The sequence below is a fragment of the Trueperaceae bacterium genome, from assembly GCA_002707365.1.
In the GTDB taxonomy this organism is placed as follows: domain Bacteria; phylum Deinococcota; class Deinococci; order Deinococcales; family Trueperaceae; genus UBA6957.
This window is the reverse complement of the sequence record PAMQ01000004.1, coordinates 1-115,343: the sequence shown is the minus strand read 5'-3', so window position 1 is coordinate 115,343 and position 115,343 is coordinate 1. Positions and strand designations below refer to the sequence as shown.

At 47.8% G+C, this 115,343-nt stretch carries 95 protein-coding genes and 1 pseudogene (1 of these 96 running past the window's edge); 54 read left to right on the top strand and 42 right to left on the bottom strand.

Going from position 1 to position 115,343, the window contains the following annotated elements; all coding sequences use genetic code 11:
- The 7 genes from ctaD to CMO31_01565 form a co-directional block, all read left to right on the top strand.
- A protein-coding gene (gene ctaD, locus CMO31_01595; GenBank protein MAZ52693.1) for a cytochrome c oxidase subunit I crosses the window boundary here: on the top strand, positions 1-1,706 show its 3' portion. The gene continues 205 nt to the left of window position 1, outside the view; the window shows 1,706 of its 1,911 coding nt (coding positions 206-1,911); its start codon lies beyond the left edge, outside the window; its stop codon occupies positions 1,704-1,706.
- Between the two features lie 74 nt (positions 1,707-1,780).
- The gene (locus CMO31_01590) at positions 1,781-2,311 is read left to right on the top strand and encodes a cytochrome oxidase subunit III (GenBank protein ID MAZ52692.1); all 531 of its coding nucleotides are present in this window, start codon (positions 1,781-1,783) and stop codon (positions 2,309-2,311) included.
- 7 nt (positions 2,312-2,318) lie between these two features.
- On the top strand, positions 2,319-3,389 hold the full coding sequence (locus CMO31_01585) for a hypothetical protein (protein MAZ52691.1): 1,071 nt from the start codon (positions 2,319-2,321) through the stop codon (positions 3,387-3,389).
- Between the two features lie 162 nt (positions 3,390-3,551).
- The gene (locus CMO31_01580; GenBank protein ID MAZ52690.1) at positions 3,552-4,373 is read left to right on the top strand and encodes a hypothetical protein; all 822 of its coding nucleotides are present in this window, start codon (positions 3,552-3,554) and stop codon (positions 4,371-4,373) included.
- Entirely contained in the window at positions 4,370-4,981 is a 612-nt protein-coding gene (locus CMO31_01575; protein ID MAZ52689.1) for a hydrolase, read from the top strand. Before CMO31_01580 ends, CMO31_01575 begins: the two co-directional genes overlap by 4 nt.
- The gene (locus CMO31_01570; GenBank protein ID MAZ52688.1) at positions 4,978-5,322 is read left to right on the top strand and encodes a hypothetical protein; all 345 of its coding nucleotides are present in this window, start codon (positions 4,978-4,980) and stop codon (positions 5,320-5,322) included. The genes CMO31_01575 and CMO31_01570 overlap by 4 nt, the downstream gene beginning before the upstream one ends.
- Positions 5,315-6,067 carry a noncanonical pyrimidine nucleotidase, YjjG family gene (locus CMO31_01565; GenBank protein ID MAZ52687.1) on the top strand — a complete coding sequence of 251 codons (753 nt, stop codon included), beginning with the start codon at positions 5,315-5,317 and terminating at the stop codon, positions 6,065-6,067. Before CMO31_01570 ends, CMO31_01565 begins: the two co-directional genes overlap by 8 nt.
- A 124-nt stretch (positions 6,068-6,191) precedes the next feature.
- On the opposite strand, the gene CMO31_01560 is transcribed toward CMO31_01565, so the two are convergent.
- From CMO31_01560 to CMO31_01550, 3 genes are all read right to left on the bottom strand, one after another.
- Complete coding sequence (locus CMO31_01560; GenBank protein ID MAZ52686.1) at positions 6,192-7,040, bottom strand: mechanosensitive ion channel protein MscS; 849 nt, start codon at positions 7,038-7,040, stop codon at positions 6,192-6,194.
- A 69-nt stretch (positions 7,041-7,109) separates the two neighbouring features.
- Entirely contained in the window at positions 7,110-7,463 is a 354-nt protein-coding gene (locus CMO31_01555; GenBank protein MAZ52685.1) for a hypothetical protein, read from the bottom strand.
- A gap of 1 nt (position 7,464) precedes the next feature.
- A complete protein-coding gene (locus CMO31_01550; GenBank protein MAZ52684.1) occupies positions 7,465-7,800 on the bottom strand; it encodes a hypothetical protein in 336 nt (111 codons plus the stop codon).
- Positions 7,801-8,068: 268 nt separating this feature from the next.
- Here CMO31_01550 and CMO31_01545 point away from each other — a divergent pair, with 268 nt between their 5' ends.
- Positions 8,069-9,142: an oxidoreductase gene (locus CMO31_01545; GenBank protein MAZ52683.1), complete on the top strand. Its 1,074-nt coding sequence runs from the start codon at positions 8,069-8,071 to the stop codon at positions 9,140-9,142.
- A gap of 123 nt (positions 9,143-9,265) precedes the next feature.
- On the opposite strand, the gene CMO31_01540 is transcribed toward CMO31_01545, so the two are convergent.
- The 5 genes from CMO31_01540 to CMO31_01520 form a co-directional block, all read right to left on the bottom strand.
- Positions 9,266-10,222: a hypothetical protein gene (locus CMO31_01540; GenBank protein ID MAZ52682.1), complete on the bottom strand. Its 957-nt coding sequence runs from the start codon at positions 10,220-10,222 to the stop codon at positions 9,266-9,268.
- Positions 10,158-10,916, bottom strand: a complete 759-nt coding sequence (locus CMO31_01535; protein MAZ52681.1) for an endonuclease NucS — start codon at positions 10,914-10,916, stop codon at positions 10,158-10,160. Before CMO31_01535 ends, CMO31_01540 begins: the two co-directional genes overlap by 65 nt.
- 28 nt (positions 10,917-10,944) lie before the next feature.
- Positions 10,945-12,108, bottom strand: a complete 1,164-nt coding sequence (locus CMO31_01530; GenBank protein MAZ52680.1) for an oxidoreductase — start codon at positions 12,106-12,108, stop codon at positions 10,945-10,947.
- Positions 12,109-12,111: 3 nt separating this feature from the next.
- Positions 12,112-13,110: an AP endonuclease gene (locus tag CMO31_01525; GenBank protein ID MAZ52679.1), complete on the bottom strand. Its 999-nt coding sequence runs from the start codon at positions 13,108-13,110 to the stop codon at positions 12,112-12,114.
- Positions 13,111-13,305: 195 nt separating this feature from the next.
- A complete protein-coding gene (locus CMO31_01520; protein MAZ52678.1) occupies positions 13,306-13,710 on the bottom strand; it encodes a cupin in 405 nt (134 codons plus the stop codon).
- A gap of 374 nt (positions 13,711-14,084) precedes the next feature.
- On the opposite strand from CMO31_01520, the gene CMO31_01515 reads away from it, so the two are divergent.
- The 8 genes from CMO31_01515 (at position 14,085) to CMO31_01480 (ending at position 23,120) form a co-directional block, all read left to right on the top strand.
- A complete protein-coding gene (locus tag CMO31_01515; GenBank protein ID MAZ52677.1) occupies positions 14,085-15,536 on the top strand; it encodes an alkylglycerone-phosphate synthase in 1,452 nt (483 codons plus the stop codon).
- A gap of 47 nt (positions 15,537-15,583) precedes the next feature.
- Positions 15,584-16,633 (top strand): hypothetical protein, encoded by a 1,050-nt coding sequence (locus tag CMO31_01510; GenBank protein MAZ52676.1) that lies wholly within the window; start codon positions 15,584-15,586, stop codon positions 16,631-16,633.
- Positions 16,634-16,665: 32 nt separating this feature from the next.
- The gene (locus CMO31_01505) at positions 16,666-17,553 is read left to right on the top strand and encodes an epimerase (GenBank protein ID MAZ52675.1); all 888 of its coding nucleotides are present in this window, start codon (positions 16,666-16,668) and stop codon (positions 17,551-17,553) included.
- Between the two features lie 41 nt (positions 17,554-17,594).
- The gene (locus tag CMO31_01500; GenBank protein ID MAZ52674.1) at positions 17,595-18,809 is read left to right on the top strand and encodes a hypothetical protein; all 1,215 of its coding nucleotides are present in this window, start codon (positions 17,595-17,597) and stop codon (positions 18,807-18,809) included.
- Between the two features lie 22 nt (positions 18,810-18,831).
- A complete protein-coding gene (locus tag CMO31_01495) occupies positions 18,832-19,764 on the top strand; it encodes a creatinine amidohydrolase (protein ID MAZ52673.1) in 933 nt (310 codons plus the stop codon).
- A gap of 122 nt (positions 19,765-19,886) precedes the next feature.
- On the top strand, positions 19,887-20,735 hold the full coding sequence (locus CMO31_01490; protein MAZ52672.1) for a deoxyribonuclease IV: 849 nt from the start codon (positions 19,887-19,889) through the stop codon (positions 20,733-20,735).
- A 148-nt stretch (positions 20,736-20,883) separates the two neighbouring features.
- Complete coding sequence (locus tag CMO31_01485; GenBank protein MAZ52671.1) at positions 20,884-22,053, top strand: aspartate aminotransferase; 1,170 nt, start codon at positions 20,884-20,886, stop codon at positions 22,051-22,053.
- An 83-nt stretch (positions 22,054-22,136) separates the two neighbouring features.
- Positions 22,137-23,120 carry an aldo/keto reductase gene (locus tag CMO31_01480; GenBank protein MAZ52670.1) on the top strand — a complete coding sequence of 328 codons (984 nt, stop codon included), beginning with the start codon at positions 22,137-22,139 and terminating at the stop codon, positions 23,118-23,120.
- A 59-nt stretch (positions 23,121-23,179) separates the two neighbouring features.
- Here CMO31_01480 and typA read toward each other — a convergent pair whose 3' ends face one another.
- Entirely contained in the window at positions 23,180-24,988 is a 1,809-nt protein-coding gene (gene typA, locus CMO31_01475) for a translational GTPase TypA (protein ID MAZ52669.1), read from the bottom strand.
- Positions 24,989-25,318: 330 nt separating this feature from the next.
- Here typA and CMO31_01470 point away from each other — a divergent pair, with 330 nt between their 5' ends.
- Positions 25,319-26,350: a hypothetical protein gene (locus CMO31_01470; GenBank protein MAZ52668.1), complete on the top strand. Its 1,032-nt coding sequence runs from the start codon at positions 25,319-25,321 to the stop codon at positions 26,348-26,350.
- A gap of 261 nt (positions 26,351-26,611) precedes the next feature.
- Here CMO31_01470 and CMO31_01465 read toward each other — a convergent pair whose 3' ends face one another.
- Together CMO31_01465 and CMO31_01460 are read right to left on the bottom strand one after the other, a co-directional pair.
- Positions 26,612-27,799, bottom strand: coding sequence for a hypothetical protein (locus CMO31_01465; GenBank protein MAZ52667.1), 1,188 nt, complete (start codon positions 27,797-27,799; stop codon positions 26,612-26,614).
- Between the two features lie 228 nt (positions 27,800-28,027).
- Entirely contained in the window at positions 28,028-28,552 is a 525-nt protein-coding gene (locus CMO31_01460; protein ID MAZ52666.1) for a carbonic anhydrase, read from the bottom strand.
- Between the two features lie 193 nt (positions 28,553-28,745).
- Between CMO31_01460 and CMO31_01455 the strand changes: the two genes are divergently transcribed.
- Together CMO31_01455 and CMO31_01450 are read left to right on the top strand one after the other, a co-directional pair.
- On the top strand, positions 28,746-29,210 hold the full coding sequence (locus CMO31_01455) for a hypothetical protein (GenBank protein ID MAZ52665.1): 465 nt from the start codon (positions 28,746-28,748) through the stop codon (positions 29,208-29,210).
- A 301-nt stretch (positions 29,211-29,511) separates the two neighbouring features.
- On the top strand, positions 29,512-30,321 hold the full coding sequence (locus tag CMO31_01450) for a hypothetical protein (GenBank protein ID MAZ52664.1): 810 nt from the start codon (positions 29,512-29,514) through the stop codon (positions 30,319-30,321).
- Between the two features lie 303 nt (positions 30,322-30,624).
- On the opposite strand, the gene CMO31_01445 is transcribed toward CMO31_01450, so the two are convergent.
- A complete protein-coding gene (locus CMO31_01445) occupies positions 30,625-31,857 on the bottom strand; it encodes an erythromycin biosynthesis sensory transduction protein eryC1 (GenBank protein MAZ52663.1) in 1,233 nt (410 codons plus the stop codon).
- Positions 31,858-31,907: 50 nt separating this feature from the next.
- On the opposite strand from CMO31_01445, the gene CMO31_01440 reads away from it, so the two are divergent.
- Both CMO31_01440 and CMO31_01435 read left to right on the top strand, forming a co-directional pair.
- Positions 31,908-32,921, top strand: a complete 1,014-nt coding sequence (locus tag CMO31_01440) for a hypothetical protein (protein ID MAZ52662.1) — start codon at positions 31,908-31,910, stop codon at positions 32,919-32,921.
- Positions 32,922-33,674: a hypothetical protein gene (locus CMO31_01435; protein ID MAZ52661.1), complete on the top strand. Its 753-nt coding sequence runs from the start codon at positions 32,922-32,924 to the stop codon at positions 33,672-33,674.
- 40 nt (positions 33,675-33,714) lie between these two features.
- Here CMO31_01435 and CMO31_01430 read toward each other — a convergent pair whose 3' ends face one another.
- Positions 33,715-34,644 carry a 3-keto-5-aminohexanoate cleavage protein gene (locus tag CMO31_01430; GenBank protein ID MAZ52660.1) on the bottom strand — a complete coding sequence of 310 codons (930 nt, stop codon included), beginning with the start codon at positions 34,642-34,644 and terminating at the stop codon, positions 33,715-33,717.
- Between the two features lie 251 nt (positions 34,645-34,895).
- Between CMO31_01430 and CMO31_01425 the strand changes: the two genes are divergently transcribed.
- Positions 34,896-36,281: a peptidase M20 gene (locus tag CMO31_01425; protein MAZ52659.1), complete on the top strand. Its 1,386-nt coding sequence runs from the start codon at positions 34,896-34,898 to the stop codon at positions 36,279-36,281.
- 58 nt (positions 36,282-36,339) lie between these two features.
- Positions 36,340-37,980: a glucose-6-phosphate isomerase gene (locus tag CMO31_01420; protein MAZ52658.1), complete on the top strand. Its 1,641-nt coding sequence runs from the start codon at positions 36,340-36,342 to the stop codon at positions 37,978-37,980.
- Positions 37,981-38,240: 260 nt separating this feature from the next.
- On the opposite strand, the gene CMO31_01415 is transcribed toward CMO31_01420, so the two are convergent.
- Positions 38,241-39,056 (bottom strand): hypothetical protein, encoded by an 816-nt coding sequence (locus CMO31_01415; protein MAZ52657.1) that lies wholly within the window; start codon positions 39,054-39,056, stop codon positions 38,241-38,243.
- A gap of 246 nt (positions 39,057-39,302) precedes the next feature.
- Here CMO31_01415 and CMO31_01410 point away from each other — a divergent pair, with 246 nt between their 5' ends.
- Together CMO31_01410 and CMO31_01405 are read left to right on the top strand one after the other, a co-directional pair.
- A complete protein-coding gene (locus tag CMO31_01410; protein MAZ52656.1) occupies positions 39,303-40,367 on the top strand; it encodes a fatty acid desaturase in 1,065 nt (354 codons plus the stop codon).
- Positions 40,368-40,518: 151 nt separating this feature from the next.
- Positions 40,519-40,749 carry a cold-shock protein gene (locus CMO31_01405; protein MAZ52655.1) on the top strand — a complete coding sequence of 77 codons (231 nt, stop codon included), beginning with the start codon at positions 40,519-40,521 and terminating at the stop codon, positions 40,747-40,749.
- Between the two features lie 303 nt (positions 40,750-41,052).
- Here CMO31_01405 and CMO31_01400 read toward each other — a convergent pair whose 3' ends face one another.
- The 5 genes from CMO31_01400 to CMO31_01380 form a co-directional block, all read right to left on the bottom strand.
- The gene (locus CMO31_01400) at positions 41,053-41,544 is read right to left on the bottom strand and encodes a hypothetical protein (GenBank protein MAZ52654.1); all 492 of its coding nucleotides are present in this window, start codon (positions 41,542-41,544) and stop codon (positions 41,053-41,055) included.
- A 693-nt stretch (positions 41,545-42,237) separates the two neighbouring features.
- Positions 42,238-43,149 (bottom strand): hypothetical protein, encoded by a 912-nt coding sequence (locus tag CMO31_01395; protein ID MAZ52653.1) that lies wholly within the window; start codon positions 43,147-43,149, stop codon positions 42,238-42,240.
- 253 nt (positions 43,150-43,402) lie between these two features.
- Positions 43,403-44,539, bottom strand: coding sequence for a peptide ABC transporter permease (locus tag CMO31_01390; protein MAZ52652.1), 1,137 nt, complete (start codon positions 44,537-44,539; stop codon positions 43,403-43,405).
- A 9-nt stretch (positions 44,540-44,548) separates the two neighbouring features.
- A complete protein-coding gene (locus CMO31_01385) occupies positions 44,549-45,541 on the bottom strand; it encodes an ABC transporter permease (protein ID MAZ52651.1) in 993 nt (330 codons plus the stop codon).
- A gap of 162 nt (positions 45,542-45,703) precedes the next feature.
- Positions 45,704-47,677, bottom strand: a complete 1,974-nt coding sequence (locus CMO31_01380; GenBank protein MAZ52650.1) for a hypothetical protein — start codon at positions 47,675-47,677, stop codon at positions 45,704-45,706.
- 303 nt (positions 47,678-47,980) lie between these two features.
- Here CMO31_01380 and CMO31_01375 point away from each other — a divergent pair, with 303 nt between their 5' ends.
- Positions 47,981-49,018 (top strand): hydroxyacid dehydrogenase, encoded by a 1,038-nt coding sequence (locus CMO31_01375; GenBank protein MAZ52649.1) that lies wholly within the window; start codon positions 47,981-47,983, stop codon positions 49,016-49,018.
- Positions 49,019-49,222: 204 nt separating this feature from the next.
- On the opposite strand, the gene CMO31_01370 is transcribed toward CMO31_01375, so the two are convergent.
- Genes CMO31_01370 through CMO31_01355 form a run of 4 tightly spaced genes read right to left on the bottom strand, consistent with a single transcriptional unit; the run spans position 49,223 to position 55,546 of the window.
- Complete coding sequence (locus tag CMO31_01370) at positions 49,223-50,044, bottom strand: short chain dehydrogenase (GenBank protein MAZ52648.1); 822 nt, start codon at positions 50,042-50,044, stop codon at positions 49,223-49,225.
- Between the two features lie 15 nt (positions 50,045-50,059).
- On the bottom strand, positions 50,060-51,832 hold the full coding sequence (locus CMO31_01365) for an oxidase (GenBank protein MAZ52647.1): 1,773 nt from the start codon (positions 51,830-51,832) through the stop codon (positions 50,060-50,062).
- The gene (locus CMO31_01360) at positions 51,832-53,808 is read right to left on the bottom strand and encodes a hypothetical protein (protein ID MAZ52646.1); all 1,977 of its coding nucleotides are present in this window, start codon (positions 53,806-53,808) and stop codon (positions 51,832-51,834) included. The genes CMO31_01365 and CMO31_01360 overlap by 1 nt, the downstream gene beginning before the upstream one ends.
- A 7-nt stretch (positions 53,809-53,815) precedes the next feature.
- A complete protein-coding gene (locus CMO31_01355; GenBank protein MAZ52645.1) occupies positions 53,816-55,546 on the bottom strand; it encodes a hypothetical protein in 1,731 nt (576 codons plus the stop codon).
- A gap of 240 nt (positions 55,547-55,786) precedes the next feature.
- On the opposite strand from CMO31_01355, the gene CMO31_01350 reads away from it, so the two are divergent.
- On the top strand, positions 55,787-56,989 hold the full coding sequence (locus CMO31_01350; GenBank protein MAZ52644.1) for a hypothetical protein: 1,203 nt from the start codon (positions 55,787-55,789) through the stop codon (positions 56,987-56,989).
- The gene (locus CMO31_01345; GenBank protein MAZ52643.1) at positions 56,986-58,248 is read left to right on the top strand and encodes a hypothetical protein; all 1,263 of its coding nucleotides are present in this window, start codon (positions 56,986-56,988) and stop codon (positions 58,246-58,248) included. The genes CMO31_01350 and CMO31_01345 overlap by 4 nt, the downstream gene beginning before the upstream one ends.
- Here the strand turns inward: CMO31_01345 and CMO31_01340 are convergent.
- A complete protein-coding gene (locus CMO31_01340; protein ID MAZ52642.1) occupies positions 58,245-58,517 on the bottom strand; it encodes a hypothetical protein in 273 nt (90 codons plus the stop codon). The genes CMO31_01345 and CMO31_01340 overlap by 4 nt on opposite strands.
- An 83-nt stretch (positions 58,518-58,600) precedes the next feature.
- Here CMO31_01340 and CMO31_01335 point away from each other — a divergent pair, with 83 nt between their 5' ends.
- The 7 genes from CMO31_01335 (at position 58,601) to CMO31_01305 (ending at position 66,523) form a co-directional block, all read left to right on the top strand.
- Positions 58,601-59,461 (top strand): aldo/keto reductase, encoded by an 861-nt coding sequence (locus CMO31_01335; protein MAZ52641.1) that lies wholly within the window; start codon positions 58,601-58,603, stop codon positions 59,459-59,461.
- 41 nt (positions 59,462-59,502) lie between these two features.
- The gene (locus CMO31_01330) at positions 59,503-60,711 is read left to right on the top strand and encodes a hypothetical protein (protein ID MAZ52640.1); all 1,209 of its coding nucleotides are present in this window, start codon (positions 59,503-59,505) and stop codon (positions 60,709-60,711) included.
- Entirely contained in the window at positions 60,704-61,537 is an 834-nt protein-coding gene (locus CMO31_01325) for an adenine nucleotide alpha hydrolase (protein MAZ52639.1), read from the top strand. The genes CMO31_01330 and CMO31_01325 overlap by 8 nt, the downstream gene beginning before the upstream one ends.
- Positions 61,527-62,186 carry a circadian phase modifier CpmA gene (locus CMO31_01320; GenBank protein MAZ52638.1) on the top strand — a complete coding sequence of 220 codons (660 nt, stop codon included), beginning with the start codon at positions 61,527-61,529 and terminating at the stop codon, positions 62,184-62,186. Before CMO31_01325 ends, CMO31_01320 begins: the two co-directional genes overlap by 11 nt.
- Positions 62,187-62,240: 54 nt before the next feature.
- A complete protein-coding gene (locus tag CMO31_01315) occupies positions 62,241-63,923 on the top strand; it encodes a peptidase M14 (GenBank protein ID MAZ52637.1) in 1,683 nt (560 codons plus the stop codon).
- Between the two features lie 261 nt (positions 63,924-64,184).
- The gene (locus CMO31_01310) at positions 64,185-65,348 is read left to right on the top strand and encodes a peptidase M24 (GenBank protein ID MAZ52636.1); all 1,164 of its coding nucleotides are present in this window, start codon (positions 64,185-64,187) and stop codon (positions 65,346-65,348) included.
- A gap of 137 nt (positions 65,349-65,485) precedes the next feature.
- Positions 65,486-66,523, top strand: coding sequence for a sorbitol dehydrogenase (locus CMO31_01305; protein ID MAZ52635.1), 1,038 nt, complete (start codon positions 65,486-65,488; stop codon positions 66,521-66,523).
- A gap of 8 nt (positions 66,524-66,531) precedes the next feature.
- Here the strand turns inward: CMO31_01305 and CMO31_01300 are convergent, their stop codons facing one another.
- Entirely contained in the window at positions 66,532-67,671 is a 1,140-nt protein-coding gene (locus CMO31_01300; protein ID MAZ52634.1) for a galactonate dehydratase, read from the bottom strand.
- A 125-nt stretch (positions 67,672-67,796) separates the two neighbouring features.
- A pseudogene (locus tag CMO31_01295) lies at positions 67,797-69,437 on the bottom strand (hypothetical protein).
- A 472-nt stretch (positions 69,438-69,909) separates the two neighbouring features.
- Here CMO31_01295 and CMO31_01290 point away from each other — a divergent pair.
- Complete coding sequence (locus CMO31_01290) at positions 69,910-70,866, top strand: 5-carboxymethyl-2-hydroxymuconate isomerase (GenBank protein MAZ52633.1); 957 nt, start codon at positions 69,910-69,912, stop codon at positions 70,864-70,866.
- Between the two features lie 180 nt (positions 70,867-71,046).
- On the opposite strand, the gene CMO31_01285 is transcribed toward CMO31_01290, so the two are convergent.
- Complete coding sequence (locus CMO31_01285; GenBank protein MAZ52632.1) at positions 71,047-71,358, bottom strand: hypothetical protein; 312 nt, start codon at positions 71,356-71,358, stop codon at positions 71,047-71,049.
- A gap of 187 nt (positions 71,359-71,545) precedes the next feature.
- Between CMO31_01285 and CMO31_01280 the strand changes: the two genes are divergently transcribed.
- Positions 71,546-72,505 (top strand): hypothetical protein, encoded by a 960-nt coding sequence (locus tag CMO31_01280; GenBank protein ID MAZ52631.1) that lies wholly within the window; start codon positions 71,546-71,548, stop codon positions 72,503-72,505.
- 84 nt (positions 72,506-72,589) lie between these two features.
- Positions 72,590-73,981: an iduronate-2-sulfatase gene (locus tag CMO31_01275; protein ID MAZ52630.1), complete on the top strand. Its 1,392-nt coding sequence runs from the start codon at positions 72,590-72,592 to the stop codon at positions 73,979-73,981.
- Between the two features lie 136 nt (positions 73,982-74,117).
- On the opposite strand, the gene CMO31_01270 is transcribed toward CMO31_01275, so the two are convergent.
- From CMO31_01270 to CMO31_01260, 3 genes are all read right to left on the bottom strand, one after another.
- Positions 74,118-74,927: an oxidoreductase gene (locus CMO31_01270; GenBank protein ID MAZ52629.1), complete on the bottom strand. Its 810-nt coding sequence runs from the start codon at positions 74,925-74,927 to the stop codon at positions 74,118-74,120.
- 177 nt (positions 74,928-75,104) lie between these two features.
- Positions 75,105-76,697, bottom strand: coding sequence for a thiamine pyrophosphate-binding protein (locus CMO31_01265; protein ID MAZ52628.1), 1,593 nt, complete (start codon positions 76,695-76,697; stop codon positions 75,105-75,107).
- Between the two features lie 232 nt (positions 76,698-76,929).
- Positions 76,930-77,388 (bottom strand): hypothetical protein, encoded by a 459-nt coding sequence (locus CMO31_01260; GenBank protein MAZ52627.1) that lies wholly within the window; start codon positions 77,386-77,388, stop codon positions 76,930-76,932.
- A gap of 118 nt (positions 77,389-77,506) precedes the next feature.
- Here CMO31_01260 and CMO31_01255 point away from each other — a divergent pair, with 118 nt between their 5' ends.
- Positions 77,507-77,983, top strand: a complete 477-nt coding sequence (locus CMO31_01255; GenBank protein MAZ52626.1) for a (2Fe-2S)-binding protein — start codon at positions 77,507-77,509, stop codon at positions 77,981-77,983.
- Entirely contained in the window at positions 77,980-80,124 is a 2,145-nt protein-coding gene (locus CMO31_01250; GenBank protein MAZ52625.1) for an aldehyde dehydrogenase, read from the top strand. The genes CMO31_01255 and CMO31_01250 overlap by 4 nt, the downstream gene beginning before the upstream one ends.
- On the opposite strand, the gene CMO31_01245 is transcribed toward CMO31_01250, so the two are convergent.
- Positions 80,106-80,975 (bottom strand): alpha/beta hydrolase, encoded by an 870-nt coding sequence (locus CMO31_01245; protein ID MAZ52624.1) that lies wholly within the window; start codon positions 80,973-80,975, stop codon positions 80,106-80,108. The genes CMO31_01250 and CMO31_01245 overlap by 19 nt on opposite strands.
- Positions 80,976-81,164: 189 nt before the next feature.
- On the opposite strand from CMO31_01245, the gene CMO31_01240 reads away from it, so the two are divergent.
- A complete protein-coding gene (locus CMO31_01240) occupies positions 81,165-81,578 on the top strand; it encodes a peroxiredoxin (GenBank protein ID MAZ52623.1) in 414 nt (137 codons plus the stop codon).
- 303 nt (positions 81,579-81,881) lie between these two features.
- Here the strand turns inward: CMO31_01240 and CMO31_01235 are convergent, their stop codons facing one another.
- The 5 genes from CMO31_01235 to CMO31_01215 form a co-directional block, all read right to left on the bottom strand.
- Positions 81,882-83,108, bottom strand: coding sequence for a hypothetical protein (locus CMO31_01235; protein MAZ52622.1), 1,227 nt, complete (start codon positions 83,106-83,108; stop codon positions 81,882-81,884).
- A 75-nt stretch (positions 83,109-83,183) separates the two neighbouring features.
- The gene (locus CMO31_01230; protein ID MAZ52621.1) at positions 83,184-83,801 is read right to left on the bottom strand and encodes a hypothetical protein; all 618 of its coding nucleotides are present in this window, start codon (positions 83,799-83,801) and stop codon (positions 83,184-83,186) included.
- A 4-nt stretch (positions 83,802-83,805) separates the two neighbouring features.
- Entirely contained in the window at positions 83,806-84,240 is a 435-nt protein-coding gene (locus tag CMO31_01225) for a glyoxalase (protein ID MAZ52620.1), read from the bottom strand.
- Between the two features lie 232 nt (positions 84,241-84,472).
- A complete protein-coding gene (locus tag CMO31_01220; GenBank protein MAZ52619.1) occupies positions 84,473-84,754 on the bottom strand; it encodes a hypothetical protein in 282 nt (93 codons plus the stop codon).
- Between the two features lie 31 nt (positions 84,755-84,785).
- Complete coding sequence (locus tag CMO31_01215; protein MAZ52618.1) at positions 84,786-85,223, bottom strand: peroxiredoxin; 438 nt, start codon at positions 85,221-85,223, stop codon at positions 84,786-84,788.
- Positions 85,224-85,386: 163 nt separating this feature from the next.
- On the opposite strand from CMO31_01215, the gene CMO31_01210 reads away from it, so the two are divergent.
- Complete coding sequence (locus CMO31_01210; protein MAZ52617.1) at positions 85,387-87,063, top strand: hypothetical protein; 1,677 nt, start codon at positions 85,387-85,389, stop codon at positions 87,061-87,063.
- A gap of 188 nt (positions 87,064-87,251) precedes the next feature.
- Here CMO31_01210 and CMO31_01205 read toward each other — a convergent pair whose 3' ends face one another.
- The gene (locus CMO31_01205) at positions 87,252-87,986 is read right to left on the bottom strand and encodes a hypothetical protein (protein ID MAZ52616.1); all 735 of its coding nucleotides are present in this window, start codon (positions 87,984-87,986) and stop codon (positions 87,252-87,254) included.
- 218 nt (positions 87,987-88,204) lie between these two features.
- Between CMO31_01205 and CMO31_01200 the strand changes: the two genes are divergently transcribed.
- A complete protein-coding gene (locus CMO31_01200) occupies positions 88,205-89,050 on the top strand; it encodes a hypothetical protein (protein MAZ52615.1) in 846 nt (281 codons plus the stop codon).
- 63 nt (positions 89,051-89,113) lie between these two features.
- Here the strand turns inward: CMO31_01200 and CMO31_01195 are convergent, their stop codons facing one another.
- Complete coding sequence (locus tag CMO31_01195) at positions 89,114-90,616, bottom strand: amidase (protein MAZ52614.1); 1,503 nt, start codon at positions 90,614-90,616, stop codon at positions 89,114-89,116.
- 121 nt (positions 90,617-90,737) lie between these two features.
- Positions 90,738-91,685, bottom strand: coding sequence for a hypothetical protein (locus tag CMO31_01190; GenBank protein ID MAZ52613.1), 948 nt, complete (start codon positions 91,683-91,685; stop codon positions 90,738-90,740).
- Positions 91,686-91,860: 175 nt separating this feature from the next.
- Here CMO31_01190 and CMO31_01185 point away from each other — a divergent pair, with 175 nt between their 5' ends.
- From CMO31_01185 to CMO31_01175, 3 genes are all read left to right on the top strand, one after another.
- Positions 91,861-93,000, top strand: coding sequence for a mandelate racemase (locus tag CMO31_01185; protein ID MAZ52612.1), 1,140 nt, complete (start codon positions 91,861-91,863; stop codon positions 92,998-93,000).
- A gap of 179 nt (positions 93,001-93,179) precedes the next feature.
- Positions 93,180-94,721 carry a sulfatase gene (locus CMO31_01180; GenBank protein MAZ52611.1) on the top strand — a complete coding sequence of 514 codons (1,542 nt, stop codon included), beginning with the start codon at positions 93,180-93,182 and terminating at the stop codon, positions 94,719-94,721.
- A 301-nt stretch (positions 94,722-95,022) separates the two neighbouring features.
- Entirely contained in the window at positions 95,023-96,654 is a 1,632-nt protein-coding gene (locus CMO31_01175) for a 2,6-beta-D-fructofuranosidase (protein MAZ52610.1), read from the top strand.
- Between the two features lie 24 nt (positions 96,655-96,678).
- Here the strand turns inward: CMO31_01175 and CMO31_01170 are convergent, their stop codons facing one another.
- From CMO31_01170 to CMO31_01160, 3 genes are all read right to left on the bottom strand, one after another.
- Positions 96,679-97,752: an N-acetylglucosamine-6-phosphate deacetylase gene (locus CMO31_01170; GenBank protein ID MAZ52609.1), complete on the bottom strand. Its 1,074-nt coding sequence runs from the start codon at positions 97,750-97,752 to the stop codon at positions 96,679-96,681.
- Between the two features lie 328 nt (positions 97,753-98,080).
- The gene (locus CMO31_01165; protein MAZ52608.1) at positions 98,081-99,694 is read right to left on the bottom strand and encodes a glycosyl hydrolase family 32 domain protein; all 1,614 of its coding nucleotides are present in this window, start codon (positions 99,692-99,694) and stop codon (positions 98,081-98,083) included.
- Positions 99,695-99,850: 156 nt separating this feature from the next.
- Positions 99,851-101,422 (bottom strand): sulfatase, encoded by a 1,572-nt coding sequence (locus tag CMO31_01160; GenBank protein MAZ52607.1) that lies wholly within the window; start codon positions 101,420-101,422, stop codon positions 99,851-99,853.
- Positions 101,423-101,598: 176 nt separating this feature from the next.
- Here CMO31_01160 and CMO31_01155 point away from each other — a divergent pair, with 176 nt between their 5' ends.
- From CMO31_01155 to CMO31_01120, 8 genes are all read left to right on the top strand, one after another.
- On the top strand, positions 101,599-102,615 hold the full coding sequence (locus CMO31_01155) for a 4-hydroxythreonine-4-phosphate dehydrogenase (protein ID MAZ52606.1): 1,017 nt from the start codon (positions 101,599-101,601) through the stop codon (positions 102,613-102,615).
- A gap of 316 nt (positions 102,616-102,931) precedes the next feature.
- The gene (locus CMO31_01150; protein MAZ52605.1) at positions 102,932-107,425 is read left to right on the top strand and encodes a hypothetical protein; all 4,494 of its coding nucleotides are present in this window, start codon (positions 102,932-102,934) and stop codon (positions 107,423-107,425) included.
- 36 nt (positions 107,426-107,461) lie between these two features.
- Positions 107,462-109,615, top strand: a complete 2,154-nt coding sequence (locus CMO31_01145; GenBank protein ID MAZ52604.1) for a hypothetical protein — start codon at positions 107,462-107,464, stop codon at positions 109,613-109,615.
- 20 nt (positions 109,616-109,635) lie between these two features.
- Positions 109,636-110,637, top strand: a complete 1,002-nt coding sequence (locus tag CMO31_01140; GenBank protein MAZ52603.1) for a hypothetical protein — start codon at positions 109,636-109,638, stop codon at positions 110,635-110,637.
- A 1,232-nt stretch (positions 110,638-111,869) separates the two neighbouring features.
- Positions 111,870-112,073 carry a heavy metal-binding protein gene (locus tag CMO31_01135; GenBank protein ID MAZ52602.1) on the top strand — a complete coding sequence of 68 codons (204 nt, stop codon included), beginning with the start codon at positions 111,870-111,872 and terminating at the stop codon, positions 112,071-112,073.
- A 51-nt stretch (positions 112,074-112,124) separates the two neighbouring features.
- A complete protein-coding gene (locus tag CMO31_01130; GenBank protein ID MAZ52601.1) occupies positions 112,125-112,415 on the top strand; it encodes a hypothetical protein in 291 nt (96 codons plus the stop codon).
- A 13-nt stretch (positions 112,416-112,428) separates the two neighbouring features.
- A complete protein-coding gene (locus CMO31_01125) occupies positions 112,429-114,729 on the top strand; it encodes a copper-translocating P-type ATPase (GenBank protein ID MAZ52600.1) in 2,301 nt (766 codons plus the stop codon).
- A gap of 238 nt (positions 114,730-114,967) precedes the next feature.
- Positions 114,968-115,343, top strand: a 376-nt coding sequence (locus CMO31_01120; GenBank protein MAZ52599.1) for a hypothetical protein, incomplete at its 3' end; no start/stop codon positions are given.

Below are 115,343 nucleotides of genomic sequence, written 5' to 3'. Positions count from 1 at the left end.
AACAAAGCCTAGTCTCCCCAGACCTTTATAACCAGTTGTTCACAATGCACGGTGTAACTATGGTGTTCCTAGCTATCATGCCGCTCGGAATAGGGTTAGCCAATTATTTCGCACCACTAATGATTGGAGCCCGTGACCTCGCCTTTCCAAGGCTTAACGCCTTTGGTTATTGGGTATANGCCTTCAGCGGTATTTTACTTCTTTCGAGCTTCATCTTCGGCGGTGCACCTGATGTTGGCTGGTTCGCTTACGCTCCACTAACATCACTATCGAACAATCCAGGTAATGGTGTTGACTACTTCATGGTTGGCCTTCTAATAAGTGGCGTGGGTACTTTAGTAACTGCAATGAACCTCATAGTCACGATCGTCAGCATGCGTGCACCAGGCATGACTTGGTTCCGAATGCCAGCTTTTGTGTGGATGATCTTAATCACGATGTTCCTAATCGTGTTCGCTTTTCCCCCATTGACCATTGCCCTATTCCAAATCCTTATGGATCGTACCTTTGGTACGCTTTTCTACGATCCAGCAGGCGGAGGAATGGCGATCCTGTGGCAACACTTATTCTGGATCTTCGGCCATCCAGAGGTTTATATAATTATCCTCCCAGCCTTTGGCGTAATTAGCGAAGTCATTCCAACCTTCAGCCGCAAACCTCTTTTTGGTTACGCCGTTATTGTCTTATCTGGTATCTTCATCGGATTCCTTGGTTTTGCTGTGTGGAGCCATCATATGTTTACTACTGGTCTAGGTCCGGTAGTCAATGCTGCTTTCACCCTGACGACCGTGGTGATAGGTATTCCAACAGGGATCAAAGTGTTCAATTGGCTGGCCACACTTTGGGGAGGAAAAATTCAATTCACCACATCAATGCTATTTGCTCTAGCCTTTTTAGTAACTTTCACATTAGGGGGAATAACAGGAATCATGTTAGCCCTACCTCCCTTCGATGCCCAGGCGCAAGACAGCTATTTCGTGGTCGCTCACTTTCATTACGTTATGGGAGGTGGGGCTTTACTAGCCTTCTTCTCTGGGGTTTACTACTGGTTCCCGAAAATGACCGGACGTCTACTTAACGAGCGAGTTGGCAAATGGGTATTTGCACTCGTAGTTGGGGGTTTTCACCTAGTCTTCTTCCCACAACATTTTGTGGGTCTATTAGGGATGCCACGACGCGTGCAGAGTTATGAAGCAGGTCTGGGTTGGGAAATTTATAACCAACTATCTACTGCAGGAACCTGGATTATGTCGGTTGGAGCCCTAATCTTTTTAATTAGCATTTTTCAGGCATTTAGAAATGGCAAACTAGCAGGTAATGACCCATGGGATGGGCGTACCCTCGAGTGGAGTACAACATCACCACCCCCTTACTACAACTTTGTTAAAGATCCCGTTGTCACATCTCTCGACTCATGGTGGGCTAAGAAGTATCCAGAATCTGTCCACGCTGATGTGGACCACCAAGCTGAAGCTGAGGCCAACCATCAGGCCGAATACGGGGGAGCCGGCATCCACATCCCAGGTCAATCTTGGTTCCCGTTCATAGCCGCTATCGCTATTTTCTTCGGCGGCTATGCTTTCATTTACGACAATTGGTGGCTAGCTCTACTACTTCTAGGAATTCTCTTAGTGAGTTGTTACGCTTGGGCATTAGAAGGTGTAGGAGGCAAACACATTAATCCGGAGTCAGAGGGAATCGCATGAGCGACACTTCAGCAACCAGCCACGTTGCACCAAAAGCCTATCGCAGCAGTCCATTACCGGATTTAAAGCTATTTATGTGGCTGTTCCTCGCCTCAGATTGCATGTTCTTCGGTACGCTAATCGGTACCTACCTAGTCTATAGGGGACGAAGCCTTCAGGGTCCATTCCCTATCGATGTACTAGACATTCCCATAACCACCGTAAGCTCCTTCGTACTACTAATGTCCAGTTTCCTAATGGTTTTGGCGCTTCACGCGTTACGTTCTGGCAACATACCTCGTTTCAGATTATGGACCTTTGGAGTCGCATTTTTTGGTGCCATCTTTCTTGGCTTCCAAGTTTTTGAATTCAGTACGTTTGTTCAGGAAGGACTCACTCTTAACCAGAACCTATTCGGGTCAACATTCTTTGTGCTCACCGGAACCCACGGTATACACGTAACCATAGGAGTTCTGATGCTTCTATCAATTCTAATCCTCTCCTACGTAAAACCAATGACCAGTAAGGATTCCTTATTCCTCGAAGTTACTGGTCTCTATTGGCATTTCGTAGATATCGTCTGGATCGTAATCTTTACAGTAATTTACCTAGTTGAGTTCGCGTGAGTTACCCATGAGTGAACACAAAGGAAGTTCAGTAGCAACTTACACCTTGATTGCACTTGTCCTGGGTGTAATAACGTTCATTGAGTTTGCAGCTATTCAATGGCGCCCCGACTGGCTTTCAACAGGCTGGTTAGTGTTTTGGCTCATCGCACTCTCAGTACTAAAATTCTACCTTGTCGTAGCCATCTTCATGCACCTCAAGGACGATGAAAACACGTACTCCGGATTCTTCACAACCGGTATGGTTCTTGCTCTTGGTACCTTTGTAGTCCTTGGTTTTCTATTCACACTTCGAAGCGTGCTACCAGTTTGGGCTAACCACAACGCACCTGAAGTAATTACGGGTAAGGACAGTCACAATGAAGAGCATTCAGGTGGGCACGGCATTCCGCACGAAATTTCGGAAGAGACAATAGCCACGATTGAAACTGACGGTTATTCGCGTCCACTTCAAGTAATCCTAGATACTCCTCGCCCTAAGAACCAAGGTGCCCTCAAGATTACCCCGCCAACTCCCAACACCGGTGGCTTTGATATCAACTTCAAACCTCATTTACCTGAATTGCATAAAAACCAAGGTCCAGAAGTTAACAATTCTTCTACGCCCGCACAAAATGGAGATGAAAGTAAAGAAGAAGCGAAGCAACCAATCAGCCATAATAATGTTGCTAACTTCGATAGTGCTTTAGCTCTTAAAAGCTTTAATGAAAATTGCTCAGCTTGCCACCAAAATACTGGCCTTGGACTACCTGGAGTTTTCCCACCTCTAGCGGAGCACGTAGCTAATATATATAACTCCAGTGGTGGCCGCGAGTACCTTATCCACGTTCCTCTTTTTGGGATCCAGGGACCTATCGAAGTTTTGGGCAAAAACTATAATGGTGTTATGGCGGGGCGTCAAATGGTCTCTAACGAGGATATTGCTTTGGCTCTAAATCACGCTGTCACTTCCTGGGGAAATCTTGAAAAGTTAAATACGTTTAGTCCATTTCTCCCGAATGAAGTCGCAAAGATTCGTGAGAAGTCCCTCTCGGCTTCGGACGTGTATGAATTACGACAAAGCCGCCAAATACCATAATTCCCAACTAACGATTCGTATGAAACCTTGCCAGTACATATGGCCCCACTATAGGTCTCGTTATAAACCTCTTATGAATGCAACTACGCCAAATGGCACTATAGCCCCATCTTCGATCGAACAAAACGCTTTGAATTTGCCAGCTGACGTATCGTAATTATCATGCCCGATCTATTCCTTACCTGGCAACTAGACCCAGTCTTACTTGGCGGTCTACTGACACTTGCCTTTAGCTATACCTTACTAATCGGTCCCCTTCGCTCTCGTCTAGCACCAGCAGCGCCGGTTCCTTGGCGTAAGGCATTATTTTTCTACGCTGGAATAGGGGTAATGTATTTGGCTGAAGGTTCTCCCCTACATGATCTTGCAGAACGGTATCTTTTTAGTGCCCACATGCTACAACACTTAATCGTTAATTACTGCGTGGCAAGCCTAATTATCTGGGGACTTCCCACTTGGATACTTCGCCCAATGCTCCTTAATAGTGCAATTGCCCCAATTTCTCGATTTATTACCAAACCACTAGTAGCCCTGATACTGTTTAATCTTCTCTTTTCTGTTTGGCATATTCCTGTGATTTACGACAGCGCCCTTCAAAACACCAACTTACACCACGTTGAACATCTAATATTCTTAGGCATCTCAGTATTATTCTGGTGGCCTCTCATGAGCCCGCTACCTGAGTTACCTAGAGCCAGTGGCCTAGTACAACTCCTCTACTTATTCGCTACTCCTCTCCTACAACTCCCGTTATTTGGGATGGTGACTTTTGCTGGCCAGTCGTTGTATGAGACTTATTCTGCAGCCCCTCAAATATGGTTGTCACCGGTGAACGATCAGGCAGTAGGCGGTGCGTTAATGAAAGTTTTAAGTCTGTTTGGTTATGGTATTCCTTTCATAATCATTTTCTTCCGCTGGTATCGAGAGGAACGACATTCGGGACGACGCAGCTCCTGGTTTTCTCAAAGGCCTAAAACCTCATGATCCGGGCGGTTGTCTTTGACTGGGGTGGGGTGTTTACCAATGGAACGTTTGACAGTAGCGCGGTTCGTAATCTTGCGAAACTGTTCTGCGTTACGGAAGAGAAAATCGCATCGACCTACTTCCCACTAATGGCAGAATTCGAGATTGGTTCTTTTGATATGAAGAATTTTCATCGCCTCTTTAGCGAGCATTCGAGTCTTGAAAGCGACGTAGGTATTTTCAAAAAGACCTTTCTTAGCTCCGTTGTTGACCGTCCAGAAATGTTTAAGGTTCTAAATGGTATCCCTGACACTTACTTATTAGGAATGCTTTCTAATAATGTTCCTGTCCTTTGTGATCAGGTTAGAGACGATCCTCGTCTAAGTCGTATAAGTCGGCGTAACTTCGTGTTCTCTAATGAAATTGGTGTTCGCAAGCCAGATCCACTAGCATTTACTCACCTAATTGACGTTCTTGGGGTACTACCAGAAGAAGTCGCATTTATTGACGACAACGACATAAATATTTCTGCATGCAACAATATAGGCTTTACCGGTATCCATATCCCTAACTACGAGACTTTCCGGGTGAATTGGGACGTTGCCTTGCCAGAGGTATTAATCACATGACCACTCGAATCGACCGTAAGGCAACCAAGATCCTTCAGGGTTATCTCTGGCACCCTATCGAGTTAGAGATAACCCTAACCAACTATGTCCCAGCTACTCTCGATCCAGACATCCACATACTTGTTGATGAAATGCCCCGGGCACCCTTTGTCTTCTTTGATGACGGTACCCTCACCTCAAGTCAACAGTTCTACCAGTTCACTGTGCTGACCATTGCACCAACGACCGAAGAGCCATCCCGATTAGTCCCATGGTTAGCAGAAACACTCCAATCTGCCCTTGAAAAAACACCTGAGGGTGTTGGTTGGCAAATCATGGAAGATTTACGAGAGGTTGGGTAATCGACCCAGTTACCTCTCTATTAAGCACCTAGAAACGGTACCATCAATCATGCGTTACCCTTTCCTGCTATTCGATGCTGACCACACTCTCTTCGATTTTGACCAAGCTCAAGATCGCGCTTTAAAAAGCACAATTGTTGAGCTACACGGTCATTTCGACGCTGATTACTTTGAGGTTTATAACGAGGTAAACCGTCGTCTTTGGTTAGCCTTTGAGCGGGGAGAGATTATTCAGCAGGACATCAAGGTAAGTCGTTTTGAACATTTTCTAGAAAGGACAGGTTTACCCCTTGACCCTTTTGAGGCCAACGCTACCTATTTAAATCACCTATCCGAAGCCACGTTCCTGCTCGATGACGCCCTTGAAGTTGTGCAGGAATTAGCTGTTGACCGTAAGTTACTAATAGTTACTAATGGACTTCGCGAAGTGCAAAGACCACGTTTTACTACCTCAGCTATCGCACCGTTTATAACGGGGATCGTGGTATCAGACGAGATTGGTGTCGCCAAGCCAAACCCTGGTATCTTTGATGCCGCTTTCGAGGCCCTAAAGCAACCGGCAAAGAGCGAGGTCCTTATGATTGGAGATAGCTTAACTTCAGATATGCGTGGGGGAATTGATTACGGGATCGACACCTGCTGGTTCAATCCTACTGGTAATCAAAACGTCCTCGAATTACCGGTTACGTACGAGATTCGTGATCTCTGGGCCCTCTTTTACCTTCTCGACAAAAACCCACCTTAAATCTATTATCTAAGGAGTAAATATAGCTCAAACATACAGACTTGCATCGTCTTAATAACGAGTCTCTTTTTCCAACTCTGCAGCTGTAAAGAAGTGCGCCTTAGGGGGACCTTTCAGTAAGAAGCTAATTGGATTCCTCGGGTGTAGGATTTTGCGGAATCAAGTGAACATCCGTCTGAGGAAACGGGAACGAAATACCCTCTCGATCAAAGTGTTCCTTAACAGCTTGAGTTAGATCGAATCTTACTTTGAGTAAATTTGTACGATGTACCCAAGGGCGCACTAAAAGGTTGACTGAACTTTCCCCTAACGATTCGAAAACGACTAGGGGTTCTGGCTCCTTTAGGATCCGATCGTCTGAATCAACGATTTCTTGAAGGATCTCAAGTGCCCTATTGGCATCATCTGCATAACCAATTCCAAATATGAGATTAAGACGCCGATTTTCGTTCGCCGTAAAGTTCTTCAACTCACTTCCCCAAATCTGAGAATTAGGCAAGTAAACAGCAACTCCATCAAAAGTCTTTAGCCGGGTAAGGAATAGCCCAATATCCTCGACTATTCCGACAGTGCCGCCGACATCCACTGCATCACCCAACTTAAAGGGCCGTAACCCGAGTAGCATCACACCAGAAGCTACATTGGATAATGCTCCCTGAAGAGCAAGACCGATTGCGAGCCCAGCAGCACCAAGAAGTGCCACTATGCTGGTTGTTTCAACACCAAACCGGTCAAGCACAGCCAGAAGCGTTAGTACTATGACAGCAATTCTTACTACACGTGCCATAACACCACCAATGGTGTTATCAACACGGTCCACTCTTGCTACAACCTTCCTAACAAGACCAGCGAGCCAGCTAGCTGCTACCCAGCCAACAACCAGGGTGATGATGGCCCCAAGAACACGAGAACCCCACATGATCGCAAGCGAGCCGATAAAGTTTAGCTGTTGCCCATCTATACTTAGATCCACGATCTTTCCTCCATAAACGTAGGGGTCTCTAGATTTGGTTTTAACACGCCCGAGTGGTTGTCACCTAGGTCACCGGTCTTCGGGGTAAGTAATGACTCTCTTCTCATCCGAGAAAATATAGCCGAGATTGCGAGCTAACTGCTCGTGGTAGAGGGGATCATTACCGTACTCCAGAATAACCTTGAGTCCGTTCAGTTCGTATTCCAAAGTATTTATCTCCACCTCGAGTTGAGTCAAAGCCTTCTGAGTAGTATAAGCTCGGTAGGCTTCGATACCGATCATTATCATGGCATGAAAACTACCAATAACAGCAAGGACCACTAGTAGCAGAGAGCCTCCCCATCCGCGGTCTACTGGTTGTTTATTTTCACCCTCAGGGGTGGATTCTTTAATTTCTGAACCGGTGTGTGATTGTATCGTCATTTCAACACATTCCAAGCCCAAGTCGACAACCCATTTTAGTCTGACTAGCGAGTTTCAAGTGACTCTCTAATAGGTTCTTCAAGCGTTTAGCTAAGATGACCATTAATTTGATTAAGCAACTGGGGTGTTGTTGGCGATCTATCCACACCTGGTTGGAAATGACGAGAAATGAAATAGGACGTCGGCTAACCATAATATCATCAGAGGCTTCTCTCCCTACCTTCAGTAGGGTTCTAAACCTGTACTTTCGTATTGAGTGAACCAGCCACCTTGAAATTATTTTGGTAAAGATCAGGGACCAGGCAGAGTCGTAATGACTATTGCTGAGGACCGACATGTATCTGTAGTTTACCAACCTACTTGGCAATACTAACGTGAGCAACTTAATCCATGAGTTACCTTCGGTAAGAACCCTGATCCTAAAAAACACTCTATTGGGGATCTAATAAGGAGCTGGGATTAACCTTCATGACTTCTAGGGTCGCCCTATCTAGAAACACAAGTTGACCTCGGGCATGACTCTTCTTTAACTAGCAAGCTAAATCAATGTTATTACGGAGTTTCCAACACATTTAATCGCGTAAATCCGTGTACATACTAACCAAATGACTAATTTGTTCTCTCCGTTGTTGCTTCGCAGCGTTGAACTGCGTAATCGGATAGCTGTTTCTCCCATGTGTCAATACAGTTCTAAGGAAGGTTTCGCTAACGAGTGGCACCTCGTGCACCTGGGAGCTCGTGCTGTTGGTGGGGCTAGCCTGGTATTTACTGAAGCTACAGCAGTTGAGAAAGACGGCCGGATAAGCCCACAAGACCTGGGGCTTTGGACCGATGATCATGTGGCCGGGCAAAGATGTATTACTACTTTTTTGAAAAACCAGGGTGCTTCACCTGGAATCCAACTGGCTCATGCTGGCCGCAAAGCAAGTACTTTCCGGCCTTGGGGTGATCGTCAGGGTGTGATATTCCCGAATGAGACTGCTGGCTGGCAACCAAAAGGACCAACCGCAACGCCGTTTGAGAAGGGTGATCCTACCCCAATGCCACTTGGTTCGGAAGACATTGGTGCGGTAATAACCGCATTCCAGTCAGCAGCAGGACGAGCGCTTGATGCAGGATACGAAGTAATAGAAATTCACAGTGCCCACGGCTATTTGCTACATAGCTTCTTATCCCCACTCACTAATAATCGCAAAGATAATTATGGCGGTAACTTTGAAAACCGCACCAAACTACTGCGGGAAGTAATATCAGCTGTTCGTGAGGTTTGGCCAGATACCTTACCGCTGTTCGTAAGATTGTCCAGTACGGATTGGCATCCTGATGGCTGGGATATTGAAGATACTCTCCACCTAGCTAGGAAGCTCACGGAGCTGGGTGTGGATTTGATCGATTGCTCCTCCGGTGGCATAGCTCCTGGCATTTCGATTCCTGTAGAGCCTGGTTACCAGGTTTGTTTTGCTGAAAGAGTGCGAAAAGAAGCAAACATTGCATCGGGTGCTGTAGGCTTGATTACCGATCCTAATCAGGCTAATGAGATTTTGGTCAAGGGAAAAGCCGACCTGGTTCTTTTGGGTCGAGAGTTCCTGCGAGACCCGTACTGGCCTCACAAAGCTGCAAATTCTTTAGGAACAGACCTTGACCATAAACTTCGTCCTCCCCAGTATCGTCGATCTTAAAACTGATACAAGTTTCTCTAAGTAAAAACAGATGTCTGGATACGCTATATGTTACTTGATTACGCAATCTCTATCTTAGTTATTCATCTAAATTAAGGTTGATCTAGCCCAACATATTCACGGTCAATCATGCCTCTGAGGTTCGCGCGGAAGCGGAACATGAGGCATGATTATTTCACGCCGCTTCGGTGTAAGACGTTCAAGCAACTCCGGCGAAACCCCATAACCACGACGAAAATAACCCCAAGAAGGGCCATACCGGTAAACAATATTACGCCGCTCACCAGCATTCACCCGCTCAGCTGAACCGTGGCTAATGGTGTCAACAAACAACAGAGCATCACCAGCCTTCAAGTGTATCTCGACAGCGCCATCAACACCATCGACCGATGCAGCTTCACCGTGCATTCTGTGTTTTTCTATTGCTGGATGCTCAAAATTCGACTTATGGCTACCCGGAATTACCATAGTCCCACCATCACCAGGACCAATATTATTTAACGCGATTAAGATATTCACCTGACCAACCATGAAACGTCCATGTTGGAAAAAAAACTGATTCCGCTTTGCAGCCGCATGTCCGCCCGAATGCAAACCGATAGCCTCACCAGGACCTCGTAAGTTAGCGAAACACTCATCAATAAAAAGAGGACCATGATTGTAATCAAATGTGCCCTCACCGCCAACAAAATATTTAACCTTCTCGATCCACGACGGGTGATCAATAAGCCTCTCAAAAGACTCACCACCCTCGTAAATCTGCTGCAAGTTCAAACCATCATTATCTCCAAAGTTATGACCATGAACGTAACCGCGCCACTCACCGGGTTTTAACGGCAATAGGGCATCAATATCACGGTTCAGCGCACTGACCTCAGCCACCGAAAGAGCTCCCTCTAAAACAAGAAACCCATGGAGATCAAAAAGGTAAATCTCTAGATCTGAAGGACTACCGCCTTTTATGTCCATCTTGCTCAAAATCGAATTGGCCTTATCTGACATCATTACCTTCCTATCAAGAACTGAATAACGTTGGTTGGGCTTCCGGCTTTTCCTCAACCGGAAGGGCTCGAACCTCATGAAATTCTAGCTTAAGGGCTTGCAGCCTCTCCAAAGCTGGTTTTGTAATCGCAGGTGCAGCAAGAATTCCTCGAACATCAGTACCACCGATTTCTCCAATTCGCTCAACGTAGCGCATTAGTTGATAAACAGCTTCCTGTGTAGCTTTACCGCGTTTAAGCTCAATCACCACTAAACGACCTTGGCTATCACGAGCGTAAAGGTCGATATCACCTACTTCAGTGGGTAGCTCAGCATCTATTAGGGTCAGGCCAGCCTCAATAGCTTCTGGATTCCGGGTTAAAGCCTTTTGCATCTCGGCTTCTGACCCGAATAAAACGAAACCGCTAACCTCATCTAGCTCAAGCGCCTGAGCTAAAGCCGGTTCGAGAAAAACCACCCGCACCAACTCAGGAGGGTTAAAGCGCTCACTTAGCAATACGGCACGTCCGTCCTCAATTAAAACTTGGGTATCATCAACTTTTGGTTGCCAGTTGATCGGTTTAATCCCTTTAGCCCCATGCACCTGTAAACTACCGTCACATTTAACTAACACTAGAAAATCGCCAGCTTCCGCGACACTAGCAGCCCGACCTTGATAAAAAACCTCACACTCACTCAACACCTGTATGAGACAATCACGATTTCCTAAATGAGTATTTAGAAACTTGAGTAGGTTCTCGGGCGAGGGATCCGTTAAGGCTTCACGGAGCACAAGGTGGTCCTTCTAAGGAACAGTCTGTTCAAAGCTCCCAACGACTTTTCAACCATTTTACGTCTGAACGGCTGCTTTCCACGGTCTTAGTTATGAAGTGAACCCCTCGGGCACCATCGATTACATTTGGGAAGTCAGTTTCGAATGAATCGGGTTCGCGTCCTTCCTTTTTAGCTTGGATGGTGGCAGCTACTGACACATATACGTTGGCAAAGGCTTCTATGAAGGCTTCAGGGTGACCTGTAGGGAGCCGAGTGACTCGTTGTGCTTCCTCACACAGGTAATCGTTACCCCTAGTAAGCCGTTGAGTAGGCCCCGTAAGCGTCTTGTAGAAAAGCTCATTTGGGTCTTCCTGGCGCCAGCTAATGGCACCTTCAGTACCAAAAACACGTAATCTTAGTTCGTTCTCCTCGCCGACCTCAATCTGTGAAGCAATGAGGACACCCTTCGCGCCGGAAGTGTAACGAATCAACAAATTCCCATCGTCGTCTAAACGACGACCCGGCACAAAAGTAGTCAGATCTGCGCATATAGAATCTATCTCAAGACCGGTGGCGTAAGCGACCAAATTCTCTGCGTGTGAACCAATATCACCTATGGCACCAGCAGCACCACTACGAGCTGGATCAGTACGCCAATCAGCCTGTTTTACGTCTGCATCTTCTAACTTGGTTGCAAGCCAACCTTGGTTGTACTCAACAATGACTTTACGCACATCACCAAGCTGGCCTGAACTTATCATGTGCCGAGCCTGTTTAACCATTGGATAACCAGTGTAGTTGTAGGTAACCGCAAAGACTATTCCTGTGCGCTCAACCACCTCTATAAGCTCACGTGCCTGCTCAACTGTATGGACTAGCGGCTTATCACAAACCACATTAATACCAGCTTCTGCGAAGGCCTTAGCTACGGGAAAATGTACGTGATTAGGTGTAACGATTGAAACGAAATCTATGCGCTTGTCTTCAGGACGGTTCATCTCACGCTCGAGCATCTCTTCCCAGCTACCGTAATTACGATCTTCAGGAAGTCCTAAATCTTGCCCAGATGCCTTGGCTTTATCCGCAGTGGACGAAAGTGCCCCCGCAACCAATTCGATCTTACTATCGAGCGCTGCTGCCTGCCGATGAACTTCACCGATGAAGGCATCACGTCCTCCACCAACCATTCCGTAAGTAATCTTTTTTGTCATCTTCTACTCCTCGAAGGCGGCATCGAAGGCGATGTCCGACGGTTCGAAATCTAGCTCCCGCAGGAACGCTGCCGATTCAGTAGCACCGTGAACGCGATCCATCCGACTGTCTTCCCATTCGACGCTCAAAGGACCTTGGTAGTTAATATCATTCAAAGCAACAATAACCTCTTCGAAATCTATGTCTCCCCGCCCTACTGAGCGAAAGTCCCAAAAACGCCTAGCGTCACCAAAGGATGTGTGTCCGCCAAAAACACCTGCAGTGCCGTCACCACGACCCCACCAAACGTCCTTCATGTGAGCGTGATAGATTCGATCAGAGAAAGTTCGCAGAAACTTCACGTAATCTACTCCCTGGTAACCAAGATGTGATGGGTCGTAGTTAAAACCAAATCTTATGTGGTGCCCAACGGCTTCTAACGCGCGTTCGGAGGAAGCAATGTCAAAAGCAATCTCTGTAGGGTGTACCTCAAGTCCGAAATTGATTCCAGCGTCATCAAAAGCGTCCATGATTGGGATCCAACGACTACCAAAATCAGCAAAGCCAGCATCCCAGTATTCCTGTGAAGTTGGTGGGAAAGCGTATAGGGCATGCCAAATTGGCGAACCTGTGAAGCCGTTAACTACCTCTACACCCAACTTAGCAGCGGCCTTAGCTGTGTCTTTCATCTCTTGAGCTGCGCGTTGGCGCACTCCCTCCGGATCACCATCACCCCAAACATAGTCAGGAACTATGTCCTTGTGACGTTCATCTATAGGATCACTGACGGCTTGACCCACTAGGTGATTACTTATAGCCAGACACTGTAAATCATTGGCCCGGAGTACTTCCCAAACTTTGTCGGTGTAATCGTCTTCCTCAATTGCCCTGCGAACTTCGAAGTGGTCACCCCAACAAGCAAGTTCAAGACCGTCATAACCCATCTTTCTTGCAAGAGGTGCTAACTCTTTGAGGGGTAAGTCGGCCCACTGTCCAGTGAAGAGTGTAACGGGTCTAGTCATGGTTTCCTCACTCACAATCTATTGAAAATTAGTTCCTCGTTGCCACGGTTGCATATAGCTTACCTGGTTACATCAGTTTCTGTCGCTAGAATTAACAACCAACCCACGTCGTGAGGTGGGTTGGTTGGGCTAAAACTTTGGTTATTTTGAGAACCCAAATATAACTAAGCTCCCGTCGACACCTGGCAAGTTCTTCTAACTGGGTGAATCAATCTGAACCGCTGGATCCCCCCGCAGAGCCTGTTCAGCGCCTGCTGGACTGTAAACCACGATCAACTTCAGAGTACCGGCGCCCCGATTAATAGTCGAGTGATATACACCTAGGGGAATCCAAATACAATCTCCTGCCTTCACACGCACAGTCTCTTGGTCATCGAGCATTTGGTCTCCTTCACCTTCCACCACGTAAATTACTTCATCAGCAGTAGGGTGATTGTGACGGATGTGACCCTTACCCTCCTCTAGCTCGACTAATCCGAAGCTAAATGACTTACCACCTGTAACCTTTTCCTCGCTGAGGAAGTGAATCTTTCCCCAGTCGAAGGTTAGCCGGTCAACATCCTCATTACGAGTAACGAAACAATTACCAATTTTTTTCATTCGTGTCCTCCTCCAAGGTTCCCGTCTTTAGCTTACGCAATATAGTTCAACATTTTACCAAAGAACAAAACCCGTATCCGAGATCCTAGCCAGAGTGACGGACAACCAGTTTTGTTTTAAGATTTACATCAACCAACTGTATACTGACGAATCTGGTTTATCCTAGCTCTCGAGGCCAGGACGTTTGCTTTTCGCTTCTAAACTGATCCTTATCGAGCCTCGTAAAGCATAAACGATCGGTATAAACTTAAAGTAGAATTTTAAACCAAGGGGTTATTGATGCTCTCAGATGACTTGCTCGGCACAACACTCTTATCGAAGGAAACGTATCTCGATCCGCAACCTGGAAACGAGTTGATAATGAGAGGCGAAACATGAGACCAGACCTACACCACAACATGCTCCGAAGTGAGCTCGAGGAAGTCGTTGGCTCCGAAAACATTTCCACACAAGAAACCGATAAACTAATTTACGCAACAGACTGGTTCTGGCTCCCACAAATGTGGCTTGACCGCGCTGAAAATCCTAGAAAACCAGACTACATTCTCCACCCAGGCTCGGCACAAGAAATATCCGAAATATTGTGTATTGCCAACAATTACAAAATTCCTGTTATTCCATGGGGAGGTGGTTCTGGGTCACAGGGTGGTGCTCTCCCAATGTTCGGTGGAATTGTGCTAGACACCAAACGATTAAACAAGATCATTGAAATTGACGAGGTTTCACTCACAATAACTGCCCAAGCAGGCATAAACGGCTCACAACTAGAATGGGCGCTTAACGAAAAGGGTCTTACTCTTCCCCACTACCCAGCCTCAGCAAACTGTGCCACACTTGGAGGATACCTAGCCCCACGCGGCTCAGGTACCATTAGCACCAAATACGGTAAGGCTGAGGACATGGTACTAGGTATGGAAGTAGTACTACCGAACGGGGATATAATTCGTACACCACGCGTTCCAAACCACGCTGCGGGTCCCGACTTCTATCGACTGTTCCTAGGTTCTGAAGGCACTCTTGGTGTCATTACTGAAGCCACAATGCAGATCGATTACCTTCCTGAAACACGGCTTTTCCGAGGAGTTCTTTTCGATAACCTTGATAATGCTCTAGAAGCCGGTCGCCGCATGATGACCCGCCGTTTAGATCCAACCGTTATACGCCTATATGATCCAAAGTCAACAACATCACGAATCAAGGCAATACTCGGTCGTGAATATGAGGGTGCCTATATGGTGCTGGTTTTTGATGGTGACCCGGAAATTGCATCTGTGCAGGAACGCAAAGCCCTTGAAATCTGTCTTGAGTTAGGAGCAGATGATTTAGGTAGTGATCCTGGGGAGGCCTGGTGGAAACACCGTTATGACTTTTACTATCCACCAAAGAACCTTAAATTTCCCTGGATGTACGGGACTACCGAAACAGTAACCACTTACGACAAGATTAGTCAGGTCTACCATGCAGAGAAAGAAGCAGTCGAAAGCACCTATGCTGATTGGGATATAGACTTCATCGGGCATTTTTCGCATTGGTTCCATTGGGGCACTGCCCTTTACAGTCGCTTTATCATTCAGAATCCTCCTCAGGATCCTGAGGAAGCTTTACTGCTCCATAATCGCGTCTGGAACACAGCTATGACAGCCGTTCTAGATAATGGGGGAATGGTTAATGAGCATCACGGAGTGGGCCTTAAACTGTCCCGCTTCATGAGGCGCCAATACGGATCTGCTTGGCCTTTACTAGAGTCAATCAAGAAGACAATCGATCCAAACGGGATAATGAACCCGGGTAAAGTCGGCTTCGGACCTGGGACGAAAGGATCCTGATGAACGACAAAGCGCGTCTTACTCTGGAAAACTGTCGCTACTGCCTCATGTGTCGTCACGTCGATCCGCTTGACCAGATATTCCATCGCGAAACACTAACCCCACATGGAATTGCTCTAACCGCCATATCAGAACAGCGTGGATTAATCACCTGGAATGAAGATTGGGTAGATGTGATCTTCAGTGAGGTGGATGCAGGGATCGCCCAAGCCAATTGCGTTACTGATCAACCTTTCTCTGATGCAGTTGCTCTTGTAAAGGCAGACCTTGTAAAGGCAGGACTAGCTCCAGACTCTGTCTATAAGCTCGATAAGAAACTCCAAAATCAAGCGTCACCATTTGGCCAAGATCCCTTAGAAACTACTACTAACAAGGGAAGCACTGCCCTTTTTGTTGGTGATGAATCACACTTCTTATGGCCTGAAGCTATAGAAGCTGCCGTAAAACTACTCGAGGCGCTAGGCGAAAATCCGGTCCTCATATCCCGAGGAAAAAGTAACGGTTTTTTAGCTTCTTCACTTGGCCTACTAGACACTGCACGTAAACAGGCCAGTACAATTCTCAAAGAGCTCGAGGTTGTAGGTGCGTCTAAACTCGTAGTCCTTTCTCCTGGGGACGCATTCACTTTTTCAAATCTTTACAATGAACGTTTGGGTATAAGTTGGCCCGATACTGTCGAGGTTGTTGATCTCATCACCCTCTTAGCTAACGCTCTTTCTTCAGGAGAGATTTCTTTTGAACCAGCAGTCACTGACAAAACAAGTGCTTACGTAGATCCGACTCATGCTTCTCGGGCGCCGAATCGATACGAGTCTCCTCGACTGCTTCTCAGAGCTATCCTGCCAGAGACACCACTCGAGTTATTTTGGCGGAAAAAGCGCACACACCCGGTCGGTAATACTTCACTCCAATTTACTCATCCTGAACTTGCTAAGGCACTAACACAGGGTCGACTTGAAGACGCCCGAAGTCGTGGGATAGAAGTACTCTACACGGAAGATCCGAGCACTTTGTTTCACCTACAAAATCATGCCCAGGAGTATAATCTTGAGATTAGGGGTCTTTACGAGAAGCTTGAAGCAAGTCTGAGTTCTTAAACTAGTAGATCGTACCGAGGAGGTAATACACGATGCATCTTTCTATGCACAATTGGATGAGGGCAGAGCCGCTCGAGGTTACCGTACGACGTTTAGCCAAGTACGGCTACAAAAGCATAGAAATTGGCGGAGAACCCGAAGTCTATAACACCTCTGAAGTTCGGGGTCTTCTGAGAGAGCATAATCTTCGGTGTTGGGGTTCAATTAGCCTAATGTTCACAGGGCTAGACCTTATTCAAGCGGATGAAGCTGGTCGCGAAAAGACGGTTCAGTACTTGAAAGACTGTGTCACCATGGTCGGAGAACTTGATGGAGAGGTGATGTCGATTGTTCCTTCAGAGGTTGGTAAAACCGCAGCCCAAACGGATGAGGAAACAGAATGGAATTGGGCTGTTGAAGGCCTAAAAGAGGTCTATACGCATGCTATGAAACAAGGGATCAAACTTGCATTGGAACCCCTCAATCGCTTTGAAACTAACTTCCTCAACCGTCACGATCAGGCTTTGATGTTAGCTTCGGCCGTCGGTCCAGAATGTGGAGTGTGCCTTGACGCATACCACATGAATCAAGAAGAGGCTGACTTCGGCGCAGCTTTACAAGCTGCTGGTGACAAGTTATTCGATTTCCACGTCGCAGACAATAACCGGATGGCCTGCGGTCAAGGTCAACTCGACTGGCACAAGATCGTTAGATGCCTCGAAGATATTGGTTACGATGGTGCTCTAACTGTAGAGTTTGTGGCTCCACTTGACCGCACCCCAGCTAATCCTTATCAGAATGCTACAGCAGCCGCCGAAGCAGATTTAACCGAAAAACAATTGAAATTCATTAAGGATCATGGCGGTGGCATTTTATCCGAAGAGTTTTACAGTTGGCTAGTAGAATCAACCGCCCAAACTCTACTCCCGTTAATACGCTGAGATGAAGCCTTCATGGTTAAGGCCAGAGTGGAAGTAATTCGGTGCCTACTGTAGTACTGATAGGTACTTTGGATACCAAAGGGCCAGAAATAGGCTATCTTCGCGATCGCCTAAATAAACTGGGACTAGGCACTATTGTGGTTGACTCAGGCATCCTGGGTGACCCCTTGGGTATAACTCCTGACATTGATCACGCCGAAGTAGCGACTTACGGTGGAACCACTATCGAGGAGCTGCAGAAATCTGGTAGTCGTGGCCGGGCAGTCAACGGTATGCGCGGAGCTCTACGCCAATTAGTAGCTACTCTTTACACTGACGGGCGTATTGATGCTGCCGTCAGCATGGGCGGTGCAGAGGGGGCAGTAATGGGTGCTGCTGCCATGATGGTCCTGCCGATTGGCGTACCAAAAGTCCTAGTCTCTCCCATCGCGTCAGGACATCACTTCTTCGATCCTCTAGTCGGCACCAAAGACATGACAGTGGTGCACTCAGTAGTGGACATCCTTGGGCTTAACCCAATCGCCTGCACAATTTTCGACAACGTCGCTGCCACTATCAAGGGAATGCTCGACCACGGCCATAAACTTCCAAGACCAAACACCTCAGACCAGTTCGTCGGCATAACTATGCTCGGTAACACCACCACCTCGGTAATGGCAGCCAAGGCAAGACTCGCCAAAGCCGGTTACGAGGCTGTAATCTTCCATTCCAACGGTGTCGGTGGACCAGCTATGGAGGAACTCGCTGCTGAGGGGCAATTCGTCGGAATTATAGACTTTACAACCAACGAAGTTTATGACCCCTTAGTGGGTGGCATACATGATGGTGGCGCTGATCGGTTATCCGTAGTGGGAAGACTCGGATTGCCTCAAGTGGTCGTTCCTGGCTGCATAGATTTCAGCGTTTGGAATGCTGGCACGGTGCCACAAGAGTTGGCTGATCGTCCGGTTTACGACCATAATCCGGAGTATAATCTTGTTCGCGCTAGCCACGATGAAATGATCCAACTTGGTCAAATCTTCGCTGAAAAGCTCGCTGGAGCACAAGGACCAGTTGTCATTGCCGTGCCAACCCAAGGCCTGTCAATCCCTAATGTGCCTGATGGACCATTCTGGGACCCTGCAGCTGATGAAGCTTACCTAGCGACACTACAGAGAGAGATCTGCGATACCATCCCTGTTGTAACGTTTGAAAACCATGTAAACGATCCAGACTTCGGGATTTTAGTTGCTGAACTATTTATCGATTTACTGTAAATAAAAACTTAAGGAGACCATTATGATTTCAAGTAGTAGCGATCAACTAAAACTAAAGGGTGTGCCACACTTGACTGAAGGTGATGAAGAGTTCCGAGACAAATTCCTTTCTTGGGACCTTGGGAATCTCACCATCACTGACGTCCAGGCGTACCTAGAGCAGAAAGATATTATATTGGTGCCCGTAGCTAGCCTCGAACAGCACGGTTCTCATCTCCCAATTTATACTGACACCATCACGGCGGTGGAGATTTCTCGTCGCGTCGCCGAACATATTGCAGTAATGCATACACCACCAATATGGATGGGATACTCGCCCCAGCACATGCATGAACCTGGACTAGGTAGAGGCACCATCACTGTCCGCAGCAGCACTCTTCTCGCGGTCATGCATGACGTAGCCCGTAGCCTCATCCATCATGGTTTTAATCGCATAATTTTTATTAATGGTCACGGTTCAAACATCAAAGTTGTTGATCCAGTACTCCGAAAGCTGCGTTACGAAACTGGTGCGTTAATAGGCTTTGTTAAACCCTACATGGAGCGATACACAGGCATCCTAGCAGGCCTAATGGAGAATCCGCCTGAAGAAACACCTGGCTGGCACGCTAGTGAACTTGAGACCGCCCAAGACCTAGCCTGGAATGAAGATATTGTGCGCATGGATCGAGCAGCTTTTACGAAGGCCCACATCCCTGACTTCCTGCCCCAAACCTTTGCCAAAAAGGATGGAATGCCCGACGTAGAATTCGAAGGTTACACCTATTTCAACTTCCCTATGGACCATCACGAGTTCATTGAGAGTGGCGTCATCGGTAATCCCCTCAGAGCAACTAAAGAAAAAGGTCAAGAATCTTTTCGTCGACTTGGCGAACATGTAGCTCGGGGTGTATTAGAGCTCATGCAAGTTCCGGTAAAAGTCCACACCAGAGAGTTTGTAGACCGAGTCTTATAACTGTGGCTTCTTTACTGTCTACATGACCGGTCCACGTGGCCTCAAATTCTACTGGGTCACTCCCATCGGGTAACCATGTTGAATAACTTATTTTTCTTATTTAGAACCCTAAGGTCCAAGTGATAACCACCTTACTAGGAGCCCATGTATCCATTGCGGGAGGCCTACACAAGTCTTTTAATCGCGGCATCAAGATTGGTTGCGAAGCACTCCAGATCTTCGTAAAGAACGCTAGTCGATGGAACGCCAAGCCGCTTACGAATGATGCTGTCACGCTTTTCCAAGAAGCTCATGGGAAACACCCGATGCCTTTGGTCGCTCATAGCGCCTATCTCATCAACCTCTGCGCTGTCAATGCGGAGACTCATAGTAAATCTCGCCTTGCACTTGCTGACGAACTTGAACGTTGCACGTTATTAGGAGTTCCAGGGTTGGTACTACACCCCGGGGCACATATGGAAGAGGGAGAGGAAAAGGGAATCGAAGCAATCGCTCGATCACTAGATGCTGTTTTCGCTACTAACCCAAACCTCAGTACGAAGGTACTGCTCGAAAACACTGCTGGACAAGGGACAGTTCTTGGTTACCGTTTCGAACAAATTGGACGCATCTTAGAGTTAGTCGACGAGTCAGAACGACTTGGCGTGTGCTTTGACTCCTGCCACGCATTCGCAGCAGGTTATGACCTTCGCAACGAGCAAGGATACGAGTCGGTGTGGGAAGACTTCGACGAACAGATAGGACTCAATCGTCTCGAAGCTGTACATCTCAATGATTCTAAATTTCCTCTCGGATTACGTAAAGACCGTCATGCAACTATTGGAGGTGGCGAAATAGGGTTAGAGTTTTTTAGACAGCTCATAGCTGATGAACGATTCACGGGGATCCCTATGCTGCTAGAAACACCACTTGATGACGATGGTGAAGGGCACCGACGGGACCTCGAAACCCTAAGATCCCTACACAATTAAAGATAAAGTTAGGTAAATAAGGAGTTCAGAGAACCTTAGACTCTGCAAGGTAACTAAAGAGAATGACCGCAGTACAAAACTCTCTCGACGTTAGTAAGGTCAACAAATTAGACACAAGAATTCGAATTGCAAATGCTAACGTTGCAATATGAACAGGCACGTCCCAGCAACTTCAGGGCTCGAGAGCCGGGCAACAAATGTACCGGAATCAATAATACGTAAGCTAGCAAACGCTGCCATGCACCGCCCCGAACTTATCTCACTTTGGTTCGGTGAATCGAATCTAGAGACGCCTGACTTCATTAAGGACGCTGCTATCAAAGCCATTCAAGCGGGTGAAAGCTTTTACTCGGAAGGTCTGGGTCGACCATTCTTACGAGAAGCTATCGCAAAATACACTACTGATCTCTACGGGGTGGACATCCCGAGTGACCGCGTGGCGGTCACTGTATCGGGCCTTAATGCCTTAAACCTTGCTTTCCAATGTGTTCTAGAGGAAGGAGATCTAGTTGTAACTCCCACGCCAACATGGCCTAATATCCTGTCAGTGCCGGCCCTCCAGGGTGCAAGGGTAGAAACACAATCTCTCTCCTTTGGTTCCACCGGTTGGGGTATCGACCTCGAGCAATTCCTCGAAACTACCGCCGGCGCTAAGTGCGTCTTGATCAACTCCCCAGCTAACCCTACCGGCTGGATGATGAATAGTGCCGAGCAGAGATACTTACTCGAAACAATGCGAGAGCGCGGTACCTGGCTTATTGCAGATGAGGTGTACGCTCGACTCTGCTTCTCTGACCGTGCTGCTCCATCATTCTTGGAGGTCGCTGAACCCGAAGACAGACTAATCGTCATCAACAGCTTCTCTAAATCCTGGGCAATGACCGGTTGGCGTCTCGGGTGGCTAACCCTGCCATCATCATTAACACCAGTTTTAGAAAAAATTATTGAGTTCTCAGTGTCATGTGCTCCACCTTTCACCCAACGCGCAGGCGTCGCTGCTCTCGAACACGGTGAGCAATTCGTACAACAGCAGGTATATGACCTTAAAAGATCACTCAACTTGACAGAGGCGCTTCTTACTCAATCTGATCGCATAGAGTTCCATAAACCCGCAGCGACTTTTTACGCCTACTTTCGTGTCGACGGTGTAGTTGATGGCATTGCTTTTGCTAAAAAGTTAATTGACAAAGTGGATGTCGGTATTGCTCCTGGTGTTGCCTTTGAACGTAACGCTGAGGACTGGTTCCGCCTGTGCTTTGCTAAATCTGATACCCAACTCACTGAAGCGCTGAGTAGAATATTGCTGTTAATAACATGACAATCGCGGTAAAATACCAGAGTATTTGGTCAATTCTTAAGGCCATAAGATCTTTCTTGCCGTGAGGACCTTTGGAGGCTGGCATGGACTACCGCACTGTAGGTCGCACCGGAGTTAGGGTATCTAACCTCTGTTTCGGCACAATGTCTTTTGGGGATACTGCAGATGAGGCTGAATCAACTCGTATGTTTGGCCGCTGCTTAGACAGTGGAATCAACTTCTTTGATTGCGCTAACGTCTACGCAGGAGGACGTTCAGAGGAAATCCTTGGCGAACTCATGACTGAACTGCGTGATGAGCTCGTTATTACCAGCAAAGTTTTCGGACCTGTCGGACCTGATGTCAATTCCCGGGGCTTATCCCGACGTCATATTGTACAAGCTGTTGAGGATACTTTAAAGCGGTTGAAGACCGATCGACTGGACTTTTATTTTGTCCATCAGTACGATTATGAAACTCCAATGGAGGAAACCATAAAGGCGCTGGACGAACTTGTGAGACGGGGTCTCATCCTCTACCCTGCAGTGAGTAATTGGGCTGCTTGGCAAATTACGAAAGCCCTAGGAATATCCCAGTTAAATCACTCGGCTCGTTTCGAACTCGCTCAACCTATGTACAACCTAACTAAGCGTCAGGCAGAGGTCGAAATCCTCCCGATGGCAGCGTCCGAACAAATGGGCATAATTCCATACAGTCCTCTTGGTGGTGGATTACTTTCTGGTAAATACGGTTCGGGATCTCGGCCAGAAACAGGTCGTCTGGTGGAAAACTCCATGTACATGAAACGCTACGGCAGGAACGACTATTACGATATTGCTGAACGTTTCACAGCCTATGCGAGTGAGAGGTCCATTCACCCAACCACTCTTGCGGTGGCTTGGGTAGGGTCTCACCCAGCTGTAACTGCGCCAATCATAGGAGCTCGGAACGTCGAGCAACTGGAACCTTCACTGGCTGCTTCTAACTTCAAAATGACGGCCGAAATGCGTAACGAAATTACTGCTCTCACTCCGGAGATCGCCCCTGCGCATGATAGACGAGAAGAGCAGTTACCAAAAGGAAAATAGTTGTTGCCGGTAGAAGAACTGGGTTAGCAGGCTTTAGAAAGTCTATCTCTGAACATGAGTCATTGGGAAGCTACTTTTTTTGCGGCTACCTCACGGTCAGTTGGGTTGAGTATTGCTTTACGGAGACGGATATTTTTTGGTGTTATTTCGACAAACTCGTCCTCACCAACGTATTCAAGCGCGTCCTCAACGGTCATTAGGTGTGGGGGTTCAAGTAAAATATTGTCATCTCGGCCACTTGCACGGACATTAGTCAACTTCTTGTTCTTACATACGTTCACGTTAAGGTCACCTGTGCGAACGTTGGTACCAACTATCATACCGACATATACATCCGTACCTGGCTCTATAAAAAAGCTACCTCGGTCTTGAAGTTTGAATAGACTATATGCGAGGGCCTTTCCCGCCTGCATTGAGACTAATGATCCTGTGCTCCTGGCCTTTGGCTTACCCACAACCTGAGCATAACTATCAAAGACATGGCTCAAGAGTCCTTCTCCGCGAGTAATTGATAGAAATTGGGTTCGGTAGCCGAAGAGCGCCCGACTTGGTACTTTAAACTCGAGACGTGCCCGGACATCGTCTTGGCTTAGGTTAGTTAAGTTACCTTGGATGCTGGATAGTGACTCTATTACAGCCCCCATTGCTTCCACTGGCACATCAGTAACCACCTGCTCAAAAGGCTCGTGCGCCACGCCATCAACCTCACGGATAATCACCTCTGGCCGAGAAACATTAAACTCAAAGCCCTCACGACGCATTTGCTCAATAAGAATTGATAGGTGAAGCTCTCCTCGACCTGAGACGCGAAATTGTTCACCCGTCAACTCTTCGACCTGAAGAGCTATGTTGGTTAAGAGTTCTCTATTGAGCCTATCTTTAATGTGTCGACTGGTGACGTAATTTCCTTCCGTTCCAGATAAGGGGCTGGTGTTAGGGCTAAAACTAATACTTACTGTGGGCTCGTCAACTGGAACAACAGGGAGAGCTTCGACTACTGCCGGATCTGTTAGGGTATCGCCGATCTGTACCCCTTCAAGACCTGCAAGACCAACGATATCGCCAGCCTCAATGTGGTCAGTTTCAATTTTTTGTAGGCCGAGATGGGTGTAAGCCCGGGTGATTAGTGCTTTTGTGTGAGTCCCATCGCGTTCAATTCTGAGAACAGTTTCTCCCTTTTGCAATTGCCCGCGTAGGATCCGGCCAATAGCAATCCTACCCAAATAATCAGAGTAATCGAGGTTTGCCACTTGCATCTGGAAAGGAGCATCCATATCGGACGCGGCTTTCGGTATGTGATTAACAATAGCTTGAAAGAGATCTTCCAGATCAGATTTAGGGTCCTGCTCTACTTGCCAGGCGCGACCATCACGAGCTACAGCGTAAAGGATTGGAAAATCGAGTTGTTCCTCATTTGCATCCAGGTCAATCATTAAATCGAACGTCAGATCAACGACCTCGTTCGGTCGAGCATCTGTTCGGTCAACCTTGTTGACCACCACTATAGGTCTTAACCCAAGAGCCAGTGCTTTTTCGAGGACGAAACGCGTCTGAGGCATGGGCCCTTCTGCAGCATCGATGAGAACAAGAACACCGTCAACCATACCGAGTGCTCGTTCCACCTCACCCCCAAAATCTGCATGACCAGGGGGGTCAACGATGTTTATCTTTACATCACCCCATTCGACAGCTGTGTTTTTTGCCAGTATCGTGATACCTCTTTCGCGTTCAAGGTCGACACTATCCATCACACGTTCTTCTACAATCTGGTTATCTCGAAAGACGCTAGACTGCTTGAGCATAGCGTCAACGAGTGTCGTTTTTCCATGATCAACATGGGCAATGAGAGCAACATTTCGATATTCCACAAGGGTCCTGTTCTGGCGTTCCGCAGTTCGGATCAACGCAAAGCATGATCATACACGATAAGGACCCTTGCAAGGTATACACGACAAACAACTGCGGTACATCAAACTGATAAGGGTAATAGGAAATCTAAATTCTACCAACCAGCTGGTCTTTTGGCAGTAAGACGGTCCTAACAAAGCAACGATCACGGGGGCTCTATAGATGGACTAGTCAAAAATTGAGAGTTAGACTGTCTAAAGGGGAAAAACTAATAGCGTCGCAACGCTGCTCTACGCTATTAGGTGCCTCTAATTTGGTTAACAGGGAAAGCGCCGTTAAGGATTCTTTATATGAACAAGACTAATCATCCGCTAAGGGGTATCCTCGTAGGTTTAGGCAACCATGGCCAGGTCTGGAACAACGTGTGCAATGCCCGCGAAGACGTGGAAATCGTAGCATTCGTGGGTCGATCTGAAACATCACGCCAACTAGCTATTTCAGAGTGGGGGGTAGAGAATAATAAGGTATACGCCACCCTGCCAGAGGCCATTAATTCTTGCCAGGCCGATTTCGTCCTAGATGTAACTCCACCGTCGGTACATCGCCAGGTGGCTCTTGATACTTTTGCTGCTGGTCTTCCGCTACTAGGTGAGAAGCCTCTAAGTGATGGCTTAGTAACTGCCCGAGAAATCGTTGAAGCAGGGGAAGCCGCTGGTTGCATACACATGGTGGCACAACAGCAGCGCTTTAACCCCCTAATACGTACTGCTCGTCGATTACTTACCAGCGATACCATAGGCCCGCCTGGACAGGTCGACATTTCTTTTGCTGTACCTTGGGCAGATTGGCCGGGCACGCATTACGTTACTGAGCCGTTTATGTTCCTCCTTGACATGGGTTGTCATCACTTCGATATGATCCGCTATTTTCTTGGCATGGATCCTGAATCTGTACATGTAATTAGTTGGAATCTACCTTGGGGTTGGCACCAAGGTGACGCTTGTCATGTCGCAGTGTTCGACTTTTGTGACGGCTTAAAAGTTGTGCATCGGGCCACCGGGTGCACTGTCGGCGAAAAAACTTCATGGCTCGGAAACTGGCATGTAGACGGCCCAGCTGGCAGTATGAGTTGGCACGAAAATAAGATCTTAATTAGTCACGAACATCGTGCAAACCCACCACATTTGGAAGAAGTACCTGTTGATTTTGATCATCCACGTCATCAAAAAGACCCTCTTCTGGATGAATTTCTCTCAGCAATCACTGAACAACGTGAACCAGAATGCAGTGGTCGCGACAACTTATCTACAATGTCTATGACTTTTGCGGCCTTGGAGAGTGCAAAAACAGGAAGACCTGTAAAAATAGAATCTCTTAGTTAAATAAGTAGCGTGAAAGCGAAAAGCAGGCCGCAAGACGAAATCTGGTACTGTAAATTTTTAGTCTGGGCTCTAAAATGTAACAGATATGAATAAACCACCGTTAATCTAAGAAACCTAGCAATCTTTTTTTCATTGCATCAAGGTACAAAGGCGTATATAACTCTTAACAAACTTTATTTCTTAGGGATCGTCACCAAAGATCTAAGACGTGATGTTATTCATAAAAATACGTCTTTGGGCTAAAGACGATCTACATTATTGTCAAGATTTACCTAGGGCCTTCTTATCTAAAATGACCAGTTCTCGGGACCGTAGGGCAAAAACCAGTGCAGCAGCGCCTAACACCCCAGCAACTACGAAAACCGGTCCGAAACCGAGCAAATCGATAATTACTCCCGCTAAGATCGGAGCAAGAGCTGGTAGTGAAAGTAAGCTGTTAGCTGTACCAATATATAGGCTGCGTTCTTCTGCCGGTGAGACAACATAGAGCAAGTTCCAGGAAGCAATGTTTAATCCGGCCTGACCGACTGCTGAAAAGAGAAAAACTAGTAGAAAAGACTGCCAGGAAGGTGCTATTAGTGCTGCGATGGGAGCAGCAATCAAAAAAGCAATTGCGATTTGAAACACCAAAACATTTTTCCCTTGGTTGGCTGGAGCTCGAAACATCAGGTTAGCAACAATTGCGGATGACGTTGCTACGATCACGAAGAGACCTAGGCTACTAGGGGGTGCATCAAGATATTTTAGGGCATAAATAGCAAAAAATGGGTCAGCAGCTATAGCTAGACGGGCGAGGAAACGAAAACGTAAGTAATGGAAGAAATTGGGATTGTTACGCAACAAGCCTGGGATTCTACTGATGACACTACGGAACGGCTGCTTTTGACTTGCTAAACCCAAAGGCTCTTTGACCAAACTGAAACTAAGATAAGCGGCAGCCGAGAGAACAGTTCCGATTACGAAGACAATCGCAAAGTTCTGTGGGAACGCTATATCTCCACCGAGGAGATACGTTAGAAGAAAACCAGATCCAAATCCAAGAGCTCCACCAACTGCATTGCGTAACACCCAGAAAGTGCCGAGTCTGTAGTGGGGAACTACCTTGGCAACAATATCAGCGAAGGGTATACCAGTAATTCCATTAGCTAGAGACACAATGCCTATGCCCAAAACAACGGTTACTACTAACAGAACTGGAGAGTCTGGAAATGCGAAAACAACTGCTACCATTAATGCATAAGTAAATACTCGAATCACTGTCATGTACCGGTACCAGAGGATCTTCCTTGGTTGGTGCCCAATACGACTTGCGACAAATAGCTGCGGCAAGAACCAGCCAGCGAATAGCATTGCGGGCATCAGTCCAACAACTGTCGCTGGCGCTCCCAGGGTTGCTAGAAACGGTGCCAACACCAGTGTAGGGTGAAAAAAGGCGCCAGCCCCCTTCATGAAAACTCCGTTACTCACCCCGAGCCAAAAGTTCTGAGTTGTTTTATCTGCCTCTTGTTGGTCCAATGACATTCAGTCTAAGATTTAATAGGAGCAGAAAGAGAGCCTAATACTTCAGCCATTACATAAACCCTATTTGACAGTCTTTTTTCGAACCCCTAAAACTTTGAATAATATCAGCACTGATATTTAAGCCGCTTAATGGTAAGTGACGGGAAAAAGCTGACATCATGAACCTCTTAGAGGTACTGGAGCCAAAGTCTCATGTAGGTTGCCGTCTTTTACATCATAGAGGTACCCAGAAACAATCAAGCCATCTGGCAAGATCGAAGCAGCTCGGAGTCGACTTAAATCCTCCGCAATGCCGGCCTCTGGGTCCTTTATAGCCAGCTTTTTCATCGGGACTTCACCAGTTCCGGCCAATAATCCCAGGCGTTGCCTAACTTTGGGATCTGCAAATCGGAAAACCCCACAGTCCGTGTGATGAATAATTGCAAGATCCAGAGAACTACCATCAACGGATTTAATCATCGCTCGAAGAATTGCGATCTGTTCCACAATTTGGTCTGTAACTCTCCCACCAATGTTGCGCATCACAAAAGCCTCTCCGAGCTCAAGTTCCATAGTATGGGCCGGATCAACCCGCGAATCAAGACAGGTCAAAATCAGGATTTTTTTACGGGGCACAATGGTCAAGTCACCATAATCGAAAAATTCTGCAAAGCGACGGTTCTTATCAATTAGAGTCTTCACCAGTTGATGTTACAACTACAATTTAGTGTCAAGCGTTACACGGGTAAGGCTAAGTAAAAAGCTAGTATCAACCTAGAAAGAATTGAGCAAGATTATGAAAATATAATTTTGCAAAATGTTTAGATTGGCGAGCGTAACACTCAACTTGACTACATTGTCTTAATAGGTAACATAAAGCCAGGAGATCTGTTTTATGAAATTAATCGAAATGTTTAAATCCTTAACAGTATACCCGCTAGCGTTCATAAACCTGGCGGTTTACGCTCTTTGGATTGTCCCTGCTAGAGACTTGTTAAGGAGTGTTCTTTTTACATTGTTAACAGATGACAACAGTGGAGATCGAACCTTCCATATTCCCTATATCGTGAAAAGTATAGATAACGTCTTTTGGCTTTTAGCTGCCGTGGGGTTCTTAGCAATGTTTGTTTTGGCTGAATACTACTTTAAACGGGCAAAGAGCTGGAAGGATCTCTTACGACGCTTCGTCCGTGTTTTAAGTATTCAAGTTATTACCATCGGGTTATGTCTGATGGGCCTAGACGTAATGATCTCCCAGATGCCGTCAACACTCACATGGTTCGCTTTAGGTTCAGGAATCATCCTCTGGGCCGTAACTTTGTTGAAAGAGGAACCTCAAGAACTTGAAGTAGCAACCTAAGTAACAGGTACTATAAGTAGGAGTCACATAAGCCCCTAGGGTTGTTTTTGCTGCGATGGTTTGCATATTTCTGGCGGTCTCGGTTGCGAGAAGTAACTAAGAATCTATTGAACGAGCACGCGTTTCCCTACTAAACAACCATCTGAGTTACCTCACAAAAATTTATTCACCTGTGTCATTTAGCTTTTCACCAGCAATCTTGATTATGGTCTAACTGTCGTTCCTTTTTTGACTATATTGTTTAGCACCATGGCAACGCCAATTAGGGTCATAAGAATCACTTCTTTACCAATACTGCCGAATGCGGTCCAATAACCTGTGTAATAGTATTGGGGGATCAGAGAAAGGGAAAGCTATGGACGCGAACTCATTCAAAAAAAGACTTAACGACGGCGAATTACTGCTCGGCACACACCTAACCGCACCAAATCCAAAGTTAGCAGCACTATGTTGCCAGGCAAATATTGATTTCCTGTGGATCGACACAGAACATGACCCCTACGCTAGCGAATCTTTAGGATTGGTACCGGTCTTAGCACGTCAGAGTGGTGTCGCCCCAGTTGTCAGGGTTGCATGGAACGATCCAGCTCTAATCAAGAAAGCTTACGATGTTGGTGCTGTTGCTGTAATGGTACCTCAAATTGAGACTGCTGAAGAAGCTGCTCGTGCGGTCGAGTACGCGTTCTATCCACCCAAAGGAAACCGTGGTGTTGCACCGAATTGGCCAACCCTTGCAGGGGTCAACACAACCGAGGTCATTAAATCTGTGAACGAAAAAACGGCACTAATCCTACAAATAGAAAGCGTCAAGGCTTACGAGAATCTCGACGAGATTGCTTCAGTACCTGGTATAGACGCGCTTTTTGTTGGACCGATGGACCTTTCGGCCACCCTCGGAATCGTAACGGAGGTCCACGATCCTGCTGTCCAAAAGATCATGCAGGATGTACCGTACCGCTTAGAGGGAACAGGTATCGCTACTGGTACCACACTCCCAGACGTTGATGACGTACGCTGCAAGATTGAATGGGGTTATCGATTTATCAATGTAGGCGACCCAGTTAATTACGGTATCGAAACCCTGAACCACCACCTCGAAACACTACGTTGACAGAGGTCACGATTAAACCCTGAAGGGATTAATAGACTACTTTTGACCTAGTTGATGGCAAGTAAAGAGAAGCAACGTGGATCTCAAAATTCACCAACTCTAGTCTAGATTCATGTTGCTATATCAGCGTAACGTTTTGACTAAAAATGCCAATGTGAGATTTCTTGGTTAAACTCACATTCTAGTAATAGGATTAATCTTCCAGAAGCTACGCCGTAACTTACTAACAGTAGATTTATCGTCACTCCCGCCAACTAGTATCAGAGGGCTTTTAATTGCTCTAGGTCCTGTTACTAATGCCCCTCAAATAATATCTCCCGATAATGCCTCCTCGAGCGTTTGAGTCACGTAATTTATTTGATCCTCAGTTAACTCAGGATAGATTGGTAGTACAATCAATTCTCGTGCCACCTGCTCAGTCACGGGAAAATCACTTTCGGAATACCCAAAGCGTGTCATGGCTGGTTGAAGATGTACTGGAGGAAGATACATTGTGGCTGCCTCCACACCACTACCCTGTAAGTGTGCCAGAACCCGGTCACGATCCTTAACGCGGATGATATAACCCCGGTATGCACTAGTGACACCATCAGAGATAACCGGTGTAATTACGTCTAATCCTGCAAGTTGTGAGTCGTAACTCCTAGCTCGTTCAGCACGTGCTTTCACGAAACGATCTAGATGACGTAATTTGACCCGCAAAATTGCGGCCTGAATCGCATCAAGAGAGCTGTTAAGCCCAGGCTGGAGCCAAACGCGCTGGCGACCGGGAGGGAGATATGTTGTACGAACGTGTTCAGGATCAGGATTTACGCCTCCACCATAGTTGGCAAATGACCGAGCTCGTTCAGCAACACTTCCGTCATTTGTTAGTAGGATCCCACCACCATTACCAGCTGAGTTAAGAATCTTGCCTTGACCAAAACTGGCAATTGCAAAGTCACCAAACCGCCCAACCCTTTCGCCGTTAATCCGAGCGCCCGGGGCAAGAGCAATATCCTCAAGCACAGGTAAACCATGGTGTTTCGCAATACGGTTTATTGACTCCATGTCGCAAGGTTGTCCGTAAGCATGGACAGCATGTATCAGCCGTGTTCTCGGCCCGATAGCTCCTTCAATCTGATCTGGATCCAAATTATAGGTGCTTGCAAGAATGTCAACAGGAATTGGCTTACCGCCACCTAGTAGGATGGCGTTAGGCTCACTAGAACAGGAGTTAGCGGGCAAAACAACCTCGTCCTCGCTTCGCATGCCTAAAGCCCGCAAAAGCACTGCAATGGCGTCAGATCCAGAGCGAACCGCAACTGCGTGTTGGACTCCGCAGTAAGCAGCAAACTCTTCTTCAAAGGCAGCAACGTCCTCATTCAAAACGTACTTCCCGCTCGAAAGTACCCTCTCTATCTCTGGAGCGAGCTCTTCCCTGAGGTCCCGGTACTGAAGCGCATTGCCACTCCAAGGCACGACAGGGGACTCCCCTGTAGTCCGAAGTTGTTGGTAGTCCTTATTGATGCTCATACTAAGAACCCTTACATGCATTTAGCAAAAGTACAAGGTTAGGACTTAACGAAAAGCTGTTCCCATGAGTTATGGTTAACCAATCTGTGAACTTTTTGCGCCAGTTCTGGAACCTTTTAGGCAAACACCGCCCCCTACTTGGACTTTCAATCGTCTCTGGGCTTGTCTTCGCTGGGTCTAATCTTGTACCACCACTCCTGATCCGTGAATTAATCCGCTGGCTTACAGAAGGGGGGGGTGATCAACGGGCTCTTTTTCTTTTAACCGGCAGTTTGCTGGCTGTCTACTTAGTGCGTGGTTTAGCTCGGTACGGTTACGGGCGCTTCTCCCACGTTGCGGCTTACGAGGTCTTGCACGACCTAATGTTGCGGGTTTATCGACACGTACAATCACTTCCGCACCGCTTCTTCAGTGGTGAACGCACGGGGAATCTCATCTCCAGGTCCGTTAGCGATATAGAGGCAGTTGAGGACTTTGTCGCACACGGTGTACCTGAGACGACCCTAGCACTAATCATTCCTACAGCCATGATCGGTGTTCTACTGGGAATAGACCCGAAGCTTACCCTCATCACATTGTCTCCTGTTCCGGTAGTTGCGTTCTTGATTTATCGCTTCTATGCGAAGGTGCAGAAGCTTTGGAGGCAGGTACGTTCCAGCATCGCTGAGCTAATCGCGCAAGTACAGGAGCACTACTCCGGCATCTCGGTAATTAAATCTTTCGTCCGAGAGCGTGAGGCCGCAAACCAAATTGAAGGTCAATCCAGAGCATTTAGAGACCGTTCTGTGAAAGCCAACAACATCTCGTTGCTACCCAGTGGGCTCGTTGAGGCGGCCGGAGGAATCGGTGTAGTGCTAGTAATTTGGGTTGGTGGGGCCTCGGCATTGCAAGGTGACATCAGTGTGGCAGATCTATTCCTATTCATCGTTTATCTTACTTATATCTACCAGCCCTTTTTGCAACTAGCCTCCATTACTGACGAGCTTTCACGTGCTGCAGTAAGTACCGACCGCGTGTTCCAATTACTGGCAGTAAAAAGCGATATCCATAATGCTCCTGATGCTCTTTCACCGGTTCCAGCGTAGATGACCTGGGATCTGCGTTTTGAAAATGTTACGTTCGCTTACGACAAGGCAGCGGGCCCGGTTCTTCACGAAATAAACTTTGCGGTTGAAGAATCTACCGTCGTCGCACTCGTGGGACATACCGGCGCCGGCAAGTCTACGATATCTCACCTTTTACCCCGCTATTACGACCCACAAGAGGGAACGGTTCTTCTGGGAGGTCACGACCTAAGACGATTACATCTAGACTTCGTCCGGAACCACATCGCTTCTGTCGACCAGGAAGTTTTTCTGTTCCACGGTACAGTCCGTGAAAACATCCTTTTCGGCCTACCCAATGCAAGCGAAACTGCCCTAATTGAAGCGACCAGGGCAGCCAACGCGGACGAGTTTATCCTAAATCTCCCCGAAGGTTACGACACGCCCATCGGAGAGAGAGGTGTCCGACTCTCTGGCGGACAGAAACAACGCCTATCGATTGCTCGTGCTTTACTCAAAGACGCCCCCGTACTAATTCTCGACGAAGCTACCTCAGCAGTAGATACCCATACTGAAATGTTGATTCAAGAGGCGTTACAGCGTCTTATGCGGCACCGAACAACCCTAGTCATTGCACACCGCCTCTCCACCGTACGAAACGCTGACCGTATTATCGCTCTTGAAAATGGTCGAGTAGTTGAAACCGGCACACATGAGGAACTCTTAGCGCTTGGCGGCGTTTACGCCCGCATGATCATTGCGCAAGACCTTGCAGCAGGCGGACTAAATAATTAATCAAGACGCTAAGAAAGGTCTTCAAGGATTGGAATTACTATCAGAAGGCTACCTTGTCAGCTCCCTTTAGTCGTAATCGTTCTCTTGCCTCATCTGGCGAGGCCACCTCTAGGGACAAACCCTCCAGAACACTTCGGATCTGCCTGACCTGGGCTGCATTTGACTCGGCTAGCTTCCCAGGGCCCAACCATAGGGAATCCTCTAGCCCAACCCGCACGTTAGAGCCCATGGTTACGCCCATAGTGCCCAATGGTATTTGAAATCGACCCGCGGCAAGTACTGACCATTCGTAATCGCTACCAAATAATCGGTCGGCGGTACGTCGCATATGGATTAGGTCCTCTGGGTGGGAACCAATACCGCCAAGTAATCCAAAGATCGTTTGAATGAAGAGGGGTGGTTCGACTAATTCCTGATCGAGGAGGTGGGCGAGATTGTAGAGATGCCCTACGTCGTAGCACTCGAACTCAAAACGGGTACCATTCCCTCCGCAGGTCCCAAGAATTTGCTCCATATCAGCATAAGTATTCTTAAAAACCATGTCACGACTATTCTCAAGATGTTCGCGCTCCCAGTCATGACGGAACTCCTTGAAGCGCCTAAGCATCGGGTATAGACCCATATTCATCGAACCCATATTGAGAGATGCTAGCTCAGGTGAGAGTGTAGCTGCAGGTTTAATACGCTCCTGCACAGTCATGTGTGGGCTGCCGCCAGTAGTGATGTTGATTACTGCGTCAGTTGCTTGGCTAATAGCGGGCAAAAACCTACGAAAGAGGTCAGGATCCTGCTTGGGACGACCATCAGACGGATGACGCGCGTGCACATGAAGAATCGCTGCACCTGCTTCGGCAGCACCGATAGCTGCATCTCGGATTGCGTCTGGGTCAGCTGGCAAGTACGGGGACATCGAGGGCGTATGGATCGCACCGGTGACAGCACAGCTAATGATTACCTTATTAGGGCTCACATAATCTCCTCTCTTTTTCCTGCTTGATGCTAAGAGACCCTCACTCCGAAAAACACGTACCCCGAGTGTACTGGGGTCTAACTACAACAAAATTTAACCACATTACCTCATCTTCCAGTAACAAGAAACAACTACGGCTAAGGCTAAATGAGTATATCTGTTCATAAAGTTGAAGAAATAATAGAGCCTACAGCGAGATGCTTTGATGGCACAGTGTGGGTTATTCTCGTTTCATCGATTAGGAGGTACTCTTGAGTAACTGGAAACACTATCTAGACGATAATCAGGACCGCTTCTTGCAAGACTTAATTGATTTTGTTGGGATACCGAGCATCTCGAGCTCCCAGGAACATTTCTCTGATGTCGTTAGAGCTGCCGAATGGGTTGCCAATAGATTAACAAAAAGTGGAATTGACAATGTCGAAATATTACCGACTGGCAACCATCCAATCGTTTACGGAGAACACCTGGAAACAAACGAAATGCCGACAGTGCTTATTTATGGGCACTTCGATGTCCAACCTGTTGACCCAATAGAACTGTGGGATCACCCACCATTTGAGCCCCATCTCTCTAACGGGCGGCTATATGGACGGGGAGCAACTGACGATAAAGGTAGCATGCTTATTCCCATATTGGCAGTGGAGGCATTATTAGCAACGGAGGAAGTATTACCAGTCAATCTCAAGTTCTTATTTGAGGGGCAAGAAGAGATCGGAAGCCCAGATCTGTTGGATTTCCTAACAGCTCAAAGAGAACGCCTCGCCTGCGACCTAGTGATAAGTGCCGACGGAATGCAGTGGGATGTCAATAACCCAGCTATCTGGGTCGGACTGAAAGGTCTCTGCTCACTGGAAATAGATGTGAGGGGTGCCAACCAAGACCTCCACTCAGGCATCCATGGAGGAATGGTACAAAACCCCATACATGTACTCGCTGACCTTATTGCCAGCTTGCGCAATTCTGAAGGTAAGATCACCATCGAAGGTTTTTACGATAGTGTTTTGGACCTTACAGAAGGGGATCGTAAAAGGATGGCTTTGGTTCCTTTTTCAGCAGAAGATGAGGCCAAACGCCTGGGTATTAATTCCCTCGTTTCTGAACCAGGCTACACTCCTCAGGAACATGCTTGGGCACGACCCACAGTTGAGGTTAATGGCATCTGGGGCGGTTATCAAGGTGACGGCACCAAGACGGTACTTCCCAACACAGCGCACGCCAAAATTACTTGTCGATTAGTTCCGAATCAGAATCCGATCGAAACGATAGAAGCGATTCAACAACACCTAGAATCACGTGTGCCACCGGGCGTGACCGTGTCAGTAAAACCAGGTCGCGAAGGTGCTAGTCCATACCGGATTTCCACAAACCATCCTGGAAACGAAATCGCCCACACTGTGCTTGAAGAAGTTTACGGTAAGGAACCGTATTACGTTTGGACAGGAGGCACCATCCCATTTTGCGCATTGATGCTCCAACAACTAGGCGTTTACACGGTCAACTTTGGCTTCCAGCTAGAAGATGAACAACTCCACGCACCTAATGAATTTATGCGACTTGCTAATTTCCATCGAGGTCAAAATGCTTACATCCGTCTACTACAAACCATTGGCGAAAAAGGCCTAAGCGTGAAGTGATAAAAACTATAAGCTCTCTCTATCGTATCGGGACTCTTGGAGAGGTAGGATATTGTCCATGAACCCCACTACTCTCCCAGCTTGGGACGCCCTTGTAAAACATGCAAAGGACGCTGAAGCGTTGTGCATGCGACATCTCTTTGAAGAAAACCCTCATCGCTTCGATCACTTTTCTGTCACCGTAGAAGAGATACTTGTTGACTATTCTAAAAACCTTGTCAACGAGGAAACGATGCGCTTGCTTTTTCAACTCGCGAAAGAATCTAATATTCAGAATGCCACGAAAGCAATGTTCGCCGGTAAACCGATCAACACTACTGAAAACCGACCAGTTCTGCATGTAGCGTTAAGAAATCGAACCAACCGACCAATCAAAGTTGATGGAAAAGATGTAATGCCGGAAGTGAATCGAGTGCTCGACAATATGCGACGCTTTAGTACAGAAGTGCGGGATGGAACATGGCGTGGCTATAGTGGTAAGCCTATACAAGACGTCGTAAATATTGGTATCGGTGGCTCAGACCTAGGACCAAAGATGGTGACAACCGCATTGACTCCATACGGCGGGAACTTACAGGTCCATTTTGTATCTAATGTAGACAGCTCGGACATTATTGAGACTCTTAAAAAGGTGAATCCGGAAACTACACTATTCTTGGTAGCATCCAAAACATTTACCACTGAGGAAACAATGACCAATGCAGCAACTGCACGAGCCTGGTTACTAACTAATGCTCCCAATGAAGACGCGGTTGAGAAGCACTTTGCAGCCCTGTCAACCAATCGCAGTGCGGTTGAAGAATTCGGAATTAACCTGGAAAACATGTTTGAATTCTGGGACTGGGTCGGAGGTCGCTATTCGCTGTGTTCGGCCATCGGACTGTCAATTGCATTGTTCATAGGTATGGATGCCTTTGAGGAACTGCTTGAGGGTGCACATCAGGTCGACGAACACTTTTATCACGCTCCCTTAGAAAAGAACGCACCAGTTATCTTAGCCATGCTAGGTATCTGGTACAACAACTTCCTCGATGCACAAACCCACGCTATTTTGGCTTATGACCATTATCTCGAGCACTTCTCTAACTACTTCCAGCAGGGAGACATGGAGTCTAACGGCAAGCGGACCAACCTAGAGGGGGATTTAGTGGATGTTGCTACAGGTCCCGTCATCTGGGGTCAACCAGGAACTAACGGTCAGCACGCCTTTTACCAACTAATCCATCAGGGGACCAAGCTAGTTCCCTGCGATTTCCTTGCAGGTGCAGTCAGTCACAACCCACTTAGAGATCATCATGAGAAGCTCCTAGCTAACTTTTTTGCTCAAACCGAGGCGCTAATGACAGGACGTACACCAAAGGAGACTCAAGCTGAACTAATAGCCGAAGGAATAACCGGCGATAGTCTTCAACTACTTACAGCTGCTAAATCGTTTGAAGGTAATCGACCTACAAATTCTTTACTATATCGACAACTTACACCTAAGACGTTAGGTTCGTTGATTGCGATTTATGAACACAAGATATTCGTTCAGGGAGTGGTATGGGGAGTAAATTCGTTTGACCAGATGGGTGTGGAACTCGGTAAACACCTTGCTAAGACAGTACAGTCGGAACTTAAAGGTCCTACTCTGGTAACAGGTCATGACAGCTCAACTAATGGCCTAATAAACCGTTACAAGACCCTACGTGACAGCTGACACTCGCATACTAAGCAGGAATTAAAACATACAAGATACCTTGACCAACAAACGGCTTTGACCAGTATTAGTTGATGCAAAAATAACTTCAGCAACGGCTAACTTTATTTAAGTATAGCTTTGTGTTGAACAACGACAAACCAAAGGGCAACAGTTACAGGCCTCATTACCCAACCTATTAAACTTTAGGTCGGTGGCATCAAGTCAATAAAATTTATCTATCCTTTAGTTCCTTAATATTTATCCTGGGCCTGCTCGACCTAACTATGGACTGGCCGGTTCATTCGATAAACACCAGGGCGGATAAAAACCAATCCACTATCTGGGTCCTGTGCTAAACGCTCGAAAGTTTCAAGCGTCGAATCACCAGGAAGTTGAAGCGTTTCAGAAACATCTTCGACTCTTAAAATCGTGGGAGTTGCCGGATCTAAAAGAAAGTTCACTATTTGTTCTGTGAATCCTAAAGTCTGTTCGGGAGATAGCTCCTTGTGTTCAACCGGTACTAGGATAGGCTCATTAGCATCTTGTACTGAGTCGTCGATATCATCAAAATGTTGAGTAGGAGCCTCTTCCGTTACCTCATTACGACCCGCATTAGGCAACACTTCAGAAGCCACAAATAAAGGGATGCTAGTTACCTCAGGCTCTTTCCGCCGCCTTACCTCACGCACTTGCACGGGTCCATCAACTATTAATTCAGAAGTAGTTTCAGCTATCTCAGTGGTAGTTTCCCCTTCAACTTCACGTTCCTGCAATTTTTTCACAGGACGTTTAAGCGGTTGAATTTCACCGCCCTTACCACTCAAAACAAGGACAATCTTGTCATTCGGCTCAAGAGAGTGTTCCGCGAAAAATTCTTCTAGCCCACCCAAAAGACGTGGTGGCGAGAAATTGAGAGCATGAGTCTTCTTGTTAGTCGAGTCTCGCAAAACTACTTCACCGGACTCGAAAAGACCTAACATACTTCCCGGGAGCTGCACTGCACCACTACGAAGGCACTGGCGCGTCAGATCAAACTCAAATCTGCCCGATCTGAGAAAGGCTTTATCCTGACCAGATTTTTTCGTCTTCGGCATTCAAGAAGGATACCTCCTTTGCAACAACAATGCCAAGGGGGTGTTCCGTTTACGTGGCAGATGGCGTAGATAGAGATCATTTAACGGGCCCCAGATGTTACGGATAACTGAATAGTCAAACGAGTTCTAAATCCTGATTTCTATAAGTTCTCCTTAGCCTCTATCCAAAAATAATACTGGCGGTAAAGCTGATCATGTTACCCTTCGATTGGAACTGAATATTAAGAAACAGGAACGGGGTAAGCCATCGAGGTCACGACTACTAAACAACTCACCGGAGAAAACTTTCGTGATGGCAGCTACTCACAACTCAAAAGTAGAGTGCAACGGCTTGGACTCCTTAAGAAACAACCTGGTTTCTTAACTGTGCGAATACTTAGTAACCTTGCACTTCTCCTCCTAAGTTTAACTGTTCTTTTGATCTCGGATAACATTTGGCTTCAAGTTGCCAACGCAGCATTTATGGCATTCGTCTTTGGGCAAATAGGGTTTGTAGCTCATGACACTGGCCACCGCCAGGCTTACGGTTCACCAGCTACTAACGACCTCGTAGGCATGCTACATGCAAATTTATTGCTGGGCATGAGTCAAGGGTGGTGGGTCAGAAAACATAACCGCCACCACGCTAACCCGAACCATAGTGATCTTGACCCCGACATCGGCATGGTCATTATGGCGTTCACCGAAGAAGATGCCCTCGCAAAACGTGGTTTTAACCGCTTTATGGTTCGCTACCAGGCCATTTTCCTATTCCCGCTACTCCTTTTCGAGGGACTCAGCCTTCGGATTGGTAGTCTACTTTTCGTGATGCGGCATAGGTCACGATATCGGGCATTAGAAATAGTTCTCATATTGCTGAATTTAGTTTGGTTTACAGGAGTGATTTTCTTTGCGCTGGGGGCAGCTAAGGGACTGTTGTTCATCGTAATTCAACAAGCTCTATTTGGGTTTTACATGGGTTCAGTTTTTGCTCCCAATCATAAGGGAATGCCAGTAGTCAGCCAAAAAGAAGAACCTGATTTCCTGCACCTGCAGGTACTTACTGCTCGTAATATCCACCCACACCCACTGACGGATTACTGGTATGGAGGTCTCAATTATCAAATTGAGCACCATCTGTTTCCCGGCTTAGCCCGTAATCGGCTAAAACAGGCTCGTGAAGTTGTCATGACTTTCTGCCAGGAGAATAATATTTCCTACTATTCGACAAGCATTCTTGGTTCTTATAGGGAAATTCTATCGTCCTATCACCGAGTCAGCGCACCCCTACGCCGTAGCTCAAGACCAACGAACAACTTAGCCCCAAAATAGTAACTCCTGCACTAAAACTTGTGTTTTAGGGAACATTTAAAGTATAGTCGCCTGGTTCCGAAAAAATTTCGAGGAACTTTTCGAAACTCGGGCATTCGCCCGAAAAGTCTGATGTCGGACTCTCGTCCGACGGTGAGGAAACGTGTAAAACATGGTTACAGGAAAAGTAAAATGGTTTAGTGACGAAAAAGGTTTTGGTTTTATAGAACAGGGTGAAGGCGAGCCGGATGTCTTTGTTCACTTCTCAGCCATCCAAGGTGACGGCTTCCGAAGTCTTAACGAGGGCGACGAGGTTGAATTCGAGGTTGAACAGGGCCAAAAGGGCCTGCAAGCAGCTAACGTGACAGTTACCAACGCTGCCCCGCGCGCTGAACGTTACTAAAACTAAAGACCAACTTTAGATTACGCAATTCATAGAGGACCCTTGGATTTGATTTCCTGGGGTCGGCCCGATGGTTAATAGGTATTTATGGGTTCTCTTCCAGTCTTAGTGGGATCCCACTAAGACTGGAAGAGAACGCGGGCTCCCGCGCCTTTCTTATACCTATGATTTTTGGCAATGTTACAGGGTTTATTAATTGCAGGTATATTGACAAACACTCTCTGCCATTTGACGGTTCAATGAATATCTCGGTTATAGAGACGTAAATCTAGCCATCGCTAAGCATCTCTGCCCCACCAACCTTTAGTTGTTGAGTCGCTTTGATGTCTCATCGAGACGAGTTAACCACATTAATGCTGCCTGCCGAAGTAAATCTAGTTCCCTATCTAGGTGCACGGTTAACTCGCGTACCTCATCAACATCGTTACGCTCTTTAGCTACTTGCTGTTTAGTGAAAATCTCGCGATACGCAAACAGCTTATCCCGAATAGCATCAAGATCTTCTTCAACCTGTTTCTTAAGGTCTCGCCAAGAATCACCTTGATCACCGATTGCGATAAAGGTTTCTTCGAGTTGACTTACTTCCTTCTCAAAACGTACAAACACTATTTTGAAATCTTCATTTATCAAACCTTCAACTGCATTAGTAATGATTTCTGAAACCCTATAGCACACGCTGGTAAGGCCCTCGAAATATTGTTGGTTTCTTGGTCCTTTTCGCAACTCCTGCAATAATCTTCGGAAAAGCCACCACGCTAGAGTAGAAATGAGAATGAAAAAGAGATATCTGATCACGATCTTTCTTATTATCACTCATAACTGGATAGTCCGATAGTTGCTGTATAAAACAACCAGCACCTGAAACCTAAAGTGACCCCACTAGTTCTAAATCTGTCTGGGCTAATAATCTTTACGGAATTAGACTGGCATACCGAACTACCAGACCGAATCACATCTCAATCAAAATCTTCAGGTCATTAAAAGCAAACTTTAGTACGCAATGTAGTCTGCCTCTCGCAACAACTGATTTAAGTTTTTTCTTCTACATTTTGGTTACGACCAACCAAATTTATTAAGGTCCGCTTTAGATCAAAAGTATTCATGTTGTTGATCTAGCTCTACTCAACCAATAATGAGAAGTTTTTCTCGTACCCAAATACCTGCGATCACTATGCTGAGTTATTGGCTTATAGTTAGCTCGCGCGAGCCAAGCGACTTTCGTCGCAGGGTCCCGGAATGAACTTCGTGTTCAGCGGGACCCATTTTTATGTTTACCTACAGGTAAAATCGTAACTCGATGTTTTTACTTCGCTAAACACCATGCAAAGATCAGCCTTTAATTGCACGTATTCTAAGTGAATAATTACTATTTAAACTGTTACCAGGACGTACCCCATTTTGTATAGCCATACTCCTATTAGAGAAGTCAATTATTGGGCAAGCCAAGATAACGGTGTCACGGTCTGCCGAGAGATCCCTAATGACCCGTTAAGAAGTTTTACTCGTTTGGTGGAAGTTACCGTTACGGAATGATTGAGCGAGGGCTTTCGGGACTTCAGCTTCAGCTTCAACCACTTTGGCGCGCATAGCTTCAACCTGGGCTCTCATTTCCTGCTCTCGCGCCTCTGCCATTGCTCGTCGCTCTTCAGCCTTTGCTTGGGCTACTTTCTTGTCTGCTTCTGCTTGGTCCGTCTGTAGCGTTGCGCCTATATTACGACCAACGTTCACGTCTGCAATGTCTATCGACAGAATATTAAACGCTGTCCCACTGTCCAAGCCTTTGGCAAGAACCGTTTTAGAAATCGAGTCGGGATTCTCTAGGACTTCCTTGTGACTGTCTGCAGAACCAATAGAAGATACAATACCTTCACCCACACGAGCAATGATGGTTTCCTCACCAGCGCCCCCCACTAGACGTTCAAGGCTAGCCCTGACGGTTACGCGGGCGGTACTGATAAGCTCAATGCCATCTTTTGCTACAGCAGAGATATTTGGGGTCTGAATCACGCGAGGGTTTACTGACACCTGAACAGCATCGAGTACTTCGCGTCCTGCGAGATCAATTGCAGCCGCCTGGTCATAAGTTAGGTTCAGATTGGCTTTGTCGGCCGCGATTCGAGCATCAACAACACGGTCAACGTTCCCGCCAGCAAGGTAATGATCCTCAAGTTGGTTCTGCTCTACATCTATGCCCGCCTTATCAGCTTTAATCATCGGGAGAACAATGACGCGTGGGGGTACTCGCCGAAGACGCATAGCAACCATGCTGGTGAGACTTACGCGCACACCGGCAGCTAATGCTGAAATCCATAATCCAACTGGCACTATATTCAAAAGGATGATGAAGAAAAGGATTGCAGCTCCAGCTATAACTAGTAGAGCACCTGATCCACCTTCCATCATCGTATTGCACCGGCTAGTCCATTACTCCTGGACATATTTGGGGGGTTTGGACATGCTCTCGTCCTTCGGGTGAAACAATTGCATTTAATCATGCGTGATTATCTCACATTTGGCCCACTATTTGCATCCGAGAGCTTTTGGCTACTCTTTAGCCTTACGCCAAGAAGCTGTCTTAACGAATTCTAATACCGTCGGAAGATTAATTTCGTAAGAGGTTCTCTATGAATTTCCCACAGATCAACTATTTTAGTTACTTGTATGGATCGGCGGCGTCACGAAGACCGTCACCTACGAAATTAAAGCAAAGCACCACGATCACGACACATAAACCTGGCAAAAGAAGCCATGGGCTCATTACCACAGTACGTACGTTCTGAGCCTGCTGCAACATCACTCCCCAAGTAACGGCCGGGGGCCGCAAGCCAATACCTAGAAACGATAGTGCTGTTTCACCAAGGATCATGTAAGGAATAGCTAACGTTAGATGAACAATGAGATAACTCATGAACCCTGGAAGCAAGTGCCGCGTAATTATGCGGATATCTGAAGCTCCATACACTTGGGCCGCCATAACGTAATCCTCGTTACGAAGTTGCAGTAGTTTTCCTCGAACGACCCGTGCCAGGCCAGTCCAACCCAGGATTGATAGGATAATGGTGATCATGAAATAGGTTCGCGTCTGTGGCCAAGTAATGGGAACAGCAGCAGCAAGTCCCATCCAAAGCGGGAGGGTTGGTATCGATTGTAAGAATTCAATCACGCGCTGCAAAAACATATCGACCCAGCCACCAAAATAACCTGATAAACCGCCTAGGAGAGAACCAAGGATAAAGCTGAGAAAAACACCTACAAGACCAATGGATAGAGAAACTCTAGCGCCGTGAAGAACTCGCGAGAACATATCGCGGCCAAGACTCTCAGTTCCAAACAAGAAAATAACCCCAGGATCCTCCACACCCAAAAGATGAATTCGACTTGAAAACAAACCAAGAACACTGTATTCGTAACCCGTCACAAAAACCTTCAATGGATGGATCTGTTCTTTATCCAGCTCGAACATATTTGCACGTGTCACCGGATGCCTTGAACTTTTCAGGCCATACACGAAGGGTCGATGAAGTTTACCGTCATGAATGATTCGAATTGCCGTAGGTGGCGCGAACAAGTGTTTCTTATGCCGGTAAGCAGGATCAGCCGTAGAAAAGAAACCCGCAAAAATAGCTAACACGTAGGCGATCGAGAGGACAACCACGCCGAATACCGCCAACTTGTGCTTCGAAAATCGGCGGCGCATTAATGCCCAGCTGGAAGCCATGTAGTAACGTTCTTCTGCTTCGGTTTCTTTAAGGCTGGGAATCGAGTTGGCTTCGTTAGCGTTACTAGTCATTAAGCATTCTCATCCCTGCACTTCGAATCGAATCCTCGGGTCAAGGATCACCAGGAGCATATCGGAAATAAGAGTTCCAACTAGACCGAGAGCACTTAGCAGCATGATAATGGCACCAGCTAGATACATGTCCTGAGCCTTTAATGCCTGGAGTAACAACGGGCCTATTGTGGGTAGGCTCAGCACGATAGCTGTTAGAGCAGCTCCCGACACTATTGCTGGGAGTAGGTAACCGACGGTACTCATGATTGGATTTAACGCCACTCTGACTGGATACCTAATTAAAAGTCGCCTTTCATCCAGACCCTTGGTGCGAGCAGTTACAACGTATTGTTTATTAAGCTCATCGAGGAGCGACCCGCGAAGAATACGAATGATCTCAGCTGTCCCAGCGGTACCAATCACGATAAGAGGAACTGGTAGGTGTTTCATAAGGTCAACGACCTTACCCCAACTCCAATCAGCAGCTATGTATTCCCGCGAGAACAACCCGCCGGGGCTCCAACCAAAGAAGTTCAAAGCGAGGAACATCAGGATCAACGCCAATAAGAAATTGGGTGTGGCTAGCCCGAGAAAGCCTAGAACGGTAACTATATAGTCCCCGATAGAGTTCTGGTGAGTAGCGGAGTAAATACCTATAGGGATGGCTATGAGATAAACCAGAAACAAAGTAGAGAGCGATATCGTAACTGATAAGGCCAAGCGCGTACCCACTACTGAGGCGACAGGCCTGTCCATCAAGAAAGACTCGCCAAAATCTCCTACTAAGAGACCCTTAGCCCAATTAACATACTGAATAATAAAGGGATCACCAAGACCATAACGGTCGACAAGCTGTTGCCTCATATCCTCTGTAACTACGATCCTCCGTGCTTCGAGTTGCTGCAGGTACGTAGTTAAGTAGTCACCAGGAGGCAACTGAATGATCAAAAAGCTAACAAAAGAAAGCATGACCAGCAAAACAGCCATATAAACTAAGCGGCGAATTATGTAACTAATCAAAAGATCACCTGCACCTGCTCAACAAAATACCCTAATTACAGCATTCACATGGCAAGTTAGCTCACGAACACAACAAGACCAGTAGCTGACCAATAGAAACTGGGGGTGGAAAGATTTCCACCCACAGACTTAACTATCTTGCTTTAGCTCTTTCGTCTAATCTTATTCCCGGAAGAACAGTTGATCAGCTTCGAGAGTCAGATCGCCGAACCAAATGGCGGTGCCAAAAAATCCGGTCGGCACATTAACCAAGTTCTTCTTGGCAATTACCAGGGCTGGTAATTGACCAACTACCCCACTAATGAGGTTGTTCTCATAGTGCAGGTCGAAGATCTGTTGGGAAACTAGTTTGTACTGAGGAGAACCACGCTCAGACTTGTAGCGCAATTCAGCCCAGTCGAACAAGTCTTTGGCCCATTGCGGGGGCTCTTCACCAGGAAGCTGGCCATCTACATAATCATCAGCAGAGGCTCTACCTTCTTTAATCGCAACGTCGGCAAGTAACCAGTCGCCCCAGTTGGTAGCCCAGTTCATGTCGTGACTACCGTGCGCGAACGCTTCCCGAGCAATCCCGTGCTGACGTCCTTCGGAACCAAGACCGAAGCCTAGAGTGTTGACTTCAATCAGGTTGGCATTACGCCGTTCACTCCAAAGGGCACCCTCTGTGAGATTGATCGTGGTGGAGATACCTGCTTCGTCCCAGTACTCCTTCAGGAGCTCGACACTTTCGGGTGGGGGTACTCCCTCACCAACGAGACGTCCTTCAACAGTAAGTGTAAAGGGTTCGCCATCAGGACCTAACCGCCAACCGTCACTGTTTCTTTCTGCAAGACCAACAGCATCTAGTAGAGCTGCGGCTTGCTCAGGATCGTAGGCGTCCAGCGGGTTGTTGTTCCACTTTTCCATTTGGAATGTGGTGTCTAAAACCGCGAAGTTAAGTGGTTGACCAAGACCAAAGAACACGGCTTGGTTGATCTCTTCAGCGTCAATTGCGAGTGACAAAGCGTTGCGGAAACGAACATCTTGGAACATTTTGCGTTTGAACGGATCATCAATAGTCTGGTTGACCGCATAGGACAGCTCAGACCGGCCTTGCTGGTAAATCTCTTGCACCGTATAGCCGCCAGCTTCCTCGTTCTGCTTGAACAGAGCGTAATCGGAAACTGAAGCTACTTGGGGGTTCCACTCCAAGTCAACTTCACCAGCAATGATCTTAAGCTTAATGGTCTCGGGATCAGCTATACCGGCAACAATACGGCCGATGTACGGTAACTGCTGACCGAGTTCATCAACTTTCCAGAAGTACGGGTTACGCTCGTGAACCTTAGTGGAGTCTGTAACCTCAACAAGTCCCCACGGCTGCATCACTGGGCGCGGTCCAGAAACTGGTCCATCCTCAATTAGGTGAACAAAACCATTCTGGTACTCCCAATCGTTTGATTGGTGAGCTTCTGCCCATCCTGCAAAGCCTAGCTCTTCAGCTAACGCGTCAGCATCAGGGTTGAAGTCAATATGGAATTGCTGCATGTAGTGGGAAGGCAAGTACGCGTGCCAGTCACCACCAGCTGGTTCACCCATGGTGAAGATCCATTGCGGGAAAGGATCATCCGACTCAAGACGCACAGTGTGATCATCTATCTTGATTGCCCGACGAGCAGCACTGAGCCAGAATGGTGATCCTCCACCAACTCGAGTGTCAAAGTGCCAGTTATTCATGGCATACAGGATGTCGTTAGCATCGAACGGATCCCCATCAGACCACTTCGCACCTTCACGCGTGGTGATGGTAATGCTCCGGTAGTCATCGGCAACATCAAAACTCTCGGCCAAATGAGGGTGAGTTACTTGGTCTCTATCTACGTAACCTAGGTTACTGACACGCTCGGTCTCTTCCTGCAGCGTGTTCCACGGTGAGTCATCAGGCACAAAAACGTAAATAATGTCATTGTACTGACCGTTCTCTTCGAGTGGCATCAATACCGCTGGATTGTTTGGTAGTCGCTCAGCTACTGGAGGAAGCTCACCTGCAGCAACCTTCGCAGCTAACTCCGGCGCTTCCGAATACTGCGCCCAAGCAGTCGTACCAAGCAAACCAACGACAACTAATGCCGCGGCACCTTGCAAAACTTTTCTCACCTGTAATACCTCCCCAAATTTGGACTTACTAAAAAATCAAACATCTTACTCACTAACCAGCTCATAATACCCAATGAATAAGAGAAACGTCGTTCTCCCACCGATCGCACTCTCCATGACGGGTTTATTAAGTCTGTTGTGGAAGGATACTTGATCCTGTGGGGACAGTCAAATGTGAAGGTCTAAGCCGACACGATCGTGAGGCTCTTAATCGTACACCGAATGAACTAAATTATAAGATTGCAATAACTGTAGGTTTGGCAATAGCACGTAGCACTATAAAATATATGCCATGGAGGTGTCATGTCTAAAAAACCAACTGTCTTGCTATCCCCTCATTTCCGTACCATAGATGAGATTTTCGACCCGATAGACCTTAAGCGTCTTGCTTCATTCAGTCACATAGCGTGGGGTCGTGATGAACCTCTTCCAGAAGATAAGTTCGACATCCTTCTACCGGACACTTGGGCTTATGTGAGCACTCGTCACGCTCCGTACTCAGGCGGAATGAACTCTGAAAGGCTGGCCAGAGCCCCGAAACTCCGGGCGCTCATAGAGGTATCCGGGGGATTCCCTGGAGGCATCGACTATGCCGAGTGCTTTAAGCGTGGAATACGTGTCCTTAGTTGCGCGCCCGCCTTCGGCCCACAGGTCGCTGAGATGGCTCTTGGTATGGCAATAGCAGGTGGACGAGGCTTGGTCACTGAACACGAAGCGTTTCGACAAGGCAACGAAGTGTGGCAGAGTGACCTGCCTGAGAGGGACTTCAGTCTTTATGGCAAGGACGTGGGATTCGTCGGGTTTGGTTCACTCGCACGAAACCTATTACCTTTGTTGCAGCCCTTTGGCGTTTGTGTGCGCGCCTTCGACCCGTGGCTTCCTGATACTGCCGTAACTAAGCTTGGCTGCATACCAGCTAGTCTTGACGAGGTTCTCTCGGAAAGTCGAGTGGTATTTGTACTGGCCGTACCAACACCCACTAATCGAGGTTTGTTATCACGTGAGAAGCTTCGCTTGTTACAACGAAACGCCCTCCTCTTATTAATTAGCCGCTCGCACCTGGTAGATTTCGATGCCCTTACCGAGTTACTTCAAGAAGGCTGCTTCCAGGCTGCGATCGATGTCTTCCCTGAAGAACCCCACTTTCCAGCGGACCATCCAATCCGAAAGGTGCCAGGTGTAATCCTTTCTGCCCATAGGGCAGCTTCAATCCGCCTTGAACGCCGGGCTATCGGAAGGATGGTGGTGGACGACCTTGAACTCATGGCTCGTGGATTACCCCCAACGCAATTACAGGTTGCCGAACCGGAATTGATCCAGTTAAGAGGCAAAGCTTCCTAGGCTCCAGTGATTACTACAAACTTGCTACACTGCTAATGATTAATTAAGCCTCATCGGAATGCACTGCGCGAAAGAATGGTCTTAGCTCTCGCCCCATTCTTTCGCTTTAAGTTACGTAAGATACATGGGGTAACTTCTTCGGCCGGTATTCGCAAACACCACATAATTGGAAATTTTGGTGAATAAAAACCCGAACGACCTATACTAATCGTGCTGTTTCTTGATTGCTCGGCCGACAATATATTCAACAAGCTTCGGATGGATCTGTTCTAACCACGGTAGTAACCTTAATTTCCAAGGGATTACTAGTTTTCTCCTCCGCTGGGCAACTGCCTGCAGAATGGCTTTGCTACAAACTTGGAGCGAAATCGACTCGCGACTGTAACTACGTGAACTATTACCAATTGGTAGACCGTCAGCACCTAAGGCCTTATGGCGAAGATCCGTCCCCCTCAGCCAGTGTGGGAGTACCGTAAGAATATCAACACCTGTGTCTTCAAGCTCCATTTGTAGGGTTTTGAGGAGTCCTTGAACAGCATGCTTAGAGGCAACGTAACCACTGTGAAGTGGGACACCAATCTCACCCTGGATTGAGGAGATCGCTACAATCATCCCCTTATTACGAACTAAGTGAGGTAGTGCTGGCATTAGACAGTGGACCACACCTAAATAGTTTGTCTCGATAAGTTCCCAGAAAAGACCGGGGTTAGTTATCTCATCGAAACGAGCCCACATGCTCAAACCCGCATTGGCAATAAGGTAATCAATAGAGCCAAAATGATCTACGGTGCGTTCGACTAGAGTTGCGCAATCATGGGGTTTAACGACGTCACCGGGCACGATCAGCACCTCAGCTCCTACAGCCTCACAAGCGTCTGCCGTTACCAGCAGTTCCTCTTCACGACGGGCAAAAAGCACTAGCTTAGCTCCAGCGACAGCAAACTCGTGTGCCAAAACCGCGCCTAAGCCCGACGAAGCACCAGTTATGACTACTGTCTTACCAGAAACTCTCGTCACTCTCGTCAAGTCTCCGAACGCACCTTAGTCGAAGGTGCCATTACGAACAGCAAAGATATTCTTTGGATCAACGGCATTCTTTACCTGACGAAGCACTGCGGTACTACCTTCTGTCTGAATCTGTGGCAAGAACTTCTGCCGTATCTTACCAACGCCATGATGATGAGAAAGGGAACCTCCGTTATCAAGAATTACTTGACGGAGGCGCTGCTCGACCTGGTGATACACCTTATCGGGATCCTGTAAACCGACTCCACTAAACCCCATAGTAAAGTAGATGCAGACGCCTGTGTGGTACGTCTGGGTAACACGATAAGCTAAGTAAGGGCGTCCTCTAATACCGTGCTCTAGCGCCTGTTTACCCAGCTCCTCTTTTACTGATCTAGTGACATCATGAATGCGGTTCCAAGGAACCGACGTTTCGAAAGTTTCCCCTAAAATCTGAAACTGACTAAAAAAATCGCGAATGTAAGCAATACCGAATGTAAGCATGTATCCACGTTTACCTCCACTAGAGCCTCCGCTGAGACCACCAAAACGACGTGCTAGTGGAAAGATTGTCCTCCGTTGCTGTTTTACCTCTGCAGCATTGCCTTCCATTAAGATCGTACAGGCCACCATTTTCTTTGGGTCGTACCCTTTTAGTTGGAAGAGAACAAAACTCTGGAGACGTCCCTGGAGACTAGCCCAAAGGGTCTCTTCGCCACGTAGAGCCCGGCCGAACCGGAATTCATTGTTGTTCACTAACCGAATGCTAGCGGGCAATCCACCAGACCTTCGTAACTCGTAAAGGAATTCAACGCCGCGCTCAAACGTAGGAAAAACTAGTGACCCATACGCCTGCACTTCAGGCAGAGGATGAATCTTAATCACTGCTCGGGTCACAATCCCAAAATTACCTTCGTTGCCGAATAAGAGTAAACGTGGTTGTATTCCGATTGCATTTCGCGGGGTCACTTGATGAGTCTCAATAATGCCTGCTGGTGTAATTAAAGTAGCTTCTATGACGATGTCTTCAATATTTCCGTAACGGTTCTTCTTCATGCCACTAGCGTTTGTAGCAATCCAGCCACCCAAAGTGGATAGTTCAACACTATCTGGATCGTGTCCCGAAGTGTAGCCTTTGGCACCAAGAGCCGCCTCTAATGCCTTGCCAGAAATACCGGCTTGAACATGTGCCTGGCCATTCTCTTCATCGATCCAGAGGATCTTATCCATTTGCCTCATGTCGACAGAAACTACGGTCCTGCGCTCCTCGCGGGGGACTGTCAAGGCACCACTTACATTAGTACCACCACCGTAGGGGATCAGAACAACGTCCCACTGACCAGCCAACTCAATAAGCGCTTGTACATCCTGGTCGGTCTCAGGGTAAACCACTAGATCAACAACCCGTTTAAGAGCGTCTCGATAAAGGATCCGATAAACCTCATCAACACTAAGTTGCCCATGGCTATGAATCAGGCGGTCTCGGTCATCCTGAGACACTTGATTAGAGTCCATCACCTTGAGAAGACTAGTTATAAATTCTTCTGATAAATTAGCTGTAGGAATCTCAGTATCGTAATTTTCTTCCTGTAGATCTTCTCGACGAACCGAAATGCCTAACATCTCTTCAACAAATGGAACAAACGCCGGCAGCGCGTATCCTGCCAAGGGATACCGATCTCCCGTTAAACGAACCGTAGTATCTCCATCAAACTCAAAGCGGGTATCTGTATACCCCCACTTGTGTGGGTTACGCTTTCCAGGCGATGGGTCGTAATTTGCATCCATAGAACGGTTACTTTGGGTCACTACTGAGGCTCCGGATTCAATAGGCTTGTAATGTGAACAGCTTGAACAAGAGCAGCTGTCTCGAGTTGGAATCGCAGTGACCGCCGTTTTGGCATAAGGGTGGTTTCGCCAAGTAAAGGTGGAGAGATCACAGCCTCTACCATTCCTGGGTTAAGATTCATGTTTCCCCTTGGTGTTTTCGGCCATAACGAATGGATACCACGTAAGGCAATCGGAATGATCATCACATCTTGCGGGAGACTGGCGAATAAGGGATGTTGCAAAGGAAACAGCTGTGTCCCGAAGGCGGCTGTAGTTGCCATCGGATAAATGACTGCTGGACGCTCATTGAGCGCATCTACTACCCTTTTCAGGGGTGAACCAGCTTCGCCACTAAGATCGCGAGTAACGTAACCATCCACCTCCTCAAGCAATTCATCGAAATCGTCTGAAGTTACGCCAAACATAGTCATCGACCAAGGTCCTAATTTTACCCCTGAAGCGGCAAGGTTCCGCCGGGCTAACATCACACAGGGCTGAGATCCCTCCCAACCCATAGCTCCTCGGAGTTCTTCCGAATTAAGGACTTGGTACATCACCGGGTGGTCGAGAAGACTCTGATGGGTAGGCAGAAACAGAACCTTTGTCTTGCCTGGGGTCAGGTCTAAATTTTCCACAATTTCGTAGAAACCTGGGTCGATCGTAACCTTCACTTCAATACCAAATCGTTGAAGAGTCTCTTCAGCCCAGCCGAGCCATTGGCGCCAACCAAGTTCGAGTCGAGTATGGCGGTTTACTCGAGCCCGCGCTAATTTTCGTTTTTCTGAACCAATGCGCCATGAGGCAACTAACCAACCCGCCATTTTTATTAAGCGATGCCACCGACCTAGAATTACTTCTCGACCAGAGGAAGAGTGCTCTAAGAAGCTACCTCGGTCGATATCACCCTTGAGCAACTCTGGCAATTCTGGAGCTACTAATCCACACCCTGGTAAGCCAGCCACCAAATCCTTGCAACGATCCACAACATTAACGGCAACATCGATCATGTCTCTGGTGAGGTAGCTATACGGTTGACCGTACCAGTAATCTTTAGGTTTGATTCGACCTGGGTCTTCCCGATGGGCCTTGTAAAACTTAAACAACATCTCCTCGCAAAGATGGATATCCTGACTAAGCCGTTGCAAGGATTTTTGACTAGCACCGTCGATACCGCTGAGCTTCCTCTGTAAGAGGTCTCCCTCGACCATCACGCGCCAGACTGAACTTCCAAGCCAAGCAAAGTTACTGTACACGTTGTAGCGGGTACTTAGGAGGTCACCAGCAGCTAAGTAATCTAGGGTACGACGAGCAACTTCAAAGAGTCCTGATTGAAGCGGAAGCTCAACTTCCACTCCGTCAACAACAATTAAAAAGGCTTCCGACCAACGTGGGTCATCAAGAATAACGCCCGGTAGTGTTAAAGCAGCCTGCTGGGCGTGCTCTAAGGGCACTCGTGCTAACCCCAATTTATGAATAACACCCTCACCAAACGCTTCACCACCGGGCTCCCTATTGGCAAGGGTGTCAATCAAAATACTTTGATAAAGACCAAGGAATTCTTCTTCATCGCCCAAATCTCTCTCTACAAATAATCTCTTGAGTTGTAGATAGATAAGGGTTCCTTGATGATAAACACCTTCAGCATTTAGGAAGTCCCCGTAAGCTTCATTTAGGCGCCGATCACGGAGTGAAGGGACCCCACGTTGTATAGCTACGACCAGTTCCACACGCCGTTCGAGATCCTTAACATGATCGGTAGATTGAGTAGCAGTGGGCCAAACCAACTCCTCAGCATCCCACCCTTGAAAACAACCAGCACTACCTAATTCATCAATTATCACTTGGGCTACGGCATCGTAACCAATTGGGAGTTGTTCAGTTGATTGTGTTGCCTCTGTACCTACCGCGCCGTCTTTTACAAGAGGGATTCGGCCAGGGGTATCTTCAACAGCCATCTACTGCTCAACCTCCTCGCGTGGGTACATTATCAGCAACAGCCCTTTGATCGATGGCGGACCCCGCAATAGCACCCGAGATGTTATCTATTTTCCCTTCTTGAAATGCCTGGTTGTCAGCTATACTTTCGCTTCTCGTTTGTAAAACATGTTTTTTGAGCCCAGGTATGTGAACCTCCTGGATGTATTTGGGCCAATTAATGCGTTTCACATCAAAACCAAACATTCCTTGATCTTCGCATGAAAGTGATCGGAAAAGCGCAGTCGTATTATCAGTTTTAAACTCAAAATTGAAGCGGGTATACGTGCTGTAGATACTACAGTAGTAAATAGCACGGTCATAAATCGTTCTTAGTAAAGTCACGCGACGCTTTAAACGCTTTGCGCCAGGTAACGTTGGGAATCTTTCCAAAAGCCACTGCAAGCTACTGAGTGGAAATTGGTACCGCATGAATATCCAGCGGCGAAACAGCCAAGGAGAAGGATAAGTCCAACGTCCCGTGCGAATAGGCTCTCCTTTACGTCCCCGCATGGGAAACCGCTTAAAATAATCGTGGCACAGATCGACCAATTCCCTGAGTCGTATAGGATTTTTAATCCCACTACTAACATGATAGAAATTGATTCCACCCTGGGCTGCTATTTGTGGGATAGATGCCAGGATAGCGTTGACAACAAAATCAACTGGGATAAGATCGATAGTGGTTTTGGGATTACCTGGAAAATCCGGTAATCTGCCCTTGCTGAATGGCGCGATAATACCGTCTGCCACCTTGAGGCCATCCAACCATCCGGGCTCAGGTTCTGACAAGCTACTCTCAATAATCGATGGGCGAATGATAACCGTTGGTAGATCTCCTTTAGTTAAAGAAATTAATTGTTCGCCAAGCGCTTTAGTCAAAGTATAACTATCGTGCCAACCCATTTGCCTGGCACAGCGCATTCCATAACTGACCAATTGCTCCCGCAGCCACTTGAAACGAAGTTTTTCAGCCGAAGCTATGTCTCCATTCCCACCTTGACTACCACCTCTACTGCGAGCAGCCTTTCGTTGGAATCTCTTCATTCGAAACAGTTTCCTTGAATCTCTTTCAATATCCCGGCACACACCCAGCATTCTTTCAACAGCCATCTCTGGGTTGAACGGCTTATTCAGACCCCTACCCATTATTTGGGCCAAAGTCCGGTCAGTAGGTAGAGGCTTTTCCTTTAATGGCTCGCGCTGTTGGCCACTAACATATGCGGTAGAAACATGCACAAACAGTGGTTGCTTCTCAAAAGTCTTTGCCACTTTGAGTAGCCGCTGTGGTCCCAAGGTGTTCAAGTTAATCGCTTCGTCTATTTGCTCATCGAAAACAACAGTAGCTGCGCTATTAATGACAATCTGCACCTCGCTGGAAAGTCGAGCCAACTCTTGCGGATCAAGCCCTAACCCGTCCTTCGTGAGATCTCCGTCAATAGCAACCAAACGCTCTCTCGCAAAAGTTTCGAAGCTATCACCGTGTATCTCTCGCAACTTTCCAAAAACACTAGATCTAAGAATCTCTCGTTCAAGTCGAGAAGTAGGAGTTAAGACAGGTCCCCCGTTTTCCCCACCTCTAGATCGGATAAGCAAATAAATGCGCTCAACATCTGGGACTACACGAAGGATCTTTTCCACCAACCCCTTAGCAAGGAACCCGGTGGAACCAGTAATCAGCAAGGTCTTCCCCTGCAAGAAATCTACTACTTTACTCATATCAGATGTCCGGGCACCGAAGGTGGCCTGGAATCTCGCTGGGACGAAACTCGCCGGCTAAAACTGAACCCCGTAAATCACCCTCCTAAAGCCCTTAATTATAACCCACAATCAATCGGAAAGAGATTGATTAAAAACGTAACCTTTTCATTCACCCTTTAAGCCTCCAGAGTAAGTCACCTAGCACCTTGTTCTCAGATCGAAATGTTGTCCCTTGAATAAGCAGGTAAGCTATTGCGAATGCAGCCTCCTATAAGACCGCGATTGCGGATGTCTCTTCTTGCTATTGGTTGCCTCAGCTTCATTGCTATTGGCATGCAAGGTGGGGCTTTGGGCGTGGCTTGGCTACAAATGCAAGACACTTTCGGCCGAAGCCTTGAATCGCTAGGCATCTTGCTCTTAGCAACAACTGTAGGGGGCTTTTTCGCCAGCTTCTGGAGCGGCCGAATTGTTGCCGTAACTGGGGTCGGTTGGTACTGCTTAATTGGTGCTCTTCTTAGTCTGATAGGCCTAGTCGCAATCAGCCTAACGCCAACATGGGTGGGTTTAGTAATTTCAACTCTAATCGTTGGTTTAGGCCGAGGAGCTATTGACACCGGCGTCAACACCTTCGTAGCACAGAACTACTCCACCACTAGCATGAACTGGCTCCATGCGACTTTTGGTATTGGCTCGTTCTTAGGTCCCCTTTTGGTGATTTTTCTCGTGATCACGTTGCCACTAACTTGGCAAGTCAGTTACGCTGCATTAGCAACCTTTCAACTTGTTATTACAGCCCTTTTCGGCGTTACGCGCAAGAACTGGGACCTTGACTACAGAAGTCAACCGAGGGGTGTAGGCGAGATGAGGAGCCCCTCGGCTAAGGAGAGTCTCAAGCTTGGCATGGTCTGGCTCTGTATCGGCCTGTTTGCAATTCATACAGGTCTCGAGGTTAGTGCAGGGCAACTAACAAACAATTTGTTTGTAGAGTCAAGAGGGATAGATCCGGGTCTATCGGGTTTATGGATCGGATTTTTCTGGGGGTTTATTACACTTGGCCGGGTCGTGTTCGGAGGCTTGAGCGATCGGATTGGCATTGCCCCGGTCTTAAGGGTCTGCACTCTGGGAACGGTTGTCGGAACATTGCTATTGTGGTGGAACCCCGCAAATACCGTGAGTTATCTTGGCTTGGCTCTAATGGGTTTGACCCTAGCCCCTGTATTCCCCTCCTCGGTTTCCAGGACGCCACGTCTTGTAGGAATTTGGCACAGCCCGAATGTAATCGGCTTCCAAGGAGCAGGTGCTGCCCTTGGCGTAGCAATTCTCCCAAGCCTGACCGGTGTCCTTGGTGACCGCATCGGCTTTGAAGTAATCCCAATATGCATGACTTTAATGGCCCTCGCCCAAGTCCTTGTCCACGAAGCGATAACCCGCAGAGAGCAGCGGATTGACATAGCGACTTGAATAATCAACAGTCAACAGTCGGCTATGTGGAGTTAGTCCGAAACAACCGCAATTTTCGTTTCTTGTGGCTGGGTCAGTTGGTAAGCCTACTCGGTGATTGGTTCAACCTGATCGCATCAGCCACTTTGATTGCCATACTGACCGAGTCGGGCCTTGCAGTGGGTGGCCTCTTCATAGTGCGTATGCTTGCGCCATTCCTGGTCAGCCCGATAGCCGGAGTGGTCGCAGATCGTTTCAATAGGAAGAACATTCTAGTTGCTACTGACATCGTTCGTTCAGTCACTCTACTTTGTTTCCTGCTCATTCGTGACCCAGGCGACATTTGGTTGCTATATGTCTTAACAGCTATACAAATGGGCATCAGTGGCTTTTTTACCCCTACGCGGACAGCTTTTCTCGGTGATTTAGTCAGTAAACGTGAGCTTGGCGCTGCTAATGCCATAAGCGCCTCTACATGGTCAGTTATGCTGTCGGTGGGCGCAGCACTCGGGGGCCTTGTTTCTGGCCTTTGGGGAATCTATCCAGCCTTCATTATCGATAGTGCTACATTCTTGGTTTCTGCACTATTTATCCTCCAAATTCGTTCTGAGCCATCACCTGACGCTGTTGAACGCGGAGAGAGTGCGTTAAACAGCGCTTTAAGTAAGTATCTCAAGGGGCTCAACTATCTTTGGGGTAATCGCGGGATCCTTTTCATCACACTGCATAAGGCAATGGTAGCTGCAATTGCCGGCTCAACCTTTGAAATTGTCCAAGTCGCGATAGCTAAGGAGATCTTTTCTATTGGTGTGGGCGGCAGTCTCGGCCTCGGCCTAATGTTCATGATGACGGGACTAGGTTCTGGTATTAGTCCGATCTTGGCCCGGATCTTTACAGGCGATAGTAATCACCGGCTCAGTTGGGCAATTGCCGCAGGCTATGCCACAGTAGCGATCGGCTACATAGTCGTCTTTCCGTTAGCAAACTTCGGCCTCACTTTGTTGGGTATTGCCCTGCGCGGCTTTGGTGGTGGCATGATCTGGGCCTTTTCCTCCCAGCTGCTCCTTCAACAGGTCCCTTCCCATATGCGCGGTCGCGTATTCGCTACCGAATTCGCAACGTTCATGCTGATAGCCTCAATTGGAGCCTTCCTGGTAGGCCAAGCGTTGGATACCTTCTCGATCTCCAACGTAATTGCTGGTCTCGCCACAATCATTGTTTTGCCTGGAACGTTGTGGACCATATGGATTTTTTACCAGATGCGAAAGGCAAAGCTCTAAGAGGGTTTCCCAGCACATCTTTTATCCAAGGTACTGTTTGTAGGGTATGTGGTAATAACACTACGAAAGACAATACTATTTCGTACCCTCATTAGCGCTAAGAAACCAAAAAAGTAAGCACTTATACATCGAATCCCTAACGACGATTCACCGAAAATACCAGCAGAGTCGAAAGTGGTCGGTTTTAATCGCAAAATAGGGTTTGGCGAAACCACATCAATAATATCGAAGTCCTTATCCAGCTTTTGTCCTACCGCTATGACATACATGGACCTCTACTTATGCCTTAACTGCTAGACTCGAACAGGATAACCTTGTAAGTCCACTTCTCCTCAGAATAAGGAGTCTAACGATGATCTCAAAATACCCCTTTGGTGAGACTGCACACAAAAGTACTCGCACATTATTCGGTGCAGCAGCCCTAGGGAACGTAACGCAAGACGAAGCTGACAGAACCCTTGAACTAATACTCGAATACGGCATAAACCACATCGATACGGCAGCTAGTTACGGAAATGCTGAGATTCGCATCGGACCATGGATGCGAGAACACCGCAAGACCTTTTTTCTTGCCACCAAAACGGGAGAACGAACCTACAAAGCAGCTCGCGATGAAATCCATCGATCACTTGAACGCATGAGAGTCGACTTTATTGACCTCATCCAGCTCCACAACCTAGTCAATTTAGACGAGTGGGAAGTAGCTATGGGCCCCGACGGAGCCCTAAAAGCAGCAATAGAGGCGCGAGACCAGGGAATCGTTAGATTCATTGGCGTAACGGGTCATGGCCTAACTGTAGCAGCCCGTCATCTACAAAGCCTCAAGCACTTCGAATTCGACTCAGTACTATTGCCATACAACTACATCATGGCAAAAAACCCACAATACCTGAGTGACTTTGAAAAGCTATATGCCATGTGCACAAAACGCGGAGTCGCGATACAAACCATAAAGACTTTACTTCGGCGGCCTTGGGGTGAAAGACTCCAAAACCGAGCAACCTGGTATCAACCATTGGAAGACCAAGAATCAATTGACACTGCCGTACATTGGGCACTTGGTCATGAAAGAATATTTCTTAACACAGTTGGTGACATCCATTTACTCCCCTTAGTACTCAATGCTGCCTCCCGGTACAGAATTCCTAAAACGGATGAAGCAATGGAAAACGTCCTTAAGGGCCGGCAATTAGAGCCCTTATTTACGGAATAAGTAATTCGAACATGGTACCAACTGATTCTCAATCTGGGATTATCCACATCCACCTCGATCCTCTTGGCGGCCTATCGGGTGATATGTTTTTAGCAGCAGTACTTGATACCTGGCCAGACATGATAGAAGGAACAGTAGAAGCGATGCGAGCTGCTGGCCTTCCAAACAATTGGTTGATCGACTATGTAGCTGCTAAAGACCACGGTCTCACTGGCAGTCGTCTTAACATTATTCCTCCTAAAGAGGGTAAATCGAGACCAACCGGCAGCTTCAGAAAAATCCGAAAACGGCTAGAAGACTCGCCCATGAGAAATAGTGTGAAATCAGGCGCCTTACGCATCTTTACTTGCCTCGCGGAGGCAGAAGCTAAAGTACACGGCGTCTCTGTAGACGAAATCCACTTTCATGAGATTGCGGACTGGGATTCTGTAGCCGATATAGTCGGAGCAGCTCACGTGATTGAAGTTCTTCGTGAAGCTTCGTGGTCAATCGGACCACTACCGCTCGGTAATGGTCGAGTCGATACAGAGCACGGGCCTCTCCCGGTACCAGCACCAGCGACCACTCTCCTCTTACAAGGCTTGCCTGTTATTGACGACGGTATAGGCGGGGAGAGAGTCACGCCAACAGGAGCAGCAATAGCACGGTCACTAACACCTATCTCGCGACCTGAGGGAAGGACACTTGAGATTTCCCATATTGGAACGGGCTTTGGCACCCGAACTATCCCAGGCATCGCTAATGCCCTCCGCGTCCTAGCCTTTCATGACCCCAAAACCCCTAAAGCTAGAAATGGCTCGGCTGAAACTATTGGCGTGATCTGCTTCGAAATCGATGATCAGACTCCCGAAGATCTCGCCATTGGACTCCAGCGTATTTCGGACATGGAAACTGTCCATGATGTCAAACAGTGGCCCGTTTACGGGAAAAAAGGTCGAATATCTACTGCTATCCAGATTTTGTGCGAGGATAAGGCCCTTGACGCCGTAGGAAGAATGTGTTTCTTAGAAACCACCACGATTGGCTTGCGACGTCGTATAGAAGAACGAACAGTGTTGGACCGCACTTCTAGTAGTGTTCTAGTAAACGGTTTTCCGGTACGAGTCAAAAAAGTCCTACGGCCTGGCGGAAGCCGGACCGTAAAAGCAGAAGCAGACTCCATCTCGGAGAGTGCTGGGCCTGAGGCCGATCGGTCAGCCCTACGGCGTAAGGTCGAAGATATCGGTACGGAGGAAATCAACAATGACTGACGGAGCCAATCCCATTGAAAATGCCAAGAAACGTCTCGAAGCAAACCTAATAGAAATTGAAAATGTGGCAGTAGCACTGAGTGGAGGGGTCGACAGTACGACACTTGCACATCATGCACAACAGGCCCTTGGCTCTGCTGCTCTTATGATCCACGCGATTTCGCCTGCCGTACCACGAGAAGCCACCGAGCGGGTGCGTCGCCTCGCCACTGAAGAGGGCTGGAATCTAAAGGTGATCGATGCTGGTGAGTTTAGTGACCCTCGCTACCTCGCGAACCCAATTGACCGTTGCTTCTTCTGTAAGACCAATCTTTACGGGGCGATGGCTGAACACACGGATGCTCAATTACTTTCTGGCGCCAATTTGGATGATCTCAAAGATTTTCGTCCTGGGCTAACCGCAGCGCAGGAATACGGCGTAAGGCACCCGCTGGTCGAAGCNGAGATTGACAANNTAACAGTNCGACTCCTTGCAAAACANGCTGGNCTTGAAGAGGTTGCTGAACTTGACTCAGCCCCTTGTTTGTCAAGCCGTATTCAAACCGGTATCTACGTTACTGCAGAACGGTTAGGTCTAATTGATGAGGTGGAACGCCGAATGAAGGCTGAACTTGGTACTGGCACCACCATCCGTTGTAGGATCCTCCCTCAAAAAATCGAGATCCAACTTGATGATCACTCCTTGAATCGCATTCAACCCCAATGGAAAGAATTGGTAATTGAAATCGCTACGATTGGAAGTCAATATGGTGTCGATCAACCTATACTATTAGCCCCTTACCGCCGCGGCAGTGCTTTTTCCCAACCGCCAGTTCATGTCACCTAACGATTACCTTCTTGACCTAGCCCGTGAGGAACGTATTGGCGTTTCGGAGGCTGTATATTGCCTTTCGAAGAGTCCGGAACAAGTGGCAGCGATTGTTGATCATGCTCAGGCCGAAGGGCTGCGTTTACTTCTCACGCGCCTTAGTTCTGATAAGGCGGCACTGCTCCCGCCTGAGTCTCGAGCTGCTCTTAACTACGATCCAGAGTCTGGTACGGCTGTATTGGGACCAATTCCCCAAGCTTCAGGAGAGGCGAGCGTAGCCATAGTTTCAGCAGGAACCTCTGATGTTCCTGCTGCTCGTGAAGCCTCACGCACCCTTGAATTCCATGGTGAAACAAGTACTCTTTTCACTGATGTTGGTGTTGCCGGCCTGTGGAGGCTCCTTGAAAGACGGGAAGAGATCGCTACTCACCGTGTTGTTATTGCTGTTGCAGGAATGGAAGGAGCCCTGTTTAGTGTTCTAGGCGGCCTTATCGGCAACCCCTTAATAGCCGTCCCTACCTCTACCGGATACGGTGTGACCGAGGGTGGTAACGCTGCAATGTACTCTGCTCTGGGCAGTTGTTCTCCTGGTGTGGTAGCGGTCAATATCGACAACGGCTACGGAGCCGCTTGTGCAGCACTTAGAGTCCTAAAGCACAACTCATGAGGGTTACTGTTCGGAGATAATCATGCCAAAAGAGGGAAAAGAAGGGAATAATTGATGAAGGTTTCCGTTGCGCATAATCGCTACTACGACTACGAAGAGCTTTCTGCTCTTCTAAAGTCTCTAGAAAATAATTATCCGGATCTCTTGAACCTCTACTCTATCGGACATAGCTTCGGTGGCCGCGATATTTGGGTGCTAGAAATCACCAACCCAGTAACAGGACCAGCTGACAGCAAACCCGCCTACTACATCGATGCACAAATACATGCTGAAGAGCATGCTACCTCCTCCGTGGCACTTTATGCATCTTGGTATCTACTGACGAATTACGGTATCGATGAGGAGGTAACGCGCCTATTAGATCAGCAGGTGTTTTATATTCTTCCGCGACTCAATCCTGACGGTGCCGAACTTTCACTCAAAGAACCATATCGCCTTTGGTGTGGAAATGGTCGTTTTAGCCCTGACGAGATTCGCAGTAGTGGGCTCATTGAACAGGACATTGACGAAAATGGAATGCTGCTGAGAATGCGTGTTCCTGACCCAAAGGGTGAGTGGAAGAAGAGCGCCAAGGATTCAAGGCTGATGGTCCAGCGCGAGCCAGGTGAGGAGGGAGGAGACTATTATAGGCTCTATCCAGAGGGATTAATTCGCGATTTTGATGGCATTGATGTACCAATTGAACAGCCCCGAGACGGTAACCTTAATCGCAATTTCCCAGCTAACTGGGCACCGGAAACCGTTGAGTATGGGGCCGGCGAAGCACCGTTATCCGAACCCGAGGCCTCGGCCCTCGCGCGTTTCATTCTTGACCATCCGAACATCGCTGGCATGTGCGCATATCACACGCACGGTGGCGTCATTCTAAGGCCGTCGATGACTCGGTATGACAGTGAAATGTCGCCCCGGGACCTGACTCTATATCAGGATCTAGGAGCAGTAGGCTCCAAACTTACTGGTTACCCTACGATTTCTATTTTTGAAGAGTTCACACCTGACAAGTCTAAACCCCGCCATGGTGGTCTGATGGACTGGACCTATGAAGAAATGGGAATAATTAGCTTCGGTACCGAGGTCTGGGATATCGAGATTGAGGCTGGCGTCAAAAAGGAAGCGTTTTTGAACTTTCATCCCAAAGGCGAGGAGGCGCAGCAGAAAGTTTTCGATTGGGTTATCGAAAACGTTGGAGAACTAGGTTGGCGCGATTGGACCCCATTCGACCACCCTCAACTTGGGCAAGTGGAAATCGGAGGTATGAACTATATCTGGACCTACCGTAATCCTCCGGGTCATTTATTAGAAAATATCTGCCATAAAAACGTGCTCTTTAATTTGCGACATGCCGCAGCAGCTCCCCGTATCTGCCTTGAAACCGTCGTGGCTGAACCTCTTGGTAACGACCTCTTTAAAATTCGTGCAGTAGTTACTAACCACGGATACCTACCAACTAACCTTTCTGATATCGCCCTTAAAAACAAGGTGGCTAAACCGGTCCAACTCACAATTGAACTGGAAGGAGCTGAGTTAGTAATGAATCCTGCTATCGTTGACCTAGGCCACTTGGCAGGCCGAAATGAACGTAGTCATCCTTGGTCACCATGGGGACAACAGTGGTCTCCGGTAGGCAAATCCGCAGAATGGTTGATCCGCACTGAAACCGATCAACCCATTGTGCGCGTAAAAGCAATTTCGCAAAAGGGAGGTACACACACTAAGGAACTAGTTAGCCCCTTTTAACGGTGATGGATAACTCCTTAGTGCTAGAAATAAATCATAAATTACCAAAAACAAAATCGCTGCGTTATTACTTTCGACCTTTGACCCTAAAATCTGGCATTTAGGCCAAAACATACGACAGCCATAGCTGCATAAGTGGGAAACCTGAGTCAAGTGTCGATTATCAAGAGTGGCGAGCCATCATAATAATTAGGTTCAAACAAGTGATAGAATCAGATGCCAGTATTTTAGTGTGTTGAATAAACCAATACAGAGGTTTTTATGGAATCAGATCTCGCTCCTTTAACCGAGACCTTCTACCGGCGTAAAGTCAATCAAATCCAGGACCGACTTTACGAGAACCGCGTCGACGGCCTACTGCTTCTCAATACAGACAATGTAGTTTACGCTTCGGGCTTCTTCCACTCGCCCACAGAACGACCCGTTGGTTTCTACGTACCCGCTAGGGGAGAACCCATCTTATTTATTCCCCTTCTAGAGCAGGAAAACGCTGGGGAGACTTGGGTCGGTGACATCAGGACATACTTTGAGTTTCCTGGCGAGGAGCACCCAATTCTCTGGATGGCACGGGAGTGTGGAGCTAGGCGCCTTGGACTAGACTCAGTGCCACACATCATTTTCGAACAAGTCCGTCGTTTAGGAGTGATGCCAACAATCACGAACCTTGTTGAAAAACTCCGCCATATTAAAGAACCAGAAGAGCTACTTCTAGTAGCTCAGGCAGCTCGATATGCGGACGTGTGCTTGCAATATATAAAGGATCAAACTTCTAACATCCTTCAGGATGGTGGGACCGAAGTAGATATACTTCACGCGTGCTTGACTTCGACACGCGAACGTATGGACAAAGAACTTGGTGGAGCTTTCCTCAATATAAAGAACTCTATAGTTGGTAGCGTGCACACCGGGCCCCGCGCAGCCCTTCCCCATGGGAAACCCATTGATCGTTCGCCTAAAAAGGGAGACGTACTTATTGCCGGTATAGGTGCCTCTGTTGGGGGTTACCATGGCGAAAGTGGGGCCACCTTCATTCTAGGAGATGCTACAGCTGAACAGTTGCACTGCCTTCGAGCAGCGGCCGCTTGCGATGCTGCTACGGCAGCTTCATTACGACCAGGAATCACATGCGCTGAGGTTAACTCAGTAGCCTTGGAGGTTTTAGACGAGGCAGGTTACAAGGAACACATTAGGCATAGGATCGGGCATGGGATGGGTGTTCAAGGACATGAAAGCCCTTGGCTAGCACCTGGTGATAAAACGGAACTCCAACCCGCCATGGTCTTTTCGAGTGAACCTGGAATCTACCGTCCAGGCATTGATGGTTATCGAACGATTAACACATTGATAGTCACACCCGGCAAAGCGCACATTGCAAGCCGGTTTCTGGCCGCTAATCCCCCGGAAAACCGAGTCATTACGATTTAACCAGTACCGAATCAAAAAAAGAATTAGGAACATATATATTTTCCTGACTTTGCAAAAATAAAGGACAAAAAGGAGAAGTAGGTACGAGGGAGACCCAGTAAATCGGTCTTTAAATGGATCTAGAAAGGAAGTAAGGTATGAAGTCAATAGCAGTTACTGAACCGGGGCGCCTGCAGGTAGTAGAGGTACCAGAACCCATGCCAACCCCATACCAAGTGCGACTTCAGACTGAGGCAGCTTGCCTTTGCAACATTACTGATCGGAAAATAATTGAAGGCCGATTTCCAGGTGTCGAAAACTTTCCTTTCCTTCTTGGACACGAGACGGTAGGTATTGTTGAGACTGTTGGCGATAAGGTCCGTAATTTTGAAATGGGCGACAGAGTAATTGGTGGTCTATTAATCCCTTATGAAAGCGACCAATACGACAGCGCTTGGGGCGGATTCTCTCAGTACCTCCTTGCTGGGGATCACCAAGCCATGGTCGATGACGGGGTAGCTACCTCTGACCACGGATGGCTTGATACCTATGAGGTCATGAAATCCGTGCCTTCTTACATTGGCGTTGAGGACGCGGTGATGATGTGTACATGGCGAGAGGTACTCAGTTCTTTTACCGACTTCGATCTCAAACCGGGTAAAGACTTAATTGTGTTTGGCGCCGGTGCAGTGGGCCTGAGCTTTGTGAAATTCGCCCGTCTGCTGGGCTTTAACGAAATAGTTTCTATTGATCCTAATTATCACAAGCGTGAAAAAGCCTTAGCTATGGGCGCAACCAGTGCTTATGCACCAGATGACGTAAATATCTCTACGCTAGCAATAGACCGTGGCTGTCCTTTTGATGCGGTCATAGATGCCGTCGGCAAAGAAGTCGTCATCAATGCAGGAATACCTCTCATAGGTATGGGAAGTTCTATCTGCATTTACGGTACGCTCAGCAGCTCTTCCCTATCTCTCGAGTTCGGCAACGGACCCTACAATTTCGATATCAAGGTACACCAATGGCCAACTCGTTTTCTCGAGGCTGGAGCGCAAAAACAATTGGTCGAGTGGGTCAAAGACGGCCAGTTGAGCTACTCAGAATTCATCGACGCAGAATATCCTTTTCAGGAAATCGACTTAGCCTTCAAGGAGATTAAGAAGAGCAAGCCCATCAAGACATTGTTCCGCTTCTAAAGTGGTGCCTACCACTCTGCGAAACTACCATCCTCTAGACGCCAAATTTCATTTCTCCATCGGTGCGGGTTCCTACTAGCCTCCGTAATAGCTTCATGGTTCAGTTCAACCCCAAGTCCTGGTCCAGTTGGAATCGGCAGGTACCCGTCTATCGGCGTGAGTACTGTTGGATCTAACATGAACGTATGAAGATCGGCCCCTCGGTTGTAATGGATTCCTAAAGACATTTCTTGGATGACAACATTTGGCGTACAAGCCGCAATTTGCAAACATGCCGCCAAAGCAATAGGCCCTAGCGGACAATGTGGTGCTATAGCCACATCATAGGTCTCCGCCATAGCAGCAATACGCCGGACCTCAGAAATCCCTCCAGCATGGGAAAGATCTGGTTGCAAGATATCTATTCCACCTTGCTCAAGAAATGGTTTAACGTCCCAACGGCTGTAAAGACGCTCGCCGAGAGCTAATGGAATACTTGTAGAACGTCCGAGTTCCAACACGGCCTGAAGGTGCTCGCTTAAAACAGGTTCCTCTACGAAAAAAGGTCGATGAGGCTCTAGCATAGTCATGAGTTGTGCTGCCATACCACGATGAAGGCGACCGTGAAAGTCTACAGCTACCTCTAAACCCTCAACTTTGACTGCCTCGACCCGAGCTACGACCTCTTTGAGATCAGCGACGCTGGCAATATAATTAAGTTCAGATGTAGCGTTCATTTTCACGGTGTCGAAGCCCTGCTCTCGGCGTTCCCGAGCTGCTTGTGCCACATCCTTCGGTCGATCTCCACCAATCCAACCATACGCTCTAATCCGGTCACGTACGCGACCACCAAGAAGTTCCCATGTAGGTACTCCCAGGACTTTTCCCTTTAAGTCCCACAATGCCTGATCGAGCCCCGAAAGGGCACTCATAAGTACCGGGCCACCGCGGTAGAAACCACCGCGGTATGCCACCTGCCAAATGTCTTCAATGCGGTTTGGATCGGTACCAAGAAAGCGATCTCGAAGAGCCTCGAAAACACCTACTACTGCCTCTGCGTATCCCTCGAGGCTTGCCTCACCCCAACCTACAGCTCCATCGTCTGTCTCAATACGCACAAACAACCAACGAGGCGGAACTTGAAAGGTCTCGATAGAACTCAGCTTCATTCCGTTCACCTCACTTATGATCGTTCCTCTGGCTTGACTTAACATTTGTGATTCCATAACCCGAATCCGTGACTTACGCTAGAAACTCAGCTCAGAGACATTAACATAGGTTTGTAATTCCTTAGCTAGAAGTTCTTTCCGGTATGAATGAGGGTATGGTCCCAACGATGTGTCTGCAAATGATTTAGTGCCCCACGTAAGGCGGTTGGTGAGTCGAAACGTAAAAGCGCTTCGATGGCAAAACCATTAACGTAGCCGCAATCATCCCCTAACGCGTTTAGCAAACTTTCTTCCACATTATGTTCATGCAAGCCTATTCTCAGGAGCGCCATCACCGCGTTCATTCGCACCATGTCCGCGCCACTCCACACACGCCTTCGCTTGGTACTGTTACCAGTACCGGATTTAATGTACTCAGGCCTCTTTTCACTCAACGTCCATTGGGAGTTTTTGTTGGTTCTCAGCAGAGCTAATATTTCTGGTACAGCCGGAGTGGCACTAAGACCCAAGTGACCAAGGGCATCCAGTGCTGTGCGTACAACCATGTGAGATTCATCTGCCAAAGCTGAACGCAATACGCTTAAGGAACCAACAGCAGCTGCTCCCATTTCCCCAATCGCGAAAAGTCCGTTTACGCGTAACCACTCGTCATCATGCCGAGCAATTACCTCAAGTGCTGGTAGTGCTGCTGGACCTATCGCTGATAGTGCGTACGCACTGTCTTCAAGTACAAAAGCTCCCTCATTACATTCGCCGTCTGCATTGGTTAACGTTTCGGAAAGTGCTGGTACGGCAGCTTCACCGATAGCAGCTAACGCGTAAATAGCATTCTGGCGTAGCGGCTCGGGACCTTCGAAAGAAGTTATTAAGGCTGGAATTGCGTCACTAGCAGCGGGTCCCAACTCAGCTAACTCATTACATGCCTGAAGGCGCGAATCAAGATCAGAATCACCCGTCAGCGAAACTACCAGGTCCTGCACGTTTGCTGCGCTCACTTCTCGTTCGTACGTGCCTCTGTTACCGCCACGTAATCTAGTCCAAATCCACTGCCAGACAGCCTGCTTGTCGTGAGGACNGAGCGTGTCGTGAGGAGTCCTCCATTCAGGATCTTGGAAGTCCCAGCTGGGTTGTGTCGGTTCGGAAGCACGTGCAAAGACGAACTTCAGCATGTGGCGACAGTGATCACTCACATTTAGTGAAGCTCCGTGGCCTATATCAAAGTGAGTTAGGACACAAGTTCCGGCGTCTCCACTAGCTTGAAGGCTGCGTGCTCTATCGGAATCACCAAGTGCACGGTGGTATTGGGTGGCTGGTATTAATTGAGTTGGACCTAGTTCTGGTGGTGTGTCCTGTGGGTAATAGAGCAGCATCGCGTACTCTGGAAAATGATGNCGAGGTCNGCCNNGNGGNNTNTGNNNNTCCTGGTGCCAACCAANNNANGTTGTTGATCCCTCCCCGACTTTNGGGCCATCAGCTGTATCTTCTCCTGGGAAGTTACTATGACAGTAGCGGTGAGGATGCAGCACGTAATCCGTTCCAAGAACACTCTGCAGTGCACCCCGTACTTCAGGAGCATCAAGCACACATTGCAATTCAGGCACTCTCGGTAGGACGTTATTCCCAGGATTGTAATCCTCGTCTATCATCACGTTTAATTTCTGGTAGATGCTGGCGGACAACTCAGCAGGAACTACTGGGGGTAAGACTAGAAACCCATCACAAATAAACTTTTGCATTTCTGAATCGCTGAGAAGCTTCGGTTCCACCAGTAACCACCCTCTCTAAAAACTCAGGATTACTTCCCTCATTAGGCAACACTCACCAAGCTTAGCGTTACACCCCATCACAAAGATTAACCCCAGATTATAATTTTGTCCCTAGTTACGGCAATACGCTGTACTAAGGCGACGTAATCGTGGGTGTCCCTAACTATCTTTATTCAGGGTGGGTTGTTTCAGAGCAAATCGACGTGCAGTGCGCTATCATGCGAATTTAGGAGAAGATGGGGATTGTAGGTTGATTTAGAGTGACCTGTTGCTCCACAGTTTCCTCGTAGGTTTGTGCGGTACCACTTACGGAACGATGTTAGGCATGGAGGGGTCAATAAGAAGCGTCTGCGCGGCTGCCAGTCAACTTTTTTAGGCAACCAAACTTGTTTCCGCTGTCCACTACCGGTTAAACGTTCTGTTAGCAACCCAGAAACCTCAAACGGAAGTTTCTAAATTCGGAGGAGTAAGAATGCGTATAGGAACTGTTTGGCACGCTGGGGAGCCCACAATGGCGCTTGCCCATGAAAACAAAGTCTTAAGCCTCAAGGGTGCTGTTTCTAACCTGGTGTCGAGCACCTTGGCGGCTCGACTTCCCGCAACCGTCAAGGAACTATTGGCATTTGGTCCGGAAGCTCTGGAATCAGTACGTCGTGCAGCAAATGCCCTCGAGGTTGGCGCCAAAATCTCACAATCTGCCATCATCGGTGGCGTCGATGAGGTAGATCTACTGCCCCCTCTGCAACCCGGTAAACTCATTTGCTTAGCTGGCAACTATGCTGAACATCTAGAGGAGGGCGGTACACAACGGGCACCGGAAAAAGAGACAACAAATCCTTGGCTCTTCTCAAAACCTGTCAGTACAGGTCTGATCGGCCCCGGAGATACCGTTATCCTGCCCCATATCACTGACAGCATTGATTGGGAGGTAGAACTCGGAATAGTCATGGGTCAACGGGCCAAGTACGTTTCAGCTAGTGAAGCAGAGAACTACATNGCTGGCTACACCATCTTCAACGATATCTCCGCACGTAAATTGAACTTAGCACCGCACCGCACACAGCGTCCGATGGATGGCTTCTATGACTGGTTGACCGGCAAACAAATGGACACGCATGCCTGCATGGGGCCTTGGGTCGTCACTAGTGACGCGATAGGTGACCCACAAAACCTAGGGATCAAGCTATCGGTTAACGGTCAACTCAAGCAGGACTCATCAACATCCCGGATGATCTTCTTTATTCCCGAAATCGTTGAATTCGTCACTAAAGTGATGACTCTAGAACCCGGTGACGTTATCGCTACTGGCACTCCCGCTGGCGTTGGCGCCACAAAAGGAGATTACTTAAAGGACGGTGACCTTATCGAGGCTGAGATCGAAAACATAGGCAAGCTTCGTAATCCAGTTGCCGCTGAAAATCCCGAATAAATATGAGCATACAAAACAAAGGCTGGTGAGGAGACTCATGGTTTCTACGCCGAAGCGAATANAAGTTGGGGAGGTTAGTACCCCAGTCCCGTAAGAAGGATCTCCAGAACTGGCGGTCGGTTGAGTGGTGATTTGAACAACCTGATCATCTGCATAAGACTTGGGTAGGTCTAGGTCACACTATTTTCGTTTACGGACCACATCGCCTAACTTCCGGACGCCAAATACTACTATCCAACTAATGGCAGCCGCTAAAATCACGCCGAGGGTTCCATATTCTTCCGCCCAACTAGCACTTGGTGGACCAGCAACTATGAATAGCCATATGATTGGCGTCAGCAGAATAATGAGGGCTACAGGCCAGTAAGTTTTTCGGAGCCATGGCGGCCGGGATTTCCGATGCACAAATTCATGTCCNAGCCCAATAAACCCAAGAAACAGTGTCACAAGAACACTGCCCCAGAACCACACACGAAAAAACTCTTCGGACATACTCGTTCTCCTTATTTGGAGAATATACAAAACTATTTACCTTTTCAGCCTACATCACCCTAATTCTGTACTCAAATGACGAATTCTTTGTTGAGTGTTTCTGAGCCAACACTATGAAAATGAATGCAATCCCGAAGACTCCTGATCATTGTTGTTTATTGATAAGCTGATAGTCGTTTTGATGATTATGAAGAGCACCCGTATAAGCCCGTTATTTTTCCTTACCTTTGTGTTTCTGAGTTTTTCCTTCGGTCAGAACCTTACGCACAAGGTTAGTGTCGACTCTATACGGGAGACACATGACAACACTATCTACTGGGTCGAGGTTACTGTAGAGAACGTCTCGCTAGCCCGGATTGATCGGAATAGTGTTACCGTAAACTTTCCTCTTAATGAACAAGCACGAGTGTACAAAAATGAGACGCGGCCTAACGGTGTTTATGGTACCTCTAGCAGAATCCCCTACTTGGTTATAGATGGGAACCTCGTACTGACCAATGACCCTGAGGTGTTCACCCTTACTAATAACATTTGGCTAGCTCCTAGTACCCAGGGAGAAATCAGCGAAGGTGGCCATCCTAATAGCACTAAAATTGCCCTACAGTATGTTGTAGAAGCATCTTATGCCACCGCTTTCCCCACTGAAATTAGGGAAGGTATTACTGTGCATCTTGCTTCTCCAGAAACAATAGCCGCTCGACTAGAGGCAGAGTCTGTAGAAAAGGAAAACCGGCTTGCAGAGGTTGCGAGATTATCACCAATTGCGTTGGAAGCTGAAAATATAGCTAGGCGCGCAAAAGCTGATCTAGCTATGGAAGCTATGACTAATTGGTACAAGGAAAAGAGAGAACTACTCAGAGCCAGTAAAGAAGAACTGGGTCAAGAGGCCTCAGAAGTACCTATTCAAGGGGGGGCCGAAGAATTGCGCAAGAGTCAAGGATCCCTAAGCATCAAGGTTCGGGCGACACCCTGGGGAGAGGTAATTCTAGGATTTATTATTGGATTAATTGTTCTGCTCGCAGTCGTATTTCTTGTCATGTTTAACTTAGGGCTGCTCCAGAGAAAACAATCTCTTCTTAATATATGGAAACAGAACTCTACGCGTCACCAAAATGCATCAACCGCCCCGACTGCAAAGGACTCCTAGCGTATTATTTTAAAGCTGACAACCAACCCCACCGACATCTTGATAATCTATTAGTGTTTAACTGATTTTGCTGAATGGGGCTGCATGAAAACGGATAAGCCAAATGTTCTTTTCCTAACCTGTGATGATTTACGACCCGCCCTAGCCTGTTTTGGGGATGTAATTGCCAAAACACCTAACCTTGATCGATTAGCTGCCAGCGGCATGAAATTCGAACGAAATTATTGTCAGGTCCCCATTTGCAATCCCTCACGCTCGTCATTCCTAACGGGTAGGCGCCCCGACACTACACGGGTGTGGGCTAATACCCCGAATATATTCAGAGAGGCAATACCGGACGTAGTGACCCTACCTCAGTACTTCATGGACAATGGATATCACACCGAGAGCGTAGGAAAAGTGTTTTGTAACTTCTGCCCAGACGAGAGATCATGGTCAGTTCCTGAGTTCGATCAAAACCATTCCTGGTTTCACAAATACGCCATCGAAAAACCTCAAACCGATAAAAAAGGAATAGCTGCAGAAAACGCAGATGCTGGTGACGATGCCTTTCCCGACGGAAAAGTAGCTAATGCGGCCGTCCAGGCAATAGAACGACTCAAGGATGAAGCCTTCTTCCTCGGCGTTGGTTTCTGGAAACCCCACGTTCCTTATAACTCCCCAAAAAAGTACTGGGACCTCTATGAACGCAAAAATCTTAAAATCCCCTTGCCCGACAAACTACCTATAGGCGTTCCACTGAAAACGCTCCACAACTTTTTAGAGCTCCGTGGGTACCAGGATGTTCCAGATCAGGGTCCACTAAGCCCTGAACTAATTGGGCGCCTGAGACACGGGTTCTACGCAGCCATTAGTCACCTAGATGCGATGGTAGGCCGGGTACTAGATGCCNTAGACTCATTCGATCTTACTGATAAGACCATCGTGGCGTTCATGCCAGATCATGGNATCCACTTAGGGGAACAAGGCCTGTGGTCCAAGGGTACGCTCTTTGAACTTGACACACACGTCCCATTAATAGTTCGTTACCCGGGCCAAATACAACCGGGAATTTCTACCAGGGCAATCACTGAATCAATCGACATATACCCCTCGCTCATTGATCTTGCTGGGTTAACGCCCCCCGAAGATACAGAAGGAACAAGTTTTAGGCCTCTAACGGAAACCCCAAACAGGCCGTGGAAACAAGCTGCCTTCAGCCAACGTGCGCATTTTAAAGATACTGATTTCGGCCGACTTCCTAACGACCCAACACCAGATTCAATGCAGATCTCGATTCGAACAGATAGATGGCGCTTCAATGAGTGGATAGATTGGCAAACTACCGAATCAAGCGACATCGAACTATACGATTACTCCCAAGATCCTGTAGAAATAACAAACGTAGCAGCCGAACCAGGTAATAAAGCAATTATCGAAAATCTCCGACAAATTCGTCAAAAGGGTTGGAAATCAGCGGCCCCAAACACACCCTAAAACCTATTTTCACCCGTTGGTTTGTGAATTAACTTGGACGCTATCTAAGGTCCGTGGTGAGGTTGTTACGATGAATCGCCAACATTGAAGCCTACGCAACAGAGCTGTTAAATTTAGGGTTCTGCAATTGCCTACTTCAGCTATGCATCACAATGCCACCATCAACGTTAATAGTCTGACCAGTAATGTTTATTGCAGCTTTTGAAGCTAGGAACACAGCCATTCGGGCTACATCCTCAGGACTTTGCCAGCGCCCCAGGGGTACAACCCGACGAACCTTTTCTCCCGCCCATCTCTCGTAGGACATCTTGTCATCCTTATCCTGGAGGTCTTGCCAGGCTTGCCAAACGCTTTGGTTAAGGTCGGTCTTGACCATCCCGGGGGCTACGGCGTTTACCCGAACTCCATAAGGCGCTAAATCCTTTGCTGCTACCTGCATAAAGTTTATGACAGCTGCCTTAGCTGCACTGTACGGAGGATCAGTTTGAGACCCAATCTGGCCAGCAATAGAAGTAAGGAATAACAGTGATCCGTGCCCACTTTCCTGAAGGGTTTTTGCGAAAGCATGGGCGACGTTTACAGCTCCTATTAGGTTCACCTGTAGGACCCTAAGCCAGTCGCTAGGTTCGAGATTCCAGAAGGGAAATCCGTAACGGCCTGATCCTACTCCGGCTGCGTATACAACGTGGTGAATATTCGGGAGGTATTTACGCACGTCAGCAGCTAATTGTGTAACTTCTCCGTAGTCAAGAGCATCAATTGTCAGCCCAGAAACGCAACCCTCTGATCTTTCGCTAAGCTCATCAGCTACCTTAACTACCTCTGGGTCAACGTCCGAAAAAATGACGTGACAACCTTCTTCGGCAAATGCCTTACCGACCGCACGCCCGATGCCCCTGGCGCCACCCATCACAAGAACGCCATCGTCCTTTAACTGAAGATCCATAGAGCTCTATGTTAGACCCAGCCACACCGAACCACAACCCTACCAGCATGTGCTTTCCGGCTATTCTGCTTTAGGTTTACCGAAATTGAACTTTAACCAGATATTTATTTCCAAGAATGGCACCACTCAATGGGAGGCTAAGTTTAATAAACAACCTGTAGCGTTGACAATGTCGATTCAGTATGGATATGGCATTTCGCCAACGGGCACCTCGATAAGAGTGGGTTCATCACGCTCTATCGCCTCGATTAGCACCGCCTCTAATTTATTGGCGTCCTCGTCTTCTACTCGGATTCCTGTGGCCCCATAGGCCTTAGCAAGCAAAACAAAATCAGGGTTATGCAAATTTGATCCGTAAGTACGTCCGTCAAAACGGGTCTTCTGGTCACGTAGAACGTTGCCATAAGCGTTGTCATTGAAAACTATAACCACGGTCCCAATTTTGTGGCGAACAGCAGTGGCTAACTCCTGAGAATTGAACAAGAACCCACCATCACCGGAAACCGCCACAACAGCTTTTTCCGGGCAAGCCACTTTCGCTCCGAGGGCCGTAGGATAAGCAAAACCCAAGTTACCAAAATATGAAGATGTCAAGTAAGTTCGTGGCTGGTAAGCAGGGAAAAATCGCCTAGCATAGTAACCTACCTGCGTCATTCCCGGGACAAGAATTCCGTCGTCGGGCATTGCTGAACGGATCGCACGTAGAAAGGCCCCGAGCGGCTCAACAGTCTTTGTCGAATCGAACAGTTCGGTTTTTAGTGCAACAATTTCTGCAAGACGTTTAGGCTTTGGTTCGTGTCGTCCCTTGAGAAGCTCAAACATCAATTCTAGTGTCAAACAAGCATCGCCTGTTACGCCTAGAGTGTTGGTGTAATTACGCCCGATTTCAGCCGGGTCTATGTCGACTTGAATCACTCTCTGATTACTCAACATTCCAGGCGTTGAGAGCCTAGTTCCCACGGCTATAACCACATCATGGGCAGCTATAAATTCTGGTGGCAATCGGGCGGCTCCTAGACACATGTCATGCCGTTCCGAAAGTGCTCCTTTTCCTTCTGGTGTGAGCAAGACTGGGGCCTGCAGGAATTCTGATAGTTGCGCTAAGATGTGGCTCGTACCTGATGAAACTGCGCCCCCACCTGCCCAAATTAGAGGCTTAGAGGACGCTGCTAGAACCTCTACAGCTTGCTCGACTTTTTTTGGGTCTCCTCCTGGCCTTTCTATCTCAGCTGGTCCTAGAAGCTGGGTGTCTGTTTGCTTCGCCAGTGTTTCCGGTGGGATCTCGATCTCAACGGGACGTGGACGTCCTGTTTTTAGTTGTTGGAAAGCCTCATGTACTGCCGTGGGGATCTCATCAGCTTCTAATACACGTCGTGCCCACTTAGTAACTGGTTTAACAATATCGAGCTGGTCGTTTACCTCGTGGAGCACACCCCGGTCGACACCAATTAGCTCCTTCTCAACTTGTCCGGCAAGCACTAGGACAGGGGAGGATGTGGCGTACGCTGTACCGATCCCGGCTGAAGCATTCTGTAATCCTGGCCCTGGAACTACCAGCGCCGTACCGATGTCACCCCCTGCACGAGCGTAACCATCAGCCATGTAGGTAGTTGCTTGCTCGTGCCGGGTATTTATGAAACGAATCTCCTCTTCACCATGTAAACCATCGAGAGCATGATAAAGCTGCACTCCTGGGAGCCCAAAGATTACGCGAATACCCTCCCGATGTAACTGTCGAGCGAGTGCCTGACCACCTGTCATTAACGCCATAATTTAATAACCTCACAAAATAAGGTTGTCGCTTTACCTTGAAAAGTTCGTTTGCTTCCTCTCTGATGTCTTTGCTTAAAGATCGTCATAGGTGAGTAAGACGATAACATGGTCGACCAGGACAGTGTTTGTAGGGTTTAGGGTGAATCAATAAAGACACTATGAAACCCCGTGGGTTTGGAGCTTAGCTTGTAAGATTATTACGTCCTTGGTGCATTTTCGCGTGAGTCAATCAGGTTCCTGGAGCTTTGTAATGAGGTGACTGAACTCTAGAGAACGCCTCGTCAAGCGAGTCCCATATTCTATCGGCCATCGCAGCGGTATTCAGGCCTCCTTTGATAGATATTCTGATTCCCGGTTTGGGGTCACGACCGTCACCTTTCGTTTGGATGACTTTAACTGATAACACTGTTTCGTATTGCTTACCCCAAGAAATACCAATAAAATTCTTCATACAACACATGCTCGCTTCTACTTCCACGAAACCATTTTCCACATCGTCTTGGGACACTACCCAATTGTCAGACGAAAACTCGGCAGAGGCTACCGACACCGCCCCAAGAACAACTGCATAAACAGCATCCTTTTCACCTTCGTAAATTCTATTTGACGATCCCAATTCTTTAGGTGCACATGAGGCCAGCACAATTAAAATGCCCAAAGAAAACAACGTGATGATAATTAGTCTCATTGCTCGCCCCTCCCTTTAACAAATAATGATGAATCAACTTTAACTTTACACCCTGGCCAAGCATCAGCGTTACCGCTTAACGGTAGTTACACCATCTGACCGGTGTAGTCTTTAAAACGTGAAAGAACCATTAGCGCTTACCGTAAATGGGCACCGGCACACCATATTTTGTGAGCCGGAAACGCCCTTAATTTACCTGCTACGGAATCATCTTAAGCTATTTGGAACCCGAGTGGGATGCGGCATGGGTCAATGCGGCGTTTGCACAGTACTAATCGATGAGGTACCAATAAAGGCGTGCCTTACGCCAATTGAGGAAGCTAATGATCGTCAGATAACTACGGTCGAGGGTCTCGCTCCTGAGGGAACTCTTCACGATTTGCAACAGAGCTTTGTTACTGAACAAGCTGCACAATGCGGGTACTGTCTGAGTGGCCTATTAATCTCTTCGGTTGCTCTCTTATCAAAAAACCCAACACCCACTCGGGCTGCGATCGAAGAACAGTTAGTAGGTAATCTCTGCCGGTGTGGTACCCACGCACGTATCGTCCGAGCCATAGAGCGAGTTGTTAGTACTTCCGATAAAGGCTCATGAGTAACCCGGCTGCTCCGAAAATATTAGAAGCTTATCCAGCTGTTGCCTCTTGGCTAAACTTAAACGACGATGGAGTTGTCACCGTTAAAACTGGAAAGGTTGAGATTGGACAAGGGATTTGGTCGGCTCTGGCCCGAATGGTTGCTACAGAGCTTGGAACTTGTCTTTCCGAAGTAAAGGTTGCTCCTGTCGACACGAGCACATCGCCAGATGAAGGTGTTACAGCGGGGAGCGGTTCAATCGAACAAAGTGGTGCTGCCCTACGGTTAGCTGCTGCCACATTGCGAGAATCCTTAGTAACTATTGCTGCGACAAAAACTGCTTTACCTCAGTCAACAATCGAGTCGCGTAATGGCGCCTTATACCAACTTGGCGGAACACAGCTGTTTACTTTTGGAGAATTAGCTAGTTGCGTCCCGGAAGATCTCGAGGTAAATACTAAAGCTATTTTGTCGGTGTCCCCTGAGGGAGAACAGCAAGGGGGTCGCCTTGATCTCCCAGCTAAAGTAACTGGTGCAACCCAGTACATTCAGGATTTGGACTTTCCAGGAATGGTTCACGGTAGGATTCTACGACCACCTCATGAAAAGGCTAATCTCCAAGACCTCAATGACGGATTAGCCTTGAGCGTGCCTGGCCTCATCGCGGTGATTAGGGACGGATCTTTCGTCGGTGTTGTGGCTGAACGAGAGGAACAGACGTTGCAGGCCTTATCAAGTCTGGAAACAGGTGCAAAATGGGAGATTCCCCGGTGCCGAGCGGCACCGGGGAATCTCTATGAGTACCTTAGGAACCTTCCACGAGAATCGGTGTTAGTTACCGAAGTTGGAAAACCAGCCACAATCCTTACCGAGGAAAAAGGTGTAATTAATGCTACCTATCTGAAGCCGTACCAAGCTCATGCCTCGGTGGCGCCTTCTTGTGCAATAGCGCTTTCAGAAGACAACCTACTTACAGTTTGGACGCACAGCCAAGGTATCTACCCACTGCGGAGAGAGCTCGCCACGATGCTGAGCCTAGACGCAACTAATGTTCGGGTCGTACACATCGAAGGTGCAGGCTGTTACGGTCACAATGGTGCAGATGATGTCGCTGCCGATGCTGCCTTGCTTGCCGTGAAACTCCCGGGTCAACCAGTCCGGGTGCGTTGGAGCCTTGAAGAAGAGTTACGTTGGGCGCCGTATGGTTCAGCAATGATCACTGATATGAAGGGCGTCGTTGACTTGGAAGGTAAAGTGAGCGCCTGGGACTTCCGAGTCCTTACTGACACTCACAGTAGTCGACCTAATGGTGGGGGCGGCCGTCTCTTATCTGGACGATACTTAGAAACTAACCAACCTCTAGTGTGGCCTGGGCCGATGCAAGGAGGATATCGGAACGCACGTACGTTATATCAATTCCCTCACCAACGGATCCGAGCAGAATTTTTTGATGGGCCTTATAGGGTTTCTGCGTTGCGTACTTTGGGCGCGTTCTCAAATACCTTTGCCAATGAATCGTTTATGGACGAACTGGCCTACTCTGCCCAAACCGATCCATTATTCTTCCGCCTCAACCATCTGGAGGATTCACGTGCCATAGCTGTTTTAGAAGCTGCAGCTGAGGCTGTTGGGTGGTCCCCGCACATAACTCCTAGTGGTCGAGGATTCGGAATCGCTTTGGCCCGTTATAGTGGTGATAAAGCTTATGTGGCACAAGTGGCAGAAGTAGAGGTTAATGCGAACTCAGGCCACATTCGTGTTGTACGTGTTGTAACCGCGTGTGATGCGGGACGAATCGTGGATCAAAATGGTGCGAGGAACCAACTGGAGGGTGGTACTTTACAAGGAATCAGTCGCACCTTGTTCGAGCAAGTTCCGTTCGACCCTGCAGGTCCGCCCATCCGATCTTGGGATGATTATCGAGTTCTCACTTTCAACGATCTTCCTCAGTTAGAGTCAATACTAATCGACCGTCCGGAATTCTCGTCCCTTGGCTTGGGAGAAGCTTCCACTACTCCTATTGCAGCTGCTGTTGCAAACGCTATCTTTGACGCCACCGGAGTTCGCCTTAGAGAATTACCTCTCACTCAAGAACACCTTCGCTTGAAGTTAATAACGAATAGCAAAAAGATGTTGGAAAGCTATGAACCACGTTCATGATTTAGAAACCAGTCGTAGAGGTCCTGTCCACCGTACATCCGGGTCCAGCAATCGTGAGCTAAATCTTCGTGGATTGTTAATCTAACAGAGTTATGACCGGCACTTTCCAAAGCATTCGCCATGTCATATGCCCAATGAGGTTTTATGAGGGTATCTCGGCCGCCGTGGAAGATCCAGAACGGTGTTTGGGCTGCCGCCAAAGCTCCAACCCGTGCTGAATTACCGTCTCCACAAAACGGGGCCACCGCTGCCCATTTCTCGGGATATTCAGTAGCTAGATGCCAGGCACCGTAACCACCGTAGCTTAAGCCAGTAAGGTAAACACGATTAGGATCTGTTTGATAACAACTAAGAACCTTTTCCAAAGATCCCATGAGATCCTCTTCACACAGTTGCCAACCGCCTGGCGGACCATCATCTCCCCAGGCTTCAGTTACGGATAACTCGGTTGGTGACAGATCAGCTGTTCTCGCCATCGGTCGATCGGGGCGCTCAAAAACCCTTCGTTGAGGCGGATTAGAATCACGCACGGGCTTCTGAACATCATTACGCAATTGAACGTGCTCGTGCATGCCGAAGATCGGTAACTGTAGTGCCACAATAACGAAGGGTAAATTGCGCCGATAAATCCACGCTTCGGCCTGGGGCCCGTGGCACAGAATATAGTCGAGATCCGCTCGACCGTTACCCCGCTCACCAGTACCGTGCAAAAAAATGATTGCTGGCCAACGCTGTGATGAATTAGAATCGTAACCAACTGGTAGGTATACTAGAAACTCGCGATCCTGATCTGTCGCCAAACTGTGATAAGGCACACGGAGTAATTTAGCGTCATTTATTTTTTCGTTCATTATTTTCACCTCGGTAGTAGGTTTATGGGAACATCTGCATGTTCAGCGCCTAACAGTTAAGGATCAACATGGACACAGTGCGTTCTCCTTGACCTTAAAACGTTACTGCTCAGCATACCCACCAACTCCTCAAGCGTTGCAAGCTTTCACTTGATAGAATTACTGGAAACCATTTGACGGGAGGCTACAATGGCAATCACAAAAGCACACGCAGTTTGGGACGGTAACCTCGGTAAGGGAAGTATGACGCTACCAAAAGGAGGGTTTACTGGCCCGTTCACTAAAGCCAGTCGTTTCGAAAATGGAGAAGGAACCAACCCAGAAGAACTAATCGGTGCAGCTCATGCTGGCTGCTATTCTATGTTTTTGACGGCGTTGCTAAGTGGCCAGGGCCACACCCCTAACCAGGTATCAACGAGCGCTACCGTCACAATCAGCGATGGACCCACAATTACTAGAATTGAGTTAGATACTGAAGCTGATGTTCCCGGCCTCGACAATGAGACATTCCAGGACCTTGCTAATCAAGCTAAGGAAGGTTGTCCTGTGTCTAAAGCCCTCGCTAGCGTAGACGAGATTATTCTCACAGCTAAGCTCGTCTAAGTACAATTTTTAAGTCTTAACTCGTCTTTACTTACCGGAGTTAATCCGGTAAGTTTCTGACTTGGATTAATTGAGGTTAATACCAAAAAGCAAGACTCACCAATCCAGTACAAGTAAATCTTTGTCAGTATTGTTATTTGGGTATACCTAAAGCAAGTACTTGTTTCGGGTAATCAGGTAGTAATACGGTCACCCTGATGGCATAAAAGTGACTCTCTCTTCGTTGATTCATTTATTTCAGAAAAACGAATCCAAGTTCAGGGACACCTTGTTTGAGAAGCTTCAGATAGCCGAAGCTTGATTTTACTTTGGATATATACCAGAACGGCTTAGTGATTCCCAACCCTGTTGCGGTGCTTCATTGAGCATTGCAAGGAGGTTCTCCTTTAAGTCACCAATAAATGTTGCCTCTTCAGTACTTACAGTGGATAGACTAGCAAGACGGGTCAAGGCGTCCATAGCTAATCCGACACTGAAAAGGTTCTTGTCCTCCCGAATGACAACTTGCAGAGCAGCAACGGTCTCTTCTAGTTTGGTGCCTATGACATTTGAACCGTGCGAGCAAAGAATCACCATGGACCAAAGTGTGTTTTCTCGGACTGCCGAACGAACCGGTTCGTATCGCTCAAATCCACGATCAAATCCGTTTCCTTCACACACGTCAGATTCATCATTAGGCCTCACAAACTTAATGGACCGACCTTGCGCTAAATCCATACTTAAGCGATTTTTCTCATGCTTAAGTGTTTCCAGTAAAGCTCCAATGCAGTCAGGAATCAACTCGGATCCTACTCCTGAACCTATGGCTCTGCGCCCTAAGCAACCTAGAGTCCCTGCTGCTACAGATCGGACGTAGACCGACGGATCAGTCCGCAAACACATCACAACAGCCTTAAGTACTTCTCTGGTAAGGTACGCGGCGTCACCAAGACCATATACGCCGGCTTTCCGTACCCATTTGATGGGTGAGGTGGTCGCCTCAAGGAAAATAGCTGTAGCTTCCTCACCCATTGCAACAAGACCGTAGGTCGCAGCTCGGCGAACGCTCTCACGGTGATTGTAAAGGCCTTGCGTAAGATACGTTCTAGCTAGGTTAGTAGCTCCATTACCTGCTAGCTGATAGGCCGCACCAATGCGCATCGGCTCAGCATTCTCTCCTTTGGTTAATAGTCGTTCGTAAAGACGCTTAGCCTTTACTTCTTCTGCGGGGCTTGTTGGCGTACGCCGTGGCAACGTGTTGCCTGTCTTAAGCCAATAATAGTGGTAACGCCAGACGGCCTTCAGGTCAACTCCGGCTTTCGACAAATCTATACCAGTTAGGGGATCCAACCCGAGTTCGTCCCAACAAATTTCTTCCGGTGGTGTACCCCCCATGTCAGTGGTGCGGTACAAGTAGAAGCGCCACATGAATCTGGGGTTGTCAGGCCATGATCGCCAGTCATCACGCCTATGATTACCCCTGTGGAAGGTGTTGTGGGAGTAAAGCACTACGCTTCCAGCCCTAAGCGGGGCAACCTCAAACTGTTTCACCAATGGCCAGCCTGTCTTAGTGACAGACTCTCGCATCCTAATATCATGCGCTGTTCGGGAATGAACAATTTCTTCTTAGCTGTATTTTGATTCTGGTCCACTAACCGGGATTCTTTCCATTCCACTTAAGACATAATCAAAGTCTAGGTGGTCAGCACCTGCAAAGTTGTCATGGTTTTCCTCGTGATCAAACGTCCAATAGTGCGCATAAGGTATCGTGCCAGTTGGCCCCATATCTTCTCTTACGACCTGCGGGAAGTAAAGCATCTCTAGTTGAATTGATTGGTGATGCCGTTGTTTACGGGCGTTAAAAGGGGCGTTGTCATCCTTATGCCAATGCTGATCACGAGCACCACTTAAAAATGGGGCATTATGGGTGAATGGAACGATAGCCCAATTCTCACCAATCAGTTGGTTACAGGCAGCAACTAAGCCGGGTGAGTTAAGTACTGTGAATATGTCAGGAATGCTTTCCGGTGAAATACCACCTTGATTCTCGCTGAGGTTCCTGCGTTGGTGAGCCTCTACTTCTTGTGCATAAATCCGGTCGTGAATCTCAGGAGAAAGTCCCAAACTATCAGGAGAAAGTACCACTAGACCACGGCAAGCAAAGTCCTGTACTAAGCTATTGGGATTGCTGTACTCGATCGAATGAGACCTATTAGCGGCATGACTTACCTTGCCTTTGGCCACAGTTTTAGTCCTGAACTTCAAAAAATTCTATTATCTCACCACTGGGGCCCTCAAAGAACGAGATTGTGGCTTTCAGTCCTGCCAGGTCCACATCCCTAGGCTCTACAGTTATTTTGTATCCTGCTCGCCGCACGTGTTCCGTAGAACTGCGAGCATCAGTAGTAGCAAGAGCAAAGTGTAAGACTGGATCATTAGGTGCATCACTACCGGGAACCGGAGTATCATCTAACGGCTCAAATAACTCCATATGACTCCCATCACCCATGTCGAGAATTAGTACAGTCCGACCTCCCGGCCCGCCCGCCTGAAATTCAGTTACCTTCGTCATACCAAGTACGTCAACATAGAGAGCAAGCGAAGCTTCCCAATCTCTAGCCGCGACAGCAATATGATGGCAACCGCCACCAGCAATAACAGAGTTCCTCGTCCCTACTGGCATACAACGCACCCCTTATCGACTACTGAATTGTCCATGCCTTGCTCACACATGTCTAGAGCACATACTAACCTAACTTTTCGGGGCACTTGATTACAGTACTTGGAGTAGGTTTAAGCTTGGACTTTTCAAATAATTCGTATAACTCTTAGTCGGTCAAACAGTTACCTAAAATAAGCAAGTTAATGCGATGCCTAAAGACAACCCGTGTGTTAGTTAATACGCCACCGCTAAACTACGGTGAACCTGGGGCGAGGAGAACCAAGACGAGAATATAAAGCATACCTAGAATCCAGGGTGCTGCCAAACCTAAAGAGGCAGGCCAAAAAAATTTTCGAAACCACTTAGGTCTGGCCATTCTTAGTAGAAAGTGCACTAACTCATTCACCCCCCCGATACCTAGAAGAATCACTGCCCCAACAAAGAACGGAACTGGGTTAATCAGAACCAGAAGAGCAAAAGGAACGCTTAGTAAACCAACAACAAGAAAAATAAGAAAAAGAGCGAATGGCTTCATGCGTTCTCCTTACTGGAGAGCATAGACCAAACTACTCAAGGTTTGCTAACGACTCAGATATATGTCTGTACAGTTGAAAGTGAGAGGAGAAAATGTTGCGCACAACCCCGGTTCTGTCAATAACAAACGTGACCCGTTGGGACAAGATTCCTAAAAACCTGCGAACACCGTAGGACGTCGCGACCTCACGATTTCCGTCAGAAAGAAGTCGGTACGGTAGTTGGTACCGTCGGGCAAAACTTAAATGGGAGTCAGGCGAGTCCTCGCTAATACCAATCACGATAGTATCCGTCTCTTGGAAGGCTGCGTACTGATCTCGAAACCCGCATGCTTCACGAGTACAACCCGGCGTGTGGTTCCTAGGATAGAAAAATAGAACCACATTGCTGCCACGGTAATCGTGTAATCGAACAATCTTCCCATCCTGGTCAATTAACGCAAACTTAGGAGCCTTATCCCCCACGTTTATTTGAGGCGCGTTAGTTCCCAAAGTTAAAACCTCCGAACACTTATGAGGAATAGAATGAAGCTGCTTTCCTATTCTTAGGATTCAGGATAATACGAGAAGATTACAGTAACCTCCACCGCAGTGATCTTAAACATCACTTCCTCGTGACTGTTATCCTTAGAAGATGTCGCCTAAGCCACGAAGTACAACCTCTGGTGAGTTTGATTTTGAGTCTGACCCCATCGCACTTGAGGTTCTATGGCAAAGACTCATCTCTATAATGAATGAAGTTGACAACGCGATCGTCAAAACCACATTCTCAACCATACTTAGTGAGAGTCGTGACTTTGCCTGTCTGCTGACTGATTCCCACGGTCGATCGTTATGCCAATCAGTTTGGAGTACTGCAACTTTCTCAGCAGTTTATCCACGTACTGCCAAGGCGCTTCTAGAACATTTCCCTATAGAGACCCTTCGACCTGGGGACGTTATAGCTACTAATGATCCTTGGTTAGGTACGGGCCATCTCCCTGATTACATTCTTCTCGCGCCAATCTTTTACCAAGGCCGTGTTGTTGCCTGCATGGGTACCGTCTCTCACATGTCCGATGTTGGTGGTCACCCTGGAGAGATTGAAGGTGACGATGTTTTTGCGGAGGGTTTAAGAATGACCCCATTTAAGCTTTATGAAGAGGGTCGCGAGAACCCACTGGCGTTCAATATAATTGGTGCGAACTGCCGAGCGCCGGACCTGTTGCTGGGTGATCTACGAGCTATGGCTGGTGCGACGAAGGTTGGTGGTGACCGATTCCGGGAACTCCTCGAAGATGCTAGTTTAACTAACATTGATACTGTTGCTGCGGCAATTTCAGCTCGTTCCGAAAAGCACATGCGACGCCGGATACTTGAACTACCCGATGGAATTTATCACTACGGGATGGATATTGACGGCTATATCGATACTGCGCATCTTGAAGTGGCTGTAACTATTGAGGGAAGTGAGGTGTTAGTCGATTACACTGGTACCTCCCCACAGTCGACCAAGGGGTCGATCAATTCTTCTTATAACAGTACTTTGGCCTCTACGATGTACCCTTTTAAGTGTGCATTAGCCCCCGACGTGCCTAACAACGAAGCTCTTTTTCGCCCTATAAAAATTCAGGTGCCAGAAGGTTCAATCCTTAATACTCGGTTTCCTTCAGCTGTAAAGGCTCGTGCGAAAACAATTAATAACCTTAATCAGGTCCTCTTTGGTGCTCTCTGGCCCCTGTTCGGCGATCAATCACAAGCTAGTAACGGGGGTATATGGCCGCTAGTCCTTAAGGGAGACGAGCCAGGATACGGTCGTTACATTATAGATATGCTTCCCCATGGAGGACGAGGAGCATTACCAGCAATGGACGGAATGGTACCGGTTTCGTACCCTGAGAACAGCACCATTACTCCTTGCGAGGTCATTGAATCGCAAGCACCGGTGCTTTTCCACGAAAAATCTCTACGTCCTGATACAGGCGGTCCCGGGCAGTACCGTGGTGGACTCGGGCAAACAGTTACCTTCCGCCACGTCGGTGATACTCCTATTACTTTTAGTCTGACTCCTGATCGAATCACGACTCCTCCGCACGGCTTTGGTGGAGGCGAGAATAGTTGTGTCGGAGAAGTACTTATTAACAATGTCAGGACCTTCTTGTTTCCGGCAATTGAATTACAACCTGGAGATACTGTTGAGTTGCGACTTGCTGGCGGAGGAGGTTTCGGTCAAACATCTGATCGGAATCCGGCTCAGATTTCACATGATCTAGCTATGGGTTACATTACTACGGAAGCTGCACTAAGAGACTACGGAACTGACTCGGAATAATAAAGTTGGCGGTGGGGGCCGTTTAATTGATGGACACTAACGCTGAAAACCATAAACATAAACCGAAATTCAGGAGTAACAAGCACCAAAAGCATATCAAGCGACTTGCTCGATAATCGTGACCAAATAGCTAACGAATTGCTTTATGAGTTGGCACTAATGTTCAACTTTGTTGACTTTACCTTTACCTACTCGTTCATGAAATCAAGCTGCTCCTGCGTAAGACGACCAACCAACTCCTCGCTAGGCCGATACGTCTGCCACTTAGGACCATAACCACATAGCACTGCCCTCCGTACACCTGGATTCACTCTCTTACCAGAACCATGAGCAGCACAATCAACAAAAAGAAGAGCATCCCCAGAATCCATCAATACCTCCACGGTACCCTCCACTTTATCCAATGAACCACCTGGTGTAGCTTCCGAACTAGCGAAAGCCGGATGAATCAAATTGGACTTATGACTACCAGATACAATCATTGTCCCACCATCACCCGGACCAACCTTATTAAGAGCAACAATTACGTTGATTTGGCCACAACGAAATTCACCATTATGATAACGAAACTGTGTATTTATACGTCGCTTGTGTGCTCCCGAATGAAGCTTCGAAGCTTGCCCTTGAGCGCGCACGATTACTCCACTAGTGTTGAATACCGGCTGATCAATGCCGATGTACCTTTGCAGGTGTTCGGACCAAGAAGGATGGTCAATTAACCGCTCAAAAGGTTCTCCTGCTTCAACAACATTTGATAACAACTGACCAAATTGTTCATACCCAGCAAAACGTTTCTGCTCTTCATCCTCAATTAACCTGTCCACACACGCGTTTAGTTGAGCCACATCCTCTTCCGAAACCGCCTGTTTCAAAACTATGTAACCTCTTAAATCAAATAGGTAATCATCCATTTCGCTGACCATCGATCACTCCTTTGGAAACTGCCGGTCACTGCTCTAATAGGACCATATTACGAATGCCAGTAATTTAGTACTCAGCCTTACGCCAAACCTAATCCAAGGGAAAACGGGAGACTCGAGCATCTTCATGGCCAGGATTGACTTGGTCAACACAATATTAGGTGATTAACGTCTACACTGGATTACATCTATTGAGTCCAATTCATACTTAAGGAGTCACTATGCCCAGTAATTCACAACTAACTAACGTTCTATCATTACAATCAACGAATCGGTTTGAGGACAAAATAGGTATTGTCACTGGGGGAAACAGTGGGATCGGTGAGGGTGCTGCTAGAGCGTTCGCGCGAGAAGGAGCCAAAGTCATCCTCATGGCGCGCAATGAGGAAAAGGGCCGGGCAGTAGAAACAGCAATCCGTAGTGATGGCGGAGATGCNACATTTATTGGTTGTGACGTTACAGACGAAGGTGCCGTCAATACGGCTGTCCAAGAAGCAGCTGNNACTTATGGAGCTATACACTTTCTTTTTAATAATGCTGGTCGTGGCGCACCTAGCCAATTTCCCAACGAGCCGCTCGAGGACTTTGAGCACATTGTTCGTGTAAATTTAACGTCAACATTTAACATGAGCCAAGCAGTATGGCCACACCTCATTAAAGCTGGGGGTGGAGCAGTAATAAACATGTCGTCAGTTGCTGCACAGCGTGGAATCAACACCTTGATGTACGAAGAATTTGGCGCAACTACTCCGGCTTATTGGGCTTCGAAAGCAGGCGTTGAAGCTCTTACGCGTTATCTAGCAGGGATTGGAGGCAAACACCATATCAGAGTGAATTGCGTGCGGCCCGGCCAGATTTTGACGTCACGAGCTACCCGTGGAACTCTTCATGATCCAGATGGTGGGCATCACGTCTTCGAGAAGTGGTTTGAGAAGACTCAGGTTCTCGAGGGACCTGGATTACCTGAAGATGTGGCTAATCTCGTGCTGTTTCTAGCTTCCGATGAGTCGCGATTCATCACCAGCGAAATGATCAACGTCGATGGCGGTATCGTAGGAAAGATCTAGAACGGTTTAGGAAAGTTTTCCGGCAACTCAGGCATCATTTGAGTCATTTCGCTCGGAAGAAACCTAAGTTGCAATTTTGTTGACATCCGTTTTGTACGTCGGAATGCGTCGGACCCGTGTCGCCTGTTCAAAGGCGTAAGCAAAACCTATAAGCTGCCCCTCTGTAAATGCAGTTGAGAAGAAGGAAATTCCTACGGGTAGACCCTCGACGTAACCAGCAGGAACTGTAATGTGAGGGTAACCCGCCATAGCTGCTGGTGAAGAGCAACTACCCAAGCTCCTGTCACCATTGATCAGGTCTACAGTCCACGCGGGAGTGTTGGTTGGTGCAACTATGGCATCTAACCGATGCTCCCGCAACGCTAGATCGATTCCATCTGTTCGCGATACTCGCAAGCACTCAGCTTTTGCCTCAAGATATGCATGTTCAGCAAGATCACCCTTAGCCTGAGCTAACTCGTGAAGTTCTTGGCGGAAGTACGGCATGACTTGATCAGCGTGAGTCTCATTAAAAGCTATGACCTCTTGAAGGCTCCTCACTTTGGCGTTAGGGTGTTTAGCCAAATACGCATTTAAACCTGCTTTAAATTCAAAAAGTAAGAGCTCNTGTTTGGCTGATGTACTCATCGCGANGTTTCCCAGATCGATTGGATCAACTAGTTCCGCACCAAGAGACTTAAGCTGATTGAGAGCAGTGTCAATAATCTCGTCAACACGTTCGTGATTACCGAAAAAATTGCGACAAACACCTAACCTGGTACCGCGAAGAGCGTTGATATCTAGTTGGCTGGTGAAATCGATAGTTTTACCAAATGAATTATCAGTAATTGGATCGCAAGAATCTTGACCAGCTAATGCAGTTAGGAGGATAGCAGCGTCTTCGACAGTGCGAGCCATAGGCCCAGCAGTATCTTGAGAATAAGAAATTGGGATTATTCCTGATCTACTAACAAGCCCGATAGTGGGTTTGATGCCAACAAGACCGTTAACTCCANACGGACATACGATCGAGCCGTCGGTCTCAGTACCAACTGCCGCAGCAGCTAGACTGGCAGCAGCCGCAACTCCTGAACCAGAACTAGAGCCACAAGGACTGCGATCGAGAGCGTAGGGATTGCGCACCTGACCCCCTCGACTACTCCAGCCACTACAGCTACGAGTTGAGCGGAAATTAGCCCACTCACTCAAGTTAGTCTTCCCTAGAATAATGGCTCCTGCCTGGCGTAAACGCGAGACAATAAAGGCATCACTACTGGAAATATGGCCCTCAAGCGCAAGAGAGCCGGCAGTAGTAGCCATAAGGTCTCCCGTATCAATATTATCTTTGATGAGAATCGGAATTCCGTGTAGGGGACCACGAGGGCCGAGTTCCGCCCGCTCGAGGTCGAGAGAAGAAGCAATGCTAAGGGCTTCGGGGTTGACCTCAATGACTGATCGGAGCGTGGGACCAGAACGATCCATCCGTTCTATACGGTCCAAGTAGGCTTGGCACAGCTCCACCGCAGTGAACTCACCACAGGTCATAGCCTCTTGCGAAGCGGATATGCTACGTTCTACCAACTCCATCCTCAACTACCCCCTTATGTGTCGACCACTATTTGAAACAGTGTTGCACGGAAGATTTATTTCTTTTTTCTAATAATAAAACCTGGGTCTTTGGTAANGATTGAGGTAAAAATGATGGGTCCTAGTAAAATTCGCGCGGATCAAAACGCAACTTGGTAATTAAGAGGGTTCCGGGAATCGTAATTCCACTATCGTTACTACCCACCCAGATGTCGTAAAGGCCTGATGTTGGGGCTTTAAACTCAATCAATGGATCGAAATCGTAGGTGTCATCATCACAATACCAATCCCCGTATGGGTCATTGATAATTAATGTAGTGTCAGCGTCAGCCACGACCATGATGCGAAGTAGATCAGTACCGTCTTCGATCCATTCAAGACGAAAGTCAGGCTCAGCTGTAGTGTAGCCAACACAGTATTCGTTACTAGGTAAGTTAGCGCTAGCAACCTCAATGGGACCACCACTTAATACCTGAACCCTATAGGGATCGGGGGTGAAATCAACCGCCAAGGCAGTCTCGCCAAAGTTCGGGGGTGCTGAAACTACCAGCTCTACCTCCGGCAAAGCGAAATCGACAGGACTTAGCCCCAATTCAGTAACGTAAAGATTTCCAAAAAGATTAACCTCAGGATCAAAACTTCCAACCCAGATATCGTATTGGCCAAAAGCAGCGCCGTCGAATTTAATCAGAGGATTGCGATCATCAAAATCATCGTTACAGTGCCAATCACCATACGGATCATTTACTGCAAGAGTTGCATCACCATCACCAACAAAGAAAATACGGAAATCGCTACCGTCACCACTCCAGTTAAGCCGAAAATCCGGATCAGAGCCTATAAAGCCAGTACAGTTCGAATCAACCCAGAAAGAAGCATCAAGTGGGCCACCACTCAAGGCCTCTATATTGTAAGGATCTGGCGTGAAACCAGGCGCCAATTTTATTACCCCAAAAGTCGGATCNCCAAACAAATCGAGAGTGGCACCTTGAGCCATAACACCTGTAATCAGAACATTAACAACAAATAACAAAGTGAACAGGCTAATCAAAGAGAACATCTTCCGCATTACTTACATCTCCTTTTAAAACACAAACCCCCATGTACCAATCTCGAGCATGATATTACACTGACACCAGCTATTGGCATTATTAATGACATCGATTGTGCTACTGGTTCTCTTAACCTAAGGTACCCTGGAACTAAACTTTTTTGAGAAGGAGAATGGCATCGTGACAACCACCATTAACGCCGTTAACGTGCACGTCATAACTGCCCCCCTTTCTGAGCCTTTCGGCTTTTCACAAGGCTGGGTNACTAATCGTAATAGCGTTTTAGTAGAAATCCTCTCAAATGACGGTCACAGTGGTTGGGGAGAGTCATTATGCCACGGCCTACAAAAACCAGAAATTGCAGCCTCAATAATTCAGAACGTCTACGCACCCAAAGTAAAAGGTAGAAATGTAAGTGATATAGAAGTCATCTGGGAAGAGCTGTATAACCTCACCAGACCGTTTGGTCAGGGTGGGGCTGTGGTGAACGCACTTAGCGGGGTTGACATTGCTCTTTGGGATCTTTGGGGGAAAATCCTGGGTCAGCCAGTAAGCAGGTTAATCGGGGGTCGTTTTCGTGAACGAGTCCGGCCCTACGTAACGGCCTTCTATCGCCGGAAAGGGGGACTCTATCCTCAAGAGGGAATCGTAGAGGCAGAAAAGCATATCCAAGATGGTTTCGACTATTTGAAGCTCAAAGTTGGTTTTGGTATCGAGGAAGACGTGTCCTTCATTAAAGCTGTCCGCGAAGCATTCCCAGGGGTCAACCTAATGGTTGACGCTAACTGTGCTTATGCCGTGCCTACTGCACGTAAAATCCTAGAACGAATTGTGGATTATGATCTTCACTTTTTCGAGGAGCCCCTCGCACCCGAAGACTTGGAAGGATACAGGCTTCTGCGATCATTGGGTCTTGTCTCGATAGCTGCTGGAGAGAACCTTCTGGGCAAACACGCATGCGCACGATGGATCTCCGGCGGCGTCCTTGACTACCTCCAGCCCGATATCTGCTCCTCGGGCGGCTTCACAGAACTTAAGAAAATATCTGCTCTTTGCCAAGCGTGGAATACAACTATGATTCCACACGTTTGGGGATCAGGCGTCTGCCTCGCAGCCACCCTACAACTCATAGCTAGCCTACCGCCAACACCACTCAGTCTGAAGCCAATCGAACCTATCCTAGAATACGACCGGTCAGACCACCCGTTCCGATCTGATCTCATTTTTGGAGCCCTCGGTCGTGATGCGGACGGTATGATCCCCATTCTCGACAAACCGGGTCTCGGTATCGAAATAAATCGCGAAGTACTAAATCGGTTTAGTGTGTCGTAACTACAAGAAAAATTCAGTCTTAAAAGGGAAAACCGTCAAAATATCGCTAGGTAATTAGCCACCTGCTGGGTGTCTTAAGAAAAATGACCTAATATGCTCTACCTTTAGCTCAAAGGTATGTTGATCAGCAATCTTCCCATTAAGAGCGCGTCAAATTTAGGTAAAGGTACCATAGTCTGATGAGGCCAAACATTGTTTTTGCTTTTGCTGACGACTGGGGACGTTACGCTAGCGCCTATCAGGCATTCGAGGGAAACAAATCCTTAAATGCGTTGATCGATACGCCAAATTTTGATCGGATTGCATCTGAAGGAGCACTGTTTCGTAATGCTTTTGTACCAGCTCCGAGCTGTACACCTTGCCGAAGTTCGATCTTGGCAGGACAATACTTCTGGCAGACTGGACTTGGAGCTATTCTCCAGGGAGCAGTGTGGGACGATAGCATTCCCACCTACCCATTGTGCCTTGAAAAGGCTGGTTACCACATTGGTTACACATATAAAGTGTGGTCACCCGGCCAAACTATGAACGCTCCATATGGTGCTGAACGAACCCGCTACGAGACGGCTGGCAACCTTTATAGAGACTTCTCCCAAGTCGCTACAAATCGGGTGAAGGACCTTGGTATCGAGGGAGCTAAGCAGATTCTTCTTGACGAAACCAAAGTTAATTTTGACGCCTTTTTAGCAGCTCGACCGGAAGATACACCCTTCTGCTATTGGTGGGGGCCAACTAACACCCATCGAAGTTGGGAGAGAGGATCTGGGAAACTTCTTTGGGATGTAAAACCCGATGACCTAAAGGGTCGCTTACCCCCGTTTTTACCAGACGTTCACGACATACGCGAGGACATTTCCGATTATCTTGGCGAGTGTCTCGCTGTCGATGCTGGCCTCGGGGTTTTACTTAACCAACTCGAAAAGATAGGTGAGCTTGACAACACCTTGATCGTGGTCAGCGGAGATCACGGTATTCCCGGTTTTCCGCGAGCTAAATGCAATCTTTATAGCATAGGGTGTGAGGTGGCACTAGCGGCACGCTGGCCAGGACACATCAGACCAGGCAGAGTCATAGAGGATTTCGTGAACCTCATGGATCTAGGACCAACTTTTCTGGATGCTGCCAGCGTAAAGATCCCTCCTACGATGACTGCCCGTAGTTTGTTGCCTATCTTGGAAAACCCAGGGCAAGGCCAAGTTGACGAAAAACGGGACTTTGTGATTACCGGCCGGGAAAGACACGTTGCTACAGCCAGGAGGGGAAATCTGCCCTATCCACAACGCTCAATCCGAACTCAGGACTTCTTATACGTTATCAACTTCGAGCCCACTCGCTGGCCTGCAGGTGATCCTGCCGGGCTAGACAACCCTAATGCCTTTACACCTGATTTTGATACCCTTGCAAACGACACTTTTGCTGCTTACGCTGACTTAGACGCTAGTCCCACCAAGGCTTGGATGATTCATCACCGCAATGACCCTGACGTGCTGAAGGCTTTCCAACTGGGTTTTGGCAAGCGACCCCGAGAAGAACTTTACGACCTCCGAGTCGACCCTCATTACATGAATAATGTAGCTAACGATCCTATCTATCAAAAAGTACGACTTCGTCTCGAAAATAAGCTCATTACGATCCTGAGGGAGCAGGACGATCCGCGAATTGTTGAGTCGTCCTGCCGGTTCGAAAAAACCCCGTATGCAGGTACACCTTTATGCAATTGATAGTTCTCAATGCCTCTGGTGAGTATTGAGCGAGGGATTAAACATACAAACACAGCTCCAGTTATGAAATTACGACCCATGAACTGTTTGTTTAATTGATTCAGCGTTTATGCAGGTCGTACTTTTAGCTTCGGGTGGTTGGGCGACCGTTCAGGAAGTGCTTGTTTCTGAATTACGTTTCACATGGTGTGGTCAGAACTCAGGTTAATCTGATGCACAGAGAAGCTTGGCGATATACATTGGTTAGGCGGCCGCTACAAACCTGGCATCCTTTGGTTGCCCTAGCCGTCGGGAGGAAATAATGCCAAATAGAACAATTAAGGTCGACGGACGCTACCTCATCATGCCTGTAGAGTGGGGAGAAACAACGGGATGGTTAAGTATCCGGCAGGGTACAACTGTTTTGCGAGAGTTGGACATCCGTCTGGGCCAGGGCACTAGCGATTACGAAGTTTTCCTTGATCTGGATGACTTCCAGGGATCAGAACTCACGTTCGAACACACTGGTACTGCAGATATTTCTCTGAGTGGTCTCCGTTTTACTGATCAACCGGTTGACCCAATTGAGCTTTATCAGGAACCCCTCAGGTCCCAGTTTCACTTCTCTTCCCGCAGAGGTTGGAATAACGATCCGAACGGCCTGTTTTACTACGATGGTGAGTACCACCTGTTTTACCAGCACAATCCCGCCGGTTCAGATTGGGGCAACATGCACTGGGGGTCAGCTGTAAGTACTGATCTTGTGCATTGGCAAGAGCGACCAATCGCCCTTTACCCAGACAAGCTGGGTGCAATGTGGTCAGGATCTGCAGTAGTTGATCACCACAACACGGCGGGCCTGCAAACGGGTAAAGACCCGGCGGTTGTGGCCATTTACACTGCTGCTGGTGGGCACTCACCAATGAGCGAAGGTGAACCTTTCACGCAGTGTCTTGCTTATAGTAATGATCGGGGTCGAACCTGGGATAAATACGATGGTAACCCTGTTCTGGGACACCACGTTGGGGGTAATCGAGACCCTAAAATAATCTGGCACCCAGAAACTGAACGTTGGATAATGCCGCTATACATGGCAAAAAATGACTATGCCATTTTTGGGTCTCAAAACCTTCTCGAATGGGAACACTTGAGTGACCTGAAATTGCCCCGCACAACTGAATGTCCCGACCTGTTTCCCCTTCCAGTAGATGGCGATGAGAATGATATTCGGTGGGTATTTTGGGCCGCCAACACAAGCTACTATGTTGGTAGTTTTGACGGTCGCACCTTCGTTCCTGAACAAGAAATTAAGATGTTGCAGCCGGAGTCACCGCGCTTTGCCGGGGGGTCTGCTTACGCGGCGCAAACTTGGAGCGATATTCCCGCTGAGGATGGTCGTAGAATCCAAATCTCTTGGATGCGACAGTCAACACCGGGAATGCCCTTCGGCCAGTTAATGACTATTCCGCAAACGCTTCAACTGACCAATAAAGACAATGGAGTCTCTCTCAGTGCGGCACCAGTAGTAGAACTCGAGAAGCTCCGTCAGGAGACTTGGCAAAGTGAGGGTATTGAGCTGGGACCTGGATCAAAAGTTGAAGCTGGTCTCGGGGGTGAACTTCTCGATATTGAAGTTGAAATTGAACTTGGGAATGCAAGCGCTGTGGGAATAGTCGCTCGAGGGATCCCTGTCTGGTACGACAAGCGTCTCGGAACTTTACTCATCGGAAAGTACATGGCCCAAATGCCCCCACGGGATTCTATAAATCTTAGGATTCTCGTGGATCGAGTCTCGCTTGAAGTGTACGCTGATGGTGGAACGATCGCCGTAGCTGCTGGAGTAGTACTTCGTCCTGACGACCACGGAGTTTACATGTTTGCAAGTGGCGGGTCTGCCCTGGTAAACAACGTGAAGGTTTCGCGGCTCCGCTCAGCATGGCAAGTAGGAGACTAATTTATCAGCCGATTTTTTTGGGTATTAAGTCAACTTATTGCCTAAAAAACCGTCAAATTTAGCATCGTCCAATACAATAAGGTCGTTCAAACCCGCATTTTCAACCGATGCCAAATGGTCTGAGTCCATCAACTTTGCCGGAATTGAAATCGCCATTTTCAAGGCTTGTTCCAAAGATTGATCGTAAACATGAACCAAGCGTTCAACACCCGTTGCCTGAGTGATATGCGCTCCTGCAAACGTACCCTCGTAATTAATGAGCCGCCCGTCAATTAGATTAACAGGGTTGCCATACAAATCAAATGTTGGTTTACCACCAACTGTCGGCATAGAGTCAGACACAATAAACACACGATCTGGTGTTTTGTGTCCCCGCAAGGCCAGCATCATCATGTCAAAGCCAACATGATAGCCATCACAGATCAATCCAGCAAAACTCTCTGAATTTAGGGCAGCGCCAACAGGGCCCGGCTCACGGTTATACATCGGCGGCATTGCATTGAAAAGATGGGTAAAACAGCTGGCACCTGCGTTAACGGCTTGGTGCGTGCGCTGAGCGGTGGCATCAGTATGCCCAAGTGATACGACAACCCCTAAATCTACTAATTGAGTAATATGGTCATCTTCAACTATGTCAGGCGCCAAGGTTAACATTACGGGCACGTCATTTTCCCGCAATTTACGGACGCTGTTTAAAGTACCCTCATCAAAAGGGCGCAGGTATTTTGGATTATGTGTTCCACGTCTAGTCAATGCAATATGTGGTCCTTCGATATGAACACCAAAAATCCCGTTACTGCCCATTGCTTCAATCGCAGGCTCGACCATTTGTTCTAAAACGGTGACCTCATCTGTGATTAAGGTAGGTAAAATTGCAGTGGTTCCAAATTGGCGATGGGCCTTAGCGATTGTTTTCATCGATGCAACATCTGGTGTCGCATTTAGCAAAACATCGCCGCCACCATTTACCTGAAGATCAACAAAGCCCCGCGAAATCACCCCATTGATGTGTTTAGGTTTCGCATTTTCAGGTAAATCCGCCAAACCAATAACTTGGGTCACCTTACTATCGGTAATCTGAATAGCTACATCGTTGATTAGACTGTCCTTGTCAAAAACACCGTTTGAGGATAGCCAACTTTGTTTTTCGTCCATTAGACTCGCCTCTCTTGGTTTGATTGAATTACCCCTTGTTGCCACGTGCAGTAAGCAGCACCACGTTCGCCACTTGTGACGCCGCCTTGAGAAAGAACTATTTTGGCGATACTAAAGCCATCCAATTGTTTTTTTGCGCGACTGCCTCCATTAAATCTTAGGCAACACTTCTATTTGAAATGTACCGCCACCCAAAACTACTTGTAAACTTGGCATTAAGCTTAATGACGGCAAGGACTGGCGACGGTTTATTAATCTGCCAAGGACTTTTCTACCCTTCCTGGTAAATGTTCTGCATCTTCCAAGCATCCAAGCTTTTCAACTCTGCATTCCGACCTTGAGAGCGAAGTGACACCCCAACACTATCCTCACGAGTAGGGTAAACACGAACCGCGACACACTGTTTGCCATTAACGAATACTTCAACAACACTACGATCAACAAACACTCGCAACCTCAAAGGTTCTCCCTCTTTAAGGTATACAGGTGCTGTCTCTGGAGGTCGTGGTGTCACATCTGGCAAGCTAGAGGATCGGGAGGAATCGATAGTTATGAGGCTCTCAACACGCACTGCTGATTTCCGCGAAACTGCTGATGACGTAGAGTTCGGCGATCTCCGATCTACACGACGAAAGCCCCGTTCATGAAAAAACCCAATGCGAGTAACTTCCTCCCCGCCCGATGATCGAAGAACATTCAACTCGATAACCGGTGCGCCCTGAGGATCGATTTCCACCTCAAGCTCAATTGCGTTCCCCCTCACACTCTCGATCACGACCTCTTCATTAGCTGGCAAAACCATTGGATTAATACTCTGATGGTCGGAACGGAGGGATTCAACATCGCCAGCTGGTTCTATATTCACTTCATCACTGCCATCGCCTCCGGCTAATGTAAGGCGCCTAGGCAACGTCATAATCTGGTCCCAACCATTAGCAGGCAGACCCTTATTCATATTGAAAATCACCACGATGCCGCCTTTCCCATCAGGAGCTGCTGAGGGCGCATGTACACCCGAAGGAATCGAAGCACCAAAATTACATTTAGCGTGATTCGTTACCACGAACTTATCGCGCTCAGTATCATAATCACCAAGTAAATACTGACCACCACTAGTGTGACTGAAAAACAACAACATGTGGCGATCCCCAATTGGCCAGAAGTACGGACAAGCACCATCATCGCCCACCATCGAGTAATGATCATCCTCTACAAACGGATGTAGGAATTCCCAATTAGCGAGATCCTTGGAGCGGAACAACCAGTTGGCTCTTACATCACGTCCACCTGGCCCATTAGGTAGCGTTCCACCCGAGAGGGAGTAATAGTACTCATTTTTCTTCCATATACAAGGGTCGAAAACCGAATACGCAGCATTCTCTAATTCAGGTGGGTAAGGAATGACCGCCTTTCCAGTCACCTTCTCCCAATTCAACAGTAAGGGATCATTAGAAACAGCCACCATGTTGCCAACATCAGTACCGTGATACATTGCGATAACCCGATCTTTTTCAACTAATGCCGAACCTGAAAAACAAGCTCGTTCCGGATTTGGATAGATTGCGTAGGGAAGATCACGCCAGTGAACTAAATCATCGCTAACGGCGTGACCCCAGTGCTGGCGAGAGTCTTCTGGGGGATAGGCTTGATAGAAAAGGTGCCATCGACCTTGCCAATAACACAATCCATTGGGATCGTTAAGTGTGCTCTCCGGATTAACGTAATGATAAATGGGTCGGTGCGGATCACTATCCATTTTCTTGCGAGCTTCGTTCATCCGTCTTAGCAACGGATTCTCTGAAAGCTGACGCTCCTGTTCTTCAAGTGAATCAGCAAAGGTGTATTTAGGAACAAGCGAAGTGTAATCCGAATCAACTTGTGACATGATTTCCCCCCATTAATGATCGAACTTCAATGCACCCTTTAACGTGTGTCGAATTTAAGGTGCTGACAGAACATGGAAACCATAATAAGGCGTTGAGCCTATTAACGACATGGGGTAATCAATAAACCACCTGTTTTAGGTTCGACTTGTAGGGGGTCAAGCGTGGCTCAGTCGTCGTGGTACAGCGATGTCCGTCTCGGTTAGGCGATAATGAAGACGCTCGATCAATTCGCTTCGCAAAGCTGCTACCTCGGGTGCCTCCCAGAGGTTATGCAATTCGCTAGGGTCAGTCTCTAAATCAAAGAGTTCGCCGTAAGGTTCGGGCCCTCTATGTCCCGTATAGGTCGTAATCTTGAGTTTGTCAGTGATCAAAGTTCTTAGCCTAAGACCAAGGTAATCCTCGTCATTCTCAACAACCACAGAGTCCTGGACTATCTCAGTATCACCCTTAAGGACGCCTTTCAGTGATCTGCCTGGCCAAGCTGGCGGCCGCTCTGGCGCAACTACATCCGAAGCTAATCCATTAGGCGTATCCACCCCAGCTAAATCAAGTACGGTCGGTGCAAAGTCCAGTAGGCTCGCAAGAGCTTGTGTCCTTTGGACACGAACATGACCAGGCCAAGACCAGATCATTGGTACCCGCAGTAAACCCTCGAAATGCCATGGACCTTTGTTCATAAGGCCATGGTCACCCATCAAATCACCATGATCCGAAAGGAACACCACAACAGTATTATCCCGCTGACCACTCTCATCCAGAGCAGCAAGAATCCGACCAACATGCTTGTCAATAAGCGATACCATTCCGTAAGTCCTAGCCAGGGCCTCGAGAACATGTTCCGGGGGAATACCAGTCGGACCTCTCCTACCGCTCACCATAATATCTGTCTCAATTATCTTGCGGAAATGAGGAGCTAAAGAGTCCAACTCATCCTCTCTCGAGACAGGAGGTACTACTTCGTCATTACCGTAGAGAGTGTCCCACGGGCGAGGCGCTACGTACGGATGGTGAGGGTCAGGAAAGGAACAAAATAAGAAAAATGGTGACGATCTGGCGGTTTTAAGAATCTGGTCTATCGTTTTATCAGCAACGTACGCTGTGTGATGTAAATCCTCATGTATAGGGAATGTACCGCTCTGCTCAGCACCCGAAGCAGATGGTAGGACTCCCTTATCTTGTAGAAGGCGCCACGCTTCGGGGTGAGACTCGCGTAACCAGCGACCGTAGTTGCCTTCTACGTTATCACCGTGACCAAGGGTAATATCAACCTGGTCAAAACCGTAGTACGGAACTGGAACTTCATGGATTTTGCCATCCTGCCAAAAAGCTTGCACTTCCGGAAAACTTTGTGGTTCGGCAACCTGAAGAACATTATCGTCGAGCCAGTAATTGCTGAAATGGAGCTTGCCAATAGAGGAGGTCCTATATCCAGCATCTGAGAGCGACGTCGTGAGCGTCGGAATGTCATGTGCGAGAGGTATGCCATTGGTACGAACTTGGTGACCGCGGGGGGTCATACCTGTGAACAAGGTGGCACGACTAGGCTGGCAGAGCGGACAATTAACGTAGGCGCGATCGAGCTGGGTACTAGACGCCGCCAATCTGTCGATATTAGGTGTTCGAATCACAGGATTATCGGCACAACCGAGGTGATCAGCTCGCATCTGGTCAGTACAAATAACGAGAAAATTGGGAGGCTTTTCAGACATCTCTATCCCCCTGGTCATTGATTTTGTTCAAGCCTACCAGACCCGGGTACTGTGAAATTGAGTCAGCCAAATCCGATCAAGAATACCTCAGGGAAGCCTAAGTACGAATAACTGGGTCTTCCGATCGTTAACTAAGCCTTACCGATGCTTCCTTGAATAAGTAGTGTAAGAACGTGTCACCATATCTATATCGAATGATTCCTCGTATTGGACTTCTCCTAGGCGACCCCAATGGCATTGGGCCTGAACTAGTAGCTACCCTTCTTGCTGACGGTATTGATCAGCAACTCTACCAACTTATCGTTATCGGTGATAGGCGGGTTTATCAGGATTTTGGAGAGAAAACTGTGGGTTCTAATACCGAACTTCCTGTCATCCAGAACATCGAGAAGATTGAACTGGACGGCCATCCAGTTCTACTTGACGTTCCCAATGTAAACCTGACCGAACTTAAACCTGGACAGGTATCCGCTCACGCAGGGAAGGCAACGTTGGAAACCTTAGGCTTGGCTGTCGATCTTGCTATGGGGGGGAAACTAGACGGCCTTTGCTTCGCGCCTTTAAATAAGGAGTCCCTTAGTCTAGGGGGCAACATTCACGGGGATGACATGAACCTTTTTGCTGATCTCCTTGGTTGGACAGGTTCATGCGGCGAAGTCAACGTCCTAGACAACCTGTGGACCTCCCGCGTCACGTCACACGTGCCCCTCGCAAAAGTCACTACGAGCATTACGAAAAAGACAGTTATCTCCTCAATCGAATTGATGCACGCTACGCTTGTTGGAACCGGCTATACTCATCCGCAGATTGCTGTTGCGGCCATTAATCCTCATGCTGGCGAGGGAGGATTGTTTGGCTTCGAAGAAATAGAAGTAATCCGCCCTGCAATAGAAGAGGTACAATCCCAAGGAATCAATGTTGATGGACCTTGGCCTGCTGATACGGTGTTCGTACGAGCACTATCCAAGGAATACGATGCAGTAGTGACTATGTATCATGATCAGGGACAAATTGCTATGAAATTGCTAGGTTTCGACCGTGGCGTAACTATCCTCGCTGGCCTGCCAATTCCCATAACCACGCCAGCCCACGGCACAGCATTCGATATTGCTGGTAAAGGAATAGCTAAGGTTGAAGCTCTCAAAAAGGCCCTAAAGATCGTACGGAGAATGGTAGCCAAATACTCAATCAACGGACCTTTAACAAACTAGCCAATGGTCTCATGGGAACCTCCTTTCCTACTCAATAGGTATTTCGGAGCCGATTTGCGTGCTATGATGCTGTCCCTTTTAGGACCCGAGGGTTACCGTACATTAGCGCAGACATTAGAGTCTGCAACGGAGACCTAGAGCGTCACCAGAAATAAGTTCGGGTTGAATGTGCACGACATGTTTTATCAATACTGAAGACGGCTCGTTCTCAAGGAGGTACGAACGTCGTGAATACAGTAAACAGCAGGGTCAATGTATCGCCTCAGACCCAAATACTGCATAACCCGGAGGTAGATAGTTGACTCGTATAATCCGGGTGTTCAGCTTCACGTTTTTTATTAGCGCAACCATTGGCGCATTCCTACTAATGGCTCGTGGTGGCCCCGAACAAGCTATTCATCGCTTTGCTGACGATTTGCTCCCGGGGATTTACCACAAGCACAATGCGCCACATGTGCGTCTGGCCAGCAACCGACTGAACGACGACGCATTAGGAGCACACAGCCACGAGAATAGCGAGGGACCAATGTTAGTTTCGGATCGTGGTCCCCACCTGGCTGTTCTGAACAATGTCCAAGCATGCCCTTCTCAAGCTACAGTGAAGGTTTATGACCTGGCAGCCATTGAATTGGAGATGGTGCTGAATCGCTGGGGTGACCGTGATCCTCAAGCCTACATGTTCGCCCTGCGTGACCAGATCCCTAAAATTAGAATTCAGGAAGGTCTTGCAGGAAGCAAAGAGAATCACTACGGCCTAAGCCTAGGAGTTGGTGATGACCCAATTCAACCTCTCACCATTCGAGCTAACATTGGGGATTGCGTACGATTTTTGTTCACTAACACCTTAGATCAGCCAGCTGGCTTCCACATCCACGGGGCAGACCTGACCTTAGCTAAAAGTGGTGAACCTGCACTTTCGAGTAACCCAGAATCTGTTGCTCTCCCAGGAGAGACTATTGCTTACGAGTGGTATATAGACGACACTTACTATTCCGAGAACACCCATTACCTGCACACACACGGACCGCGGGAACGCTGGTTGGTAAGCCATGGGTTGTTCGGTGCCCTCGTTGTCGAACCAGCTGGATCCGATTATCTAGACCCTCGTACCGGGAGATCGCTTTGCCGCATAGAGTCTGGAGTCGAAAGCTGTCTTAACTCCTGGGACGCAATAATCTCTCCTGGGGATGGTTCAGCTGACTTTCGCGAATTCGCAATGTTCTATCACGAGATCGGTAACGCGATGTTCTCAGCAGTCGACGCAAATGGAATTCCAAATCCTAATATTGATCCGGTAGCCCACTCATATAAGCCCAACGGTCGAGCCATCAATTATCGTAGTGAATCGTTTTTCCGCCGACTAGGCACAGCTGAAGACATCTTCGGCTTCGCTGATGAGTCACAGGCTTATGGCTCCTATGCTTTTGGCGACCCCGCTATGCCCGTACCTCAATCTTACCTGGGCGATCCAACCAAATTCCGCCTAGTGCATGGAGGAAGTGAAACCTTCCACGTTCCACACCTTCACGGAGGTGGAATACAGTGGCAACGCCAAGCAGACGTCGGTAAAGACGGAGCAACCGATTACACACCTATTGACGCTGGCCTGAAAAAGATCTTTGAGGGTAGCATGCCGAGCGCTGGTAATGATGCTCAGACCATTGGACCATCAGAGACTTATGAACTTGAGATAGCTTGTGGTAGTGGTGGTTGCCAACAAGCAGTCGGTGACTATTTATTCCACTGCCACGTTGCCTCCCATTACATTTCTGGAATGTGGCATTTCTGGCGCGTGTACAACACGTTGCAATCTGAAGATAATAAAACTGACGAGCTAGCTGTGGTGGTAGAACTACCCGACCGTAAGGGACACGTGGACGGAGCAGTCACTTCCAGCGACCTGATCGGCAAGACAGTCACCTTTGCTGGTAACCAATCTGTGGTTGATGAAGATAATCTTGCGACAATTGTCGAAACTCAACTGCCACCTCCGGGCCGGAGCCTGAACCTGCTTGATGCAGCAGTGATGGACTGGAGTCGAGATGGGACGGAGTACCTTAACGAACCTGAAACGTCACACCGTTGGCCGAATTTTTCGGCTCTTGTACCGGGCGAGAGGCTTCCATTATTATTTGATCCAGAAACCGCCCAGCTAGCCTGGCCATTCCTCAGGCCTCATTTAGGTAAACGCCCGCCCTTCGCACCACATCACGGGCCGGCTCCTTTCCTAGAACCAACTGGGCAAGACCGAGGTGAACCAGCATTACCCGGCGCTAACGGCCCTACCAGCCTCTGCCCTACCGGTAGCCCACAACGCCTCTACAAGATCCATGCAATCCAAACTTCCATACCAGTAACCAAAGACCTAACCGATCCTGACGGCATGATCTTCGTTCTACAAGAACATGAGCAGCAGGCTCGCGAGGATCCCAACTACAAAACTCCTTTAGCTTTCCGCGCTAATCAAGGTGATTGCCTAGACATCATTCTAGTCAATGAGCTTGAAGAGACAGGTGAAGCAGCCGAGCTATCTAAAACTAATATCCACATCCACTTTGTCCAATTTGATGTACAAGCTTCAGACGGTGTTATTAGCGGTGCTTCGTACGAACAGTCACCTCGACCCTTTACTGACAAAGGAATGAGCACTCCTTTAACTAACGAAGTTCCCTCCGGATCATACGGAATAACGGTCCTCGACGCATCCAGGTTTCACATTGGCTCAGCGGTCGCTGTTGGGATTGATCAATCAACAGAAATCTTCGAGACCGCGGTCATTGCCAAAATTGATGGTAACCAGATTACTTTCGAGCAGCCCCTCAAGAACTCACATGCAGCAGGAGAACAGATAAGCGTTGAGTTTGTTCGCTATCGGTGGTATGTAGCGCGGCAGAACGGCGCAATCTACTTTCATGACCACGTCGATGCACTGAAACGGTGGGGACATGGCCTGTTTGGAGCGCTAATAGCTGAACCGAGAGGCGCAAGTTATCACGATCCAGTTACAGGCAATGAAATTCGCAGTGGCACAATCGCAGATATCCGAGTTGAAGGAAAAGTCCTACCGGGACTTGAAGGTAGCTTCCGCGAGTACGTATTGTTCATGAATGACAACAATCCGCTCACGGGGAGCTCGTTTAACCTCCGAGCTGAGCCTCTTTTCGCTGAGACGAACCGTGGGCGTGGCCGCCCTGACCTCGCACTTAGTAGTGTCACTCACGGCGACCCTTTTACACCAGTCCTCCGTGCTTACACTGGGGACCCACTCATGTTTCGAATGCTCACAACAGCCACTGAAGAAGTTCATCCGTTCCACATCACAGGACACCGTTTCCGACTCGAGCGATTCCAACCTGATTCACCAAGCGCCACCGTATTTGGTGTCGGTATCTCCGAACGTTTTAACGCCTATGTAGAAGCTGCTGGTGGAGGCGCCCAATCCCCAGGTGACTACCTCTACTATAACGGTGCTGAACGGCACTTTAGGGAAGGCAGTTGGGGGATTCTCAGGGTACACAATACTTTGCAAGAGGACCTTCAACCTCTACCCGGTCGTACACCACCTGACGCCTGCCCAGCTGATGGACAACATGGCATAAGTGAGCACGATGGCTGCCCACTAGGTTTTCCACAACTTACCTTCACAGGTGCCCTACCCCCAGAAGCAGCTGACCCTGGTGACCCATGCCCAACAGACGCTCCGACCCGATTTTTCGAAATCTCAGCTATTGATACATCATTAGTCATCAATCGTGCCGCCGGAATGATCCTCCGTAACGGTCGCATCTATGTACTGGATAAAGACATAGAAGCCGTCTTATCGGGCGCTCAGAAACCTGATCCCCTTGTTGTTCGCGCCAACGCTGGAGATTGCATCAATATTCAATTTACTAATCGTTTAGAAGACTCTTCAGCCTCCCTTCATTTGGACAGTCCGACCCTTGACCCTCTCGGGTCCCTAGGTATTAATGTCGGCTTCAACCCCAAACAGACAGCTGAACCTGGGGAAAGCATTTCTTACCGGTATTACGTTGAAAGTGAGTTGGGAGCAATCCTTATTCGTGACTTCGGCAACCTTTTCCGTAACCCCAGAAAGGGCCTTTATGGAGCACTCATTGTAGAACCTGCCGGATCAACCTACCTGGACCCTGTCACAGGTGAACCGGTGGAGAGCGGAATCGCAGCTGTCATAGCCCACCCAGACAACCCGGACTTCCGGGAGTTCGTTACTTTGTTCCACGATAGCGACCCAGACATCGGACTGTTCGTAATGCCATATGACGAAGAAGTAAACCGGCTAGTGGCTGTCAACTACCGATTGGAACCGCTAAATCTCCGACTTGCGGAGTTTGGGATCGCTTTAGACGGTGACCAAATTCCCCCTGAGTTGTTAGACCATTCAAGAACACTGTTTAATAGCGAAGTCTTTGGTGACCCTAATACGAATGTTTTTGAGACTTATGCGGGGGAACCTGTCCGCTTCCGAGTGTTAAGTGGATTTAGTGAACAGAACCAAGTGTTTGCGGTAGAGGGTCATCAATGGGAACACATGCCAAGTCTTCCCGGCTCAGACGTACTCAGTTCTAGACATCTACCTTCCACTGGGGTTCTTAACATCGAGCTTGACCGGACAGGGGGACCAGCGGAGCGACCCGGAGATTACCAGTGGGGTAACCACCGCCTACCGTATCAGAAAGCTGGGCAGTGGGGAATCCTACGAGTCTTACCACAAGACAGTAGTGATACCTTGATACCTTTGCCTGACTGCAGAGGAACTACTCACGCATCAGAAACGCCGCTAACACACTAAACTACGGAAAGAAAGGTAACGAAATGGAGGTGCAAGGTGAACGACAGCAAGAAGACTTTAACCAGGCGTGAACTTCTCAAGAAATTTGGCGTAGCTGCAGCTGGTATTGCTCTAAGCGACTTAAGTATCCCTGGCACCGGCCAAGCGTTTGCCCAAGAATCCCCCTCCCAATCGAACCTGAGTGCCGTCTTCCCTAATTCGCAGGACCCTGTCCTTAGTGCGAAGCTGGGTCGCGATGTACGAATCCCAAATACGTGTCCGGCTCTTTACGGCCAGCCCAACCTCCATGTTGGTAACGTTGATATCGAGCTTCTTGATGGGGCTACCAGCCTGCTTGGTCACCGCATTAAGAAAAAACGCGACCCTCATCGTGATCTGGAGATAGCACTTGGCCTTCTGCATCGCTCCGCTCGAGAAAGTGGGGACTACCGATCGCCAATAGAACTAGCCGCTCGGGAAATAAAAAATATCCTTCTGGGTACCACTGAAGGTCGAGTGTATGACGGTTTCGGCCTACTTAACATTAATCCTGGAAAACTCAATAGCGACCACGTTGCAGACGAATATAAGACTAAGCGGTTGACCGACACTGGTGAGACTGTAATCAGTGTTATAGATGGACAGCGCCATAAGGTTTGGCATGCAACTATCAATATGTTCTGGTACGGTCATAATTTTGATTCGGATACTTATTTACTAAGGATCCCAGCGGAGGTCCATCCTTACGACGAATTCCGCATTACTTGGCGTGTTTACTCTTTGGTTCAGGAGGACTTAGCGCCCAGCACCATAACTAATGACGGCTTTGGTCGGATTTTCCACGGACTAGATAGTACGTTTACTTCCATACCTAGTGGAACGCTGTCTCAATTAACTATCAACTACCCTAGTGTGTTGCATTTCCGCGGTATGTACACATGGGGATGGGGGGTACATCCGCCCAGAGTACAGTTCTTACAACCAATCGTAGAGATTGATGAAGATGGAACTCTTAACCCTGCCGGACACTCGTTTGCCACCCGAATGCTTGAGGGGTTAACACTACAGAATATAGCTGAAGAGTCGCCAGAGAAAAAAATGTACCACGTTGCCGAAGCTGCCCTTCAGGGTGCTTCGGGTGACAAAATTATTGCCATGATGACCAACTCAAATGAAGGTCCACTTGGTACTTATCGGGAGTGGGTTTCACTAGCCTCAGATCAACGCCAACTCCCACCTGAAGCTTGGGATGTCCTAAGGAAAGAGGACGGCCTCAAAGAGGGTAACTTTGGTCCTTACGACATGGTTCTTGCTTACATGAATAATGAGATTTACGGTGATACTCCCTATGCTCAGTTTGGCTCCGAAGGCCTGGGTGGGGTAGTCCGTGATTGGGAACAAGGAGGGCTAATGCGGGTTAAAGTTATCAACTTTGATCGGCACGTCCACTACTACCGGAACGTAGATTTTGGACCCCGCCTGACAGAAGAGAATGAAGGGGCATTCGGCAACGGTATTTTTAGTTTCGAAAAGTTCAGTCCCAAGCCTACCTATGGCGCTCCTAAAGTTGCAGAGATGCAGTGGCGGACAGGTTGGGGTTATGTCCCCCACTTGGGAATAGCTTCGCAAGCTGGGGTGTTTCCTCGCAATCGAGACCAGCTTCACTTACGCCCTTTTACGGATCAATTTGGCCAAACCCATCAGGGGTACTTATTCCGCAATGTGAGCGGTTACTTCCGGTTCAACCCACCGGATAAAGTCCGGGCTGGTAATGAAATTCCCGCGGGCGACCCCCTCCGGGATGAGGATGGTCTGGACGGCGTCAAAATTAGCCTTGATGCTGAGGCGTTTGGCGTGGCAAAAATACCTGATTGCACACTGACAGGTCACCCAGATCAGGCAAATTTTGCTGATCTTAGCTATCCCGGCTTCCTGAGAAATCCCTCTAATGGTGGCGATATTATCCCACCAACCCCAATCTGGTCACCATTCCTGGCGCTACACCCCCAAACGGGGACGCTGTATACCCCAGAGGGAACTTGGTGGGTGGATGAGACGTACCTACATGGCCGTCCCGTGCAACCGGGAAGCACCATAGTTGCGACAATTGAAGCACCCCGGGCTAGTGGTCAACTTTTCTACCAATTCGATCCACTATTCCACGACAATATGATTTTTTCTTATCACCCTAGATCAGATAACATGGGCTAACTACCGTTAAAGGTATCTCTATGGAGAAAAAACAGATGGCTAACCCATCAGGTTTAAGTTCTAGCCAGTTACAACAGTTGCGACACGAGGGATTCGTGGTAACTCCAGGCCTTATAGATTCAGTCACAATCGAAGCTATACGTGATGAGCTCAATGAAACCGTCTCCTACCTTGCAGATCAACTCTACGCTGAAGGAATAATCTCTGATGCTTACTCCTCGGCAAATTTCGACAAACAACTAGCGAGAATTGCCTTAGATCATCCCGAAGCAGCAAAAGAGCTGATTAAACGCATGCATGGAGATGTCGGTGGGGGATGGCACATGGGACCAGCCATGTTTGACCTGATGTCCCATCCCGGACTTCTGGATGCCGTAACTTCAATAGTGGGTCCCGAAATAATCGGATCCAGTGTCTACCGCGTACGACCGAAAGCACCGGGACTTGAAAGTGGCGAAGTTCCGTGGCACCAGGACAGTGGTTATTTTTTGAGCCATTGCGATCAGGAATTCATCATCACTTGCTGGATTCCTCTAGTTGACGCAGATGAAGAGAACGGTTGTCTACACGTGATTCCACAAACTCACGACCTTGGAATTTTTGAACACCGCAGAGGGGGACCTGGCGGCTATCTGGTAATTCCCGAAAAGGACCTACCCGCAGGAAGTCAGCCACGGGCTATACCGGTGGAAAAAGGTGGTGTGCTGTTCCTAACAAACCTCACGCCTCACGCTTCATTTGAGAATCACTCGGACCAAATGCGTTGGAGTATTGATCTTCGTTACCAAAGTCCAGATGTTCCCAACAACGTTGACACGGCTCAGCTTGAGACCAATTCGGACGGTCCCGAGGTAGAGATAGCCTGCTTCCCTCCTGAAGCTGACTTCGTACTGCGAAGTCCTGCCAACCCCGAGAAAGAAATCCTCAATTGGAAAAAACTCAAACAAATTCGAGACGACCACTTTAGAAAGTTAAAGCGAGATAACGACATGCAAGGGCGGTGGCTACACGTAGAGCAATAAGCTCACTAGACGTACCTCTCAATCTAGAATCACTACCTTACGTCGATTGCGAAGAGGAACTGTCCTTCAGATCCGAGATCCAAACAAATACCCTGAATAGATCATCACAGCCACCGAAACAATTTACCGGTTACTAATCACAAGATACAAAATGAGAACTAAGTGTTAGTAGATCACCGTGTTCTTCTAGGCTCCTGTCAGCACCTACCAGGACAGTATTTCTAGCATTTTCTCTCGTCCTGATACACCCCCAAATGACACCCGTTAGCAATAAACTTTTGACTCAATTCTGTAGGTTAGTTGTTGGGGTGAGTGGTCAGCCTCTAGCATCCCGAACCCAATCACGAACCGCCTCCAACAAAGCGATCTTCTCTGGGTCCACCTTATTCTTCCTATAATCTTGGCGGTCTGAGAATCGCTACACTGCCACTTATTACGGGTAGACAAAAGGCGCAGATGCAGCTTTACAGCTGCATCTGCGCCAAAGGGGGCTTGGTGATGTAGGCAGGTATAGCTATGGAGAAGTGGCCTTGGATGGTCATCCGCCTACATCGCTATCCATATTCGAACCAAAACTGAGTAGACACAAGGAGCCCGCACACAAAGTAAATGTAACCATTACCTCAATGCAATGCATGGTAGAGAAATAAGGAACAGAGGGGTGACACATGGCACACACTTTTGGGGATCTGTTGAGTTAACCAGTACCTCGCAATAAAAGAAACTCGGGAGGAACGGATAGGGCCACTCCCGAGTTAAAAAAGTCCCTTCGTACCAATAGAAAGGACGACCCATGATAAACGAAGTTGGACAAAGATGTGGGCATTAACCGAATAACGTTCCATTAGTTTCGCCGCATGGCATTTTTGGCACTTGAAAAGAAGGGGGTTTGACTCCCTAGTAATAGTGGAAGAGATAGAGCACAGCAATAAATCAATTACTGAAGGTATCTACACTCAGAACGATAACTAGTAGTTTCGTGAAGCAGGAATGAGCTCAAGTGAGCTATACGGTTTAGATAACAGAAAGAATGCGTCGTTGGATAGGAATTAGGATAGTCGGACCCATGCAGAAGCAAGGAGAACTCTGTCGGAGACGGGTTTTTACGCTTTCTTCCATTAATCCACTATGTTATAGAGTTCATTTTCCGGGGGTTTACGTTGTAAACTGAAAGAACTACGACCCCGCCCCCCCAGGGGGGCGGGGTCAGTAAGGCTAGGGAGGAATGAAAGATGATTAATCTAGTTATCCAAGGCATGACCTGCGAACACTGTAAGGGCGCTGTAAAAACAGCTTTAGAATCTGTTACCGGCGTTTCGTTAGTCAACGTTCATCTAGAACGCGGTTCAGCAGATGTCGAAGGAACAGCCAATCTCGATGCACTCATCCAAGCGGTTCAAGAGGAAGGTTACCAGGCCTCCTCAGGATCTAGTTAAGGCGTGACACAGTTAAACAAGGATGACCAAGCAACTTCTGATAGTTCGCCTATGCCTGTCCATCCCTGCCTACACCTGGACCCGAGCGTGAGGACTGATGCCGCCCAAAGGCTTAGGAATGCTAGGGGCCATCTTGAGGGTGTAATGCGAATGCTCGAGGATCCCAACGTCTACTGTGTCGACGTACTGAAGCAAATCAAAGGTGTACAGGGGGCCTTGACCAAAACAAGTGATAGCGTATTACGCTCCCATATACAAGAACACGTCGTCACAGCTGGCCAGCGTGGTGACACTAATCACATCGTCGACGAGCTTATGGAAGCCCTTAAGTACAAGGGTTAAACAAAATGGGAACATGACGATTTCGAATCGCGCCAGGGAATCTACAATCGACAGGAAACCCACCAGGACTGTGCGTTTCCTCGTCCAGGGGATGACCTGCGCCAACTGCACCACCCGAATTGAACGTGCTCTAAAACGGGTTGAGGGTGTTGTTGACGCTACTGCCAATCTAGCCACAGACCGGGCGACAGTCCACTACGCCCCGACAGCGACAAATCCTAATATTTTCAAGGCCGCAATCCACGATGCGGGATACAAAGTATTAAAAGAAACCTCTGGTCAAGCCTTCACAGAGCAATCGGAGACTGTCCGAGAAAGAGAGTTGCGCCTGATCCGTCGAGACCTTATTGTGGCAATCGCTTTCACCACGCCATTATTACTCCTCTCAATGTTACCCATGGCTATTCCTAGCCTATTCGAGTGGCTGGATACCTGGACCTCTGAACGGACTATCAACCTTGTTTCGTTTGTCTTAGCCAGTCTTGTTCAATTTGGACCAGCTCGCCGCTTTTATCGGCCTGGCTGGGAAAGTCTCCGTCAACTAAGCCCCGACATGAACAGCCTAATAATGATTGGCACCTCGACCGCCTACGGTTACTCCCTCATAGCAACTTTTTTTCCGAATGTTCTACCCACCAGAACAGTTGAGGTGTACTTCGAAACCTCCGCTGCTATAGTCACGCTTGTTTTAGTCGGAAAGTACCTTGAGGCTACTGCCAAAGGACGAAGCACCAATACAATCAGGAAGCTCTTAAACCTCAGGCCAAAAACAGCTAACATCATCCGTTTCGGAACTGAGCAAAAGATTAGAGTTGATGAATTAGTTACCGGAGACGAGATCGTGATTCGCCCGGGCGATAAAATTCCTGCTGACGGTACTGTGCTTGAAGGTTCGTCGTATGTTGACGAATCCATGGTTACTGGTGAACCTTTACCCACCCTAAAGGACAAAGGCGTCAACGTTACTGGTGGAACTATCAATCAAACCGGATCATTCCGTTATCGTGCTACTACCCTTGGCTCGGAAAGTGTCCTCGCGAGAATCATTAGAATGGTCGAGGAAGCACAGGATGAGAAGCCCCGAATCCAAGCAATAGTAGATCGCTATGTAGGTCTTTTCGTACCTGCTGTGTTAGTCATAGCGGCTGTGACATTTGTTCTTTGGATAGCATTGGGACCTGAACCTACTCTATCTTTCGCCCTGGTCAACACGGTAGCAGTTCTGATAATCGCTTGCCCTTGCGCCATGGGACTCGCTACCCCCACTTCGATCTTGGTTGGAACTGGAAAAGCAGCAGAGCTAGGCGTAGTATTCCGCGGGGGTGATGCCCTACAGAAACTTCAAGAGGCATCTATTCTAGCGCTAGACAAGACTGGCACTCTTACTACAGGCCAACCAGAACTTACCGACCTGATACTAAGCTCAGGGTTAGAAAGAAAAGACGTACTTCGGTCATTAGCTGCTGTTGAAGCGCTCTCAGAACACCCCATTGCAAAAGCAATCACTCGTATTGCTGATGAAGAAGGGATTAAAATTCCTACTGTTCGGAATTTCGAAGCCCTACCGGGATTTGGTGTTACAGGAGAGGTCGAAGGCACCAAAGTCCAGGTAGGCACAGAGCGGTATATGACAAACCTGGGGATCAATATTTCGAGTTTCTCTGCTGAATTAGAACAGCTATCTTGCGAAGGCAAGACCCCGCTTTATTATTCAGTTGAAAACAAAGCTTCTGCCATAATCGCAGTATCAGACCGAATCAAGATCTCTGCCTCAACAGCGATAAAGCAGCTACAAGATCTGGGCCTTCAGGTTGCCGTAGTAACCGGTGACACCCGCAGGACCGCTCTAGCTATTGGCAATTCGCTAGGTATCGACAAAATTATAGCTGAAGCCCTACCAGATACCAAGGTCGAGGTTGTTAAACAACTACAGGCTGATGGACAAAAGGTGGTGTTTGTTGGTGACGGGATTAACGACGCACCTGCTTTAGCTCAAGCAGACGTTGGCCTTGCTATCGGTACCGGTACTGACATTGCTATTGAATCTGCCGACGTAATCATTATGGCAAGTGACCTTAGAGTAATCCCTAAGGCCATTGCTCTATCAACCGCTACACTTAGAAATATCCGACAAAATCTTTTCTGGGCCTTCATTTATAACATCGTCCTAATCCCCGTAGCTGCGGGAGCTCTATACCCAACATTTGGGATTCTTCTCTCACCCATTCTGGCTGCTAGCGCAATGGGACTTTCAAGTTTATTCGTAATTTTTAACGCCCTGCGCCTCCAAAGGTTTAACCCGTCATTGGACTGAATCAAGCTTTGAGTGGGAAAGTGATTTATAGGCTTACATTGAATCTAGAGTATTCTCTCCTAATTCTCAGGCTATTGTTCAATCGATTATGATGTTTTTAATCGCGAAATTGGGATTAATCATGAGTTTGTTTCGCTCTTGTTTTTAGTTAGCGGAAGGAATTACCAGCAGAAAGAAGTTATTCTTAGTCAGGTACACTAAGTAAGCAAATCCTTACATACCTAGGGGGATAAATATCGTGCGATTCGTTGTGTTAGTTCATGATGATCATGTTGCTTGGGATTTTCATACAGAAGGTTGCAATCTACTACGTGAACACGGAGAAGTAGAGTTTCTATGCTTACCTACAGGCCTTCAAATTAATCACATATCGGGTGCCGCCGGTAAAGTTGATGATGTTTTCAAATCGAAGAAGTCGAGTGCTAATCCGTTTCTAGAGCCTACTGATGAAGTAGCTACTGTTTTAGAAGATTTTTATTCCCAACTAGAAACAGCGGACGCAGCAGTCATCGGAGCTTGGTACAGACCCCCAATGCTCCCCGAACACTGGGCAGCAGCAGAGAAACTAAAAGTATTCTCCGGAACTTTCGACCATCGCTTTGGCGACTGGTTCG

Excerpts from the sequence above, each read along its gene's own strand:
- CMO31_01590 (MAZ52692.1), top strand. The coding sequence starts at position 1,781 with ATGTGGCTGTTCCTCGCCTCAGATTGCATGTTCTTCGGTACGCTAATC.
- CMO31_01585 (MAZ52691.1), top strand. The coding sequence starts at position 2,319 with ATGAGTGAACACAAAGGAAGTTCAGTAGCAACTTACACCTTGATTGCA.
- CMO31_01580 (MAZ52690.1), top strand. The coding sequence starts at position 3,552 with ATGCCCGATCTATTCCTTACCTGGCAACTAGACCCAGTCTTACTTGGC.
- CMO31_01575 (MAZ52689.1), top strand. The coding sequence starts at position 4,370 with ATGATCCGGGCGGTTGTCTTTGACTGGGGTGGGGTGTTTACCAATGGA.
- CMO31_01570 (MAZ52688.1), top strand. The coding sequence starts at position 4,978 with ATGACCACTCGAATCGACCGTAAGGCAACCAAGATCCTTCAGGGTTAT.
- CMO31_01555 (MAZ52685.1), bottom strand. The coding sequence starts at position 7,463 with ATGACGATACAATCACACACCGGTTCAGAAATTAAAGAATCCACCCCT.
- CMO31_01550 (MAZ52684.1), bottom strand. The coding sequence starts at position 7,800 with ATGTCGGTCCTCAGCAATAGTCATTACGACTCTGCCTGGTCCCTGATC.
- CMO31_01545 (MAZ52683.1), top strand. The coding sequence starts at position 8,069 with ATGACTAATTTGTTCTCTCCGTTGTTGCTTCGCAGCGTTGAACTGCGT.
- CMO31_01540 (MAZ52682.1), bottom strand. The coding sequence starts at position 10,222 with ATGAGGTTCGAGCCCTTCCGGTTGAGGAAAAGCCGGAAGCCCAACCAA.
- CMO31_01530 (MAZ52680.1), bottom strand. The coding sequence starts at position 12,108 with ATGACAAAAAAGATTACTTACGGAATGGTTGGTGGAGGACGTGATGCC.
- CMO31_01525 (MAZ52679.1), bottom strand. The coding sequence starts at position 13,110 with ATGACTAGACCCGTTACACTCTTCACTGGACAGTGGGCCGACTTACCC.
- CMO31_01520 (MAZ52678.1), bottom strand. The coding sequence starts at position 13,710 with ATGAAAAAAATTGGTAATTGTTTCGTTACTCGTAATGAGGATGTTGAC.
- CMO31_01515 (MAZ52677.1), top strand. The coding sequence starts at position 14,085 with ATGAGACCAGACCTACACCACAACATGCTCCGAAGTGAGCTCGAGGAA.
- CMO31_01510 (MAZ52676.1), top strand. The coding sequence starts at position 15,584 with ATGTGTCGTCACGTCGATCCGCTTGACCAGATATTCCATCGCGAAACA.
- CMO31_01505 (MAZ52675.1), top strand. The coding sequence starts at position 16,666 with ATGCATCTTTCTATGCACAATTGGATGAGGGCAGAGCCGCTCGAGGTT.
- CMO31_01495 (MAZ52673.1), top strand. The coding sequence starts at position 18,832 with ATGATTTCAAGTAGTAGCGATCAACTAAAACTAAAGGGTGTGCCACAC.
- CMO31_01485 (MAZ52671.1), top strand. The coding sequence starts at position 20,884 with ATGAACAGGCACGTCCCAGCAACTTCAGGGCTCGAGAGCCGGGCAACA.
- CMO31_01480 (MAZ52670.1), top strand. The coding sequence starts at position 22,137 with ATGGACTACCGCACTGTAGGTCGCACCGGAGTTAGGGTATCTAACCTC.
- CMO31_01470 (MAZ52668.1), top strand. The coding sequence starts at position 25,319 with ATGAACAAGACTAATCATCCGCTAAGGGGTATCCTCGTAGGTTTAGGC.
- CMO31_01465 (MAZ52667.1), bottom strand. The coding sequence starts at position 27,799 with ATGAAGGGGGCTGGCGCCTTTTTTCACCCTACACTGGTGTTGGCACCG.
- CMO31_01455 (MAZ52665.1), top strand. The coding sequence starts at position 28,746 with ATGAAATTAATCGAAATGTTTAAATCCTTAACAGTATACCCGCTAGCG.
- CMO31_01450 (MAZ52664.1), top strand. The coding sequence starts at position 29,512 with ATGCGGTCCAATAACCTGTGTAATAGTATTGGGGGATCAGAGAAAGGG.
- CMO31_01445 (MAZ52663.1), bottom strand. The coding sequence starts at position 31,857 with ATGCATGTAAGGGTTCTTAGTATGAGCATCAATAAGGACTACCAACAA.
- CMO31_01440 (MAZ52662.1), top strand. The coding sequence starts at position 31,908 with ATGGTTAACCAATCTGTGAACTTTTTGCGCCAGTTCTGGAACCTTTTA.
- CMO31_01435 (MAZ52661.1), top strand. The coding sequence starts at position 32,922 with ATGACCTGGGATCTGCGTTTTGAAAATGTTACGTTCGCTTACGACAAG.
- CMO31_01420 (MAZ52658.1), top strand. The coding sequence starts at position 36,340 with ATGAACCCCACTACTCTCCCAGCTTGGGACGCCCTTGTAAAACATGCA.
- CMO31_01415 (MAZ52657.1), bottom strand. The coding sequence starts at position 39,056 with ATGCCGAAGACGAAAAAATCTGGTCAGGATAAAGCCTTTCTCAGATCG.
- CMO31_01405 (MAZ52655.1), top strand. The coding sequence starts at position 40,519 with ATGGTTACAGGAAAAGTAAAATGGTTTAGTGACGAAAAAGGTTTTGGT.
- CMO31_01395 (MAZ52653.1), bottom strand. The coding sequence starts at position 43,149 with ATGGAAGGTGGATCAGGTGCTCTACTAGTTATAGCTGGAGCTGCAATC.
- CMO31_01390 (MAZ52652.1), bottom strand. The coding sequence starts at position 44,539 with ATGACTAGTAACGCTAACGAAGCCAACTCGATTCCCAGCCTTAAAGAA.
- CMO31_01375 (MAZ52649.1), top strand. The coding sequence starts at position 47,981 with ATGTCTAAAAAACCAACTGTCTTGCTATCCCCTCATTTCCGTACCATA.
- CMO31_01360 (MAZ52646.1), bottom strand. The coding sequence starts at position 53,808 with ATGGCTGTTGAAGATACCCCTGGCCGAATCCCTCTTGTAAAAGACGGC.
- CMO31_01355 (MAZ52645.1), bottom strand. The coding sequence starts at position 55,546 with ATGAGTAAAGTAGTAGATTTCTTGCAGGGGAAGACCTTGCTGATTACT.
- CMO31_01350 (MAZ52644.1), top strand. The coding sequence starts at position 55,787 with ATGCAGCCTCCTATAAGACCGCGATTGCGGATGTCTCTTCTTGCTATT.
- CMO31_01340 (MAZ52642.1), bottom strand. The coding sequence starts at position 58,517 with ATGTATGTCATAGCGGTAGGACAAAAGCTGGATAAGGACTTCGATATT.
- CMO31_01335 (MAZ52641.1), top strand. The coding sequence starts at position 58,601 with ATGATCTCAAAATACCCCTTTGGTGAGACTGCACACAAAAGTACTCGC.
- CMO31_01320 (MAZ52638.1), top strand. The coding sequence starts at position 61,527 with ATGTCACCTAACGATTACCTTCTTGACCTAGCCCGTGAGGAACGTATT.
- CMO31_01315 (MAZ52637.1), top strand. The coding sequence starts at position 62,241 with ATGAAGGTTTCCGTTGCGCATAATCGCTACTACGACTACGAAGAGCTT.
- CMO31_01310 (MAZ52636.1), top strand. The coding sequence starts at position 64,185 with ATGGAATCAGATCTCGCTCCTTTAACCGAGACCTTCTACCGGCGTAAA.
- CMO31_01305 (MAZ52635.1), top strand. The coding sequence starts at position 65,486 with ATGAAGTCAATAGCAGTTACTGAACCGGGGCGCCTGCAGGTAGTAGAG.
- CMO31_01300 (MAZ52634.1), bottom strand. The coding sequence starts at position 67,671 with ATGAAGCTGAGTTCTATCGAGACCTTTCAAGTTCCGCCTCGTTGGTTG.
- CMO31_01280 (MAZ52631.1), top strand. The coding sequence starts at position 71,546 with ATGAAGAGCACCCGTATAAGCCCGTTATTTTTCCTTACCTTTGTGTTT.
- CMO31_01270 (MAZ52629.1), bottom strand. The coding sequence starts at position 74,927 with ATGGATCTTCAGTTAAAGGACGATGGCGTTCTTGTGATGGGTGGCGCC.
- CMO31_01265 (MAZ52628.1), bottom strand. The coding sequence starts at position 76,697 with ATGGCGTTAATGACAGGTGGTCAGGCACTCGCTCGACAGTTACATCGG.
- CMO31_01260 (MAZ52627.1), bottom strand. The coding sequence starts at position 77,388 with ATGAGACTAATTATCATCACGTTGTTTTCTTTGGGCATTTTAATTGTG.
- CMO31_01250 (MAZ52625.1), top strand. The coding sequence starts at position 77,980 with ATGAGTAACCCGGCTGCTCCGAAAATATTAGAAGCTTATCCAGCTGTT.
- CMO31_01245 (MAZ52624.1), bottom strand. The coding sequence starts at position 80,975 with ATGAACGAAAAAATAAATGACGCTAAATTACTCCGTGTGCCTTATCAC.
- CMO31_01240 (MAZ52623.1), top strand. The coding sequence starts at position 81,165 with ATGGCAATCACAAAAGCACACGCAGTTTGGGACGGTAACCTCGGTAAG.
- CMO31_01225 (MAZ52620.1), bottom strand. The coding sequence starts at position 84,240 with ATGCCAGTAGGGACGAGGAACTCTGTTATTGCTGGTGGCGGTTGCCAT.
- CMO31_01220 (MAZ52619.1), bottom strand. The coding sequence starts at position 84,754 with ATGAAGCCATTCGCTCTTTTTCTTATTTTTCTTGTTGTTGGTTTACTA.
- CMO31_01210 (MAZ52617.1), top strand. The coding sequence starts at position 85,387 with ATGTCGCCTAAGCCACGAAGTACAACCTCTGGTGAGTTTGATTTTGAG.
- CMO31_01205 (MAZ52616.1), bottom strand. The coding sequence starts at position 87,986 with ATGGTCAGCGAAATGGATGATTACCTATTTGATTTAAGAGGTTACATA.
- CMO31_01180 (MAZ52611.1), top strand. The coding sequence starts at position 93,180 with ATGAGGCCAAACATTGTTTTTGCTTTTGCTGACGACTGGGGACGTTAC.
- CMO31_01175 (MAZ52610.1), top strand. The coding sequence starts at position 95,023 with ATGCCAAATAGAACAATTAAGGTCGACGGACGCTACCTCATCATGCCT.
- CMO31_01165 (MAZ52608.1), bottom strand. The coding sequence starts at position 99,694 with ATGTCACAAGTTGATTCGGATTACACTTCGCTTGTTCCTAAATACACC.
- CMO31_01160 (MAZ52607.1), bottom strand. The coding sequence starts at position 101,422 with ATGACCAGGGGGATAGAGATGTCTGAAAAGCCTCCCAATTTTCTCGTT.
- CMO31_01155 (MAZ52606.1), top strand. The coding sequence starts at position 101,599 with ATGATTCCTCGTATTGGACTTCTCCTAGGCGACCCCAATGGCATTGGG.
- CMO31_01140 (MAZ52603.1), top strand. The coding sequence starts at position 109,636 with ATGGAGAAAAAACAGATGGCTAACCCATCAGGTTTAAGTTCTAGCCAG.
- CMO31_01135 (MAZ52602.1), top strand. The coding sequence starts at position 111,870 with ATGATTAATCTAGTTATCCAAGGCATGACCTGCGAACACTGTAAGGGC.
- CMO31_01130 (MAZ52601.1), top strand. The coding sequence starts at position 112,125 with ATGCCTGTCCATCCCTGCCTACACCTGGACCCGAGCGTGAGGACTGAT.
- CMO31_01125 (MAZ52600.1), top strand. The coding sequence starts at position 112,429 with ATGACGATTTCGAATCGCGCCAGGGAATCTACAATCGACAGGAAACCC.